77 protein-coding genes, 1 pseudogene and 1 other annotated feature are annotated in these 92,868 nt (G+C 40.1%); of the genes and pseudogenes, 8 read left to right on the forward strand and 70 right to left on the reverse strand.

Annotated elements, in window-relative coordinates; all coding sequences use genetic code 11:
- A partial coding sequence (locus SCSH_RS02175) for an ISL3 family transposase (RefSeq protein WP_057490263.1) occupies positions 1-861 on the forward strand: 861 nt, incomplete at its 5' end.
- A 119-nt stretch (positions 862-980) separates the two neighbouring features.
- On the opposite strand, the gene SCSH_RS02180 is transcribed toward SCSH_RS02175, so the two are convergent.
- The 33 genes from SCSH_RS02180 to SCSH_RS02340 form a co-directional block, all read right to left on the reverse strand.
- A complete protein-coding gene (locus SCSH_RS02180) occupies positions 981-5,333 on the reverse strand; it encodes a glycoside hydrolase family 70 protein (protein ID WP_057490264.1) in 4,353 nt (1,450 codons plus the stop codon).
- Between the two features lie 184 nt (positions 5,334-5,517).
- The gene (locus SCSH_RS02185) at positions 5,518-6,438 is read right to left on the reverse strand and encodes an AEC family transporter (protein ID WP_057490265.1); all 921 of its coding nucleotides are present in this window, start codon (positions 6,436-6,438) and stop codon (positions 5,518-5,520) included.
- A 96-nt stretch (positions 6,439-6,534) separates the two neighbouring features.
- Positions 6,535-8,304: an ABC transporter ATP-binding protein gene (locus SCSH_RS02190; RefSeq protein ID WP_057490266.1), complete on the reverse strand. Its 1,770-nt coding sequence runs from the start codon at positions 8,302-8,304 to the stop codon at positions 6,535-6,537.
- A 9-nt stretch (positions 8,305-8,313) separates the two neighbouring features.
- Complete coding sequence (locus SCSH_RS02195; protein ID WP_057490267.1) at positions 8,314-10,050, reverse strand: ABC transporter ATP-binding protein; 1,737 nt, start codon at positions 10,048-10,050, stop codon at positions 8,314-8,316.
- Positions 10,051-10,065: 15 nt separating this feature from the next.
- Entirely contained in the window at positions 10,066-10,539 is a 474-nt protein-coding gene (locus tag SCSH_RS02200) for a GNAT family N-acetyltransferase (protein ID WP_057490268.1), read from the reverse strand.
- On the reverse strand, positions 10,539-12,407 hold the full coding sequence (locus SCSH_RS02205) for an ABC-F family ATP-binding cassette domain-containing protein (RefSeq protein ID WP_057490269.1): 1,869 nt from the start codon (positions 12,405-12,407) through the stop codon (positions 10,539-10,541). The genes SCSH_RS02200 and SCSH_RS02205 overlap by 1 nt, the downstream gene beginning before the upstream one ends.
- Positions 12,400-13,611 carry a CCA tRNA nucleotidyltransferase gene (locus tag SCSH_RS02210; RefSeq protein ID WP_057490270.1) on the reverse strand — a complete coding sequence of 404 codons (1,212 nt, stop codon included), beginning with the start codon at positions 13,609-13,611 and terminating at the stop codon, positions 12,400-12,402. Before SCSH_RS02210 ends, SCSH_RS02205 begins: the two co-directional genes overlap by 8 nt.
- Positions 13,608-14,375: a 4-hydroxy-tetrahydrodipicolinate reductase gene (gene dapB, locus SCSH_RS02215; protein WP_057490271.1), complete on the reverse strand. Its 768-nt coding sequence runs from the start codon at positions 14,373-14,375 to the stop codon at positions 13,608-13,610. The genes SCSH_RS02210 and dapB overlap by 4 nt, the downstream gene beginning before the upstream one ends.
- Positions 14,372-15,232 (reverse strand): DegV family protein, encoded by an 861-nt coding sequence (locus tag SCSH_RS02220; RefSeq protein WP_057490272.1) that lies wholly within the window; start codon positions 15,230-15,232, stop codon positions 14,372-14,374. The genes dapB and SCSH_RS02220 overlap by 4 nt, the downstream gene beginning before the upstream one ends.
- A gap of 5 nt (positions 15,233-15,237) precedes the next feature.
- Positions 15,238-15,612, reverse strand: a complete 375-nt coding sequence (locus tag SCSH_RS02225; protein WP_057490273.1) for a DUF1149 family protein — start codon at positions 15,610-15,612, stop codon at positions 15,238-15,240.
- Between the two features lie 69 nt (positions 15,613-15,681).
- Positions 15,682-16,203 carry a hypothetical protein gene (locus SCSH_RS02230; RefSeq protein WP_057490334.1) on the reverse strand — a complete coding sequence of 174 codons (522 nt, stop codon included), beginning with the start codon at positions 16,201-16,203 and terminating at the stop codon, positions 15,682-15,684.
- 131 nt (positions 16,204-16,334) lie between these two features.
- Complete coding sequence (locus SCSH_RS02235; RefSeq protein WP_057490274.1) at positions 16,335-16,838, reverse strand: phosphatase PAP2 family protein; 504 nt, start codon at positions 16,836-16,838, stop codon at positions 16,335-16,337.
- A 210-nt stretch (positions 16,839-17,048) separates the two neighbouring features.
- Positions 17,049-18,932 carry a bifunctional homocysteine S-methyltransferase/methylenetetrahydrofolate reductase gene (locus SCSH_RS02240; protein ID WP_057490275.1) on the reverse strand — a complete coding sequence of 628 codons (1,884 nt, stop codon included), beginning with the start codon at positions 18,930-18,932 and terminating at the stop codon, positions 17,049-17,051.
- Between the two features lie 16 nt (positions 18,933-18,948).
- Complete coding sequence (metE, locus tag SCSH_RS02245) at positions 18,949-21,189, reverse strand: 5-methyltetrahydropteroyltriglutamate--homocysteine S-methyltransferase (protein WP_057490276.1); 2,241 nt, start codon at positions 21,187-21,189, stop codon at positions 18,949-18,951.
- A 307-nt stretch (positions 21,190-21,496) separates the two neighbouring features.
- The gene (locus tag SCSH_RS02250; protein ID WP_057490277.1) at positions 21,497-23,455 is read right to left on the reverse strand and encodes a PTS fructose transporter subunit IIABC; all 1,959 of its coding nucleotides are present in this window, start codon (positions 23,453-23,455) and stop codon (positions 21,497-21,499) included.
- A complete protein-coding gene (gene pfkB / locus SCSH_RS02255) occupies positions 23,452-24,363 on the reverse strand; it encodes a 1-phosphofructokinase (RefSeq protein ID WP_057490278.1) in 912 nt (303 codons plus the stop codon). Before pfkB ends, SCSH_RS02250 begins: the two co-directional genes overlap by 4 nt.
- Complete coding sequence (locus SCSH_RS02260) at positions 24,360-25,103, reverse strand: DeoR/GlpR family DNA-binding transcription regulator (protein ID WP_305851975.1); 744 nt, start codon at positions 25,101-25,103, stop codon at positions 24,360-24,362. Before SCSH_RS02260 ends, pfkB begins: the two co-directional genes overlap by 4 nt.
- A gap of 371 nt (positions 25,104-25,474) precedes the next feature.
- A complete protein-coding gene (locus tag SCSH_RS02265; protein ID WP_057490280.1) occupies positions 25,475-26,497 on the reverse strand; it encodes an NAD(P)/FAD-dependent oxidoreductase in 1,023 nt (340 codons plus the stop codon).
- Positions 26,498-26,580: 83 nt separating this feature from the next.
- Positions 26,581-27,303, reverse strand: a complete 723-nt coding sequence (trmD, locus tag SCSH_RS02270; protein ID WP_057490281.1) for a tRNA (guanosine(37)-N1)-methyltransferase TrmD — start codon at positions 27,301-27,303, stop codon at positions 26,581-26,583.
- Entirely contained in the window at positions 27,293-27,811 is a 519-nt protein-coding gene (gene rimM / locus SCSH_RS02275) for a ribosome maturation factor RimM (protein WP_057490282.1), read from the reverse strand. Before rimM ends, trmD begins: the two co-directional genes overlap by 11 nt.
- A gap of 90 nt (positions 27,812-27,901) precedes the next feature.
- Positions 27,902-28,141: a KH domain-containing protein gene (locus SCSH_RS02280; RefSeq protein WP_002262014.1), complete on the reverse strand. Its 240-nt coding sequence runs from the start codon at positions 28,139-28,141 to the stop codon at positions 27,902-27,904.
- An 11-nt stretch (positions 28,142-28,152) separates the two neighbouring features.
- Positions 28,153-28,428, reverse strand: coding sequence for a 30S ribosomal protein S16 (gene rpsP, locus SCSH_RS02285; RefSeq protein WP_057490283.1), 276 nt, complete (start codon positions 28,426-28,428; stop codon positions 28,153-28,155).
- Between the two features lie 364 nt (positions 28,429-28,792).
- On the reverse strand, positions 28,793-30,031 hold the full coding sequence (locus SCSH_RS02290; RefSeq protein WP_057490284.1) for an ABC transporter permease: 1,239 nt from the start codon (positions 30,029-30,031) through the stop codon (positions 28,793-28,795).
- Positions 30,032-30,043: 12 nt separating this feature from the next.
- Positions 30,044-30,751, reverse strand: coding sequence for an ABC transporter ATP-binding protein (locus SCSH_RS02295; protein ID WP_057490285.1), 708 nt, complete (start codon positions 30,749-30,751; stop codon positions 30,044-30,046).
- Between the two features lie 5 nt (positions 30,752-30,756).
- A complete protein-coding gene (locus SCSH_RS02300; protein ID WP_057490286.1) occupies positions 30,757-32,049 on the reverse strand; it encodes an efflux RND transporter periplasmic adaptor subunit in 1,293 nt (430 codons plus the stop codon).
- 302 nt (positions 32,050-32,351) lie between these two features.
- Positions 32,352-35,531 (reverse strand): carbamoyl-phosphate synthase large subunit, encoded by a 3,180-nt coding sequence (carB, locus tag SCSH_RS02305; RefSeq protein WP_057490287.1) that lies wholly within the window; start codon positions 35,529-35,531, stop codon positions 32,352-32,354.
- Between the two features lie 195 nt (positions 35,532-35,726).
- Positions 35,727-36,815: a carbamoyl phosphate synthase small subunit gene (locus tag SCSH_RS02310; RefSeq protein ID WP_057490288.1), complete on the reverse strand. Its 1,089-nt coding sequence runs from the start codon at positions 36,813-36,815 to the stop codon at positions 35,727-35,729.
- A 111-nt stretch (positions 36,816-36,926) separates the two neighbouring features.
- Positions 36,927-37,853: an aspartate carbamoyltransferase catalytic subunit gene (locus tag SCSH_RS02315; RefSeq protein WP_057490289.1), complete on the reverse strand. Its 927-nt coding sequence runs from the start codon at positions 37,851-37,853 to the stop codon at positions 36,927-36,929.
- A gap of 86 nt (positions 37,854-37,939) precedes the next feature.
- Complete coding sequence (gene pyrR / locus SCSH_RS02320; RefSeq protein ID WP_057490290.1) at positions 37,940-38,464, reverse strand: bifunctional pyr operon transcriptional regulator/uracil phosphoribosyltransferase PyrR; 525 nt, start codon at positions 38,462-38,464, stop codon at positions 37,940-37,942.
- 211 nt (positions 38,465-38,675) lie between these two features.
- Positions 38,676-39,248: a TVP38/TMEM64 family protein gene (locus SCSH_RS02325; protein WP_057490335.1), complete on the reverse strand. Its 573-nt coding sequence runs from the start codon at positions 39,246-39,248 to the stop codon at positions 38,676-38,678.
- A gap of 657 nt (positions 39,249-39,905) precedes the next feature.
- Positions 39,906-40,793 (reverse strand): RluA family pseudouridine synthase, encoded by an 888-nt coding sequence (locus tag SCSH_RS02330; RefSeq protein WP_057490291.1) that lies wholly within the window; start codon positions 40,791-40,793, stop codon positions 39,906-39,908.
- Positions 40,777-41,244, reverse strand: coding sequence for a signal peptidase II (lspA, locus tag SCSH_RS02335; protein ID WP_057490292.1), 468 nt, complete (start codon positions 41,242-41,244; stop codon positions 40,777-40,779). Before lspA ends, SCSH_RS02330 begins: the two co-directional genes overlap by 17 nt.
- Before the next feature lie 9 nt (positions 41,245-41,253).
- On the reverse strand, positions 41,254-42,159 hold the full coding sequence (locus SCSH_RS02340; protein ID WP_057490293.1) for a LysR family transcriptional regulator: 906 nt from the start codon (positions 42,157-42,159) through the stop codon (positions 41,254-41,256).
- A gap of 338 nt (positions 42,160-42,497) precedes the next feature.
- Here SCSH_RS02340 and SCSH_RS02345 point away from each other — a divergent pair, with 338 nt between their 5' ends.
- Positions 42,498-44,285, forward strand: a complete 1,788-nt coding sequence (locus SCSH_RS02345; protein WP_057490294.1) for a hypothetical protein — start codon at positions 42,498-42,500, stop codon at positions 44,283-44,285.
- A gap of 112 nt (positions 44,286-44,397) precedes the next feature.
- Here the strand turns inward: SCSH_RS02345 and SCSH_RS02350 are convergent, their stop codons facing one another.
- The 9 genes and pseudogenes from SCSH_RS02350 to SCSH_RS02390 form a co-directional block, all read right to left on the reverse strand.
- On the reverse strand, positions 44,398-44,601 hold the full coding sequence (locus SCSH_RS02350) for a helix-turn-helix domain-containing protein (protein ID WP_057490295.1): 204 nt from the start codon (positions 44,599-44,601) through the stop codon (positions 44,398-44,400).
- A gap of 9 nt (positions 44,602-44,610) precedes the next feature.
- On the reverse strand, positions 44,611-45,123 hold the full coding sequence (locus tag SCSH_RS02355; RefSeq protein WP_057490296.1) for a DUF2975 domain-containing protein: 513 nt from the start codon (positions 45,121-45,123) through the stop codon (positions 44,611-44,613).
- Between the two features lie 268 nt (positions 45,124-45,391).
- Positions 45,392-45,685: a 50S ribosomal protein L27 gene (rpmA, locus tag SCSH_RS02360; RefSeq protein WP_057490297.1), complete on the reverse strand. Its 294-nt coding sequence runs from the start codon at positions 45,683-45,685 to the stop codon at positions 45,392-45,394.
- 21 nt (positions 45,686-45,706) lie between these two features.
- Positions 45,707-46,042 carry a ribosomal-processing cysteine protease Prp gene (locus SCSH_RS02365; RefSeq protein ID WP_057490298.1) on the reverse strand — a complete coding sequence of 112 codons (336 nt, stop codon included), beginning with the start codon at positions 46,040-46,042 and terminating at the stop codon, positions 45,707-45,709.
- 11 nt (positions 46,043-46,053) lie between these two features.
- Positions 46,054-46,368: a 50S ribosomal protein L21 gene (rplU, locus tag SCSH_RS02370; protein ID WP_057490299.1), complete on the reverse strand. Its 315-nt coding sequence runs from the start codon at positions 46,366-46,368 to the stop codon at positions 46,054-46,056.
- A gap of 36 nt (positions 46,369-46,404) precedes the next feature.
- Positions 46,405-46,481, reverse strand: a sequence feature (ribosomal protein L21 leader region).
- A 100-nt stretch (positions 46,482-46,581) separates the two neighbouring features.
- Positions 46,582-47,145, reverse strand: a complete 564-nt coding sequence (locus SCSH_RS02375) for a GNAT family N-acetyltransferase (RefSeq protein WP_057490300.1) — start codon at positions 47,143-47,145, stop codon at positions 46,582-46,584.
- Positions 47,139-48,200 (reverse strand): annotated as a pseudogene (locus tag SCSH_RS02380) (CapA family protein); the annotation flags it as partial. The gene SCSH_RS02375 and the pseudogene SCSH_RS02380, both read right to left, overlap by 7 nt.
- A 348-nt stretch (positions 48,201-48,548) precedes the next feature.
- Positions 48,549-49,766 carry a tRNA uracil 4-sulfurtransferase ThiI gene (gene thiI, locus SCSH_RS02385; protein ID WP_057490337.1) on the reverse strand — a complete coding sequence of 406 codons (1,218 nt, stop codon included), beginning with the start codon at positions 49,764-49,766 and terminating at the stop codon, positions 48,549-48,551.
- A 265-nt stretch (positions 49,767-50,031) separates the two neighbouring features.
- Complete coding sequence (locus tag SCSH_RS02390) at positions 50,032-51,174, reverse strand: cysteine desulfurase family protein (protein WP_057490301.1); 1,143 nt, start codon at positions 51,172-51,174, stop codon at positions 50,032-50,034.
- A gap of 128 nt (positions 51,175-51,302) precedes the next feature.
- On the opposite strand from SCSH_RS02390, the gene SCSH_RS02395 reads away from it, so the two are divergent.
- Both SCSH_RS02395 and SCSH_RS02400 read left to right on the forward strand, forming a co-directional pair.
- On the forward strand, positions 51,303-51,767 hold the full coding sequence (locus tag SCSH_RS02395; protein WP_057490302.1) for a DUF6556 family protein: 465 nt from the start codon (positions 51,303-51,305) through the stop codon (positions 51,765-51,767).
- A 123-nt stretch (positions 51,768-51,890) separates the two neighbouring features.
- Entirely contained in the window at positions 51,891-53,144 is a 1,254-nt protein-coding gene (locus SCSH_RS02400; protein WP_057490303.1) for a bifunctional folylpolyglutamate synthase/dihydrofolate synthase, read from the forward strand.
- A 15-nt stretch (positions 53,145-53,159) separates the two neighbouring features.
- On the opposite strand, the gene gorA is transcribed toward SCSH_RS02400, so the two are convergent.
- The 16 genes from gorA to SCSH_RS02480 all read right to left on the reverse strand — a co-directional run bounded on the left by gorA (position 53,160) and on the right by SCSH_RS02480 (position 75,360).
- Complete coding sequence (gene gorA / locus SCSH_RS02405; protein WP_057490304.1) at positions 53,160-54,512, reverse strand: glutathione-disulfide reductase; 1,353 nt, start codon at positions 54,510-54,512, stop codon at positions 53,160-53,162.
- Positions 54,513-54,695: 183 nt separating this feature from the next.
- Positions 54,696-56,339 (reverse strand): GBS Bsp-like repeat-containing protein, encoded by a 1,644-nt coding sequence (locus SCSH_RS02410; RefSeq protein ID WP_057490305.1) that lies wholly within the window; start codon positions 56,337-56,339, stop codon positions 54,696-54,698.
- Between the two features lie 214 nt (positions 56,340-56,553).
- A complete protein-coding gene (locus tag SCSH_RS02415) occupies positions 56,554-57,480 on the reverse strand; it encodes a glycosyltransferase family 2 protein (protein ID WP_057490306.1) in 927 nt (308 codons plus the stop codon).
- Positions 57,446-59,212: a putative glycosyltransferase family protein gene (locus SCSH_RS02420; protein WP_152972491.1), complete on the reverse strand. Its 1,767-nt coding sequence runs from the start codon at positions 59,210-59,212 to the stop codon at positions 57,446-57,448. Before SCSH_RS02420 ends, SCSH_RS02415 begins: the two co-directional genes overlap by 35 nt.
- Before the next feature lie 12 nt (positions 59,213-59,224).
- The gene (locus SCSH_RS02425) at positions 59,225-61,687 is read right to left on the reverse strand and encodes an LTA synthase family protein (protein WP_057490308.1); all 2,463 of its coding nucleotides are present in this window, start codon (positions 61,685-61,687) and stop codon (positions 59,225-59,227) included.
- Positions 61,684-63,435 (reverse strand): rhamnan synthesis F family protein, encoded by a 1,752-nt coding sequence (locus SCSH_RS02430; RefSeq protein ID WP_057490309.1) that lies wholly within the window; start codon positions 63,433-63,435, stop codon positions 61,684-61,686. The genes SCSH_RS02425 and SCSH_RS02430 overlap by 4 nt, the downstream gene beginning before the upstream one ends.
- Positions 63,432-64,826, reverse strand: a complete 1,395-nt coding sequence (locus SCSH_RS02435) for a glycosyltransferase family 2 protein (RefSeq protein ID WP_057490310.1) — start codon at positions 64,824-64,826, stop codon at positions 63,432-63,434. The genes SCSH_RS02430 and SCSH_RS02435 overlap by 4 nt, the downstream gene beginning before the upstream one ends.
- A 14-nt stretch (positions 64,827-64,840) precedes the next feature.
- Positions 64,841-66,064, reverse strand: a complete 1,224-nt coding sequence (locus SCSH_RS02440; RefSeq protein ID WP_057490311.1) for an ABC transporter ATP-binding protein — start codon at positions 66,062-66,064, stop codon at positions 64,841-64,843.
- Positions 66,064-66,876 carry an ABC transporter permease gene (locus SCSH_RS02445; RefSeq protein ID WP_057490312.1) on the reverse strand — a complete coding sequence of 271 codons (813 nt, stop codon included), beginning with the start codon at positions 66,874-66,876 and terminating at the stop codon, positions 66,064-66,066. The genes SCSH_RS02440 and SCSH_RS02445 overlap by 1 nt, the downstream gene beginning before the upstream one ends.
- A 9-nt stretch (positions 66,877-66,885) precedes the next feature.
- A complete protein-coding gene (locus SCSH_RS02450) occupies positions 66,886-67,839 on the reverse strand; it encodes a glycosyltransferase family 2 protein (RefSeq protein WP_057490313.1) in 954 nt (317 codons plus the stop codon).
- A complete protein-coding gene (gene cps2T, locus SCSH_RS02455; protein ID WP_057490314.1) occupies positions 67,829-68,983 on the reverse strand; it encodes a beta 1-4 rhamnosyltransferase Cps2T in 1,155 nt (384 codons plus the stop codon). The genes SCSH_RS02450 and cps2T overlap by 11 nt, the downstream gene beginning before the upstream one ends.
- 285 nt (positions 68,984-69,268) lie before the next feature.
- Entirely contained in the window at positions 69,269-70,123 is an 855-nt protein-coding gene (gene rfbD / locus SCSH_RS02460) for a dTDP-4-dehydrorhamnose reductase (protein WP_057490315.1), read from the reverse strand.
- Positions 70,124-70,429: 306 nt separating this feature from the next.
- Positions 70,430-70,765: a metal-sulfur cluster assembly factor gene (locus SCSH_RS02465; protein ID WP_057490316.1), complete on the reverse strand. Its 336-nt coding sequence runs from the start codon at positions 70,763-70,765 to the stop codon at positions 70,430-70,432.
- 14 nt (positions 70,766-70,779) lie between these two features.
- On the reverse strand, positions 70,780-71,895 hold the full coding sequence (rpoD, locus tag SCSH_RS02470) for an RNA polymerase sigma factor RpoD (protein ID WP_057490317.1): 1,116 nt from the start codon (positions 71,893-71,895) through the stop codon (positions 70,780-70,782).
- A gap of 7 nt (positions 71,896-71,902) precedes the next feature.
- The gene (gene dnaG / locus SCSH_RS02475; RefSeq protein ID WP_057490318.1) at positions 71,903-73,663 is read right to left on the reverse strand and encodes a DNA primase; all 1,761 of its coding nucleotides are present in this window, start codon (positions 73,661-73,663) and stop codon (positions 71,903-71,905) included.
- 188 nt (positions 73,664-73,851) lie between these two features.
- On the reverse strand, positions 73,852-75,360 hold the full coding sequence (locus SCSH_RS02480; RefSeq protein WP_057490319.1) for a hypothetical protein: 1,509 nt from the start codon (positions 75,358-75,360) through the stop codon (positions 73,852-73,854).
- 136 nt (positions 75,361-75,496) lie between these two features.
- On the opposite strand from SCSH_RS02480, the gene mscL reads away from it, so the two are divergent.
- Entirely contained in the window at positions 75,497-75,880 is a 384-nt protein-coding gene (mscL, locus tag SCSH_RS02485) for a large conductance mechanosensitive channel protein MscL (protein WP_057490320.1), read from the forward strand.
- Between the two features lie 298 nt (positions 75,881-76,178).
- On the opposite strand, the gene rpsU is transcribed toward mscL, so the two are convergent.
- The 8 genes from rpsU to SCSH_RS02525 form a co-directional block, all read right to left on the reverse strand.
- Complete coding sequence (gene rpsU, locus SCSH_RS02490; RefSeq protein ID WP_000048058.1) at positions 76,179-76,355, reverse strand: 30S ribosomal protein S21; 177 nt, start codon at positions 76,353-76,355, stop codon at positions 76,179-76,181.
- A 147-nt stretch (positions 76,356-76,502) separates the two neighbouring features.
- Entirely contained in the window at positions 76,503-77,315 is an 813-nt protein-coding gene (locus SCSH_RS02495; protein ID WP_057490321.1) for a transporter substrate-binding domain-containing protein, read from the reverse strand.
- 47 nt (positions 77,316-77,362) lie between these two features.
- Entirely contained in the window at positions 77,363-78,484 is a 1,122-nt protein-coding gene (locus SCSH_RS02500; RefSeq protein ID WP_057490322.1) for an aminotransferase, read from the reverse strand.
- 246 nt (positions 78,485-78,730) lie between these two features.
- On the reverse strand, positions 78,731-79,546 hold the full coding sequence (locus SCSH_RS02505; protein ID WP_057490323.1) for a transporter substrate-binding domain-containing protein: 816 nt from the start codon (positions 79,544-79,546) through the stop codon (positions 78,731-78,733).
- A gap of 140 nt (positions 79,547-79,686) precedes the next feature.
- Positions 79,687-80,151, reverse strand: a complete 465-nt coding sequence (locus tag SCSH_RS02510; protein WP_057490324.1) for an 8-oxo-dGTP diphosphatase — start codon at positions 80,149-80,151, stop codon at positions 79,687-79,689.
- Positions 80,152-80,205: 54 nt separating this feature from the next.
- Positions 80,206-81,090 carry a helix-turn-helix transcriptional regulator gene (locus SCSH_RS02515; RefSeq protein WP_152972493.1) on the reverse strand — a complete coding sequence of 295 codons (885 nt, stop codon included), beginning with the start codon at positions 81,088-81,090 and terminating at the stop codon, positions 80,206-80,208.
- A 421-nt stretch (positions 81,091-81,511) separates the two neighbouring features.
- A complete protein-coding gene (gene uvrB, locus SCSH_RS02520; protein WP_057490326.1) occupies positions 81,512-83,503 on the reverse strand; it encodes an excinuclease ABC subunit UvrB in 1,992 nt (663 codons plus the stop codon).
- 74 nt (positions 83,504-83,577) lie between these two features.
- The gene (locus SCSH_RS02525) at positions 83,578-84,504 is read right to left on the reverse strand and encodes a CPBP family intramembrane glutamic endopeptidase (RefSeq protein WP_057490327.1); all 927 of its coding nucleotides are present in this window, start codon (positions 84,502-84,504) and stop codon (positions 83,578-83,580) included.
- A gap of 180 nt (positions 84,505-84,684) precedes the next feature.
- Between SCSH_RS02525 and SCSH_RS02530 the strand changes: the two genes are divergently transcribed.
- From SCSH_RS02530 to SCSH_RS02545, 3 genes are all read left to right on the forward strand, one after another.
- Positions 84,685-86,871 carry an ABC transporter substrate-binding protein/permease gene (locus tag SCSH_RS02530; RefSeq protein ID WP_057490328.1) on the forward strand — a complete coding sequence of 729 codons (2,187 nt, stop codon included), beginning with the start codon at positions 84,685-84,687 and terminating at the stop codon, positions 86,869-86,871.
- Positions 86,871-87,611 carry an amino acid ABC transporter ATP-binding protein gene (locus SCSH_RS02535; RefSeq protein WP_057490329.1) on the forward strand — a complete coding sequence of 247 codons (741 nt, stop codon included), beginning with the start codon at positions 86,871-86,873 and terminating at the stop codon, positions 87,609-87,611. Before SCSH_RS02530 ends, SCSH_RS02535 begins: the two co-directional genes overlap by 1 nt.
- Positions 87,612-88,529: 918 nt before the next feature.
- A complete protein-coding gene (locus SCSH_RS02545) occupies positions 88,530-90,035 on the forward strand; it encodes an ATP-binding cassette domain-containing protein (RefSeq protein WP_057490331.1) in 1,506 nt (501 codons plus the stop codon).
- A 43-nt stretch (positions 90,036-90,078) separates the two neighbouring features.
- Here SCSH_RS02545 and SCSH_RS11050 read toward each other — a convergent pair whose 3' ends face one another.
- The 4 genes from SCSH_RS11050 to SCSH_RS02560 form a co-directional block, all read right to left on the reverse strand.
- Positions 90,079-90,240, reverse strand: coding sequence for a hypothetical protein (locus SCSH_RS11050; protein ID WP_057490332.1), 162 nt, complete (start codon positions 90,238-90,240; stop codon positions 90,079-90,081).
- Between the two features lie 39 nt (positions 90,241-90,279).
- Positions 90,280-91,590 (reverse strand): GTPase ObgE, encoded by a 1,311-nt coding sequence (obgE, locus tag SCSH_RS02555; protein ID WP_057490333.1) that lies wholly within the window; start codon positions 91,588-91,590, stop codon positions 90,280-90,282.
- A gap of 60 nt (positions 91,591-91,650) precedes the next feature.
- The gene (locus SCSH_RS10855; protein ID WP_003087827.1) at positions 91,651-91,779 is read right to left on the reverse strand and encodes a DUF4044 domain-containing protein; all 129 of its coding nucleotides are present in this window, start codon (positions 91,777-91,779) and stop codon (positions 91,651-91,653) included.
- A gap of 260 nt (positions 91,780-92,039) precedes the next feature.
- Positions 92,040-92,868: collagen-flanked surface repeat-containing protein (locus SCSH_RS02560; protein WP_152972494.1), on the reverse strand; the 829-nt coding region annotated here is incomplete at its 5' end.

Raw genomic sequence — 92,868 nt, forward strand, 5'->3', positions numbered from 1 at the left:
ACCGTCTATCAGAAGCTGAAACAATTTCAATTCCGTGAGAATTACACCACTTTACCAGAAGTGCTTTCCTGGGATGAATTCTCCTACCAGAAGGGGAAATTGACTTTCATTGCTCAAGATTTCAACACTAAGAAAATCATGACCATCCTTGATGACAGAAGACAAACAACCATCCGAAATCATTTCTTCAAGTACTCGAAAGAAGCCAGAAAAAAAGTTAAAGTCGTCACTGTTGATATGTCAGGAAGCTATATCCCGCTCATTAAGAAATTATTTCCAAATGCTAAAATTGTTCTCGATCGTTTCCACATTGTCCAGCATATCAATAAGGCTCTCATTCGGACACGTATTGACATCATGAAGCAATTTAACGATAAATCTCTTGAATACAGAGCGCTTAAGTACTACTGGAAACTGATTCAAAAAGATAGTCGGAAACTGTCTCTTAAGCCTTTCTATGCTAGAACTTTCAGAGAGACCTTAACTCCTAGGGAGTGTCTGAATAAAATCTTTACTCTAGTACCTGAACTTAAAGATTACTACGACCTGTACCAGTTACTCCTTTTCCACCTGCAAGAGAAGAGCACTGACCAGTTTTGGGGCTTAATTCAAGACGCTTTACCTTATCTCAATCGCACCTTTAAAACCGCTTTGAACACGTTTATTCGCTATAAAAACTACATCACTAACGCCATTGAATTGCCTTATTCTAACGCTAAACTTGAGGCCACTAACAAACTCATCAAAGATATTAAGCGCAATGCCTTTGGATATCGGAACTTTGACAACTTTAAAAAACGGATTTATCTCGCTTTGAACATAGCAAAAGAGAAGACGACATTCGTCTCCTCTCGCGCTTAGCTATAAGTCACCCACTACAGTTGACAAAGAGCCTTTTTTGTTATGTGATTTTTAGTCCGTCTCGCGTTCTTTGGTGCGAAACAAATGATTTTAGCTGTTTATCCCAAACTCAAGTTAGTTTAGAGGTAGCTTGCGATACCCCAACGATTAATGATAATCCTTCTACCGTTAGCTAGGGCAACAATTCTATTGTAAACCATGCTGCCGCTATCTTTATCATAATAGCGAAGCAGACCTCGGTTATCATAGGCAACATCACCCTTAACCTGTTTGCCATCTCTTGCAAAGAAGAGACGCTGATTGTTGATGTATTGACTGCCTGTTACTGCTGCTCCGTCTGCTCCTAGATAGTACCAGTTACCATCCTTATCAGCTTCAAAACGGTTGGTTTGCAGCTCACCTGAATCTGCATGATAATAGCGAATTTTGCCATTATCATTGACAAAGCTGCCCTTAACTTGTTTGCCATCATTAGCAAAATAGAGTTTTTGACCATTGACAGTCTGACTGCCTGTTACCGCTGTTCCGTCTGAGCCGAAGTAATACCAGTTATTTTGACTGTCGGTCGCAAAAATATTATGTGCCAGTTCTCCTGAATCTGCTAGGTAGTAATATAATTTCCCATCATTACCAGTGATAATCTTGCCCTTGATTTGTTTTCCATCTTGATCAAAGTAATAAGATTTACCATTGATGGTTTGACTGCCTATCACTGCTATGCCATCTGAACCGAGATAATACCAGTCACCGTTGCTGTCATTAGCAAAGCGATTAACAGCCATATTTCCAGAGCCATTATCAAAATAGCGTTTTTTGCCATTAGCATCTGTTACCCATTCTCCCTTGACTTGATAACCGTCTTGATCAAAGTATTGTGTATTGCCATTAATGGTTTTCAAACCAACTGCCATAACACCATTGGCATCAAAGTAACGCCATTTAGTATCACCGTCGAAGGAATAGTAATTATTACTGTAGCGATTGCCCAGACGGCCAAAGTAATTCTTGGTGCCATCAGCATTCTCTAGAATAGCATCTCGCAGCTGAACCCCATTTGATAAGAAGTATTGGACTTCATTGTTTAAATGCTGCAGGCCGTAAACCATATGACCGCTATTGTCAAAGTAATACCAGTTGCCTTTAGCATCCTGAACAAAGCTGTTTTTAGCCTGATAACCGCTGCTTGAATAGAAAGTTAATCCTTTTCCATCATTGACAAAACCGGTCGAAGCCTGCTGATTGGTCATCTGTTTTGGCAAATAAGTCTTGTTGCCGTCTAAAGTAAAGTACTTGTCACTAGCCCTGTCTTTAAGAACGTAACCTGCACCGCGTCCTAAAATATTGGTTCCATTGAAGTATTTAGCTTCCCATTTTGTGATTTTTTCGCTTGGATCAATCTTCTTGCCGTTTGAAATTTGTGTCCGATTGAAAATACTTGGATATTTTGCAGCTAATTGATCAAGAAAGGCTCCGCCATATTTGGCTTGATAATCATCGCCCTTGGTCTTGGTGTTAGCAACATAAAGAGTATCCTTGATTTCAGAATCATGACGTTGTTTACCATAGTTATTGACACGAGTTGCTGTCACGACTTCCTTGCCTGGGAGATTATAAATTTGATCTGGCACCCAATCGGCAATTACTTGAATACCGCTCTTATGAAGGGCTTTAACAGCATTAATCATATCTTGCTGAGAACCGTATTTATTATTCTTACTCATAGCAAGATCGTAGCGGTCTTCAAAAGCATAACCATTCAAAATAATAGAATCTAAGAAAGAACCATCTTCAGATGAGACATACTGTGGTGCCATTTCAAAGGAGGTAACACCCCAGGACTTGAATAAATCAACATTTTGAGCAATCAATTTATTGGTATATTCAGAATCCTTGGTAACGAAATCTTGGAAATTTGAAAAGCCTTCATAGATTAATTGTGAATCTAGAGCACTTGAAGAATTATAGACCTGACCATCAGCATTTGCCTTATCGCTGGCTGCTACACGAACATCTTGACTATCACTGGCTCCTACTGGTACCCAGACAGCTAAGTAACCTGACACTTGTGGATTGAGATAGCCCTGAATATCAGACGCTGTAAAGACTAATTCACCCTTATCGTTTGTCTTGCGGTAAAATGATTTAGCCGCAGCATCCGAAGTATAGGTTATAAGTCCGTCCTTCGTGGTTAAAAGGAGTGGTCGATATTCTTGGTTTTTATGAGCAGCTCCCATGTTAACAATCACTTTATCATTAGCAGTTAATTTTAGACTTGGATTGTTGCTGGTAATAACAGCCATTCCTTGGGTCTTGGTCGCCGCATTGCCGCTGTCAGTTGCTTCATTAGCTCCTGTTCCATAGCGTACAGACGTAAGGACACCAGTATAGTCCCAGTCCATATTAGCCTTGTCGCCTTCAACATAGGTAATCTTCATATCCTGACCGCCAGCAGCATACTTGATGCGAGCCTTCATTAGCGTTTCAATAGCGTTATAATAAGGTGATTTTGTGGCCATGTACTGCCCATCATCAGTGTACATGTCACCGTAATAAACACGTGTAATGGAATCCTTATTGGACAGCATCAAAGCGTAAGCCGTCGGAATGTTGGATTGCGTATATTTTTTATTAGCCTTGCGCATATCCTCATTGTAAATCTTAAAGGCTTGCTTTAGCTCATCCAGTGTAAAGGTTAAACCATCTGTGTTAGGATTGATATTGTCCTTAATAATTTTAGCAATAACTGTTTGGACTTCACTATCGTGAGCGCGGATAAAGATGTAGTTGGCCATGCGCTCACCTTTTTTACCTTCAGCGGAACGGTCATTTAAACTATTGGTGATAAGGGGTTCAAGTCCGCTGCGGATATTGTTTTTATCTGTTGCATCCTTTTCAAGAGGACGAGCCAGAGCATAGAGGAGCGACAGACGAAGCTTATTGTCAATCGGCAGCTGTGCTCCGTAAGTATCTTTGTTATACTGCGGGTCATTGTCTGACCAAGCTTCCAAAATAGAGAGGTGATTAATGGCATTTTTCTCACTCTTACCTACTCCATAATAGGCTTTAAAGTAATCGGAGGCAATTTGAAGCAAGTCAGCATTGACATTGTCAACAGCATCAACCCGGACTCCGTCAAAATTAGCTTCCGGGTCATTAGCCACAATAGAACCGTAATTCATCAAATAATGCAGCCAATTCAGCTGTTCAGCCTGAACGGCAGGATTTGAATTGTCAATGTCATTAGCTAAGAGGAATTCATAACCGCCCATAGAGTTATCTTCAAAATACTTTTGCTTACCTGTCTGACTGGTTGGTGTGCGGTTTAGCAAACGGTAATTGGAATCCGCATGAGGTGTCCTTTTGTCGTTCACATAAAGCAAAGCCCCGCCTTGCAAATGATCCTTTTCACCAGCTGAGGTATCTGATTCAGTTTGAATATTCCAATCGGACTGGGTTTTCACAAAACTGTTGATAATTTCACGCAACCATTGTGTCTGACGGGTCTGAGAAATCTTACTTTCAATCTTTGCCTGAACATTCTGAGCTGCTAAATTCAGACTCTCTTGACTGCTGTCAGCCGTATAGGTTGTCCCTGTTCCAAGTCCCTGTTTATTCATATAATTAAGGTAGGCCACTTGAGTTTGTTTATCAGGCCACCAGGACATCAACAGCGGACGAAGATCCGATTCGGTTGATGCTGTCCAGGTCTTGCCGTCTTTCAGGATGTCTTTTGGACGGTACCAAGAGTCCGCTGTCACATAATTATCAACGGTTTCAAGACTGCCCTTTTCAAGATTAACAATTTGATTGTGGGGAGTGTAGGCATTATTTAAGGAAGTCAAGCCTTGTGTAAACTGATACTGTGACGTATCTGTCAAAGCACCTGTTTCCTTATCAAAATAAAGAGTTTTGCCATCAGCAGTTAAGGCAAAATTCTTTTTCACCTGACCGTCTGAACCAATATAATAATACTTGCCATCAATCTTTTTAACATTTGGAATAGCTGACAAATCAGCATCGCTTAATTTTTGAGCTTGTGCTTGCTCAGCTGTCTGTCTTTGTGCTAAGGTGACTGTTTTCGTTGATGACTGAACTTTAGGAACTGTCTTTTCTGGTGCTGTCACTTGTTCTTGAGTTTCATTAGCTCTTGTGGTGTTCGCTTCAGAAGTTATTTGTGCAGCACTGTCTTTTTGTGGCTGTTCACTGACAGTCTTTTCAGAAATTTCAGTATTTTCTACTTGATTAGTTGCTTTTGTCTGCTCAGTTGTCTCTTGGGTTTCTGTAGGCTCTTTCGTTGAAGATAGAGTAGTTTCACTTTTCTGAGGCACTGCTTGTTCTGAGGACTGGCTTGTCTCTGCCGATGCAGATACACCCAGTCCTGCACTGCCCAAAGCAAGCAAACCGGAGGCAACTGCAACTGTTACCCAGTGTTTTTTAACCTTGCGTGCTTTATAACGTAATTTTATTTCCATAAAACTTCCTCCTTTTAATAGTTCAATATTATAGCTTCATAATACTATAAAACTCATGTCATGCGGTTTACAAAGTCTTTTCTTAGTTTTTCTAATCGATTAACTCGATACTCTTGAAAACTACTTTTAACGGAAATACAACCTATTTATAACGAATAAAAAATTCAATCATCAGATTGAATTTTTATAGATATAAAAGACTTGCAATTGTCATATTTATAGGAATGGAAATAAGTGATAAAATCGTCGTTAGAAGCACTAGGCGAGAACCATATTTGTAATCACCACCGTAAATCTGACTGAGCAAAGCTGCATTCATTGCTGTCGGAGAACAAGAAGCAATTGTCAAAGCCAGCTTCATGTCATAAGCATTTACCGGCAAAAGCCAAATAAGAACAATACTGACCAAGGATGTCAGAAACAAACGCAGAAAAGCTGTGTAATAAGCAGGTTTATAGAGAAAAATTTCCTTAAAATCAGCCTTGTAAAAATAAGAACCCAGTACCAAGGTTGACAAAGGCGTATTTAACTTAGCTACCGTTTCAATAGCATCAGTGATAACCTTGGGCAAATCATAGGGCAAACTAAAGAAAAAGATTCCGATTACCGTCGCAATCATAGCAGGATTAACCAAAAGAGAGTGCCAATTGATAATATTTCTATTTCTGGAAATAAGATAAAGCCCATAAGTCCACTGCATAATTTGATTAGCGACAACAAAACCCGAAATGAAAAAGACAGCATTCTTGCCTCCCACTGCTTCTGCCAACGGTGTCCCCATAAAACCAACATTAGCAAACAAAGCCGCATACTTGTCCATATTGCGATCATCAGCTAATAAAAATGTCACTAGAAAAATCCGCGTAATCAAAAGAAAAAAAGCCGATCCAATCATTATTAACAACAGACCCAGCCGTTCTACAGAAAATTCTTGGCTGATAAAGGAAGAGACAAATAAACTCGGCGCAACGTAAGTTGTTAACAGTTTCGATAAATTAAAAGTAACATCCTTGGTAAAAATGTTCTTGTATGCCAGAAATATTCCTGCTCCCATAATCAGAAACAGCACAGCTAATTTTTGAAAGACCAGAAATGCAATTGCCATAAAGGCTCCTTTCCGTGTTTGACTAGTATAATATTACCCTATAAATGATTATGCCAAGCTTCAAGCTGCAGCAGCAAATGGTTTGATTGGCTAACTTTATCTTGATTTGCTAAATTGGCTCATATACAGATCATAATAAAATCCTCTATCAGCTAGCAAACTTTGATGGTTTCCCTGCTCAATGATTTGTCCATCCTTAAGAACAAGGATTTTATCAGCTTCCTGAATGGTTGACAGACGATGGGCAATGACAAAGCTTGTCCGGCCTTCCATTAATTTAGCCATTGCTTTTTGAATCAAAAGTTCCAGACGCGTGTCAACAGATGAGGTAGCCTCATCTAGAATAAGAATCTTAGGATCAGCCAAGAGAGCACGCGCAATTGTCAGCAATTGCTTTTGTCCCAGAGAAATATTGCTTGATTCCTGATTCATTTCCATATTATAGCCACCTGGCAGTGTACGGATGAAATGATCCACATTAGCCATTTTTGCTGCTTCAACAATTTCCTCATCACTGGCTTTGAGATTACCAAAGCGCAGATTGTCTTTAATTGTCCCTTCATAGAGCCAAGCATCTTGAAGGACCATACCAAACTGCTGACGGTAATCCTGACGCGACAGATGGCGGATATCATGACCGTCAACCTCAATAGTTCCCTGAGTCACATCGTAAAAACGCATTAAGAGATTGATTAAAGTTGTCTTACCAGCACCTGTCGGACCAACAATGGCAACCATTTCGCCAGGTTTAACATCCAAATTGAAATGGCGGATAAGCGGTTTATCCGGTGTATATTGAAAAGAAACATCTCGAAAACTAACCCGTCCAGTCAAATCATGCTCCAGTTTTTCAGTTGGCTGATTGACTTCATTTTCTTCATCCAAAACCTCAAAAATGCGTTCTAAAGATGACTTGGCACTCTGTAAAACACTCGACAGCTGAGTAATGGTTTGAATCGGCTGGCTAACCTGCCAAATATATTGAACAAAAGCCTGCAAATTGCCAATGGTTAGTTTCCCAGCCAAGACCTGCAAACCACCGATAACAGCAACAATCAGGTAGGCTCCATCTGAAATAGCATTGAGTACTGGCATCATAATTCCAGAAATGAAACTAGCTTTAAAACCGACATCGCGCAGATTTTCTGTAATATCACGGAAGTCTTCCGCAGATGCCTCTTCACGGCCGTAAAGTTTGATAACATTAAAACCACTTAAGTTTTCTTGAACAAAGCCATTCATATCTCCCAAAGCATTGGCTTGCTTTTTAAAATAAGGCTGGGATTTTTTCAAAATAAAACGGGCACTGAAATAAGTTAAAGGGATGCAGGCAATTACCACCATAGCTAGAGGCAGATTCAGATAGAGAACCATAGCAATTACCAAAATGAGAGTCAAAAAAGCATTAATAATCTGTAGAAAGCTCTGCTGCAAAGCATTTGAGACTGTTTCAACATCATTGGTAAAGCGTCCCAGCATATCACCGAATTGATGGCTATCAAAATAAGAGACCGGAATCTTATTAATTTTTTCACTCAAATCACGGCGCAAGTCATGAATGCTTTTTTGCACTGCATTTGTCATGAAGTAGTTAGAACCGTAAGAACCAATACTGTAGAGAAGCCCACGAATAAAATAGAGCAATAAAATGCCAAAAATATAAGTAGTATTGATATGCGCTCCCTTAACGCCACGAGCTATATCAAGCAGATTGGCTGTCAGCTCCGTCATCACAAGTCCCAAAACAAAAGGTTCCAAAACATTCATGACACTGCTGAGAATTTTAAGAAAAACAGCAAGAAAAAGCGAGCTTTTATAATTCTTCAAATAGTACCATAAACGAAGAAAAACGTTTTTCTGTTTCATAAAACCTCCTTATCTTTCTGTTAAATGCTGATTGTTTAGCTGTGAGTTGGCAATTTCACAGTAAATTTCATTAGACTTAAGGAGTTCATCGTGAGTTCCACGGCCGACAATTTCTCCTTCATCCAAAACGATAATTTGATCAGCATCCATAATAGTTCCGACACGCTGGGCAACAATCAGTACAGTAGCATCGCCAGTTACTTCTTTCAAACGTGCCCGCAATTGAGCATCTGTCTTATAATCTAAAGCTGAAAAAGAATCATCAAAGATATAGATATCTGGCTTTTTGACAACAGCTCGAGCAATGGATAAGCGCTGCTTCTGACCGCCTGACAAATTGCTGCCGCCTTCGGCCAAATGAGTATCAAATTTTTCTTCCCGACTTTCAATAAATTCTTTGGCCTGTGCTACATCAGCTGCGGAATGTAGCTCAGCCAAGGTCGCATCTTCTTTACCATATTTGATATTTTCACCGATTGTCCCAGTAAAAAGCAAGGCTCTTTGTGGAATAAAACCGATTTTCTGGCGCAGAGCTTTCAGATTGTATTCACGAACATCAACACCGTCGACTAAAATTCTGCCTAGCGTTACATCGTAAAATCGCGGAATCAGATTAACCAAGGATGATTTTCCTGACCCTGTGCTGCCAATAAAAGCAATGGTTTCGCCAGGATTAGCCTTAAAGCTGATATCATGCAATACGGGACTCTCAGTCTCTCCGGGATAAGCAAAGGTGACATTGTCAAATTCCAAGTAACCTTTGGACTGTGTTTTAGTGATTCCATTTTCATTAGGACTGATTGAAAGCGGCATGGACATTACTTCCTGAATACGCTGGCTGGAGACTGCCATCCGTGGATACATGGTAAAAATATTAGCAAACATCAGAAAAGAAAAAAGGGCATGAAAACTGTATTCGATAAAAGCAAAAAGGTCACCAATCTTAATAACAGACTGTCTGAGAGGCTCTAGCGAAAAATAAATAATAGCCACAATCATGATGATAATAATCTGCACAAAAAGCGCTTCTGTCAGACCTGTTAACTTAAAGAGTTGGCTGGAAATAGTCATGTAACTGTTATTTTTAAGAGCAAAGCGCTCTTCTTGAAAAGTTTCTCTGGCAAAGGCACGGATGACCCTAAGACCAGTGAGATTTTCACGAACATACTGGTTCACCTTATCGAGTGTATTTTGCTGCTTCTCTGATAAAGGGCGCGTTTTAACAGCCACATAATAAACAACCAAAATTAAAAAAGGAATGGCAGCAACGACAGCCCAAGCCAAAGATGCACTGGTCAAAAGAACCATGACAACACTGGAAATCATCATCAATGGCGTAACAATTCCAAGCCGTAGCGACATTTCGGCAAATTGCATAAGAACAAAGGCATCACTGGTCATACGTGTGACTAAAGAAGGCACACCGATTTTTTCATACTCGTGGTGCGAATATTCCTGCAATTTATCATACATATCATTGCGCATATCGCGAATCATAGTTGTTATTAGCCGGCCTGATGCATAAGCCAATGTAATTCGTCCTATTATCCCCAGTAAAACAATAATAGACATAATGCCGGCCCAAAAATAAAGGGCCTGCTTATCAGCCGGCGTGATGCCTTGATCAATCATTCGGGCCAAGGCTGTTGGTAATCCTAAATTTACCACAACAAATAAAAGAGCTCCCAAAACATCCAATATCAGCCATTTGGGATACTTTTTCAAATAAGACCAAATATAAGCCATATCCTCTCCTTTTTCTTACAAATCTTTTAGCATCCAAACATCCATAGCATCATGCGAATCCCCAAAAGACAAGGGAGCTTCTAAAGCGGTAAAACCAAAGTGCTCATACACCTTAAGAGCTTGCTTGAGTACCTGCGAACTTTCCAGGTAGAGCTTAGTAAATCCCTCTTTTTTAGCTTCCTGAAAAATATGCCTCAGTAAAAGACCAGCTATACCCTTGCCACGATAAGCTTCATGCACATAGAGTTTTTGCAGTTCCGCCGTTTCTTTAGAAATAGGTGCAAATCCACCAGCTCCAATAATCATCTGATCATCTTCTACAACAAAATAAGCTGAACTGGGAGTAGCTTGATAATAACCCGCCAAATCATCTAAATAAGGATCAAAATAGGCAGTGCCCTTAATAGCTAAACCTTCTTCTTCCAAAGAATGGCGAATAAGCGCAGCAACTGCTGCATTGTCTCTTTTTTCAATAGATCTTAGTCGCATTAATTCTCCAACTCACTCAAGTATTCATAGCGTTCGTATTTTTCAAGGAGCTGCTCATTGGCAGCATCTAAATCACGCTGCAAACTGGCTAACTGGCTGTAATCCGAAGCATTTTCCTGCATGGCTGCCTCGATTGTTTCGATCTTGTCTTCCAAGGCCGCAATATCATCTTCAATCGTTGCCCACTCCTGCTTTTCAAAATAGGACATGCGTTTCTTTTCGCTCTTAACCCTTTCAGCCTTAGGTTTTTCCATTTTTTGCGCCCTAGCAGAGCTGGATTTCTCAAATTCTTTTTCATCCAGATAATCGGTATAATTACCAAAAAATGTACGGATTCCGCCGTTTTCAAAAGCTAGAATTTTATTAGCAACCTTATCCAAAAAGTAACGGTCATGGCTGACTGTAATAACAGGACCCGAAAAATCCTGTAAGAAATTCTCAAGAACCGTTAAGGTGGCAATGTCAAGATCATTGGTCGGTTCATCTAGTAGTAAAACATTGGGCTTTTCAATGAGAATTTTGAGCAGGTAAAGGCGCTTCTTCTCACCGCCTGACAGCTTGGAAATCAATGTTCCATGGCTTGATCTGGGAAAGAGAAATTGTTCCAGTAGACTCGTCACACTGCTTGTTCCAACAGCTGTCTTGACCTCATCTGCTGCTTCTTGCAGGTAGTTGATAACCCGCTTATTTTCATTCATATCTTTGATTTGCTGCGAAAAATAGCCAATACGAACAGTCTCGCCGGTAATGAGCTGTCCAGAATTGGGCTGTAAATCACCATTGATGAGATTGAGCAGGGTCGATTTCCCAACGCCGTTATCACCAACAATCCCAATGCGATCCTTATTTTGAATCAACAGGTTAAAATCACTCAAAATTGTTTTATCAGGATAAGCAAAATCCACATGTTCAAACTGAATGACCTTCTTACCAATACGGCTGGTTTCAAAGTTGATTTCAAGGTCAGTTGAAGTCCTTGAACCTGACAGATCGGATTTGAGATCATTAAACCGGTTAATGCGAGCCTGCTGCTTGGTTGCTCTGGCCTGTGGCTGTCTGCGCATCCAAGCGAGTTCTTGTTTATAGAGCTGCTTTTTCTTATGCAGGCTGGCAGCATCACGTTCGTCCTGTTCCGCGCGAAAACGCACGTAATCTTGGTAATTTCCCTGATATTCCAGCAAACGAGCCCTATCCAATTCAAAGATACGAGTGGCTACATTGTCCAAAAAATAGCGGTCATGGGTAATAAAAAGCACTGTCCTGCGGCTGCTCTTTAAATAATTCGTCAGCCAAGCAATGGTGTCGATATCCAAATGGTTGGTTGGCTCATCTAAAAGCAGTAAATCGGCCTCTGCCAGCAGGACCTGAGCCAGCTGAACCCGACGGCGCATACCACCGGATAGTTGACCGACCAGCTGACTGGTGTCATTGATGCCTAACTGAGACAGGACAGTCTTCACTTCGCTTTCAATAGTCCAAGCATCTAAGGCATCCATCTCTGCCATAATCTTTTCCAACTTGTCCTGACTAGCCTCCTTATAATCTGTTATCAGTTTTTCATAGGAGCGAACCAGTTCCATTTCCCGAAGATTCGATGACAGCACGGTATCAAGTACTGTTTTTGTCTCATCAAAATCGGGCTCTTGCATCAAGTAGGCTATTTTATAGTCATTTTTCTTTAAAAAAGGGGATTTATCCCCATTAAAACCTAGCCTGCCTGAAAGAACATCTAAAAGTGTTGTTTTCCCTGTTCCATTGACACCAATAATACCAATCCGATCCAAATCATGGATGATAAAAGAAATATCCTCAAAGACTGTTTTATCACCAACAGTCTTGCTCAGCCCGTCAACTAAAAAATCACTCACACTCTAGTTCCTTTCTGACAAAATCCAAAATAGCTTCTCGCTCATTTTTCAAATCACCTGCTACAATAAGCATTTCAATGCGATTCAACAGTTTACCAAGTTCTGGCCCAGGTTTAAGCCCCAGCTCCGCTATCAGATCACCGCCCTTAACCAGAATTTCATGCTTATCATGAATGACAAGACTGCTAGTGATTTGTTGAATACGTTCAAAATCAGCTGGGAGCCCTTGAGCCTTGCGCAGTTCTTCCGCTAAGAGCATTAGGCTCTCGCCGTACTGGTAGACATCTGCCTTGTCCGGTTCTTTTATTTGACGCAGGTTGTAGATTGCCAAAATTTTTTCTACCGTCTTTTGAAAATCATTGGAAGTTTTCCATTGCTTCAAAAAAGACTTGGAATTCTTGATATTCAGGTACAAAAGCACTGCTGCCCAAGCCTGCTCAGAACTTGAAAAAGCAAAGGTTTCCGGCAAATCACTTAAAAACCGCTGCCAATTTTCAGCAGAATTATCCAGCAAAGGCAGGTGGTTATAAGCCTGACTGGCAAGCAGATAAGCAATCCCCTTGCGCCAAAAAGGAGCCTGTAAAAGTTTATCGAACTCAATAAAAGAGCGCTCTACAGAAATTTTTTCCAATAAGGACGCATGTTCTTTCATGGCAGCAAAAGTCTCTTCTTCAATGTCAAAATCAAGAACAGCAGCAAAGCGCAGGCCTCTCATGATCCGCAGAGCATCTTCATTAAAACGCTCAGCAGCATTGCCGACTGCCCGCAGCCGCTTTTGCTTTAAATCTGCTAAACCGTCAAATTTATCAATCACATGAGACTGCTCATCGAGAGCAAAGGCATTGATGGTGAAATCGCGGCGCTTTAAATCCTCTTCCAAAGAGCGCACAAAAGACACCTGACTGGGTCTGCGGTAGTCCACATAAACATCCTCAGTCCGAAAGGTTGTGATTTCATACTCATGGCCATTTTCCAAAACCAAGACGGTACCGTGCTCAATGCCAATATCTACTGTTCGCGAAAAAATTTTCTTAGTTTCTGCCGGATAAGAGCTGCTAGCAATGTCTACGTCATGAATAGGACGCCCCAGCAGAGCATCGCGCACGCTGCCGCCTACAAAGTAAGCTTCGAAACCAGCTGCCTTAATTTTCTCTAATACTGGTAAAGCCTCCTGAAATTCAGAAGGCAGATGTTTTAATTTCATAGTAAATGTTCCAAACCGTAAACGAGCTGCTCTCGTTTGATTACTTCTTTAATTCCTAAATTAACACCGCTCATAAAAGAAATACGATCATAAGAATCATGACGCAGTGTCAAACCTTCACCCTGTGCTCCAAAAATGACCTCTTGATGGGCAACCAGTCCCGGCAGGCGAACACTATGGATTCTAAAGCCATCAAACTCAGCACCGCGAGCACCAGCCAAGGTTTCTTCTTCATCTTCAGCACCTTGTTTCTTATAAGTACGCGCCTCACGGATGAGTTCCGCAGTCTTGATTGCAGTTCCGCTAGGAGCATCTTTTTTCTTATCATGATGCAACTCAATAATTTCCACATCAGGAAAATACTTGGATGCCTTGGCTGCAAATTCCATTAGTAAAACAGCGCCGATGGCAAAATTAGGAGCAATCAGACCGCCTATTTTCTTATCAGCAGACAGATCTGTCAAATCTACAATCTGCTGCTCTGTAAAACCTGTTGTGCCTACAACCGGACAAAAGCCATTTTCCAGAGCAAAACGCGTATTTTCATACGCCACTTTAGGAACAGTGAAATCCACCCAGACATCAGCATCAAAGCCAACCAAGTCTGCTTTGTCCGTGAAAACAGGAACTCCATCTATTTCTTTTTCAGCAGCAAATGGATCCAGAAGAGCCGCTAATTGGAGCTCACTGTCATTTTTGACCATATCAACAGCTGTCGCTCCCATTCTTCCCTTAAAACCTGCAACAATCACTTTAATGCTCATTTTTCTTCTCCTTTAACTATCGGTATGGCTCCAAGCGCAATCGCTCCTTCTCCCAGATGGGTCGCAATAACTCCATTAAAAGGAACAATGGCTAAATTTTGGTTATAGCCCTGCGCTGCCAATTGCTTTTGCAATTCCTCAGCCTTCTTTGGGGCATTAGCATGGATGATATAAGCCATGTAATCCCCGTCTGCAGTAACATCTTCCAAGATAGAAATAAGACGCTTGAGTGCCTTCTTTTCCGTTCTGACTTTTTCAAAAACTTCAATTTTACCATCTCTAAAATAAAGGATAGGTTTGATACTCAGCAGATTGCCCAAAAGAGCCGAACCATTTGATAAACGACCTCCCTTAACCAAATGATTAAGATCATCAACCATAATAAAAGCATTGGTCTTATCAATCATCAGCTGAAGATTGGCTAAAATCTGCTCAAAAGAAAGACCCTCTTCACCCCATCTCAGGGTTTCCATAACCATCCATCCCATCGGGCTGGAGGTGATTTTGGTATCGGGAAAAGCGATGTCCAAGCCGGCGTATTCCTCAGTCAGGTACTGAATATTTTGGTGAAATCCTGAGATTCCGCTTGATAGGAAAAGACCGATAACATGAGTATAGCCGTCTTTTTCCAGCTTTGTCAGCAATGCATCCAGATCGGCCAAACTAGGCTGACTGGTCGTTGGTAACTCTTTGGAGGCTGCCATTTTGGCATAAAACTCATCCAAGGTCAGATTCTTGCCTTCAACATAAGGTTTCCCCTCAATTGCAATCTCAATGTCAAGGATAAAAAGATTACCGCTTGACGCAAAGTCTTCCGGAAGGTAGACCGATGAGTCTGTAATTACAGCTAGTTTCATCTCTTTTAGAACTCCAGTGTAACGCCTTCTCTATCCAGCGCAATTTCAGTCACTTCATAGGTCATGCGTTTCAAAATATCAAGTAAAGGAGCTGCTAGAGTGGCAACTTCTTCCTGTGAAAATTCACTGGGCTGATTAACCAGACGGTTTTTGATTTTAACCATTTGTGACAGCACACCGCTGATAACAAACTCTTCGCGAACAATCATAAACTGCAAAACAGCTACAACTGTCGTTTCGTTTAATACCTCATTTTTTTCCACTAATTGAAAAGTCACTTCAACATCCGTTTCCGGTGTTCCATTTTCTTTCTCCCATTCTAAATTTCTAGCATCGTAGTGATACTGATTAACAAATTCTTTTTGACGTACAATTTCCATTGTTTTCTCCTTGTTTTGCATTACCACTCATTATAGCACACTTAAAAACAAAATTAAAGAAATCCCTTATCAGAATTTCTTTTGCGGATGCTTAGCAACGATGTCCGGATACCGTTCCAAAACAGCCTTTCCTTTGTCTGTGATTTGATAACCTCGAAGGTCAAACAGCCTTCCCAGTTCCTCATTGGAATAAACCTTGGCCAGAGCTTCCTCCACATCGCGGCGTTTCATTTTAGACAGGCCCTTGACATGCTGCAGCTGTAAAAATTCTTTTAGTTTTGGCATAGCCAAGTGCTTGAGAGACTCAAAAGCTGTATTCAGCCTGACATAGTTTTCCTGAAGAAGCCAGTCTAATTCTTTTTGAGCGTCAATGCCATAGCTGGTATAAAAATACTTATGATGAGAAGACTGATTGGTATAGGTGCCAAAGCTGATTCGCCAGAGCATGATAATATGGCCGGGCAGCAGACCTTCTGCTGTGCGTACCATATTTCGTTTAGGGACAGGCTTTTTTAGGAGCTCCTCCTGATACTGCGGCGCAAAATAAGGCAGCTCTGCATGATTAGCATAGACTTGATTAAAATTTTTCATGCTTCTATTGTAACAAAAAAAGAGCAGGACCAAAATCATTTCTGCTTTAGAAATTGATCTTATCAGTCCCGCTCTTTTAGCCGCTTGAAGCGCAGCTATTGCTTAAACCTTAATCAGAATAATCAAACCTGTCAGCCCCAAAACAGCAGACTGCCCGCCGCAAGGCCAATGAGGTAGCCGATAATAACATCTTTGGGATAGTGAACACCACCTAAAACTCGGCACAAGGCCAGTAAAGCAGACAGCAAAAGCAAAAGCAGACCCAAAAAAAGATTTTCGTGCAAGATGCAGACACTGATAACCGTTGCCGAAAAAACATGGCGGCTGGGCATAGACTGTCCCTTTGACTTCTTTATAATCAAAGGATGAATTGCCCAAGCCTCATAGGGTCTTGGCTGATTCAAAAACTTCCTAACTAGTGATAACAAGACAAAAGACAGCCCCGGAATTAAAATATAAGGAAGAACAGCCTGCCAGCTTTCTTGGCTGTAACAGATATAAAACAACAATCCAGCATAAACAAGCGGCATTCCTCGTGTAATAATATAATTAATCAACTTGACTAATTGCACCATTTTAGGACGTGTTCTAATGAGACTGGTTAATTTTTTATAAAAGTTTGCATAATCGGTCATTGATTTATCCTACTTCTGAAATTCGTTAAAAGGTCAGCTGTACATATCAAACTAATTTGTCAGATTTTATTATATCATGATTTCTTCCAACAGTCTGGAAAATCTATTTGGCTGCTTTCAAAAACAGATAGATGATTCAAGGTAAAAGAAACTGCACCTAAAAAGTTAGACTGTAAGTGTAACTTTTTAGGTGCAGTTTCCCTGTTTATTTTAGATGGCTGTACGAGAGCGATTTGCAGAAAGCGATTCTGCCATCTTGCTCTTTGTTTTTTCCTGAATGTACTCAATCAATTCCACTGTCAAATCATAGCGCAAAAAAGGCGTAATCAGATAAATACCCTTGAAATACTCTAGAGCTAAATCAATCATTTTCTTGCTTTCAGCCAAAGCTACTTTTTGACAAGTCTCTTTTTCGTCTCTAACAGCTTCTAACTTGGCTAAAAACTCTTCTGATAAATCAATTCCGGGAACCTCATTGTGCAAAAAAAGAGCATTTTCATAAGAAGTGATTGGCATAATACCGATAAAGAAGGGCTGCTCATAAGCTTTGGTAACCTTGCTTAATTCTTGGATTACTGTATCAGTGAAAATGGGCTGCGTAATAAAATAATCAGCTCCAGATGCAATTTTCTTTTCAATCAACCTAGTTGTTCTGCTTAGATTTTTAACATTAGGATTGAAGGCTGCAGCCACGGTGAAATGAGTTGCCTTTTTTAGACTGGCACCACTGTAGCCCTGACCCTGGTTGAGCTGCTTAATCAAGGATAATAATTTAAAGCTGGTAGCATCGTAAACACTGGTAGCTCCTGGAAAATCACCGATTTTTGACGGATCGCCCGTAATAGCAAGAATATGGTCAAATCCTAAAAGATCCATTCCCAAAAGCCGTGACTGCAAGCCAATCATATTGTGGTCTCGGCAGGACAAATGAAGCAAGAAAGGAGTGGTTACCTCATCTTTTAGAAAAGAAGCCATACTAAGGTTGCAAATACGCGCTCTGGCCAGCGAATTATCAGCCAGTGTAATAGCAGCAATTCCCTTTTTATCCAAAGCTTTGACACCCTCAACAAATTTGTCAACAGCCAGAGTTTTGGGCGGATCAATTTCAGCAATGATGGTAACTTCTTTTTTGACCTTATCCACTAGGCTTTCTTTTTTCTCCGCTTCATAAATCAATTCTTCTTGACTGATCAAGGGCGTAATCACCTTACGTTCAATCGGCTTAAGACCTCGAATACCACGCTTAATAGCCCTGATGTGCTCAGGAGTCGTTCCGCAGCAACCGCCGATTAAACGCACCCCTTCTTCCACAAAAAGTTTACTACAATATTCAAAATAATCAGCATTCTGACTAAAACGGTACCGTCCATTTTCGTCGTCATTAGAAAAAGACAGCAGACTGGCATTAGGATAAACAGACAAATAAGTTTGGGCAAACAGCGGTATCTGCTTGAGCGATTGAATCATGTGATAAGGTCCTAAATGGCAGTTGAGACCGACAACATCCGCTCCTAGCATGACTAGATTGCTGAAAGCTTCTACCAAAGGGTGACCATTTTCTGTAATTCCAGCTTCATGGAGGCTAATATTTGTTATCAGCGGCAAGTCTGTTAGCGGTCTTATGGCTTTTAAAGCAGCTTCTAATTCTTCTATATCATAGTAGGTTTCCAAAAGCAAACCATCTATTTGTCCTGTTTCCAAAAGAATCTGTGCTTGTTCTATGGTTTCTGCTATGATTTCTTCAAGGCTCAAATCACACTGTCTTAGTCCCCTAGAAGCCCCGATAGTACCCAAAACAAAGATGTCTTGACCAGCTGCCTGACGAGCCAGTTTAACTGCTTCTTGATTTATCTTTCGAACCTCATTGTCATAGCCAAAACTCTTAAGACGGTGACGCTTAGCCCCATAAGTATTGGTTTGAATGATATCAGCTCCTGCTTCCACATAAGCCCTATGAATAGCTGAAATTCGCTCAGGATGGCTAATATTATAATAGTCGTGGCAGGATTCTATACCATCAGCATAAAGAAGGGTGCCCATGGCACCGTCAGCCACTAAAATATCTGTTTTTAGTCGGTCTAGCAATCTGGACATGAACACACTCCTTGTCTTAATTTCCTAATTTATGTCGAACTTCTTTAGTCGCTGCAACCAAAACCTTAAGAGCAGCAAGGGTTTCTGCTTCCTGTCTAGTTTTTAAGCCACAGTCTGGATTTACCCAAAACTGCTTAGGAGACAGCTGATGCAAAGGCCTTTCAATATTAGCAATGACTTCTTCCTTGCTTGGAACACGCGGTGAGTGGATATCATAGACACCCAGACCAATACCAAGCGGATAGGTAGCCGTCTCAAAAGATTTAATAATATCACCATGGCTGCGGCTGGTTTCAATAGAGATGACATCCGCATCAAGAGCTCGAATGGAATCAATGATTTCATCAAATTTAGAATAGCACATGTGCGTATGGATTTGCGTTTCGTCCTTGACAGACGATGTCGCGATATGAAAGGCTCGAACGGCATCATCAAGGTAAGCTTTTTGCTTAGCTTTCCGCAGCGGCAGGCCTTCGCGGAGCGCTGCCTCATCAACCTGGATAATAGCAATGCCAGCATCTTCCAGAAGCTTGATTTCATCTTTGATAGCCAGACCAATTTGATCGAAAAGCTGTCTGCGCGGAATATCTGTCCGTTCAAAAGACCAGTTGGTAATGGTAATCGGTCCCGTCAGCATTCCCTTGACCGGCCGATCCGTTAGACTCTGTGCATAAACCGTTTCACGGACAGTCAACGGTTTTATATGCTGGACATCCCCGTAAATAATAGGCGGCTTAACAGCCCGAGAACCGTAAGACTGCACCCAGCCCAGTTTTGTCGTTGCAAAACCTGCTAACTGCTGACCAAAGAATTCGACCATATCAACCCGCTCAAATTCGCCATGCACTAAAACATCAAGATCCAAGTCTTCTTGAATGCGAATCCAGCGTTCGATCTCTGCATTTATAAAGGCCTGATAGTCTTCGTCACTTATCTTGCCGCGCTTCCAGGCCAGACGCGTCCGTCGGATTTCCTGCGACTGCGGGAAAGAACCAATCGTTGTCGTTGGCAAAAGCGGCAGATGCAATTTTTCCTGCTGCAGCTGACGTCTTTTTTCAAAACTACTGCTTCGTTCAGTCGTTACATCTTCAAGATTTTCCAACTCAACATTTCTGAAATCAGCGGCCTGAAGAGCTTCAAAATGGGAAATGTGCTCCCTGTAAGCAGGCCTTTCTTGGCCATCCAGCTTTTCAGCCAGAAGCTTAATTTCCTGCAATTTTTCATCAGCAAAAGCTAGGCCATTTAGCAGGATAGAATCTAAAGTTGTCTCATGCTTAGTTGTGACAGGCACATGCAAGAGTGAGCAGGAAGGCTGCAGGGTGAGTTCAGCAGTTTTTTCGCTAATCTGTTGCAAAAGATCCTGCGTCTTAACAAAATCAGAGCTCCAGACATTGCGGCCATCAACTATACCAACAAAAACTTCTTTATCCTTGAAAAGTCCCGTTTTTAGGGCTACAAGATTTTCTTCCAAACCATGGACAAAATCAAGCCCGAAAGCTGCGACGGGAAGCTGAGAGAGGCTTTCTGCATCAATTAAAGCCTCGAAATAAGTCTGAAAAATAAACTTAGCTTGAGGAACTTCCTTGGCAAAATAGCCATAAACAGCTTTTGCTGCCTCAAGGTAATCAGCTCCTTCATCCGTTACAAAGATTGGCTCATCTATCTGGATATAAACCGCACCAGCTTCTACCAGTTCAGTAAAAACCTGTTTATAAAGCGGCAAAAGACTTTTGACAGCAGCGGTGAAATCCTCAACACCTGATGAAAGGGCCACATAAGTGATGGGTCCAGTAATAACAGGCTTAGCTTTGTCACCTACAACCTCTCTTGCTTCCAAATAAAGATCCAACAGACGGCTATTGTTGAGTTTAGGCCTTTGTTTGGACCATTCAGGCACAATATAATGATAATTAGTATTAAACCATTTCTTCATGGAAGAAGCGACATTTTCCTTGCTGCCACGCGCAATGGCAAAGTAGAGATCTAGATTTATATCTTTCTCTTTGGCAAAGCGCTTGGGAATAATATTAAACTGTACAGACAAGTCTAAGATATGGTCATAAAGAGAAAAATCTCCTACTGGAATCAAGTCTAGTCCTGCATTTAACTGCTTTTTCAAAAATTCAAGGCGGAGAGCTTTTGCTCCTTCAAGCAACTCTTCTTTATTAATTTTTTGTGACCAATAAGACTCAATCAACTTTTTCCATTCCCGGTTTTCTCCCAACCGCGGATAACCTAAACTAGAAACTTTTACCATATCCTTCTCCTCTTAGTTATAAGATTAAGACAAATCATTATTTCACCTTAAAACTATAACCTATTTTTTAATTATGTTTAAAATAATACTAGATATTCCCCTATAAATCAAGGTTTTTAAGCTTTCTAACTTTTTATGCTTTTATATAGTTTTAAACTATATATGTAGGGGCTGTTATAGCTAAAAACTATAACAAGAACATCCACAGCTGCTATAGTCCAAAAAATTGCAGTCTAACACAAAAAAAGCCGGAACAACATCCGGCTCATTTATATATTATTGACAGAACTGTTAAGGCTCTTTATTTTTATTTAGCCTTACGAAGCATTCCAAAGAGAATACCTGAAATAACAGCACCAATCATGATATACAAAAGGTAAAGAAGAGCATTACTTGTTAAAGCAATTACAAAGATTCCGCCATGAGGGGCCACTAGCTTAATGCCCGATAAACCAACCAAGGCACCTGTAACAGCTGAACCAACAACGAAACTTGGAATGGCACGTGCTGGGTCAGCTGCACCAAATGGAATTGCTCCTTCAGTGATGAAAGAAAGTCCCATAACAATGTTAGTCAATCCTGAATCGCGTTCTTCTTTAGTAAATTTATCTTTGAAGAGCAGCGTAGCAACAAAGACTGCAAGCGGCGGTACCATACCTCCGGCCATAACAGAAGCCATAACCACAGAACCACCTGAGGAAACAGTTGCTGCCAGTGTACCTGTACCAAATACATAGGCTGCCTTGTTAACAGGACCACCCATATCAACAGCCATCATGCCGCCAACCAAGAGTCCCAGCAAAACAGCTGAGCTGCCTGAGAGATTTTCAAGGAAGGTATTCAGAGCCGTGTTGATGCTGGCCATAGGAATATTCACAAAGAGCATGAGGAAACCAGTTACCAGAACACCCAACAAAGGATAAAGGAGAATTGATTTAACCCCTTCAAGTGAGCGTGGAAGCCCAGCTAAGAGTTTCTTAAGAAGCAAGATAACACCACCAGCAAGGAAACCACCTACAAGGGCACCCAAGAAACCAGAAGGGATACCTGTTAAAGCTAAGCTTGCTTTACCACCGCTGGCAAACGGTACTTTACCGAAAGCCAAACCAGATTTAGCAATAAATCCAGCAACAAAACCAGCAACCAGACCAGGTTTTTCGGCAATAGAGTAGGCAATATAACCAGCTAAAACTGGGAGCATAAATTCAAAGGCTGCATTACCGACATTCTTGAAAAGGGAAGCTAGTTCATGATAAGATCCCAGATTAGCTAACTGATCCTTAGGAACTCCCATCAAATTATCAATCAAGAAGGCAAGGGCAATAGCGATACCACCGCCGATAACAAATGGCAGCATTTGCGAAACACCACTCATCAGGTGTTTGTAGAAAGCTCCGCCCAAGCTTGGCTTTTCAGCAGTTGAAGCTTCATTAACTGCAGTATTGTCAGCTGCAACATAAGCTTCAGCTTTACCATCAAGGATAATGTTAATTAGTTCTTCTGGTTTTTTAATACCTTCTGCAACTGGCCGCGAAATTAAAGGCTTGCCATCAAAACGATCCATCTCAACAGCCTTGTCGGCTGCGATGATAACACCCTTAGCACGCTTAATGTCATCAGCAGTCAGTTTATTGCCGACACCGGAGGCACCGTTTGTTTCAACCTTAATAGCAAGGCCCATTTCAGCAGCTTGTTTCTTAAGGGCTTCTTCTGCCATATAAGTGTGGGCAATCCCAGTTGTACAAGCTGTTACAGCCACGATAAAATCTTGATTGTCGGCCGCCGGTGCAGCGGGTGCTTCTTCTTTCTTTTCTTCTTCGGTTTCATTAAAGAGAGCAATAACATCATCAGGAGTGGTTACTTGACGCAATTTATCAGCAAATCCATCTTTTAAAAGGTATTGTGACAATTCAGCCAAGGCAGCCAAGTGCGTATCATTGGCACCGTCCGGTGCAGCAATCATGAAGAAAAGATCAACCGGTGCACCGTCAAGGGCTTCGTAGTCAACGCCTTTATTAGATTTAGCAAAGAGAACAGTCGCTTCCTTAACAGCTGCATTCTTGCTGTGAGGCATGGCAATACCATCACCAAGCCCTGTTGAAGTCTGTGCTTCACGGTTCATGATACCAGCTTTAAAAGTATCAAAATCGGTAACGATACCTTTTTCGCTCAGCTTTGAAACCATCTCATCAATCACAGCTTCCTTAGTAGTTGCCTGAAGATCAAGCAACATCACGTCTTTGTTCAGTAAGTCCTGAATTTTCATCTTTTTTCTACCTCTACTTTTTTGTAAGTTTCCTTTATAAAATCAATACTGGCTAAATCATCTGAAAAAGCTGTTGCCGTGCCGCAGGCAACTCCCCATTTGAGGGCTTCGACAGGATCTGCTGTCTTGACAAATTCACCTGTAAAACCTGCAACCATGGAATCCCCGGCACCGACAGAGTTCTTTACCTGTCCCTTAATCGGTTTAGCAAAATAAGCTGCCTCCGGTGTTACCAATAAAGCGCCGTCACCTGCCATCGAGATGATGACATTTTGTGCTCCTTTGGCCAAAATCTCACGCGCATATTTTTCAACATCATCCAAACCTTTCAGCTCAACATTGAAAATAGCTTCCAGCTCATGGTTATTGGGTTTGACCAAGAGCGGCTGATAAGCAAGAGCATCAAGCAGGGTTTGTCCCTCAAAATCACAAACGATTTGAGCGCCGGTCTGTCTGACAAGTGGAATCAAACGCTTGTAAATCTGATTGCCCAGATTAGCCGGGGCACTTCCAGCAAACACTACCGTATCTTCTGCAGAGAGACGGCTTAAAACAGCTTCCAAAGCTTCTACTTGCTCATCGCTTATAACAGGTCCTGTCCCGTTGATTTCAGTTTCTTCATCAGCCTTGATTTTAACATTGATTCGTGTGTCCTGATCAACATGAATAAAATCAGTCTTGATGCCTTCAGCAGTTAAGCCTTCTTCGACAAATCTGCCGGTAAAGCCGCCAATAAAACCTGTTGCAGTATTATCCTGTCCTAAGCGCTGCAAGATACGGCTGACATTAATCCCCTTGCCACCGACAAATTTATCGTCACTGTCCATACGATTAACACTGCCGATTTTTACAGTATCAATACGAACGATAAAGTCAATGGAGGGATTGAGGGTTACGGTATAAATCATACTTCAATCACCTTCGTTTTTTTCTTTGTTTCTTTTAACATACGGCTGTCCGATTTATTAGTGATAATAGTCACTGCTTCCAGCCGATCAACTTTAACAAATGAGGTCTGCCCCATCTTTGAAGCATCCACCAAAGCATAGGTTGTTTGAGCATTGTCAATGACTGTTTTTTTGATAGCTGCTTCTTCTGTATCAGGAGTTGTCAAGAAATGCAAATCAACACCATTCATGCCAATGAAGGCCTTATCAAAATTCAGCTGACTGAGTTGATTAATCGCAAACTGACCAATGCTGGCATCTGTTGAATTTTTGACATAACCTCCGATAATCAAAGTATTAATGTTTTTTTCCACCAATTTAGCAGCATGGTGAATGGAATTTGTCACCACAGTCAAACCTTCCTGCTGCAATTTATCTAAGAGCAGTTCAGTCGTTGTTCCAGCATCAATAAAAATCACATCACCGGCAGAAATCATCTCAGTTGCTTTTCGAACAATAGCCTGCTTAGCTTGAACGTTTTTGATAGATTTTTGCAACATCGTTTCTTCTTCTTGCAAGGGATGGTTTTTTTCAGCTCCGCCATGAACCCGGTGCAGCTTTTTCTCACTTGCTAATTCATCTAAATCCCTGCGAACAGTGGATTCGGATGTATCAAGAATATTGACAAGAAATTCCAAGGTTACAAAATTTTCCTGCGACAGCTTTTCCATGATAATCTGCTTACGTTTAGATTTTAAAATATGACCTCACCTCCTGTTGTAATCGTTTACACCTGCTATTATATATTCCTACAAAACATCTGTCAAGCAATTTCTGCCAAATTCTTCCAAAAAGTAACAAAAAATCATTAAATGTCATTAAAAAGTAATAAAACAAGAATCCCCAGTAACTTCAAGTCCCTTGCTATCATTTGTTTTCAGCCAAAAGCCTTTAATCCAATAAATGAGAGAATCTGACTTAATTTAAGTTTCCATCATTATCTAAACTGACAGCTGATCAGTCCTTAAAAACAAAAAACGGGAAAGGAGGCTCAAAAGTTAGGATCGAGACTCCTTACCCGTTTTTCTTTTTGTTATTCGTCACTTGAGCTTGTCTGTCCTGCCTTAGCTTTTCAGACTTTTTTATCAATCAATGAGGTAGAATGAACCACACGATTATCACGTTCTGGGTAAATGTAGTGGATAGCCTGATTCACTGCTGTAGGAGCTTCACCAAAGCCAGTCGCTATCAAATCAGCTTTGCCTTCATATTGTGCTGCATCGCCAATAGCATAGACACCTTCCTGGCTGGTTTGAAAGACTGGAGATACATTGATACTGGAGCGCTTATGATCAAGATTCCAATTTTTAAGATTTTTATTGGATGTTGAAAAGCCAAAACTAACAATGAGATCATCAAGCGGCAATTCCAAAGTATCATCTGATTTTGCTTTTTGAATAACAAGACTTTGAACTTTTTCCCCATCCCCTTTTAACTCAAGAGGCACATAAGGCGTCACAATATTAACACTAGAAGACTTTAAGACTTCCACACTGTGTTCATGAGCACGAAAGGCATCACGGCGATGCACTAAGGTAACACTCTCAGCGATTTTATCCAGTGCATTAGCCCAGTCAACAGCAGAGTCACCACCGCCGCAAATGACAACTTTTTTACCAGCAAACTGGTCTAACTTATGAACATTGTAACAAATATTCTGATCAGCATAGAGTTCCTCATTGTCAAGACCAAGCCGACGCGGTGCAAAAGCTCCATTTCCGCAGGCGATAATAATGGCTTTTGAAAAATGCTGACCTTTATTGGTCTCAATGGTAAACATATCGTTCTTTCTTTCAAAAGTCTTAACTTCTTCTTTCAGGCAAATACTAGTTTTATCTTTAAAACGCCCCAACTGCTCAATCAGATTGTCCACCAAATCGGCTCCCGTAATTGCCGGAAAGCCAGGAATATCGTAGATTACTTTTTCTGGATACAAAACAGCAGGTTGGCCACCTAGTTCAGATAGACTTTCAATGATTTTGACCCGCATATCCCGCAAACCAGCATAAAAAGCTGTAAAAAGGCCGACAGGACCGCCACCAATAATAGTTATATCAAAAATATCTTGTTCAGATGTCAATTTTTCTTCCTCCATAAACAAAGTAATTCCATTATAGCACAATTGAAAGCAAGCAGACAAAAAGAGCAGGAAACAAACTTTCCAAGCAGGCATCAAGGTCAGCTCAGTCCCTCACTCTTTATTTTTTCTAAAAGCTGCTTCTCTTCTTCGGTAAAATGATAATGCTCCAGCAAATCAGGTCTGCGTTCCCAGGTTTTGCGCAAACTTTGCTCTAAGCGCCAACGGCGAATATTTTCATGATGGCCGCTCATTAGAACGTCAGGTACCTTCATTCCCCGATATTCATAAGGGCGCGTATACTGAGGATATTCCAAAAGGCCAGATGAGAAGCTGTCATCTTGATGACTGGCTTCCTTACCGATAACCTCAGGAATCAGTCTAACGGTCGCATCAATAATGGTCATAGCAGCCAGCTCACCGCCCGTTAAAACAAAGTCTCCCAAAGATACTTCATCCGTCACCAAACTTTTAATGCGCTCATCATAGCCTTCATAGTGACCGCAGATAAAGACAAGCTCTTCTTCTTGAGATAACTCTTCAGCATAAGACTGGCTGAACTGTCGCCCTGCCGGGTCTAAAAGCAGGACACGCGCATTCTTGGATTCGATCTTATCAAAAGTATCAAAAATAGGCTGAGCTCGCAAAAGCATGCCCTGACCGCCACCATAGGGTTCATCATCTACATGACGAGCCTTCTTTGCATTTTCACGAAAATTATGATAGGTAATATCTAAGAGCCCTTTTTCCTGCGCCTTGCCGACAATCGAGTGCTCCAAAGGAGCAAACATCTCTGGAAAGAGCGTCAGAATATCAATTTTCATCGTCTAATCCTTCCAAAACATTGACATCAATACGGCCATTGGGCACATCAACATTTAAAATCACTGAGGGAATGTAGGGCAGGAGCAGGTCTCTTTTCCCTTTACGCTGAACAACCCAAACATCATTAGCACCAGGCTGTAAAATTTCCTTGACCTTCCCTAGCAAGATATCATTCTCATAAACCTCAAGCCCAATGATTTCATGATAATAAAATTCACCATCTTCTAAATCCGTCAAATCCTCTTTCGCTACTTTAAGGGTAAAATCGCGATACTTTTCAACATCATTAATATGATAGAGTCCCTTAAATTTAACAATATCAAAATTTTTGTGCTTGCGGTGACTGGCAATTTCAACCGTCATGACAAAGTTATCTTGCTTATCAAAAAGAGCTAGGCAGCTTCCCTTTTTAAAGCGTTCATCCGCAAAATCAGTCACAGATAATACACGGACTTCTCCTTGAAGTCCCTGAGTATTGACAATTTTTCCAACATTAAAATAAGTCATGTCTTCTCCAAATAAAAAAATTACTGTTTTTATTTTATCATCTTAGCCAATAATTCACAATTCTATATAAAAAAGCAGCAACTGCTGTTACTACTTTTCATCAATCACAAGTCTAACTTTTTTACCCTGAGTTGGAACCGAATAGACAATCGATCTTATCGCTGTGATGGTGCGACCTTTTTTACCGATAATTCGGCCAATATCACTAGAATCTAAGTCAAGATGATACTCCAAAAACTCAGGTGTATCTTCAATTTTAATGGTGAAATTATCTGGTTGCGAAATCAAAGGTTTCACAATAGCGATAATCAGATTTTCAATGGTATCCATAGGCAATTACTTTATTTCTTTGAATATTTAGCTTCGTGGAATTTTTTCATGATTCCAGCTTTTGAAAGGATGTTACGAACAGTATCTGATGGCTGAGCACCATTGCCTAACCACTCAAGAATACGATCTTCTTTAAGGGTCACTTGATTTTCAGCTACAAGTGGATTGTAAGTTCCAACAGTTTCGATGAAGCGACCGTCACGCGGTGAACGTGAATCTGCAACATTGATACGATAGAAAGGTTTCTTTTTAGAACCCATACGAGTTAAACGGATTTTTACTGCCATTTTGAAATAATCTCTTTTCTCTTTTTTATTTTGAGCATAGCTGCGCTATGAACTACTTTATTATTATAACACAAAAAATCAGACTGTCAAGTTTTTTTCTTGACAGTCATATATTCTTGATAATTATAGTTAAGAATGTATCTGTTTTTCTAATTTACAACATATATCGTAATCAAGGCAGATAACAACCATTGTCCTTTGCTTACTAAACAATTTAGCTCCTGTCAATTGATTTATTCAAAAATAACTAAAACGCCATAATAAAAGAATGATGCCTAGAAATAATAGTCAATCTAGACACCATTCTTTTTAGTTATATTTGTAAAGCATGTGGATAAAAATCCTAGTCTTTTCTGATTTCTTTTTATTCATACCTCAAAGCTTCAATCGGATCTAATTTACTTGCCTTATTGGCTGGTAAAATACCAAAGATGACACCGATAAAGACTGAGAAAGCGATACTGACCAGCACCGTATTCAAGGCAATGACAGGTTTGCCGATAGCATTAACCAGACCTTCTGAACTTGCCAAAACATTGGTCAAACCATAAGCGCAGAGCAAACCAATGAAACCGCCGATTAAGGTCAGTACAATGGATTCGATCAAAAACTGCGTCAAAATATTACGGCGTGTAGCCCCCAGAGCCTTACGCAAGCCGATTTCCCGAGTACGCTCTGTCACTGATACTAGCATAATATTCATGACACCTATACCACCAACCAAGAGCGATGTCCCGCCAATAATACCTATAAATAATGTAATGGCAGTAACTTGCGACTGGACACTGGCTAATTCTTTGCTGATATCAAACATCGTATAATGACCATTTGAAGCATTAGAAAACTCAGTCAATCGCTTAGCGGCTTCTTTTCCAACCTTTGAAGACTCGCTGGCATTGGGAACATGCACATAGATATTGCTGATTTCATCAACGCCAAACTCAGAAGATAGCTGGCTATTGGTTAAAATAGCATTTCCATCTGAATTTATCCCATAGACGGACGAACCGGCATCAGGATCCTTGTAAACCCCAACAACACGGTATTTTTTATCGCCAACCTCAATAATCTTATTAAGAGCCTCTTCAGGACTGGAGAATAGTTTTCCTGCCAAAACCTCATCAATCATGATGAATCTTGAAAAATTCCTATAATCACTGGTATTAAGCTGACGCCCAGCTATAACTTTATAGCCTTTAACATCAAAATAACTTTGACTGACGCCAGTAAGAGTAACCTGTTTTCCTTTTTTATTATTGTAAAGAACATTGCTCGAAGTTGTGTTAGTTACATAATAGTTACTGATTCCGTCAACATCTTTTACAATCGTCTGGAGCCACTCTTCTTTAATTTTAGGTGCATTTTTCTGCGACTGATTTAGATTATAATACTGCTCCTGTTCATCCTCATCCTTTGACGTATAGTAAATCTGCACATCGTGCTGATATTTAGTTGCCTGTTCTGTAATATAATGGCGCATCCCTGTTCCCATGGCCATAACAACAGAAACAGCAGTCACCCCGATGATAACCCCCAGCATCGTTAAAAATGAACGCATCTTGTGCCCCATAATTGAACTAAGGGCAAATTTCCAATTTTGCATAAATTTCCTCCCTTAATCAATACGGACACTTTCAGTCGTATCTAAAGTAATTTCACCATCACGGATAACAATCTTACGAGTCGCATAATCAGCAATTTCGGGTTCATGGGTTACCATGATAATTGTTTTTCCTTCACGATTGAGCTGCGTCAGCAATTCCATAATTTGGTTGCTGGTCTTGGTATCCAAAGCACCTGTCGGTTCATCTGCCAAGATAATAGAAGGATTATTAACCAAGGCCCGTGCGATTGCAACGCGCTGTTTTTGTCCCCCAGAAAGCTCTGATGGCAGGTGCTTGCGCCTGTCAGCCAATTCAACTTTTTCTAAGAATTGCTGCGCTAATTGATGTCGCTTGGAAGCCGATACTCCTGCATAAATGAGAGGTAGTTCAACATTATCCTGTGCGTTAAGTTTAGACAAAAGAAAGAATTGCTGAAAAACAAAGCCAATCTCTTCGTTTCGGACACGTGCCAGCTCATTTTGATTTAGTTTTTCAATAGCCTGATCCGACAAAGAATAGGCTCCATCTGTCGCCTTATCCAAAAGTCCGATAATATTCATCAGCGTTGATTTTCCAGAGCCGGACGGTCCCATAATGGCAAGAAAGTCTCCTTCATTAACTGTCAGATCTATTCCTTTTAGAACTTGCAGTTCCTGATTCCCATTACGGTAGCTTTTAGTGATGCCTTTAAGGTGAATGAGTCCTTTTTTATCACTCATACATCTCACCCCTTCTCACTGTCCTTGCTGCTTTTTGCAGAAGGTTTGTCAATTTTCTTACCTTCTTTTAGACCCTTATCTGGATTTGCAATGATAACCTGTCCTTTTTTAAGACCAGAAGAAATTTCCTGTGATTTGGCATCGGCATTGCCTGCAGCAACCTCTTTTTTCAACACTCGGGAATTCGATTTGTCGTAAATCCAAACATAGTTTTTCTCGTTTTTAGAAACTAGCGCTGAAGTAGGAATGATGAGGCTCTTATTACCATTAACAACTTCTACAGATACCGTAAAGCCTTGCTTTAAATCCCCCAAATCACTGTCAATATCTGCTTTGTATTCATAAGTAGCTGCGCTGGAAGATGAACCGCCGCTAGGTGACTCTGAACCTTGGGACTGGCCTTGACCTGATTGAGTAGGATAATTTGAAATGTAAGAAATTTTTCCATCCCACTCCTTATTTTTATAAACTTTAGACTTGATTTTAATTGCTTGTCCAACCTTGATGTTAGCTAGATCATACTCTGTCAAAGTGCCCTGAACTTTTAATTTCCCCTCACTGGTTACATGAACCAAAGCTTTGCTGGTCTTACCGGAAGGGTCAACATCATTGTTAACTTCAGCCACTGTTCCGGTTACCTCGCTGTTAACAGAAGTTCTATCAAGAGCAGCCTGAGCTTTGTTAACCTCATCCTGTGCACTGGCCTGGGCATCATATAAATCCTGCAACTGTTGATTATAAGTTGTTGAATTCGTTGGTACAAGCGAAGCAGCATTATTTGTTGAACTGCTGCCTACCACGCCAGAATTGCTACCAGAAGCATCAGTTCCTCCTGTGGCAGGACTGGCAGGACTAGCACTGTTATCAGCTGAGCTGTCTGCTGAAGGGGCGATACCATAAGTTTGGAAATTTGTAATCTGACGATTAACTTTATTGAGATTTCTAACAGCTTGATCATAGGCTGCCTGAGCTTCTCCTGTATCGTACTGTACTAATTGCTGTCCGGCAGTAACTTGATCTCCGGCAGCTACCATTACTTTGGGATTGCTTCCTTTACTGCTATCATAATAGACATATTGCTCTGATTCAGGTTTGATTGTTCCAGAGAGCAAGGTTGATGAGGCAATAGTACCTTCTTTTACCTTAACAGTCTGGTAACCGACATTTTCTGAATCTATCTGGCTTGACTGCTGCAATTTAACCCAAATCAAACCCAGCAAAATGATAACAGCTACAAAACTGCTGGCAATAATCCAGCCCTTTTTCTTTTTGGTCATTTTTTCCCTTCTCTTGGACATAAACTTCTCCTCCTGTGTCCTTATCATACCGCAAAGCCAACTTAAAAGTCTTACACTTTTACCAAATAATCTTACAAAAATGTAAGATTGTTAGGCAAATTTTAATAAGCATTATTGTTCTAACTTTATAATACAAATATACAACCTTTATTGGCTAATGTCAAGTCTTTTCTAGCAATAAAAAGAAAAAGAGTGAAATCAAATCACTATTCAAAGTAAGATTATTGATTTCACTCTTTTATTTCAAAGTTCATATAAAAATTATCTGATAAATAAAATCTCAACTGTGCTGCTTTCCTTGCTTAAATGGCCTGCGTCATAAAGCCTCGGCTCTCAAGAACTCGAACCATAGCAGCTGCTGTGTCTAAGGCTGTAAAAAGCGGTACTCCATGTTCGATAGCAGAACTACGAATAGTGGCGCCATCTTCATCAAACGTCCGTTTATTGCCGACCGTATTGATAATGGCTTGAACTTTTCCTGCCCGAACAAAAGCTGGGATATCATTGCTGTCATCTTCTCCAAGTTTATTGACAACCAAAGCTTCTACATTATGCTCTGCAAAAAATTTAGCAGTGCCTTGTGTTGCAAGAATGCTGTAACCGATGTTAGAAAAGCGGCGAGCCAAATCCAAGGCTTCTTCTTTTGTATCATCAGCAATGGTAAAAATGACATTTCCGAAAGACGGAAGGTGGAAATAAGAAGCTTCAAAAGCTTTATAAAGAGCTTTTTCAAGAGTTGAGTCTGTTCCCATTACTTCACCTGTGGACTTCATTTCAGGTCCCAGAAGACTATCAACTTTGGCTAACTTGGTAAAGGAAAAGACAGGGGCTTTAACATGGACACTATGACTCTCCGGATAAAGTCCGTCCTCATAGCCAAGTTCAGACAAGCTGCGACCTAAAATCAACTTGGTTGCTACTTGTGCCATAGGAATATCAGTAACTTTGGACAAGAAAGGAACTGTCCGGCTGGCACGAGGATTGACCTCAATAACATAAACTGTTTCGTCTTTAATGACAAATTGGATATTCATCATACCGATACAGTTAAGACCGATAGCTAAACGTTTGGTGTAGTCAGCAATTGTTTCCTGAATTTCTTTTGAAAGCGTCTGAGGCGGGTAGACAGCCATCGAATCTCCGGAATGGACTCCAGCACGCTCGATATGTTCCATAATTCCTGGAATAAGGACATTTTTACCATCAGAAATGGCATCAACTTCACACTCGCGGCCAACCAAATAAGAATCAACCAGAACCGGATGATCTGGACTAGCCTTAACTGCTGTCCGCATGTAGGAACGTAAATCGTCTTCGTTTTCAACGATTTCCATAGCGCGGCCGCCCAAAACATAAGATGGGCGCACAAGAACAGGGAAGCCAATTTTACGAGCAGATGCAAGAGCTTCTTCCTCATTCGTCGCTGTTTGACCGGGCGGCTGAGGAATTTCCAAATCTTTCAAGGCCTGTTCGAAGAGATCACGGTCTTCAGCACGGTCAAGGTCAGCTACCTGTGTTCCCAAGATTGTCACACCAGCTTTAGACAAAGGTTCAGCCAAATTAATAGCTGTCTGACCGCCAAACTGAACGATGACACCCTTAGGCTGTTCCAACTCAATAACGTTCATAACGTCTTCAAAAGTCAAAGGTTCAAAATAGAGCTTATCTGAGACTGAGAAGTCCGTTGATACTGTTTCCGGATTGGAATTCATGATAATAGCTTCATAGCCAGCAGCCTGAATAGCTTTTACAGAATGAACGGTAGCATAGTCAAATTCCACGCCCTGACCAATCCGAATCGGACCTGAACCAAGGACAAGAACAGATTCTTTTTCTGATTTGATGGATTCATTTTCCCACTCATAGGTTGAATAGAAATAAGGCGTTGCCGATTCAAATTCGGCAGCACAGGTATCAACCATTTTATAAACAGGAATGATTTTTTGTTCCAAGCGGAACTGACGGACATCCTCAGCTGACATCTTCCAGATATCGGCAATCTTACGGTCTGCAAAGCCATTGCGCTTAGCTTCCCTAAGTACATCAGGATCCTTGATATGGTTTGCCAAGGCCTGCTCAATTTCATAGATATGCAGCAATTTGTCAAGGAAGAAGATGTCAATCTTTGTCAAATCTGACAACTCTTCAATGGTATAACCCCTGCGAACAGCCTCTGAAAGATAGAAGAGACGATCGTCTTGAGCTTTAACAATTTTTGCTACTAGGGCATCGTCACTGACATCAGAAAGTTCAGGCATTTCATTGTGATAAACACCAATTTCCAGTGAACGGCAGGCCTTCAAAAGACTTTCTTCAATATTGCGGCCGATAGCCATGACTTCACCGGTAGCCTTCATCTGGGTTCCCAGACGGCGTTCACCATGCTCAAATTTATCAAATGGAAAACGCGGAATTTTGGCCACCACGTAATCAAGAGCGGGTTCAAACATAGCATAGGTAGTGCCAGTAACCGGATTAATCATTTCATCAAGGGTCAAACCGACAGCAATCTTTGCAGCTAATTTAGCAATGGGATAACCAGTAGCTTTGGAAGCTAAAGCTGAGGATCTGGACACGCGCGGGTTAACCTCAATGACATAGTACTTAAAGCTATTTGGATCCAGCGCCAATTGAACATTACAGCCACCTTCGATTTTTAGAGCACGGATAATGTTAAGGCTGGCATCGCGCAGCATCTGATTTTCGATGTCTGACAATGTTTGTGTTGGCGCAAAAACGATTGAATCCCCTGTATGAATACCAACAGGATCGAAATTCTCCATGTTACAAACAACAAGAGCGTTGTCTGCCGCATCGCGCATCACTTCGTATTCGATTTCCTTAAAACCAGCGATGGAGCGTTCAATCAAGCACTGGGTTACTGGTGAGAGCTTGAGGCCATTCTCGGCAATTTCTCTAAGTTCAGCCTCATCGGCACACATACCGCCACCAGTGCCTCCTAAGGTAAAGGCTGGTCGAACAATGACAGGATAACCGATTTCATTGGCAAAAGCCACTGCTTCTTCAACACTATTGACAATATCAGATTCAGGAATGGGCTGTTTTAAATCTTCCATCAGCTGCTTAAAGAGGTCACGGTCCTCAGCCTGATCAATGGCAGACAGCTTGGTTCCTAGGAGTTCGACACCCAGTTCATCCAAAATACCAGCTCTGGACAGTTCCATAGCCATATTGAGACCTGTTTGTCCGCCAAGAGTTGGCAGCAAAGCATCCGGCCGTTCTTTTCTCAGGATGCGCGTTACAAATTCAATGGTAATGGGTTCGATATAAACGCTGTCTGCGATTTCCTTGTCCGTCATAATAGTAGCCGGATTAGAATTGACAAGCACAACACTGTAGCCTTCTTCTTTGAGAGCAAGACAGGCCTGTGTCCCTGCATAGTCAAATTCAGCTGCTTGACCGATAATAATCGGACCAGAACCAATCACCATGATTTTATTAATATCTGTACGTTTTGGCATAAATTATGATACAAACGCCCTTAACGAAGCACAGGAAAATAGGAAAACTGACACTGATGCAAAAAGCACCTAGGAGGTCATTTATCTTTTTTCCAAAACCTCGTGGCGTGTTCGATTTGCAAATTTACTCATCTGCTTTTACGAACAGCTGTACCTTCTCCTTTCTATTTGTCGCCCTTCAGGATTTATCAACGATTACTTACTGCGCTTTTCCAATTGAAAGGCATCAATCAATTCTAAAAACTCATCAAAAAGATAGCTGGCATCATGCGGCCCAGGTGCAGCATCCGGATGATACTGAACCGAAAAGGCCGGATAATAGCGATGGCGCACTCCTTCAATAGATTTATCATTGATTTCTTCATGCGTGATAATTAATTCTTCCGGCAAACTCTCGCGTTCAACAGCATAGCCGTGATTTTGACTGGTAAAATCAATCCGTCCTGTAGCAATTTCACGTACTGCATGATTGAAGCCACGATGGCCAAATTTCATCTTGTAAGTACTAGCACCATTAGCCAAACTAAAGAGCTGATGCCCCATACAAATTCCAAAAATTGGGATTTTCCCTTGAATACCGCGAATCATATCCAAGGCCTCTGGAACATCTTTTGGATTGCCGGGACCGTTGGACAACATAACTCCGTCTGGATTCAAATTAAGAATTTCCTGAGCTGTTGTATTGTATGGAACAACTGTCACATTGCAGTTGCGCTTTGAAAATTCACGTAAAATAGAATGCTTGAGACCAAAATCAACAAGAACAATATTTTTACCGATACCTGGAGCCGGATAAGCTGTCTTAGTTGATACTTGTTCGATATTATTTGTCGGAAGAACAGTAGCCCGCAGCTGATCCTGCACATGGGTCAACTGGTCTCCGCCGCTAGTAAGAGTAGCTTTCATTGTTCCGTGATGACGGATAATTTTCGTCAGTGCACGAGTATCAATACCTGCAATTCCTGGAATATTTTTAGCCTTCAAAAATTCATCCAAGGTCATCTGTTTGCGCCAGTTGCTTGCCCTGCGGGTATTTTCCGAAACGACCACTCCTTTGCAGGTCGGTGCAATACTTTCATAATCATCGCGGTTAATACCGTAATTGCCGACCAGCGGATAAGTGAACGTCAAGATTTGACCGTTGTAAGATTGGTCAGTGATAGATTCTTGATAGCCAGTCATACCAGTATTAAAGACAATCTCTCCTGTTACATCGAGATCTGCCCCAAAGGCCTGTCCTTCAAAAATTGTTCCGTCTTCTAAAATTAAAAGTCTCTTTCCCATATTTTTACCTTTCAGTAAGATCAGCACGTTTTCACTTTAGTCATTGCGGCTGCTTAGTAAAAACGGCTGACTGAAATTTTTCTGTCTTTTACATTCCTCATTAAAGGTTCATTACGTTTTGCCCTTAAGAATGGCTTCAAGAATAGCCATTCTGACAAAAACACCATTTTGCATCTGAGCCACAATGCGTGACTTAGGAGCTTCCACTAAACTGTCAGCAATCTCCACATCACGGTTAACCGGGGCAGGATGCATAATAATAGCAGAACTTTTCAGCTGATCATAGCGTTCCTTAGTCAAACCATAGTGTTCATGATAGGTTTCTTTGGAAAAACTGCCCTGTCCGTCATGCCGCTCGTGCTGAATGCGCAGCAGCATGAGAACATCCACCTGATCAACAATATCATCAATGGCAACATACTTGCCGTAAACATCAAACTCAGAAGAGTACCATTCTTCAGGCCCTGAAAAATAAATCTGAGCTCCCAGACGTTTAAGAATCTGCATGTTGGATTTAGCCACACGCGAATGAGTAATGTCCCCTGCAATAGCAATCTTGAGATTTTCAAATGAACCAAATTCATCATAAATGGTCATCAAATCCAGCAGACATTGGCTGGGATGCTGGCCAGATCCGTCTCCACCGTTAACGATGGAGGTTTGAATTGTCCGGCTGTCAATCAGCTCCTTATAATAATCATCCTGTGAATGGCGGACCACACAGATATCAACACCTAGGGCACTCATGGTCAAAATCGTATCATAGAGTGTTTCTCCCTTATTGACAGAACTGGTTTTAGCATCAAATTCAATAACATCCAGTCCCAATTTTTTCTCTGCTACTTCAAAAGACTTATGAGTTCGTGTGGATGACTCAAAAAACAAATTAGCTGCAAAATACTGCCTGTCTAGTGAAAAATGAACTTTTTTTTCCTTGAAAGCCAAGCCTCTTTTAATTAAACCAAGCACTTCTTCGTTGGATAGAATTTCCATACTAACTAAATGCTTCAGTGATACGGCACCGTCTGTTACTACCATTTAAATCCTGTCCTTTTCTGAGAAAAATGAAATATGCACTGTTTAACCTTCAGCATTCAAATCTTCTGCCAGCAAACTGAAATCAATTAATCTTCTTTAGCAAGCAGCAAAACATTATCTTTGCCATCAATTTCTGTCATATTAACAACAATTTCTTCTGAGCTACTGGTTGGAATATTTTTCCCGACGTAATCCGCACGAATAGGCAGTTCGCGGTGACCTCTATCTACTAAAACAGCCAAACTCACTCGAGCCGGACGTCCAAGACTGACCAGATTATCAATTGCAGCACGAATGGTGCGGCCCGTATAGAGCACATCATCTACCAAAATCACATCACGGTCTGTAATGTCAATTGCCATATCAGTAGTGTCTTCTTCGATTTTGATATCATCGCGAAAAGGCTTGATATCAAGCTGCCCAAACGGCACATCAATGCCCTCAATCTGCTTAAGACGCTCCTGAATGCGGCGGGCGATAAAAACACCGCGGGTCTTAATACCTGCTAACACAATCTTATCAAGGCTTTTGTTGCGCTCAATAATTTCGTAAGTAATGCGTGTGATAGCACGCTTCATAGTGACACCGTCAACAATTTCTTTTGTTTTCATAGAAAGCCTTTCTTTAAAAAATAAGAAAAAATCTCCTTGAACAAGGAGATTTCACGAAATATAAGTATAGTTTTCCCTACACTTTTTTTCTGTCTGCTCCTTGCCTGCCTCACGGGACAGTGTTAAAGGAATATTCATTTTATTTATTATAACATACTGCTTTTATTTTTCAAGCATCAGCCATATTTTTTGTCAGTAAGACAGACTAAGCTCAGCCCAGACCGAATAATTTTGACAAAATGGTCGTTAAGCCCATACTATATGCCAAAATTGCCGCTGGCTTTCCCAATAGTATGATGGTTATAAACTGTTTGTAAGTCATGCTGGTTGTCCCGGCAAGATAGCAGAGCAAATCATCTGGCGCAATCGGTAAAAAGATAGCCCAGGCGAAATATTTGGCAAATTTACTGTCCGAATTAGTACGATGTTCATAGCTTTCAAGGAGCTTAGGACTAAAGAAAGCCTCCAAAGCAGGCCGCCCGAACCGTTTAGCAATATGAAATCCTAAAACAGAACCGGTACAAATGCCAATATAATTCCAAATAAAGCCCCAAACAGGACCAAAAATAAGAACTCCCGCCAAAGTAGAAACGCCGCCCGGCAAAATCGGAATAGCCACCTGAATAATCTGCAGCAAAATAAAAATCACTGGACTCCAAGTACCATAACCTTTCATGGCGGCACGCAGTTTTTGAACGTCTGTCAGATAACCCTTATTATAGAGATGAATGGTCAAAAGGATCATCGCTAAAATTACCAGCCAGGTAACTATGCGTAAAAACATGCGGACATACTTCAGTTTGGTTTCTGTTTTTAAGGGATTGGATTTTTTCATGGTTTTATTGTAACAAAAACTTGCAAAATCTACCGCGATAAACTGTTAACTCAAAAAAAGCCGGACAAACATGTGCTGCTGGCTGCTGCTCTGATTTTTATTTTATACTCTTGAAAATTAAAACTCTCAGACTGAAGAAAAAGTCAATTTTTATTAAAAGAACTATTGTGTTACGATACTTTCCTTAGGTAGCAACTTCCTTTGGAATTTCATACCTAAGTTCAAGATACAAAGGACGTCTGCGGATAAAGGCAAAATAGGGAGTGCGCCGCGAAATCGTTAAGATTCTAGGCGGACTCATCTTTTTGCCACAATCTGCAGCCCGTATTCAATTAAGATTTTGAGCCCAAGTCTCAAAATCTCCGAACGCCAGAAATCACTCGTTTCTGGCGTTTTTGCTACAGCGGAAAGTATCTGGGACAGGATCGTTTCATTCGTCTATTTATCTTATAGATTGTGAATTGATATTATCCTAAGATGTGTGTGCTTGTGAAATGCTAACTATAGAGTTTGTCTACAACCTGGCTATATCACTTTACCCTACCTAATTACAACCTGCAACTTGTCGCCTAGTCTATTTTTGATTTTTATTGAGTATTAGCTTAACTAACGGCGCAGCTGATCTAAGGTCTCTTGGAAAACTGCCGGCACTTCTGCAGTAAAGCGCATTAATTGACCTGTGACAGGATGAGTAAAGGCCAGGGTTTCCGCATGAAGAAACTGTCCCTGTCCTTTGAGGGTTTTCTTAGGAGCATAAAGCGGATCTCCTGCCACTGGATGGCCGATATAGGCCATGTGAACACGAATCTGATGGGTTCTTCCGGTCTCTAAAGTCAGTCTGACCAAAGTATAATCGCCAAAACGTTCCACAACCTGAAAATGTGTTACAGCAGGCTTGCCTTTTGCTGTCACAGCCTGCTTTTTGCGATCTTTGTCGCTGCGGCCTATCGGTGCCTCGATAACACCGCGGTCATTTGGCAGACTGCCGTGAACAATAGCCAAATACTGGCGCAATGATTTCTTTTCTTTTAGTTCATCCGCCAGAAACTGATGGGCTTGGTCATTTTTAGCGATCATCAAAAGTCCCGAAGTATCCTTATCAATGCGGTGAACAATACCCGGTCTTATCACACCGTTAATAGCAGACAAATCTTTGACATGAAAAAGCAAGGCATTAACCAGCGTTCCCGAAGGATGGCCTGCCGAAGGATGAACCACCATTCCCTGAGGTTTATTGACAACCGCAACATCAGCATCTTCATAGATAATATCAAGCGGCAAGTCCTGCGGCAGACAGTCCAGCAGTTCTTCCTGCGGCAGTTCATAAGTAACTACATCTCCGGCTTTAACCGCATATTTAGCTTTTTGAGCTTGGCCGTTAACCAGAACAAGCCCAGCCTTAATCTGTTCACCGGCCTGACTGCGGGACAGTTCTGTCAAATCTGCCAGAGCCTTGTCTAAGCGCGGACCTGCTTCTTTAATGCGAATCTCCATTTTTTTCTTCTCTCCATAGGGCAACAATCAAAAGCAGCACACCGATACTCAAATACGTATCCGCTGCATTAAATATTGCAAAATCAACAAAATCAAGATGAACCATATCCACAACATAGCCCAGCCGCAAGCGGTCAATAAAATTGCCTATACCGCCGGAAATAATCAAAATCAAACCAGCCAAAAGCCAGACATTGTCAGACTGTATATATTTGATAAGGTAGTAAGCCGCTGCCCCCAGCACAAGTACAGTAATAATCGTAAAGAACCACTGCTGGTTTTCTAAAATAGAAAAGGCGGCTCCCGTATTTTTCAAATAGGTGAGGCTGACCACGTTGGGAATCACATTGACGAGTTCCCCCAAGGCAATAAACTTGACAACCAGAACTTTGCTGAGCTGATCCAGCCCAACCAAAAGAAGAACGATAAAAGGCAGTAATAGTTTTCTCATAGGTTCTCCTTAAGGCTTATAGGTTTCAAAATAATTAAACATAACATTGATAAACTTCAGAGCACACGTTGATAAGGCTGTACTGCTGCGTCTGACATAGACCATGCGGTTATCCAGCTTATCATCCAAAGGAATGACTGTAATGCCGTTGACACTGCGGCTGTCTAAAAATCCTGAGCCAGTCGCATAGGCGTCCGTCCGCTCCAAAATCCCATTGAGAGTTGCCCGGTCAGTAACATTGTAAATCAAGGAACTGCCAGAGGTATCAACCAGATTTTCAGAATAATAAAGATATTCATCTTTTTCCTGAGTGAAGCGAACCGTCTCAAGCCCTTCTAAATCTTCCATGGTCAAAATATCTTTTTGAGCCAGAGGATGGTCTTGACGCAGGTAAATATGCGTTTTAAAGGGAATCATTTCGACAAATTCCAGACCCAGCTTATCCATTTTCTGCAAAATACCCTTACGATTTTGCTGGTTCATGTAAATAATACCGATTTCGCTGTGGCCCTCAGACACTTCATCTAAAATCTGAGCCGTTGTCGTTTCAAAAATCCGAAAGTCCTTATATTCCGGATACTGCTTGGAAAAGCTTGTCAGCAGAGGCGGCAGAAAGTCATAGTGCTGACTGGCTACCGAAAATTGATTTTTATCACTGTCCGGCTTAGCATAGCGCTTCTCAAAGGAATCAAAACTCTTAACGACTTCCAGTGACTTTTCATAAAAAGTCAGCCCCTGACTGGTTAGAACTGCCCCTGTTGTCGTTCGTGTAAAAATTTTAAAACCCAGCTCTTGCTCCAAATCCTTGACAGCGACAGACAGGCTGGGCTGACTGACAAAAAGTTTGGCAGCTGCCTCGCGAAAGGTCCCGCTGTTCGCAATAGCCACCACATATCGTAATTGCTGAATGTTCATGATACTACTTTCTTTTTTTAACTGCTGTTTCTATTATACAATAAAAATCACACTTTACGCGTGATTTTCGCTTATTATCTTTGTTGAGCAGGCAGTTAGTGTTTTCCGGCATGTCAGCCACCTGGCATTTCTGCTGCCAGCTTCATATACACAATGATAAAAAAAGAAGATGGCTGCCTAAAAGATAACTGCAGATACAGTTTTTTGACAAACAAGCGTCATCATCTCAGCAGCATTACAGATAACTATCATTTCCAGTCATTAAGAAGCAAAGCCTAAGCAGCGTGCTATAATAAAGGTGTTGCCCAGCACTTTGCTTTAAAAGAAAAGAGGTTTTTATGATAAGACAAACTCACTTTAGACCGTATAAGGGAAAAATCAAGAAACACAGAACCTTCATCATGAGCGCAGCAGCAGTTCTTCTGGGCTCCTTAGCCGCTCCGGTTTTGGCTGAAGACAAGGCGCCTGCACAAAACGGTCCTGCTGTCAGCCAAACGAGTGAAACAGTTTCTGAAGCCACCTCTGCTGACTCTTCAAATTCCGACTCAATGACAGACTCAACATCAGGCCAAACGACAGTTTCTGAGCAAGCAAGCGAGAGTCAAGCATCAAGCGCTTTTCAAGAGGACAGCCAAAATCAAACAACTGCCACCACAGCTGAAACAACAGCTACAGGCAGTGAAACACAACACCCTTCTGCTGCAGGAACCAATCAAGTTTCTCAAGAGCACACATCTGCTTCTTCTCAGCCGCAAACAGCTGAAAAAACAAAGCAGACATCTGCTGAAACAAGGGGCTTTGTCACTAGAGATGACGGGAAAACCTATTATATCAATCAAGAAGGCCAGAAGCTTACAGGCTTTCAGACGATTGATGGTAAGACCTATTATTTTTCAGCAGACGGAAGCCTGCAAAAGGACCGGCTCATTACTGTAAACAATGACGTCTACTATATTGATTCACAGGGGCAGCCCGCTGTCAGTCAATTTATTAACAAAGCAGGCAGCTTCTATTATCTTGACGAAGACGGAAAAGCTCTAACAGGCTGGCAGACAATCGACGGCAAACAGCTTTACTTCGCTGAAAAAAACAGACCTCGAACAGCCGCTCAGTACAAGGGCAGCATGTACACGATTGATGGTGACAAGTATTATTTTGATAAAGACAGCGGAGAACTGTGGACTAACCGCTTTGTCTACTATATAGGTAATTGGTACTATCTTGACAGCCAGGGAAGGGCAGTCACAGGTTATCAAACCATTGACCAACAACCTTATTATTTTGACAATGATGGCAAGCAGTTAAAAGGCATTGGCTATGATAAAGATGGACAGCTGATTTTAACTGATTACAACAGCGGAGTTATCCTCAAACAAAAGATAGAAAATAAAAAATTCTATCAAAAGAATAATAATTGGTACTACCTTGACGAAAACAATCAATTTGCTACAGGCTGGCAGACCATCAATGGACAAAAGCTTTATTTCAACAGTGATGGCAGTCAGGTTAAAGGAAAAATGATTAGTCTCGATGGCAAAAAATATTACTTTGACCCAGACAGCGGAGAAATGTGGACAAATCGCTTTGTTAGTCAGTCACAATACAATGAGCGATACAGCAGCTACTTCAACGTTTGGTATTACTTAGGAGCTGACGGTGCCGCTGTTACGGGCAAACAAACCATTGATGGCAAGCAGCTTTATTTCTATTCTGACAGCTGGCAGGCCAAGAATCAGCTAATCCGGAAAAATAACAAATTTTATTACTTTGATCCGGACAGTGGAGAAATGTGGACAAATCGTTTTGTATACATTACGCCTTCCAATAATTATTACTATCAACCTTATTATAAAGGCTGGCTCTATCTAGGAGCTGACGGCGCTGCTGTTACCGGCTGGCAAACTATTGATGGCAAAGTTTTATATTTCCTGCCATCTTATGATAGTAAGCTGGGCTATTATTATCAAGAGGCCGGACAGATTAAAGATAAGCTCCTTGAAATTGATGGCAGCCTCTACTATTTTGATCCGGATACCGGCGAAATGTGGACTAACCGAACCTTAACATATAGAGGAAATACCTATCAAATCGGGGCTGATGGCAAAGCTGTTCTTCAACAACCCTAACATGTTTTTGAATCACGTCTTCCTTGTATAGCAAGAACGTTGATCTTTGATAGCATTGCTTTTCTAATAAACAAAAAGAAAATGAGCGTTTTTGTCTCATTTTCTTTTTACTTTAATCCGGTCGATATTCCAAGATATCCCCTGGTTGACAATCTAACTCTTTACAGATGGCTTCTAAGGTTGAAAATCGTACTGCCTTTGCTTTTCCTGTTTTCAAAATGGAGAGATTGGCAGGAGTGATTCCGATTTTTTCTGCCAAATCCCCTGAGCGCATCTTTTTCTTAGCGAGTTCCACATCTAAATTAACTACAATCATAGTTCACCTCTATATCGTAAATTCATTTTCTTCGGCAATGGCATTGGCTTTAGCTAATACCTGTGAGAAAATCCAAACGATGAAGGCCATGATGAGCATGGTGATGTTGACGTTCAAGGTCACTCCTGTTTGGCTAGTAACAGGTAAGAGAGAATACAGGGCTACTACATAGGATGTGCGCTTAACTAGGTCAACATTTTCTATGACAAAAACCTTATCCACCAATAGATTGTCTAAGAGGCGCCTAACCAAGCGAAAGATGTAATATAGGACAAAGAGAGACACAACCAACAGAGTTGTTTTAATGAGAACTTCTTCAGTTGACATGAAACTTAATCCCTTGGCCGAGATAATAACTCCTTCTTTTTTATCAACAAATTTCATTAAGAAGTCAAGCACTGGTTCTTTGAAAATCAGAGCCAATACACCTGTGAGAGCTGTAATCCCAGCCAATAATAAGGTTAAAATAGAGAGAGCCTTGACGATACCTCTTGCCATTTTAATGATGTTTGAATTTTCCATGATTAAACTCCTTTTTTAATAATTTTTTATCGTTTATCAACAATTACAGTATATCATATAAATTTCCTTTGTCAACATTTTTTTATTAAAAAACGATAATTTTTTAATAAAAAGCATTAAAGACCCACACTGGAATTTATGTTTCTAGTGTGGGTCTTTAATTTTGCTCTTATTTGCAGATAAATTCCACTTGCTCTCTCTCTTCATAAATTCTATCAAATATGACTGTATATGAAAAAGCCTGCTTGACAAGCAGACCTTATCTTGTTTATTTTGCGATTGGGTAAACAGAAACTTGTTTTTTATCGCGTCCTTTACGTTCGAAACGTACGACACCTTCTACTTTAGCAAAAAGGGTATCATCTCCGCCGCGACCTACATTAGCTCCTGGATGGATATGAGTTCCGCGCTGACGGTAAAGGATAGAACCGCCTGTAACAGTTTGGCCATCAGCAGCTTTAGCACCGAGGCGCTTGCTTTCAGAATCACGTCCGTTAGATGTAGAACCGCCACCTTTTTTATGGGCGAAAAGTTGCAAGTTAGCAAGATTCATTTTTAACATAATGTTGTGTCCTCTCTTATTTTATTGAGTGATAACCTTGACTGCCACAAATTCCGGAGAATTTTCAGCAAGATTGGTTATCCCTAAGAGAAAGGCTTCAAATAATAATTGCACTTTCTCATTTGATTTGTTGGCTATATGTGATAAATCAATCTTCATATAACCGCCGTCAATCTCATCCATTTGTAAATGAACTGTGCAGTCTGCTAAAACCTCCAAGGCGTTAACCAAGTTGATTGACAAAGTCGAAACAGCTGCGCATACGATATCAAAGCCATATTCCCCGCTTCCGGCATGACCAGTCAGCTCAGCACTTTCCAGCAAGCTCTTACGGCGAATAAAAGTCACCTGAATCATATCAGCTCAATTTAAGCATTGATAGCTTTGATAACAACTTTAGTATAAGGCTGACGATGACCTTGTTTGCGGTGGCTGCCTTTTTTAGGTTTGTATTTAAAAGTAACAACCTTCTTTTGTTTTCCTTGTTTTTCAACAGTTCCAACAACAGTAGCCCCTTCAACAACTGGAGTACCAACCTTAGTTGCTTCTCCACCAACAAGAACAACTTGATCAAATGTTACTTCTGCTCCAGCTTCAGCGTCAAGTTTTTCAACGTAGATTGCTTGACCGACTTCAACTTTAACTTGTTTTCCGCCAGTTTTAATGATTGCGTATGTGCTCATTATGCACCTCCTATAAGATTTTTTGTTCGAGGAAATTCCTCTGTGAAGACTCGCCTAAATCGTGAGCGCCAATCGCTACTTATCCAACGATTTTCGTGCGGTTGCACAGGATGTGCATTTAGTCAACTTTTACATTATAGCACAGTCATCTGAGTATTTCAAGGATAATCATTAAATTATTTAGCCAGCTAATCCTCCCCCTTCATTATTTTCCTATTGAACGACTATCGGTACTAAGCCCAAAACAGCTCTTTTAACTAATTTTTGGAAATGCTCCAAATCAATACTCGGATTCGTGGTCAGTATCTGATAGCGCTCCTGCCCTTCATAATAGTAATGAGGAATCAATTGATATCCATTACGTTCATAAAAGGCGAGCCGCTGTTTTCTCTGCTCACTATTTGGTGCTTCTTCATCAGGCGGTTCTATCGTCAATATGAGCGATCTTGCTTGGGCATATTCGCGAATTTTCGCCAGTATCATACTGCCGTATCCCTTGGAGCGAATCGGCTCATTAACCGCTAAAAAGAGAACAAACACCTGCTTCTTAGATTCAAGAATATAAGCAAAACCTACAAACTCTTCCTGATCATAATAAGCATAACACTTGGCCAGAGACCGCACACTATTTACCAGCAGCAAGAAATAAGGCAGACGCTCATTAGGCGGAAAGGCTGAGAGATAGAGCTTTTTGACATCATTATAGGCCTTGCTAAAGAGTCTTACTTTTTGCTGGCTTAAGTTGTCCCTTTTTATCAGTGCTGTCTTTGTTACCATTTTAAATTCACCAATTTCTTCATTTCTTTATAAGCTGTATCAGCTCTTTCCTTCATGGCATCATCCAGCTTATTGCGGTATTTGCCGCCCTTGATGAAATCTTCCAAAATCAGGACTCGGTAATCTTTGTATTCATAGCCTTCTGCACCTACTTGACCCTTGCCCCAAGACCAGACCATGGTCGGGTGGGCTTTGACTGTTTTGATGGTCGTCTTGCCTGCTTTTTTCTCAAAGGTAACATCCATAAGCAGCCCGCGCTCTGTCCAATAATTTTGCAGGTTTTCATAGGATTGGTTAGAGATGAAATTTCCCATTGAATAAATGATAAACTTCTTCTGGCCGTCTTTTTTCAGTGTTTCCGAAGGTTCTGCAACATGCGGATGGCCACCAAAAATAACATCTGCCCCCCACTTGACCATCTTATGATAGAGTGTCTTTTGCTCATCTGTTGGCTCAAGAGCATATTCTGTTCCCATCTGCGGCATCACAATAGTGACGTCTGCCTTCTTTTCGGCTTCTTTAAGTTCGGCCTTAATTTTCTTTTGATTGAGATTGGAAAGATGAGCTGCCCGCTCTATTTTGGTCAGGTTGGCTTCCATTCCGTTATAGCCATAGGCATAGCCCAAAATAGCAATTTTGATACCATTGACTTTCTTAATTAAAAAAGGCTCCTTGGCACGGTCTTTTTTATAAATACCAATTGTATCTATTCCTAAGTCATTAAAAGTCTTAACTGTATTTAAAGCACCTGAAAGCTGAGAATCCAGAATGTGATTGTGAGCCAAGTCTACAACATCATAACCCGTGTCCTTCATCGTCTGAGCTGCAGCCGGAGGTGCATTAAACAAGGGATATCCTCCCAAAGGAAAGTCCGGACTGATGGTCCCTTCAAAGTCCCCAATAGCAAGGTCGGCTTTGGAAATCCATTCCTTGGCATATTCAAAATAAGGATTGAAATCATAAGAACCATCGCTTTTTCTAGCACTGGTATAAAGGATATCATGGTAAAGAATATCGCCGTTGGCCACAACCCGAGCTGTCTTAACACCTTCACTTCCATTCTTATTCACTTCATTTTTATTCTTAGACACAAAGTGATAAACCAAAAGCAATATTAGCAAAAGGCAGAAACAAACTGCCAAAACAAGCGTTTCTTCCTGTTTCCTATTTTTTATGAACCCCTTTTTCATCATAAACACCTCCCTAACAAGAGAAAGCGGTTTCTTAATAAGTTTTTAGTTTATTATACCATATTATGTTTACTCCTGATTGTTGTTCCCAATGATTCTCACTGCTATTTAAAAAGCTGAGAGTAGTAACCGTTCCCCCTTTAAGTCAGCTCGTTTTTCTCTGACTTTTTAAGGGACAGTTCTTATCTCCCAGCTTTATTATTTTTAAGAGCACTACAATAAATCTGCAATTAAATCGTCAACTTCATCAGCTTGATCGGTCTGCGGTGTGATTTCTGTAATTTTAATTCCAGCTACAGCACGCGCAACTAATCCATCAATATCTAATCTAGTTTCATACTGTTCAACATTTTTAATCTTAGGATTGGTTTTTGGTCGATCTGGTGCAAAAATAGTGCAACAATCCTCAAATGGCTGAACAGAAATATTAAAGGTATCAATTTTTTCCGCAATATCAATAATTTCCAGCTTATCCATAGTAACAACAGGACGGATAACAGGCGTATTGGTCACTGCATTGATGGCCTGCATTGATTCCAAGGTTTGACTGGCAACCTGTCCCAGACTTTCACCGTTGATGATGACCAAGCCACCGCGCTGCTCACGAATCCAATCGGTAATACGCATCATAAACCTGCGTGTCAGGGTCATCAGATAGGCTTCCGGAGCTTTTTCCTTGATTTCTTCCTGAATTTCTGTAAAAGGTACCTCAATAAATTGAATATTGCCACCAAATTTTGTCAGCTTGCGGGTCAGATCCTGAGCTTTTTTAAGCGCACCCGGACTGGTATAAGGTGGGCTAGCAAAATGTACCGCTTCAATATTGACGCCGCGTTTTAAGGCCAGATAGCCAGCTACGGGTGAATCAATACCGCCAGAAAGCATGAGCATGCCCTTACCAGATGTACCAACCGGCAGGCCACCAGCTCCTTTAATATTTTCGTGGGATAGATAGGCCGCTTCCTCACGAATTTCAACTTTAAGAGTAATATCTGGATTTTTCATCTGAGCCTCAATTTGCGGCAGAGCTTCAAATACAGCACTACCCAATACTTGATTGAGTTCACGGCTATCCAACTCAAAATGATGATCGCTCCTCTTGCTGGAAATTTTAAAAGTCATTCCATCGCGATAAATCCCTGTCATTACTTCCTGCACAGCTTTTTCCAAAACGGTGACATCTTTTTCAACTTTATAAACAGGAGAAAAGGCTTGAATACCAAAAATCTGCTTGAGCGATTCAGCCACATCATGATAATCCGTACCATTCAGATAAATGTGTCCGCGATCTCGATCCGCTGCTACCCTAACAGCCGGATAGACAGACAAGACATGTTTAATGTTCCGTTTTAATCGATTAATAAAGCGCATACGGTTTTTACCCTTGGTTGAGAGTTCCCCGTAGCGTACCATAATTTCCGAATATTGCATCATAACATACAAAGACCTAAAAGCATTGAAGCTCAAAAGACTCTCACAAGAGCAGTCTTTTTGAAGGGCAAAAATGTTTCAATTTCAAGCTTTTAGGTCGTCACTAATTCCTTTCTAAAACATAGAATGACGTTTGAACTGTTCAATCCTTAACATACAATAATCAAACTAATAAACGTTAAATTGCAAAAGTCAGAGCTTCCTACAGCGCACTAAACTGCGTGCGCTTTTTTACACAGTGTCAGCTTATTAGAAGAAAAATCACTTATCTCACTTTTTTGGTTTTTTGATAGATAGATTTAAAAATCGTTAAAAATTGTTCAGCCTGACTCATATCATTATCATCATCAAGACTGATTCGAACAGCAGTCTGAGCCAATTTAGCCGGAATACCCATGGCAATCAGTGTTCCTGCAGGTTTACCTGCCTTAGAAGAACAAGCACTGGTTGTTGAGACGTAAATATCGTGTTCCTCAAAAGCGTGCACCAGCACTTCACCGCGAACACCTTTAATGCCAAAAGTCAAAATATTCGGCGCAAAGCCATCCGTCCCTGAAAAAAGAGTGACATCATCATAACTTGACAGACTGTCAGCAAGTGCTTTTTTAATGGACTGGAGTTTTCTTTGAACTGCTGTTTCTTTGTCAAGTACCATCCTTAAGGCCTTAGCAGTCGCTGCAATACCAGCCACATTTTCAGTTGTACTTCTAAGTCCAGCTTCCTGACCACCACCATTTAAAAGGGGTGAAATGCGCTTGCCTGCTTTTTTATAAATGAAGCCAACCCCGCGCACCGAGTGGAACTTATGACCGGAAAAAGTCGCAAAATCAACACGGTCAGTTAGATAAGTTTCCCTAGCAACCTTGCCAATAGCCTGCACAGCATCAACGTGAAAAGAAATTGTCGGCTTATCAGACAAGAGCTCAGAAATAGCCTCAATCGGCTGAACAGAACCAATTTCATTGTTAACAGCCATAACAGAGACCAGTGTTGTATCAGTTCTGATTAGGTCAGCCAAGACTTTTACATCAACAAAGCCTTTAGCATCAACAGGAGCAAAATCAACTTCAAACCCCTGTTCCTTCAGCCATTTAGCAGATTCTTTAACAGCCGGGTGTTCAATATGAGAAACTATAATATGCTTGCCATAGTGCTTTTTTTCAAAAGCCACACCCTTAATGACCCAATTATCCCCTTCTGTTCCGCCGGATGTGAAAAAAATCTCCTCTGCAGATTTGCCTAACAATTCTGCAATCTGCCGCCTGGAAGCTTGCAAAATTCTTGCGGCCTGACTGCCTAAACGATGAAGGCTAGAAGGGTTGCCAAAAATTTTAGCTGTCGCTTCCTCATAGGTTTTGATTACTTCTGGATATGGAAGCGTTGTTGCTGAATTATCAAAATAGATCATCTTATCATCCTTTTTAATACAATAGCTACATTATATCATATTTCCCCATGCTTCTTTAAAAAATAAGAACAACTTTTTTATGGCTTTTTTAGGGAAAAAGCGTATAATATTATAAAAAAGGAGGAACCATGGCAAATAATTATTCTCGTCGTCAACAACCTAATAAAAAAACCAAAGGATCAAATCGCAGACGTCCGATTAAACACATTAAAACAGGTTTTTCTGCTCTGCAAAAGACAGTCGCTATTGTTGCTGGGATTTTTGGGATTATCACAGCATTGATTACAATCAACAATTACCGCAACAGCATTAACAATGATAAAAAAGACACTACTTCTAAAACCACTATCATCAAAGAAAAAGAAGTAGACGATTCAGCAGCAAATAACGGCAATGTAGCTAATAATAATCAAGCTGGAAATGCTGACAGCAACGCTGGCAATAACAATAATTACTCTGACCCAAATCAAACAGCAACAACAGTTGTAGGTGATAGCGACAGTGACGCTGCTGCTCAAAACCAAGCAGACAGTCAGACACAGGCAAACAACCAGCAAAATAATGCAGACAGTGCTGCTAATGCTGCTCAATAATTCTCAAAAGGCTGGAACAATCTTCTCCAGCCTTTTCTTTTGTCCAAAATCTTTCAAAGCTATGCTTTATAAATCAAGGTTAATGCTATAATAAAATAAATTAAAACTATCAAAGGATGTCTTATGAATTACAAGCAAACACTGGAATGGATCCACTCTTTCAAAGCCAATGGACGCAGGCCAAATTTAAAACGGATGGCCTTTCTTCTTGGAAACAGCGGCAACCCTCAGCAAAACTTAGCTGCTGTTCATGTCGTCGGCACCAATGGCAAAGGATCTGTGACCAGCTTTCTCCAGCATATACTGACTGAAGCCGGCTATAAGACAGGTACCTTTACTTCGCCTTTCATCACACGCTTCAATGAACGCTTAGCCATTAATGGAGAGGGAATTTCTGATGAAGAACTCGTAAGATTGACTGCAAGAGTAAAGCCTATTATTGAAAATCTGAAAGACACTACTTCTCTTGGTAGGCCAACCGAGTTTGAAGTCATAACGTTTATGATGTTTGTTTATTTTGGACAGATCAATCCAGTCGATATAGCTATTATTGAAGCTGGTATTGGAGGTCTGAATGATTCTACCAATGTTTTCAAGGCTTTGGCCCTTGTCTGTCCATCTATCAGCAAAGATCATACAGAAACGCTAGGAAACAGCCTGACAGAAATTGCAAGACAAAAACTGGGTGCTCTGGATAAAGGAGTTCCTCTCATTTTTGGATCCATGACAGATGAAGTCGGACCTATTTTCTATCAGACTGCTCAACAGCTGCAAAGTACGCCTTATGAGTTTGGAGAAGATTTTTCTATTTTAGAAAAAAGCAGGACATTTGATTTCATTAGTCCAAGGATGGATATTAGCGATATTCGTTTGAAAATGCTGGGCCACCATCAAAAGATCAATGCCAGTCTGGCTGCCATGACCAGTCTCATTCTCTCGTCAAAGTTTCCCAGAATCACTCCCTCTATCATAAAAAGCGGACTTCAGTCGGCAGTGTGGCCAGGACGAAGCGAGCTAATAAAAGAAAACCTCCTTCTTGACGGAGCTCATAATGAAGACAGTATGGAAAAGTTAGTGCAGCTGCTCACAGACGAATTTTCTGACAAAACGATTCATATTCTCTTTGCTGGTCTAAAAAGAAAACCTTTAGAAGATATGCTGGATTTGCTTGCACCTTTTGATCTTACCCTGACTACTTTCTCTTTTTATGAGGCAGAGCAGCTGGAGAATTATCCCCAGTGCTACCCTAAAATAAAAGACTACCGTACTTGGCTGAAAAGAGCTGAGCAGTCTGAGGACCTCTTTGTCGTGACAGGCTCCCTCTACTTCATCTCTGAAATCAGAAATTATCTGCTTAAAAAAACAAGATTCAGCTGAACCTTGTTTTTAATTTTATCGCATAGTGACAAATTCTTCAGCTCCTGTTGGATGAATAGCTACAGTATTGTCAAAATCAGCCTTGGTAGCTCCCATCTTAATCGCAACAGCAAAACCTTGAATCATCTCATCCACACCATAACCGATGCCGTGAAGACCTACAACTTTTTCATCTGATCCGACAGTCACTAACTTCATCTTGCAAGCCTGACGATGGCTGGTAACTGCTGTGTACATGGATGTAAAAGTTGAACGATACACTTTTACTTCTTGCTCCCCGTATTTGGCCAGAGCAGCTTCTTCTGACAAACCGACCGAACCAATAACAGGGTGGCTGAAAATAACAGTTGCCACATTGCTGTAATCTAACTTTTCTTCAGGCTTATTGTTAAACAGACGCTCTGACAGACGGCGGCCTGCTGCCACTGCAACGGGGGTTAATTCTAATTTACCATTGACATCACCTAGTGCATGGAGTCCTTCAACATTAGTATTTTCAAATTCATCTGTCGTAATAAAACCCTTATCATTTAAGGCAACACCAGTCACTTCTAGATTAAAGCCTTTTGTATTAGCCGCACGGCCAATTGCCCAAATCAGAGTATCAACCGTATATTCTTCCCCATTTTCCAAAACCAAGGTCAAACTACCATCAGCATTCTTAATGACTTCCTTCGGTACAGAAAAAGTATGCAGTTCAGGGCCGTCTTCTTTCATACTGTCAACTAATGTCTCAACAATTTCTTTATCAAACTTTCGAAGGGGGCGATCACGGCGGACAAAAAGATGAGTCTGACTACCAAGAGCGTGCAGAACACCAGCTACTTCAACAGCAATATAGCCTGCACCAACAACAGCCGTACGTTTAGGAACAGCATCTAATTCAAAAAAACCGTCCGAAGTAATTCCGTATTCACTGCCCGGAATATCAGGAACAAGAGCATGGCCGCCTGTCGCAATTAAAATATGCGGCGCCGTATAAAGTTCTCCTCCTGCCTCAACCGTATGACTGTCTACAAAAGTAGCATAGTCATACACACGATCGACACCATTATTGTCAAAAACACGTTCATAAGAGCCATGAATACGGTCAATATAAGCCTGACGATTCTTCTTTAACACTTCAAAATTAAAAGTCTTTTCACTTATATCAAAACCGTAGTCAGCTGCATAGGTATTAATCGTTTCTGCAACCTGTGCTCCATACCACATGACCTTTTTAGGCACACAGCCTACATTAACACAGGTTCCGCCAATTTCTTTGGCCTCAAAAAGGACCACCTTAGCACCATGCATAGCAGCACGGTTAGCAGATGCAATTCCGCCGGAACCGCCGCCAATAACAATATAATCATATTGTTTTGTCATACAAATAACTCCTTGAATCAATAATAAATCTACTTTATCACAAAACCTATAAGCTGGCAATTTTTTGATACACAGGGAATTCTCTTAACTTCTAAAATGAACGACTCCGCCAAAATAGCTATCAGCTCTCTAATACACTTCTTTTCATTTCTAGACACCTATTTTACAGTAAAATCTCTGTATTTAGTTTGGATAAATATAGGTAAGCTGACCCCAAACAGAAGCTGTCGGATCAAACCAACCGCGAAAATTAGCAATGTACTGCTGATTTTTATAATTAGCCTCCTTAACTTGAATCCAATGATCGTTTGCTACATGCGTCACATAGGCGACATGACCATAACCGCCATCAGCCCAGCAGGCAATGGCACCTACCCGTGCCTCCTTTCCCGTCCGGAAACCCTTGGCACGCGCAGAAGCAGCCCATTGACCGCCATTACCCAGCCAATTGGGAGCCCATGGTGCCAATTCTTTTACTCCCCAGGTACATTGACCGATCGGATAGGTGTTAGCTTCGCTGGTATAAGCTACGATTCTGGTTGCTGGTGCTTCAAAAGATAAAGGCATAATCTGATTAAGCTGCAAGTTTGGCAAAACATGGCCTGTGGTCGTTCCATCTGTATAATGAATATAGGCATGTATATTATAACTACCACTCTTATTGCCATGCTTTTGAATATCAGCAGTAATGGAAGTTTGACCATTTGATACCTTACTTGATTCATACCAATAAAGATTAGCTTGATCTATATCTGACCAAACAGCAAGGCTGATTGATTTGATTATCTTAGAATCATCTGTTTCAGTAGCACTAACATCAAAGGTTCCCTTTTTCAGATTATAATTATAGGCCGTTATCTGAGGCTCTTCATAAGCTCTTATCGCATCGACTTTAAAAGAAGACGATGCTAAACCTTCCACATTCCATTCCCCCAAAGGGCCGCTCCCATACAGGTGACACTGATAGGCTCTAAGATTAAAATCATGTTTTTTCAAAGTGATTTTCGCCTTAAAAGTGCCATCTGCTTCTTTCCTTGCTTGATACCATTGAATATCGTCCTGACCGTTCTGCTCACTCCAGACAGGAACATAAATAGAGGTCATATAGGGAGGAACATTGCTGATAACCGCTTCATAACTCGTATCCTTTACCTTGTTGATTTGATAGCTGATATTAGGTTTGGGAAGCTGTAAGGTCTGGGCAGCAACAGGCCGCATTTTCCCATCTTGCTTTAAGTAGGTATGGATATGGTAGGTGCCGTAACCTTTGTGACTGTCATAATCAGCTAAAGCCTTCCCCGCAGCATCGGCCTCATACCACTTAAGATCATCCTGACCATTTTCATCGGACCAAACAGCTGAAACCAGCTGATCTTCTTCGCTTGGTTTTAATTTGGAAAATATCTCAATACCATTTTGTGCCAGTCCCAACTGAGGCTCTGCCAATATAATCTCTTGCTCTCCCAAATCGATACCCTGCCTGCTGCCATCAGTATAGGTCACATAAGCATGAACCACATAAATACCCGCTTTATTGCCGTGCTTATCCGGATTAAACGGAACTATCAAACGTCCATCACTAGTATTCTCAGCAGAATACCACTGCAGGTCATCTTGACCATCTTTTTGCGACCAAGCAGCAACATCAAGAGTCTTGATGGTTTTCCCCTTTGGTGCTTGAACAGCCTTAATCTTAAAAGTACCAAGCTGTTTATTATAGTCATCAATAACTACCCGAACATCTTTTTCATCTGCCACAGCAGGGCTGATCACAGCTGCCATACCTAGGATAGCAGCCGCCCAAAGCAGCGATTTTATCTTTTTCAATAAAAAATTTCTCCCCTCGTTTTATCTCATTTGTATATTCGAAAGAACAGAGATAAAATTTGGGAAGAAAAAAGGCTTTTTGTGTCTAATAGAAAATGTCCTAGAGCTTAACAAGATATTCTATTCTACTTTAACATAAAGAAAAAGCAGCAAAGATTTCACCCGTAGGCGATTCTTCACTGCTATTTTTAGTAAGTTTTTTCTGATTTATGAGTTATCCCTTTTCTTTAATAATATAAACAGGTCTTTTTTTTGTTTCTAGGAAAATCTTTGCGATATATTTCCCAATAATCCCTAAGGCCAACAGCTGCAATCCTCCAATGAAAAGGATAATAGATACAAGACTGGCCCAGCCTGTTACAGGATCTCCAAACAAAAGTTTTCTACAAACAATAAATAAAATACTGAAAATAGAAACAATGAAAGAAACGGAACCTGTCCATGTTGCTATATTCAAAGGTGCTTCAGAGAAATTAATAAAACCATCCATCGAATAGCGCAACAAACTCCAAAAGCTCCATGATGTTTCTCCAGCTACTCGATCACGATTCTCATAGGAAATATAATAAACATTATAGCCGACCCAAGCAAAAAGCCCCTTTGAAAAGCGATTAACCTCATTCAGTTCCAAAATACTGTCAACAACTTGACGTGTCATTAAGCGAAAGTCACGTGCACCATCAACCATTTCCGTACTAGAAATTTTATTGATAAGCCAATAAAACGTCTTAGCAAAAAAAGATCTAATAATTGGTTCCCCTTTACGGTCAGCACGACGAGTCCCTACAACATCATATCCCTCTTTAATTTTATTGTACATTTCTTGCAACAATTCAGGTGGATCCTGTAAATCAGCATCCATAACCGTGATAAATTCTCCATCTGTTGCTTCGAGACCGGCTAACAAAGCAGCTTCTTTCCCAAAGTTACGAGAAAAAGAGAGGTAATGCGTGTTTTTAAACTTGCTAGAAATCTCACGAAGAATTTCTAAAGTTCCATCTTTGGAACCGTCATTGACAAAAATATAATCAAAGGATAATTCATCGCTCATTCGTTCTTCAACTTTTTTACATGCGTTTAAGAAAGGAATAATGGTTTTTTCCTCATTATAACAAGGAATGACTATTGATAATTTTTTCATGGCTCCTCCCTCTTATTTTTAAAAAAGATATAAAAACGTATACAAGCAATGAAGTCCATGCTATGAACTCTATTGTAAACCCTAAAATCTGTGTCTTTGTTTTTTGATAAAATACCTTAACCTTACCACTGGATTTAACTTTGATAACAGCTCTGCCATCGTATAAAGCCTTTGTATTAGTATTAGGCTTATGCAACTGCTTATAATTTTTAATTTCATTCTTGGATAATCGTTTATTGATTATCTTTGGAGCACTTCCGGACGCTCCATCAGAATATTTTGCAACATAGCCTTTATACCAAATTCTAGGTAAAACAATATTACTATTTGAATTTCTATCTTTTATTTGATAGTTAAATTCTAGCAAATTATATTTATTTTTAACATTTGAAATCGTAATATTATTTTTATCAAAATCAAATTTATTAATTGAGCCATCTCTTACATGATTGTGATCAACACTCAAGTTAAAGTATTCATCTCCAGAAGTATCGTATGTCGTTAAAGAAGGATGAGTAAAAGCATTAATCCCTTTGGTATTTTGTTCACGCATGACATTAATATTAGTTGTAGTCAAAGCATATTTTTGTGCATAATTTGCCGAATTTGGAGTAAACCTAAGCGGGAACCAGAGAATATAAAACAGTACTTGAACACAAGCTAAAGTCAACACAGTCGATCGTTTACATGATGTGGCTATTGCCATGAAAATTAAAATTGGCAAAAAATATGTTAATCTGCTAGTATATTGCAAGGTAGCTAAAAAGGAATATTTTAAAATATCTTCCCATGGCAATATCCCCGACGAAATGATAAAAATTACAATAACGGTAACAACAAGTTGTTTAGAGAATCGAGTAAGTTTTTTAAATATCAATAGCAAAAATAGTAAGAATACCAGAGAAATAGGAAACATATAATTCTTGATAATTACAAATAAATCATCTTCTACCATTAATGCTGATGTTGGGAAAGGAAAGTCTCTCAATATCCACGAAACAAAAAATAACTGAGATTTACTTTGCTCTAGATACTGTAAAATGAATCCTGCTGACAAAGCTAAAGCTATCAATAAGGACAAGAAGAAAGACTGGATCACTTTTTTATTAATCTTTTTATAATTAATAAGGACAAAAATAAATGATGTTATAGCTAAGACTACGGTTGAAATAATATGAGTTTGAACCAGCAATGCTACTGTAATCCCCAATGGAATTGGATTAAATCTATCTAAATAAAAGACCTTATAAAGACAGTAAATCAAATATGGCACCATAAAAGCAACAGCAGTCATGCCAAAACCAAAAAATGGATAGGTAGCAGGAATTACCATGGCAAACGCCAATGATTTAGACTTACTTTTTGTTATCTGGTATAAGCTATAATAAGATATCCATGTAGTTAAAACCACTACAATGAAAGCAAAAGATGTAAAAGCTACTGTAGCAATTTTGGTTTTTAAAAAAACTAATGCTGGAATGTAAAAAAGCCAATTTCCATAAAACATTGGAACAGAGTAACCAACTCCAAAACCATATAAAAAGTTTAAATTAGGCAAAAAATCATTATGACTAATTGACTGAGCTAATCCTAATATTCTGGCCATATGAAAAGGGTAATCAAAAATTTGACTATTAGTATTAATAGAGATATACGAAATTACAGTAAAAATAACTGCGTAAACTAATAAAATAAAATAACTATTACATATATATTTTTTTATTTTGTTCAAAATTTACCTCTTTCATTTAGGGATTTTAAAAAAATCAGATTTATCTTTTAAATATCTCCTACCAGAAATTAAATCGTACTCAACCATCTGCAAATCTTTTGCTGTTTTTTGCTGCTCTTTTGTTAACTTTTCTTTATCAACACTTGATTTATCAAGAACTTCTGTTAATAGAGCATAATAAGGAGATACTTTAGAAGATGTTTGTTTCAACAGTTCGGCTGAGAAATCACTGGAATTAACTAATGGATAAGTTAATTTTTTAGTAGGATAATTACTCCAAATGAAATAATCTGTTTCATATTGAGTATCTGGATTATTTTTAAAAGCACTTTGAGGATAAAAACTAGGTAAATGATCTCCATAAAAAACAACTGTTATTTTTTGTTTTAATTTTTTTAATTCATTTAAAAAATTTAATGTAGAATTATCAGTGTTGTTAAGCAACCTAGCATAATTCGATAATTGTTCATTCTGTTCGTCAGAAAAATCTTTTCCTTTACCATAGACATCTGATGGTTCTGAGTAGCTCCAAGGAACATGATTTTGATATGTGATTACTGAAATAAATTTATTCCCATTTTCTATGTTATTTAATACTGTAGAATAAGTTGATTCATCACTCGGGAAGAGACCTTTACGAACAAAATTTTTAATATTTTCATCCCCATTTTTACTAGCAATAAATTTTTTAAAGCCCAATTTATCATAAACATTTTTTCGAGAATACGTTTGTGCATCCCCTAAATGGATCACTAGTCTATCATTAGGTTTGTATAAATTACTTATAGAAGGAACATAGGACATTTTAGGAAAAACATCCGTAAAGAGAGCGGAAATACTAGGAGATAAATTATACATAGGTAAACTAGTCAATGTTTGAAATTCCATATTTGCAGTACCGCCACCATAACCATCGGATTTCATTAAACCGCTTGTATTTGCGGATTTTAATGAATCAATATTAGGTAATATATTTTTTGATAGTTGTACTCCATCAACTCTTTTAGGATTTGAAAGGCTTTCACTTAAAACATAAATAACTGTCTGATCTTGTATGTTATTAGGCCTCTCCTTATTTATATTTTTCGAAAGCTTACTATATTTTTTATAAATGTGATCAATAGTTTCTCTGCTGTAACCTTTTGGCATCTCCATTACAGGAGTAGTCAACTGTTTAACCCATACAAACATCAATGATCTATAACTAGCATGTGTTGTTGTTCCCATCCAAAAAACATTATAATTATTATTTAATTGAGTAATAACAGGAATATCATCTGGTATTTGCTTGTTTTTTTCTGAAGCAAAAATATTTAAAGTTGAGAAAATAAAGAGCCCGATTATTAGATTGGTTAATAACCAAAATCGTTTCTTTTTAATTATCCTATTATGAAAAAGTTCTTTTTTAAAACAAAAATAACCAATCACTATTATTAATAATAGCATAAAAAGAGCATAAAATACTATCTGTACATTAATAAATTGCACAATCAGATCAATCTGTTTAATCCATGCAAAATCTGATGGAAGCATTGGTTCGTTTCTCATCTCTTGCTTTAAAAAATTCGCTATGGAAACAATAATCCAGAATGTTACATTTATGATAGTTGCTATAATATAGTTATTGATTAATAAATACACAAATAAACAAAGAACAAATATTACTATAATCTGAAAAGTAGTCGCTGCTGGAAATACATACATTTTCATCAGCTCCCCTTGCTTAGCTACTCCCATTTGTAGTGTATAGTTAAATATTATAGCAAATAATGAACTTGTTAAAATACAAAGTGAATAGGTGGCTTTTTTATTCTTAAAATCCTCTAGCCCTTTGAATATTTGATAAAGTAAAAATGTATATAAAGATGTTAAAAATAAGATTACTATTGAATAATTTAAAAAATCTGAAGTATCATTTTTTACTAAAAATAACCTTTGTAGTTCTGCTATGGATAATTTATCATTTAATATTACTGATGAAAAAATAATGGATAGTAAAAATTTATTATTATTAAATCCAACAGGAATTATTGAGTTTTTCTGATGTTTTAACAAGAATCTAACTATTACCTTTCCTAAAAAAGATAATAGAATCATTAAACCAATAACAAATATAAAATTGAATTGCCAAAAGTTATTTTCACCTATGTCCCAAATTTTAAAACTTGTATTGTTCAAATTTCTTGTAATAACAAGAAAATAAGCAATAATGAGATAGAGGAAATAGCTGCTAAATAAATTTAAAAGAAACTTCCAGTTTATATGATTAACTAGGTAAAAAGCAATTCCTAAAACAGACAATATAAAGAAGGTATTAGCTAAAGGTGTTTGACTTTGGAAACCTTTAATTAAATCTTGTGTCCCCTTCCAAATAGCCTGATTGAGAGTATAAAAATTGATGTAAAAAGTAAAAACTAATAATAGTATTGAATGAACAATCTTTACCCAATTAATATTTTTTAGATTGTTTTTCATGATTTTATCTTTTGCAGAGAGCGTTTGATGATATATTTGACTGCCCTGGCTGGACCGATGAAAATATATTTAAAGGCTCCCTTTATTCCTCCCATATGGTTAAAATCGACAAAGGTATGAGGTGCTGAGTTTCCTCGATCATTTAACAGTTTGTTGTCTATAAACGGTGTCAAATCAACAGGATTTTTAGAAATTCTAAAATCGTAATGCTCATTCCAAGCGATATAAACTAACAGCCGTTCAATAGCATGCAAGATTGAATTTTGTGGAAGAGGTTCTGAAGGCACATCTTTATCGGACAGATCTAAGTCAAAAAGCGGCTTTAAGGCGCTATATTTGAACCAGACAAAGGTACCGTAGCTCATGACAAAGGTTTGAAAATCCTCAAAATCAATGGACTTGCTCAGTCCCATCTTTTGCCATAGGTCATTCATCTCCGGTGCAATCAAATGCTCGTTCCAAGCGTTAACAATCTTATTATAGCGAAAGAAAGTAGGAATATCTGCAATAACTAAACCAATCTTTGGATTGCCAACAAGTTCTGAGAGAATACTGTCAGCCGGTTTAATCAGCATGTTGATCAGTTCTTTGCGCCAAGACTCACCTGCCCAAAAGTCAGCTTCTTTGGATTTTTTGGTGTGAAAATGACCGACATAATCATATTGGGACAGCTCTGCTTTTAATTTTAGCATGGGCAGCACATCGCGGCCGATATTTCCTGTTACAAAGATTTGAGCTTCCTGTATGTTTGCTGCCAGAATTTTCTCAATTTCACTTTTCTTATCTTCACTGTCTGTCGTGATAAATAAATCATAAGGAAAGTGAAAGTGAGCAAAACTGTCCAAAAATTCTTCCAGCAAGTCGACATAAAAAACATGGAGATGTACTGCTACTTTTTGTCCGCTCAAATCGGCATTGTGCTCTTTTTTTATGTATTTATGGCCTAATAAATAACTGAAATCCGGATAATTAATTTCTGACATATGAGACACAATAAGGTCAACCGGATAAGACGAGCGACTTTCAATATCATTCAAAAGATAAGGTGTAATAGACTGATTAGCATTAATAGCCTTAACCTTAATAAAAGGAACTTGATGATTTAAAATAGCCGTTGGGTGATAATAGGAAAAATCAGCATGCAAGAGCTGGCTGGCATCCTCGTTTCTTGTATCAAAGACCACCCCGTAATTAAACCCTGCATCCAACAGCGTCGTTGTGACCTGTGTTTCATACTGATCAATGACCTTTTGAACATCTTGATATTCAGTTACATTTTGCCAAAATTCTCTGAAAACTGAACTGTTTAAGACCGGTTTTTGGAAGGAAATGAAATAGCTTTGAATATGTTCACGAAAGGCCTTGGTCGCACGGTTATTAGTCAATCCCCAGAAATCCACTGACTGATCTGCTTCAAATTTCTGATAAATCGGTGCTAGATCCCAAAGAGGACCAAAACAAGTATCGTTCATGGTCGTAACGGAATCATAGTTTTTCAATTCATCGAAGCCGATAAAGGCAAGACCATCACGCCAAGCGGCAAAGTCAAAGCCAGAATTTTGGCGCTGAATAAAATGATCCATCAGATCTTCTTCTCTCAGCTTATCAAAATCGGCTGAGGCAAGCTCACTATTTGAGATAAAAACAATTTTGGAGAATAAGGGTCTTAACTGAGTCAGCTGGTAGACAACGTGGGAACTAAGACGATTATATTTATTAAAGTGAACATACAAAAGCAAACGCTTCATTTCTTTCTCCTGATTAAATTGATAATTTTTGTAGGAATAGTCCAGCGGCGGGAATGAATAACCGCATTGTAACGATTGGTCATTTCATTGAGCTGCTGGTGGTACTGATCCCTTTCAGAGACAATTTTTTGGTACTGATATTTATAGGACAGCACTTCTTTTAATTCCGCTCTTGCTGCTGCTAATTCTTCTGCTAAGCTATTAGCAACAAAGTCAGGCTGTTTAGGTCTGTCAGCATTGAACCACTCGTAAATCAACTGAAATGTTTTATTTCCCTGCTGAGAAATATCGTAGATAATCTGAGGATCAGGGGCTACAAAATAGTAAGCTTCGTCAACTACTTTAGCATTGGTCCAAACCGGCAGCAATTCCGTATCAAATTGGGTGTTAATTAGGGAAACCTTGCGATAATAACTTGGAATTTCAGACAAATCAATGCGGATTTTTTGCACATCTTCTGCAAAGCTCAGCTGAAGGCTGCCTGAGTGCTCCAAAGGAAAATGCAGGCAGTCTTCTTCTGAAAAAGACTGCTCGCTACCGCGATCCAAATAAATGGTAATCTGCTGATTTTCCCAACTGTTTTCACCCTGCTGAGCCAAGGCTTTTTCAAACTCATTGTGCTGAGGAAGTAAAAATTCTAAAATCCTTTTGTAATCACTGTCAGGATACTTAGCAATATACTCTAACTGTGTTGCCAAAAGTTTATCAAATCGTTTCCCTATCTTTTCAAAATCTTTCGTCCGGGAATCAGATTCGGCATCCATTCGATAGACAGTTGTTGAATCTTCTAAGAAAGCTAGCTTTGTCCTGCGGAATAATTCCAGCTGAATATTGAAAGTATCATCAACAGCATCACTGTTAATTTGATTATTTACCTCTAACATCAGCTCGGTCTCCACAAGCCAGGTTGAAGCCATGGTCATGCCTTTTAAGGCCAGCATTTTTTCATAAGAATCCATAAAAGGAATAATGCCGTTTTTCAAGACTTCTTTTTGAGTGACTTCTCCATTAGAATCTACCATATCAAAGTCTGTATTGGACCATCTGGATTCCGGAGAGGCTTCTAAAAGCTCAACCTGCTTTTGAAGCTTAAATTTATCAGTCCAGTAATCATCACCGTCGCACCTGGCAATATACTGGCCCTTAGCTTCTTTACAAATATCAAGCCAAGTTCTCGTTATCCCTTTGTTGGTCTCATTGAAGAACAGTCTAATTTTATCGGGATAGCGCTCACCATACTGCCGCATGATTTCCGGTGAGTGGTCGCTTGAAGCGTCATCTACGACAATAATCTCAAAAGGAAAATCTGTCTGTTGAGCTAAAAAGCTTTCAATAGCTTCCGCGATCCAATCTCCCTTATTAAAATTAGTACAAATAATGGAAACCTTCATACTTCTTCCTTATCTTATCCGAACTGCCACTGACCATTACGCTGATAAAGACCGCTGGCTGAATCCAAAGCTGAAAGATCGTCCGCCTCAATATCATCACGGTGAACAACGATAATCGGTGTCTGCTTGGCATCAGAGAAGGCCAGCATCTGATTGTCATCATCACGAACAGTCACTTCTAACTTCAGTTTTATATCATTCAAATGCGCAATGTCACATTCATAGACGACCGATTTATGACCAGCGCCCGATGTTTTATAATCCATGGAATTATCATTGTAAACCCAGATATTGCGGTCAATATCTGTCAATGACAAAGCAATATAGGTTGGAACGTCATTAAGCACATCATAAGAAATTTCAAACCTAATCTTGTCTTTAGGCGTCATGGGATTGTCAGACAGGAGCTTAACCGCCAAATGTTCAACATGCGTGACCTGCTCTTTATCGGCATCCGCCTCAATCATCTCACCATTGTCATCAACAACCTTGTCGGTATTGTCAAAACTGTATTGGTTGGCAACATTGAAAGGCTCACCATAAGCCTTGATCAAGCCATCATCAATTAAAACAGCCTTGTTGCAATACTTCTTAACAGCCGCCATGTCATGAGTCACAAGGATCGTTGTCTTGCCACTTTCTTTTCTTTCCATAAAGTAGTCATTACACTTACGCTGGAAAGCTTCATCACCAACGGCTAAGACCTCATCAAGAATCAGGATATCTCCCTGAGCTTTGATGGCAACAGAGAAGGCCAAGCGAACCTGCATACCGCTGGAGTAGTTTTTGAGCTTTTGGTTCATGAACTCTTTAAGCTCGGCAAATTCCACGATATCATCATACATAGCATCAACTTCTTCAGTTGAAAAGCCCAGCATAGCTCCGTTCATATAAACGTTCTCGCGGCCTGTCAGCTCAGGATTAAAACCAACTCCCAGCTCAATAAAGGAAACCAGTTTCCCGTCGATGTTGACTGAGCCTTTTTCAGGCACATAAATTTGTGAAATGATTTTTAAAAGTGTGGATTTTCCTGAACCATTTCGGCCGACAATTCCAAAGAAATCGCCCTTCTCCACTTCAAAGTTGATGTCACGCAGAACGTGCTGTTTCTTATAGCCTTTAACGCCTTTAAAACGGTTAACCAAGGTCGTGCGCAAGCTGTTTGTTGATTCAACAGGCAGCTTAAAATATTTGCTGACATGGTCAACTTTTACTGCAATATTATTTTCTTCTGTCATTATAGAATCTCCGCAAATCTCTTAGAACTACGATTGAAAACAACTAATCCTACGCCAAAAATAATAAAAGGCAATACATAAGGAATAGCGTAATACCACCAGTGATTAATCAACTGCCAGATGGTCAGATTGGCCTTATCAATCAAAAGGTAACGCAGGTCTTGAATCATCTGCGCCAAGGGATTGAGCATGATGATTTTACCGGCAAATACTCCCTTAGCTCCCTGATTGGTGATAAAGGTCAAGGGATAAATAATGGGTGTTGCATACATACCAGCCTGCAGGATAACTTCCCAAATCTGGCCGATATCACGGAATTTTACATAGAGAGTCGCTAAGAGCAAGGCTACTCCCCAAGCCATGATAAAGAGCTCGAAAAAGAGCGGAATTGATAGTAGAGCTGACCAGCCAATGTGAACGCCGTTAACCAAAGAAAAGATTAGCACCACAATTAAATTGATACCAAAGTTGATCAAAGCTCCGCAGACTGCTGACAGTACAATGATCGATTTTGAAAAGTTCAGCTTGCGCAGCAGATCACCACGGGTTACGATAGAGACCATTCCCATGCTGGTTGCCTCGGTAAAGAAAGACCAGATGACATTGGCCAAGAGCAGGGCCACAGCAAAATGCGGAACATCTCCGCCCAACCGTAAGAAACGGATAAAGACCATGTACATGATCATAAACAGCAGCAAAGGTTTTAAAATTGACCAAAGGTAACCAATGACACTGCCCTGATAGCGCAGTTTAAAATCTGTTTTAATAAGTTCTTTTAGTAGGATACGATTTTTCTTACTAAGCAAATCCATGATATTCTCCTATGCCTGATAGCCATTTTTGAGGTAATGACTATAGCCGATTTTCGTTGTAATTAAGGTCTTAAAGATCAAGGTATGAAAAGCTCTGTTTTTAGCAAAGCCGTATTTTTTGAGGTCACGCCGCCTTTGCAGCCAAGGCTGATTGAGCAAATCAACATAGGCTTCAACCAGCTGGCGCTTGTCTGTTGGCAAGTCCAAGTCCAATAAATAGCTGGCTTGTTTTTGGCTGGACGTAATCAGCCACCAATACTTGGCAAGCAGTTTATGAGGCTGCAGCCAATTTTTAAAACGCTTAGACCAGGTTCTCGCTCCCAGAACGTTGCTCTCATGCTGACGATAAAGTTCTGTCGCAGTATCTAGATAGATCAATTCTCCTAAAGAAGCAGCCAGCAGAGCCAGATACCAGTCGTGCATGAGAAGGCCGTCATAAACGCTCCATTTTTCAGCCAAAGCATGGTTAAACATGGCTGTACCGCCGGTGACTGTATTCTCCGTCAATTCCTGAAGCAGTGTCCGATTTGCATGATGAGACTGTGTTTTAATCATGCTCTCATGCAAGACCTGCAGCTGCTTATCAACGACCTTCAAATCAGTATATACCATCAGAGGCTTCTCATTGTCATATTTTTGCGCTTCTGCCAAAGACAGTTCTAATTTATTAGGCAACCAAATATCATCCTGGTCGCTTAAAAAGTAATAATCAGCCTTTTCATATTTAACCAGCGTATAAAAGTTTTTAATCACACCGTAGTTAGTACGCTCAGCCGCATTTATAAAATGAATACGTGAATCCTGCTGCGCAAAGTCTGCAATAATCTTAGGTGTTTCATCAGTTGAACCGTCATCGCGAATCAGCAGTTTCCAATCCTTGAAGGTCTGCTGCTGAATGCTCCTGATCTGTTCTGCAATAAATTCCTGACCATTGTAGGCAGACATTACAATATTAACTTTCATGCAAAAATAAGTCCTCGTACTCTCCTACAATTTTTTCCCATGTGTAATGGTTGTGAATAATCTCTTTTGCTTTTTGACCGTATTCTGAAAAATCAGCCTGTCTATCAATCTGTTCAATCAACTGTGCAAGATTGCCTGTATCTTTAGTCCAATAACAAGCAGCGTCCCGTGCAACCGAGCGATTAAAATCAACACCCAAGACAAGGTTCAAGTCAGTATGGGCCAAGGCCTCCAGCAATCCGGGGTTCGTTCCGCCGACTTCATGCCCGTGGATATAAGCAAAAGCATGCTCACGGATATAGGTCAGCAGAGCACGGTCATAGACCGTCCCGACAAATTTAACGCGCGGATCTTTATCAAAAGCAGTTTTTTGCCTCAATTCTTCAAAATAGGCATTTCCTTCATGGTTGCAGATAATGACCAAATCGCGTTTGCTTGTCGATGCCATAAATTCTCGGATAGCCGTCTCATAGTTATTTTCAGGTACAAAACGGCCGACAATTAAATAATAAGTCTTGTTCTTAAGCTCCCACTGCTCATAAAATTCCTGGACTTTGGAAACATCTGCATCCAGTCCAGATGGCGACGTATCCGTTCCGTAAGCAATGAAAGCAGTCTTTGACCAAGGATAGGTTCTTTTAATATAGTCTTCGATTCCGATATTATCTGAGATAACCAAGTCAGCCCCTTTTGTCATGCATTTTTCAGCATATTTCAGATAAGACTGTACGGGACGGGACCATTTGGAACGACGCCACTCCAATCCATCTGGATTGATGTAAAACTGTCCGCCTATCCTTTTAATCTTTTTAGCAAAAGGTGCCATAAAGGCGCCTATTGTATTGCCTAAAACATAAAAAATAGGGGCTGCAATATTTTGATCTTTGACCAATTTCAAAGCATAACTAATTGCCATCATATCATAAGCAATCACTCTAGCAGGCCCTATTGGGGGAGCCTTGACTGTAAAACAATCAACATTTTGATAAGTAAAATGCTTATGATGGTCAGTGTCGCTCAGGCAGGCCACATGATAAATAATCTCTTGTGACTGTCTATGCTTAACCAATTCTTCTACAAAAGTCTCAAAACCGCCATATTTGGCAGGCAATCCTCGACTTCCGATAATGAATACATGACGCAAACTCTATTCCCCCATTTTAACAATGCAATCCATATTATTATAGCATATTTCATGAAATTTTGCGAAAAGAAAGGGGAATGGGAAAGAACTCAATAAATAAGAAAAGAGTTCGTCTTCCCACCCCCGCACAGTTGAATAGTCAGTTCAAAAGCGTAAAAGGCTAACGAAACTATCATTCGACCACTGCGTTATGATGTTAAAACGAACTCTATTTGAGGAGATTAAACTTTTTACCCAACCTCCATTTACACTATTACAAAGAATTAATTAAGACGTTTTTGGGTCTTATTTCTTCACGTCTTGTTTATAAAACTCCTGCAGGGCTTCCTGCCAAGTTGGAATAACAAAACCAGTTGCTTTGGCTTTTTTCAAACTCATTGTTGAATTTAAAGGGCGTTTAGCTTTAGCAGGGAACTGACTGGAATCTACAGGTTTTACAACAACATCTGTATCTTTTAAGATTTCAACGGCGAAATCATACCAGGTTGTATCTTCTGCTGCATCGTTTGACAGATGATAATAGCCAAATTCTTTCTGATTTTCAGCCAAATAGGTCATAAACTCAGCTAAAGTACGGGTCCAAGTCGGACGGCCGTGCTGATCATTTACGACAGTCAAGGTATCATGGGTTTTAGCCAAATTTTGCATGGTGAAAACGAAGTTCTTCCCATAATTGCCAAAAACCCAAGCAGTACGGATAATGTAGAAATGGCTGAGGTATTTTTCAACAGCTTCTTCACCTAAGCGTTTTGTCCGGCCATACTCCGTTTTTGGATCTGGTTTATCATCAACTTCCCACTCCTGACCGACAGGTTTTTCTCCGTCAAAAACATAGTCTGTTGAAATGTAAACCAAAGTTGAACCGTATTTTTCACAGGCTTTAGCAATATTTTCAGTTCCTGTCACATTGATCGCATAGTCCAGTTCCTTGCCTTCATCTTCTGCTGCATCGACAGCTGTGTAGGCTGCGCAGTGATAAACAAGGCTGGGCTGCACTTGTGAAAAGACCTTATCTACTTTCTCTGCATCTGTAATATCCATTTCTGCGACATCGACAGCCACATAATCTTCATTGCGTTCGTCAAGCAGATGACGTAATTCCGTACCCAACTGTCCATTGCTTCCTGTGATTAAAATCATTCGTATTCTCCTTTAAAATATATTCATCAAAAAACAGCAGCTTTCCCAAGTTCAGACGCCTAATACTCATCAAAAATCAAAACGATGTTGTTGCCTTCACTTTGCCCTATCTATCCTATATCCTAGTACAGGCTGCAACTCGTCACCTAGTCTATTTATGATTTTTATTGGGTATAATCCTAAAAAACAAACAAAAGTTTACCGTAATAATGGCAAAAAGCTGACTTCATCAAGCTTTCTGCGATTTAGTCAGCTTAACAGCCTCATCTTTTTATTGAGTCTTCGTCTTAATTTGTTTGCTGCCAATCAGCGAATGCCCAAAGCAATCCGTGCATAGCGGCTCATTTTGTCAACTGACCAGGCTGGTGACCACACTAACTTGACATCAACATCAAGAACTTCAGGCACATCTTTTAGAACATCATAGATCTGATCCGTCAGTAAATCCGCCAAGGGGCAGCCCATGGTGGTCAGGGTCATATCAATTTCCGTATGGCCTGAGTCATCAAAACGAATGTCATAGATAAGCCCTAAATTGACAATATCAATGCCCAATTCGGGATCAATGACCATTTCTAAGGATTCAAGAATTTTGTCTTTAATCTTTGTGACTTCCTCAGGAGTATAGTTTGCTTCTGCCATAGTTCCCTCTCCTTTTAATCTTCAACGAAATCACGCAGCTGTTTGCTGCGGCTGGGATGGCGTAATTTACGCAAGGCCTTAGCTTCAATCTGACGAATACGTTCACGAGTAACATTGAAGACTCTGCCCACATCTTCCAAGGTGCGCATCTTACCGTCATCTAAACCAAAACGCAGGCGCAGAACATTTTCTTCTCGATCTGTCAAAGTATCAAGCACTTCATCCAATTGCTCGCGCAAAACAACACGCGTTGTATAATCTACAGGATTTTCAATGACTTCATCCTCAATAAAATCTCCCAGATGGCTGTCATCTTCTTCACCAATCGGTGTTTCTAGAGACACTGGTTCCTGAGCAATTTTCAGGATTTCACGAACCTTATCCGGAGTCATGTCCATTCGCTCTGCAATCTGTTCAGGCGTTGGGTCTTGTCCTAACTCTTGCAGGAGATTGCGCTGCTCACGAACCAATTTGTTGATGGTTTCCACCATGTGAACCGGAATACGAATCGTGCGAGCTTGGTCAGCGATAGCACGTGTAATGGCTTGACGAATCCACCAAGTTGCATAGGTTGAAAATTTGAATCCCTTGGAGTAGTCGAACTTATCGACCGCCTTCATCAAGCCCATATTTCCTTCCTGAATAAGGTCTAAAAACTGCATACCACGGCCAACATAACGTTTAGCAATAGAAACAACCAAACGCAAATTAGCTTCTGCCAAGCGCTGCTTAGCTTCAAGATCTCCATTTTCAACCGCGATAGCTAGTTCTTTTTCTTCTTCATTGGTCAAAAGAGGGACAACGCCGATTTCCTTTAAATACATACGAACAGGATCATTGACCTTAGCCGAATTGCTGCCCAGCAGCTCCTCATCAGTCAACTCCTCAGGCTTAATCTCTTCAACGACATACTTGGTAGAAGGATTTCCGTCTTTGTCAGTGATAGAAATGCCGCCGTCAGTTAAACGTTCCAGCAAATCATCAATTTGTTCAGCCTCAAGTCCAAAAGGGATAACGAGTTTTTCGGTAACTTCATCATCAATCGCAACCCCTTCTTTTTTATGATTGCGAATAAAATCTGCCACTTGAACATTAAAAGTATTTGATGTTTTTTTACTACTACTTGCCATTTTCCCTCTATTCCATATTTCTTTTTTGAGCAATGAGAGCTTCTAAACCCTCAACTGCAGTATCTATGTCTCCGTGATTGCTGTTTTCACGAATGGCCTTACTTTGTTTGCGCATTTCCTGCTGCTGCAGGTACTTATTTCTCTGGTTTTCCAGCTGCCTAATCTCACCTTCAGCAATTTCTTCTGGAAGATTCTCCTCTAAAACACGATAATAAGCACTTTGAACTTCTTGAGGAAGCTGAGATAAATCATAAGCATTGAGTTCACCGTTATTTTTCAGAAACTGGTAGAGCTCCTGTAATTCCGGTGTCTCAAATTGAAAATCGTCCCGATTGCGGAATTCATTCAAGAGATACTCATGATGAAGCAGGCGGTGAAAAAGCTGATTTTCAGCCTTTGCTAGAGCCGACAGCTGCTTTGTCACAGGCAAATCTATCCTAATTGGCTGACTAATTTGTGCTTGCTCGCTTCGCTGTGAGCGTCTTTGAAGGCGCTCAGCATTGACAGCCTGCTCTACCTGCTGGTAATCAAAATCTGGCAGCAATTCAGCTGTCATATTGATATAAGTATTTTGAGCAGTGATTGACGGAGAAGCAGCAATAATTTTCGCCATTTTCTCCACATAATCAATCTCAGCCTGCAAATTATCCACATTTTCAGGTTTCAGGTGATGAAGCCAAAATTCAATGCTGCTAATCCTTGACTGGGTCAGTAATTTTTTAAGTTCCTGAGCAGAATTTTCCTTGATGAACTCATCAGGATCCATCTGACCAGGAATCCTGACAATTTCCACAGCCATATCTGACAGAAGCGCTAAAGACTTGGCTATAGCATTCTGTCCGGCGCTGTCACCATCGTAAGTCAGAATAACTTTTTTAGTGAACTTCTTCAAATGCTTAACATGCTCTGACGTCAGCGCTGTTCCCATAGAAGCAACCGCATTGCTGATTCCGCAGCGATAGGCTGCGATTACATCCATGAAACCTTCCATAAGGTAGATTTCGTGTTCTTTTTTGGCAACCGCTTTAGCTCGATCCAAATGATAAAGTTCGTAAGACTTATTAAAGACAGCCGTCGCACGCGTATTTTTATATTTTGCCACTTGTTTAGCACTATCTGCTTCTGTCCAAATTCTGCCTGAAAAACCAACAATATGACCAAATTCATCCGTCAAAGGAAACATAATGCGATTTCTAAAAGCATCATAGACCGTGTTGCTGTCTGATAGATTAAAAAGGCCAGAATTAATAATGGTATCCTCATCATACTTTTTAAGCATAGCCTGATAAAGATAATCATGTTCATCCGGAGCTAAACCTATCTTAAAATAATCAATCAGTTCATCTGTCAGCCCTCGCTTATAAAGGTACTGTCTAGCCGTTTCACCTATCTTAGTTGTTTTTAAAACAGCCTGATAAAACTTGCTAGCATCATTATTGATATTGAAAAATCGTTGGTTGGGGTGCTCCTGCCTTGTTTCTTGACTCTTGTCTTGAACCGTAATATTAATTCCAGCACGGTCAGCCAGCACCTGAACACTCTCTAAGAAGCTGATATTGCGATAGTCTTCTAAAAACTTAAAGACATCACCTGAACGGCCGCAGCCAAAACAGTGGAAAAACTGCCTATCTTCAATAACATTGAAAGAGGGCGTCTTTTCTTTGTGGAAGGGACAAAGGCCAAGATAATTGCGGCCAGCTCGTGAAAGACTGACAACTTCACCAATTACATCAACAATATTGACGCTATTTTTAATGTCGTTAATCATTTCCTTATCAATAGCCAGAAATCATCACCTCCACACAAAAATACGTATTTTAGCGTTACATTTTATTTTAGCATTTTTAAGTTTTTTTGTAAATTAAAGAACTACTACAAAAAAACACTCCTGCAGCAAACAGTCTGTGTCTGACCTGCTACAAGATGTGTTTTGTAACTTATTTTGAAACATCACTATTAATTGAGCGAATTATCATAAACACCATTTTTGTGTTTAGTCTTTAGATGAATCACCTTAAACAGCCAGGAATCCTTTGCTCCATTCACATTAAAACGTCCAACCAAAGAATCACTAAATACATTGCTGTAAATCTTAACCTGTCCTACATCTGAAGAATGCTGTCCGATACTTCCACTGTAAGCTCCAACTTTTCCTTTGCTGTCAATGTAAGGAACAAAAGAATTATTAGCAATAGTAATATTGTTGCACACCTGCTGTTCCTTATTATGAGAGTTGTAGTCGGGATCAACTGCCTTTAGTACTCCAGCATCCCACACACCCTTATTATTTGAAGCATCCAGCTGAATCACCTCAGAATAATAATCATGAAGATCCGCATTTACATCAATTTTCGTTGCATTAACCAGATCAGGAGCATAGCCGGTAAACTGGTTTCCTTCAAAAACAGAATTTTGCAGGCCGCCTAAATCAAAAATATGACTACCCTTTGTATGAACCATGGTAAAACTATTGTTAAGAACCCGCCAATTGTCACCATGATTAGCCAGTATCATAAATTGACTGCCCTTTTTCAAATCAAGAGCCTTAACATTAAGATTGCGCATGGTGAAATTTTTGACACCGTCTGTTCCTTTGGGACCGGTTGCCAAGGCAAACCAATATGTTTTCCCATCAATTAAAAGCGTTGTATTGTCTCCACGAATTTCAGTATCAGAAGCTAAAGTAATATAATCCTTATCTGGTGTCTGACTGCCAATCTTAAAGTCACCGCTTGGCAATCCCAAAATTGTTCCCGGATGCTGCTTTGCATAAACAAAGGCTTGTTTCAAAATCTCATTATTTTGAGCAGCACTGTTTTTTGTCTCTAATTTAACCTGATAAATACTATCTAAGTCTTCTTCCTGAATATTAGAAGCCTTGCCCCCTTCGTCAAAAACAATATCGTACTTATAGCCACCAGAAGCATTACTGTGGTTATAGGAAACACGGCTCACCTTACCAGCTGACATTCGATAATCTGCTAGGCTTTTGCCATTTAAGTTGGCTTTAGCAGATGATTTAAGCTTAACAACCTGACCTTGCTGATATCTTGCTTTCTGACTCTTTGTCAAATCCTTTTCATGAACGCGCTTTAAGACTTTACCATTGCTAAATTGAACTTTATAACTGTAGGTTAATCCCTGACGTGAGCTTCTCTCAGCCGTTACTTTTTTAACCTTTCCAATCCAATTTTGATAAGCAGACAGTTTTTCCTTAGAACTGTTTTTTTGAACAGCAGGACTGATTTGAACTTTTTCACCAGAATAATAATGCGATTTCTGATCTGCTTCTGTCCTCATAAAAGGCAGAGAAAGACTGATGGGCTTAAGGTGCAGAGTTCTAGCCAAGACCCCTAAAGAATCAGTGGCTGCCAGCAGCAAAACAGCTGATGAAACAAAAATAAACAAAGCGATTATCTCTTTCTTGCGAACTAACCCCTTTCGTCTGTACTTTCTGTTTTTCATCGTTTCCCTTTCAAAAAAATATATTTTTACAGCATTTTAATTTTAACATAATTTCCAAAAAAGTGAAGCATATATATTGTAAAACCTAATTACTTCTTGTATAATAAGAACCTGATAAAAAGAAAGGAAATCTAAAATGATTAAAGAACTGAAAGAGTTTTTATTTAAGGGGAACGTCCTAGACCTTGCAGTAGCTGTTGTTATGGGGGCTGCTTTTAACGCCATCATCACTTCATTAGTTTCTGATGTTATTACTCCTCTTTTCCTTAACCCAGTTTTGAAAGCTGCTAACGTCAAAAACATTGCTCAGCTTTCTTGGAACGGTATTGCCTATGGCAGTTTCTTAAGTGCAGTTATCAACTTCCTTATTGTTGGTACAACACTCTTCTTCGTTGTTAAAGCTGCAAACAAAGCAATATCACTTGGTAAGAAGCAAGAGGAAGAAGCTGCAGCTGAAGCTGGCCCAACAGAAGTTGAATTGCTTGCTGATATTAAAGCTCTTCTTGAAAAACAAAAATAAAAAAAGCGGTTATTCCAACCACCGCAGACAGGTTAGCTTAAACCTGTCTTTTTATTTTTCGTTAATAAAATAAAGCCAAGCTATCATTCGGCCGCAGACTGCAACAGTGAGGGCTAGGTAATTACGTTTACTGATCCGACGACTCAATCCGTGAAAAGCGACATAGCCCGATGAAATTTTTCTGGCCCTAACCAAAATAAGCAGTGATTTTTAATTTTCTAAAAGAAAAACCATCAACTGCCCATCTTAATATAAACAAAAGACCGAAATATTCACTTCGGTCCTCTATAATAATCACTTAGAATTTTTTACGTTTGCGAGCTGCTTCTGACTTACGTTTACGTTTTACAGAAGGTTTTTCGTAGAATTCACGTTTGCGCGATTCTTGAAGCGTACCAGCTTTAGTTACAGAACGTTTGAAACGACGAAGAGCATCGTCAAGTGATTCATTTTTACGCACTACAGTCTTTGACATGTATCTCACTCCCCTCAATTTCATTGTAACATTTACACGTTCTTAAACATTATACAAAAAGATGGAAATAAATGTCAAGACATTTTCAAGCTATTTTAAAATTTATTTTCACGAAAAGTGAAAAATTAATTCTATAAAAGGTTAACTTTAATCAACCTGTTGGCCGGTTAATTTAACAGCATCACTGATAAACTGCTTGTATTTTCCTTCTTTTTCAAGCTTTTTAATGACTTTATTAACAGTTTTTACCAATTTGCCGCTGTCTTTTGGCAAGGCAACTGCTTTAGCATCACCTTCACCTGTTTTCAGGGCAACTGGTGCTAAAGCCAAATCACTGTTTTGAGAAATATAGCCTTCTGCTACTGGCTTCTCAAGATCAATGGCGTCAACCTGACCTGATTTCAGTTCATTAACCGCCTCACCCATGGAAGTCAAAGCAGTAATGTTTGACTTTTTCAATTGATCTTTTGCCAATCCTTCTTCAATAGTCCCTTTTTGGACGGCTACCTTAGCTTTATTAAAGGAAGAAATGCTTGTATATTTATTTAAATTTGACTTTTTAACCAAGATAGCATTTTCAGTATTATAATAAGCTTCTGAAAAATCATAAGCCTTAGCACGTTCCTTGGTATAAGATAGACCCGAAATGGCAATATCAGCCTTTCCTGTCTTTAAACTGGACAATACATTGTCAAAGCTCATGGATGAAATTTCCAATTTGACACCCAACTCATCCGCAATTGCCCTTGCCAATTCGATATCAGCACCAACAACGGTATCTTTCCCCTTAATCAAGGCTTTGAATTCAAAAGGCGCATAATCTGGGCTGACTGCAACCACTAATTTTTTCTTTTCTTTCACTTTATCCTGCATGTCTTTTGAATTCGTAGCTCCGCAGGCAGTCAGAGCAATCACAGCCAAAAGGCTTAAAAAGCCCACTAACAATTTTTTCAATGTCATCTTATTCTCTTTTCTAATTTGATAAATCCATTTTAAAGTATCTTTTCTTATTCGTCAAATTGTTGCAAGCATTGAGACAGCTTTGCTAAACCTGTTTTTAAAACTTGTTTATCGCAGCAATAACCAAGACGAACATAGCCTTCCAGATCAAAACGGCTTCCTGGAACAAGCAGCACTCCATAATCTGCTAAGAGCTGCCGACAAAACTCCTCAATGGGAAGCGGCACATCCAGTTTAACCAGGGAGGTGGAAACATGATCCGGCAAAATAGCATGGGCTCGCGGCTCCTGCGCCAACCAATTTTTTAAAATCTCCAGATTTTCGCTCACAATCTTTTGATTTCTCTCAATAATGACCTGACGGTTTTTCAGTGCAAAGGCAGCCAGCAAATCATCAAAGACACCGGCACAAATCATAGTATAATCACGATAGTTTCTAAGGATATCTGCTACTTCCTTATTTGAAGCTACCCAGCCTACACGGATGCCAGGCAGAGAATAGGCTTTGGACAGACTGTCAACCGAAATTCCCTTATCGTACAAATCAACAATAGCAGGAACTTCTGACTGAGCAGAAAATGGCTTATAGACTTCATCAGACAGAATATAGGCTCCGCAGGATTCAGCGATAGTGACCAATTCCTGCAAGTAGGCCTCATCCATGATAGCACCCGTCGGATTATGGGCATTATTGATACAGATCATCTTAGTATTGGGACGAATCAGCCTACGCAAATCATCCAGATCCGGCAGCCAATTGTGTTCCTCTCTTACCTGCCACAAGTCCACCTCTGCTCCCAAAGATTTGGGAATATCATAGAGCTGCTGGTAGGCGGGATAGACTGAAATGACATGATCCTGAGGCTCAATAAGAGCATAGAGCGCTAGCATATTAGCACCCGTTGCACCGTTGGTCTGCAAAATCTGCTCAGGTTTAAGGTCCTTATAAAGCCCACAAACCTCCTTTTTAAATTCGGGTGAGCCTTCTATCCAGCCATAGTCCATCTTTTTTCGGGAAAGTTCCTGAAAAAAAGTGCTCAAATCTTGGTCTGCCAGCCTAAAAAGCTCCTCTAAGGTCAAAGCCGAGATAGACACACCGGCAATATCATAGAGAGCCTCTTTTTCATGGACGTTCAGCCACTCTTCCACTCCAAAACGTGGTATTTTCATCTTTGCTCCTTTAATTTTTCTAATAATGATAATACTTAATAAGGTGCTACTTGTCAATATTTGGGCAAATTAATACTCTTCAAAAATCAAAACTACAGATTCTTATTTTCGCTTTGCCTTACCCTAGTACAGCCTGTAGTCTATTTTTAATTTTTATTGAGTATAAAATGCCGCTGCAATACAAAAACCCTCAGCAGGATCTATCAAACCTGCTGAGGGTAGGGTATTATAATTGTCATAAACCTATTAATTTTTGTTGGAAACAGATAAATTATAGGCATCTTTGACGAGTTGATCAATTTTATTGGATTTTTTAAGCTTCTTGATAACCTTATCTACTTTTTTCTTAAGAGAAGTGCTTCCCTTAGGCATAGCAACAGCATAAGAATCAGAAGGTCCAGATTTTAATTTGATTTGGGCAATGGCCAAATCGCTGTTTTTAGCAACATAGCCTTCTGCAATCGGCTTTTCTAAAACAACGCCGTTAACCTGGCCAGATTTTAATTCGTTGATCATTTCACCGTTTTGAACGAGAGAGATAATCTTAGCACCTGTCAATTGTTTTTTAGCAACATCTTCCTGAATGCTTCCCTTTTGAGTGGCTACGGAAAGACCCTTTAGTGAATTAGTTTTCTTATATTTATCTAATTCAGATTTTTTGACAATCACTACATTGACAGATTCATAGTAAGTTTCTGAGAAATCATAAACTTTTTGACGTTCTTTAGTAGCCGAAATACCTGAAATACCAAGATCTGCTTTTCCTGATTGAACACTTGACAAAACATTATTGAAAGACATAGCAGAAAATTCTACTTTTACACCCAATTCTTTGGCAATAGCTTTGGCAATCTCAACATCTGCTCCGACAATGGTATCTTTACCATTGACCAAGGTTTTAAATTCAAACGGAGCGAACTCAGGGTTCATGGCAACAACAACCTTACCCTTATCCTTAATCTTTTGTAGCGAATCATCCTTGGATGAAGAGCTGCAGGCAGCAAGACTAATCAACGATAAAGCAGCAAAGGCTCCCACTAAAACTTTTTTTACTCTTTTCATAACAATCCTCAATTTCTAACTTTATTAAGATAGGATTATTATATTTTATATTTATACATTTGTCAAGTATTTTTTTATAAAAATTCAAAACATTATATCTTAATAGCATTTCACTATTGGCTTAAACGGCTAAAAATCTATCACCAAAACTCTCTGACAAAATCATCTGCCAAGCGTTCACGATAAAATAATTCAGACAAATCCCCTTCTTCAAACACGCGCAACAAATTGAGCATATCATAAGCCAGATCGAGCTGTGCCAGCTCCTCTCTTGCTACCCAGCCTACCTGTCCTTCCTCAGAAGAATACAATTCGCCTTCAAAATCAGATGTCCGATAAAGAAAGACCAAATACCGGATATCCTCCTTGGTATACCAATGCTTCATACCAACCAGCTGTGGATGATGGATGGTTAAGCCTGTCTCTTCTTTAACTTCACGGATAACGGATTCCACTAAACCTTCATGAGCTTCAATGTGTCCGCCAGGCAGAGCAGCGCCTGACCAAGCGTAGCGCTTAGGATCGCGCATTTGCATAACGATATTACCCTTTCCATCTTCAATCAGGCACATGTTGGTTAGAATAACCTTTTCTGAACGGGACATAGAGAACTCCTTCATGTTTTTTAATGACATCCATTATAACATAGTTAGCATTAATTATTCATTTCTTGAAATAACTAGCTCGCTTTTAAACCCATTTAATTCAAGGACATTTTCACAATTCTGAAGCGAAAAATCATCACAAGCTTCCCCATTTTCTTCAAAAGATATTTTTGTAGCCAATCCTTTTTTAACAGCTTGAAAAACATAATCTTTAGGCACCTGAATCTTAGACGTCGCTGCAATCTGGTTGAGAGCGATTTCGCCCTGGTGAGATAAAACATCAACAAACATATCTAAATTGCTGTCAAATTCCATTTCTCCGACACCGCCATCCACAGTAATACGTGAGACTTTTCCGGTCAATTCAAAATTAGAACTGCATATATTAATCAAGTGTAGTTCCTTGCAGTTGACCCCAAGTTCAATTCTTCCAAGATATTTTTCAGGCAGAACAACCACAACCTTTAGATTTTCCTTAGCAATAGCTTCAGTCATGTCTTCTAGCCGATTTAAATCAATATCAATGCTGTTTTTAATGTCATCAATCTTTATTTTAAAAAGTTCTTCTAACCTATCTAATGCATTGCTGAGAAGACTAACCTTAACCTTTTCGCTCTTAACGGCTTGCAGGATGACTTCATAGGCACCGCCCAGCTGAATATCAAAATCTTTTTTCCCATCAATATCATATTCGGTGCTGCTTTCATAACGAAAATCTTTTAGCTGATGATGAGCTTCTTTTCCAAAGAGCAAATCATCTATCGAAACTTGAAAGAACTCAGAAAGAGCCTTTAAATTGGCGATATCCGGTGTCCCTGCTCCCGACTCCCATTTAGTAATGGCCTGTCTGGAAATATGGAGTTCCTCTGCTAATTTCTCTTGCGATAACCCTAACTGTTTTCGATAATCGCGCAAGCGTGCTTCAAATGTCATGTTCATTTTCCTCCTAAAAATTATTTGTTGCTGATGAACAATCTAAGTTTAATCAAAAGAAGTATCGCAAACAAGCAACTGTTGATGACATTCACTAAAACTGCCGCTACTTTCCGTAGCATTTTTGGAAATTACCTTATTTTACGGCATTTTTATTGTTTAAAAATAGGCGATGACACTCGCCTGTTTTTATATGGACCATGAAGTACATTCTAAGCTGCCACAAAATAAAACAGTAAATGAAGAAAAATCAGCCAGCGCAGAGCCTGCGTTTTTTCCTTCAAATAAGTAAAAAGCAGAGCCATCAATGCTGTTAAGAGCAATAAAATAAACTAAACAACAATGGCAAGAATCCCTTGACATAAGTATTTACGCTTTGTAACAGGCTCTTGCATAATCGTTCTCTTTCTACTTTATTCTTGAATAACTAATCCATAGCCTTCAGTTCCAGTACCATATCGCGGATTTGGGCAGCCAGCTCAAAGTCTAGCAGTTCGGCGGCTTCCTGCATTTGTTTTTGCAGCTTCCTGATGGTTTCTTGGCGTTCAGATTTGGTCATAGCATTGTAATCAACGGTTTCTTCTGCTACATCGCTGTCTGTTGATTTGCTGATGGCGATAAGGTCGCGAATATCTTTCTTGATGGTTTGTGGAACAATGCCGTGTTCTTCATTGTAGGCCATTTGAATTTGACGGCGGCGGTGGGTTTCATCAATGGCATTTTTCATGGACTGGGTCATGGTGTCAGCATACATGATAACATGACCCTCGCTGTTGCGGGCTGCCCGACCAATGGTCTGGATGAGACCGCGCTCATTGCGCAGGAAGCCTTCCTTATCCGCATCGAGGATAGCTACTAAGCTGACTTCAGGCACATCGATACCTTCGCGCAGCAGATTAATCCCTACAAGCACATCAAAAACACCCAGACGCAGGTCACGAATAATCTCGGTACGTTCCAAGGTCTTGATGTCCGAGTGCATATACTTGACCTTGACCCCCATTTCCTTGAGGTAGTCTGTCAGGTCTTCCGCCATCTTCTTAGTCAGCGTAGTGATAAAGGTGCGCTCCCCTTTTTCGGCACGCTTAGTAATTTCACCCAGCAAATCGTCCATCTGCCCCATGGTTGGCCGTACTTCTACTTCTGGATCCAAGAGACCTGTCGGACGGATAATTTGCTCAATGACCGTGTCGGTCTGCGCAAGCTCGTAATCTCCCGGCGTTGCTGAGACATAGACAATCTGATGAACATGACTTTCAAATTCTTCCCGGCGCAAGGGGCGGTTGTCCAAGGCACTCGGAAGACGAAAACCGTAGTTGACCAGCATCTCTTTACGCGAACGGTCACCATTATACATCCCCTTAATCTGCCCCATGGTCATGTGACTTTCATCAACCATGATCAAAAAATCCTCAGGGAAAAAGTCCAAAAGCGTGTAAGGCGGCTCGCCCTCACTTCTTCCATCCATATGGCGAGAATAGTTTTCGACGCCATTAGTATAGCCCATCTCCCGCAGCATTTCGATGTCGTAGTCAGTTCTTTGTTTCAATCGCTGCGCTTCTAAGAGCTTGCCCTCTGATTCAAAGAGCCTGAGCTGCTCTTGCAGCTCCTCTTGAATCCTTGCTATAGCAATCTCCATGTGCTCATCATTGGTCATGAAGTGAGTGGCCGGGAAGATAGCTAGGTGGTCAACCTCACCGAGAACACGGCCGGTCAGACTTTCAATTTCACGAATGCGGTCAATTTCGTCGCCGAAAAATTCAACACGAAAGGCATGCTCATCACGGCTAGCGGGAAAAATCTCAACCACATCACCGCGCACACGAAAACGACCGCGCTGGAAATCAATGTCATTACGCTCAAACTGAATGTCCACCAAATCATTTAAGAGCTGATCTCGGGAAATCTCCTGTCCAGGCCGCAGGCTGACAACGCTGTCCGCATATTCCTTGGGGGAACCCAAACCGTAAATACAAGAGACAGATGCCACCACAATAACATCGTTGCGCTCAAGCAAGGAAGATGTCGCCGAGTGACGGAGCTTATCAATTTCGTCATTGACCGAGCTGTCTTTTTCAATGTAGGTGTCGCTAGATGGCACATAAGCTTCCGGCTGGTAATAATCGTAGTAAGATACAAAATACTCAACCGCATTGTCAGGGAAAAACTCCTTAAATTCCCCGTAAAGCTGTCCTGCCAGAGTTTTATTGTGAGCGATGACTAGGGTTGGCTTATTGACCCTTTGAATAACCTGACTCATGGTATAGGTCTTACCTGTACCAGTTGCTCCCATCAGGATCTGTGCCTTCTCGCCGCCTTCAATATTATCAACCAAAGCTTCAATGGCTTGCGGTTGATCTCCAGATGGCTCATATTTGGATACTAATTTAAAATGCTTATCGTCTTTTTTATCTATCATTCACTGCCACCTCATTTTCTATCCTCTATTTTATCATAAGAGAGGCCTAAAAGAAAAAAGCTTGAGTTTTGAACTCAAACCTCTTCACAAATAGTTTTGCTTTCTCTTTTAAGCAAAAGGCCAAGTATGACAATCCCTACCAAAAGTACCAGACTGGTCAAAAGACTTCCTTCTGCCCCAAATTTACCTCCGGAAATCCAATCCGCTGCGCCAGCTTTACTTACAAAATGCAGTAAAGATTTACCTGCATCTGTCCCGCTAACTGCAGCACCAAAAATATTGCCCTGTGTAAAATTCCAGGCACCATGCAAACCAGCAACGCCCCAGAGGTTGTCCGTCTTTAACATATAAAGTGCCATAAAAATACCGGACAAAATAAGCACTGTAACCGACAAAACGGTTACATGATTATTGACCAAATGCATCAGTCCAAAAAGACTGCTGGAAATCCCGATAGCTACCGCAAGGTTGCTGCGCTTATTAATCAAAGGTAAAAGCCAGCCGCGTGTTAAAAGTTCTTCTGTCCCGCCCTGAATAAACCAAAAAGGAATGATTGAAAGGACATATAAAATGGCTGCTGCTGAAAAATCAGTAGCTTGCAATTCGACACCGCCAAAAAGATAAATTAAAAGAAAGGCAGCCGTAAAAATAAAAGTTCCTACAGCCCAACCTTTGACAATAGCTTTGAACCAATTGTCCTTGAATAGACCTAAACTAGAAATCGGACGTTTTTCAACCCACTTTACCCAAGCAAAGACCAAAAGAGAAGCAAAGAAAAATAAGAACAACCAAAAACGAAAACTGCTAAACACAGCATTAAAACCAAGATCTGTTGAACCAATAAGATGCAAGATCGTTATTAGCAGAGCTGTGATGAGCCCTCCAATAAAACTTCCTGCAAAAATAAAGAGATAAACCATGATACAGGCTAAAATAAGAAAAAGCCAACTAGGTATTTTCTGATAAAAAAGCGTTGGTGCTTCCAAAATTCTTTTTTTCATAGATGATGTTTCCTTTAATTATTTTGATAAAGTTACTATTATTATATAATAATTTTGCTCATTTTTCTCTAAAAATCAACAGCCTTTATGTCATATTTTCTTACATGGTATAGACTATTGGCCTTGCTTAAACCTGTAATCTTTGATATAATAAAGTAATTTTTATGAAGGAGTACAAACATGAAGCGAAAGATAATTGCTCTTATGACAGCATTTTTAACACTGGCTTTTATGTTTGGCGCAAAAGTTTCCGCTGATACAATTAAGATTGTGTCTGATTCTACTTATGCACCATTTGAATTTAAGGACAGTGATCAAGTTTATAAGGGGATTGATGTTGATATCATCAAAAAGGCAGCTGAGATCAGTGGCTGGGATTATAAAATGACCTTCCCTGGTTTTGATGCAGCAGTCAATGCCGTCCAGTCTGGGCAGGCAGATGCCTTGATGGCAGGAACAACTGTCACCAAAGAGCGTAAAAAAGTCTTTACATTTTCAGATACTTACTACGATACAAAGATTGTTATTGTCACCCGTAAGCAGGACAAAATCACCAAGTACAGCCAATTAAAAGGAAAAACCGTGGGTGTCAAAAATGGTACTGCAGCTCAAAGTTTTCTTGAGAAGCATAAAGATAAATACAATTACAAGATAAAATCATTTGACACTGGTGATTCTATGTACAACAGCCTAGAATCTGCATCTGTAGATGCTGTCATGGATGACAAACCTGTTGCTCAGTATGCCATCAATCAAGGACAAAATCTTCGTATCGAAATGAACGGCGAACCTATCGGCAGCTTTGCCTTCGCTGTTAAAAAAGGCAGCAAATATGAATATCTCATTAAAGATTTCAACAAAGCCTTAAAACAGATGAAAGCCGATGGCACTTATGATGAAATCATGGCAAAATGGATCTCATCAGATGACAAAAAAGCCGATACTGCAACAGCCAAAGGAACGGGTGATGCTACTGCTAAAGCCAAACCTGTTAAAGACAGCTATAAGATCGTCATGGATTCTTCCTTTGCACCTTTTGAATTCCAAAATGATGCTGGCAAATACGTTGGAATTGATGTCGATCTGATCAAGGCCATTGCTAAGCAGCAGGGCTTTGATATCAAAACTGAAAATCCAGGTTTCGATGCGGCTCTTAACACTGTCCAAGCCAGTCAGGCAGACGCTGTTATGGCAGGCATGTCCATTACCGATGAACGCAAGAAAATTTTCGATTTCTCAGATCCTTACTACACTTCAAATACCTTGCTTGCTGTCCGCAAAGGAAGTGACGTGGTGTCTTATAAGGATTTGAAGGGCAAAAAAGTCGGTGCCAAAAACGGAACTGCTTCTTATGCCTTTCTTGAAAAAAACAAAGACAAATACGGCTACTCATTGAAATCCTTTGATGAAGCTTCAACCATGTATGATAGTTTGAATTCTGGTTCTATTTATGCACTTATGGATGATGAAGCTGTTCTCAAATATGCTATCAAGCAGGGACGTCAGTTTGAAACACCGATTCCGGGAGAAAAATCCGGTGAATATGGCTTTGCTGTTAAAAAAGGCAGCAATCCCGAACTCATTCAAATGTTTAACAACGGTTTAGCGGCTCTTAAAAAATCGGGTAAATACGATAAGATTGTCAATAAATACCTTTCTGACAATGAAAAAGATTCTAAATCAGGAACCGGTGTTGATGAATCTACAATCTTCGGACTGCTATCAAACAACTATAAACAATTATTATCAGGACTGGGAACTACCTTAAGTCTGGCCATCCTGTCCTTTGCTCTTGCTATGATTGTTGGTATTCTCTTTGGAATGATGAGTGTCAGTCCTTACAAGACACTCCGAGTCATCGCTTCTATCTTTGTTGATGTGGTGCGCGGTATTCCATTGATGATTGTCGCAGCCTTTATTTTCTGGGGTATTCCTAACCTCATTGAATCTATTACAGGCCATCAAAGTCCAATCAATGATTTTGTTGCTGGTACTATTGCGCTTACCTTAAATGGCGGTGCTTATATTGCTGAAATCGTCCGCGGCGGTATTGAAGCCGTTCCTGCCGGACAAATGGAAGCCAGTCGCAGCTTGGGTATTTCCTACAAGACAACCATGCAAAAAATCATTCTGCCCCAGGCTTTCAAATTGATGCTGCCTAACTTCATCAACCAGTTCGTTATTTCGTTAAAAGATACAACCATTATCTCAGCTATCGGATTGATTGAGCTTTTCCAAGCAGGTAAAATCATTATTGCCCGCAACTACCAATCCTTCCGCATGTATGCTATCTTAGCCATTATGTATCTTGTGATTATCACGCTCTTAACACGTCTGGCAAAACGCTTAGAAAAGAGGATTAACTAATGACTGATTTAAAAATTGATGTTCAGGATTTGCATAAATCTTTCGGACAAAATGAAGTCCTCAAAGGCATTGATGTACAGTTTCATGAGGGAGATGTTGTTTGTATCATCGGCCCTTCAGGCTCTGGCAAATCAACTTTTCTCCGCACATTGAACCTTCTTGAGTCTATTACCAGCGGCAAAGTAATTGTTGATGGTTATGAACTCTCAGACCCTGCTACTAACGTTGATAAAGCTCGGGAAAATATCGGTATGGTCTTTCAGCACTTCAATCTTTTTCCGCATATGACCGTTCTTGACAATATTACCTTTGCTCCGGTTGAACTGGGGAAAGAATCTAAGGAAGAAGCTCAAAAGCACGGCATGGAACTCTTGGAAAAAGTTGGATTGTCTGACAAGGCTCAAGCCTATCCAGACAGCCTCTCGGGCGGTCAAAAACAACGTGTGGCTATCGCACGCAGTTTGGCTATGAATCCAGATATCATGCTCTTTGATGAGCCAACATCGGCCCTTGACCCTGAAATGGTTGGTGATGTTCTCAATGTTATGAAGGACTTAGCTGAACAAGGCATGACCATGCTGATTGTCACCCACGAAATGGGCTTTGCCCGCAAGGTTGCCAACCGTGTCATCTTTACCGACGGCGGACAGTTCCTTGAAGATGGTTCACCTGAAGAAATCTTTGATAACCCACAGCATCCACGTCTCAAGGACTTCTTGGATAAGGTGCTGAATGTCTAATGTGTTAAGTTTATCTGTGACTAAAGTCACTAGCTAAATGACGAGTTTGAGCCAAAAGTCTCAAACTCTTTCAATTTATGAAGCATCACATATTTAACGCAGTGGTTTATTGGAAGTCCTTATCCCTTGCTACACAAGTGATAGCGGCCATCCTAATAAACTGTGCGGAGGTGGGACAACAAAATCGAAATCGCCATTTCATGACGATTTACCGATTTTTGTCCCACTCTCTAAACACCTTACTAGTCAAACAACTTCGTTATTATCGAACGAAGCTGTTTGACGTCGTAACATCAGCAAGGAATCTTTTATAGCACTAGTTATCAATGTCAGCCACTATAGTGGACTGACTAGTTCCCTTACTAAGTTAAAAAGCAAGGCCGATAATGCCTTGCTTTTTAACTGTCGTAACTGCTTGAACATGCTGAAAGACTTTATAATGATAACTTTCTTTTTATATTTTCTTGTAATTTTTTCCAGTCGTGACATAGAAGCAATCATTTCAACTGTATGACTTTGAGTGGTTTTTAAGACAAAATCTTTACTACTGAAAATATATACTTTTAACCTTTTCATTATAACACGCCCTATTGACTTTTTGAAAGCGTTTTGCTAAACTGATTTTATAATATCAAGCGGAGGTATGGTGCATTGAAAAACTAAAATTCTTCATATTGGATATACTTTATCTAGAAGAATTTTTTGTATGCACCAAAATCTGAAAAATTGCAACCAATACACAAAGAAAATCGAAATGAGACTAGATGACAAGCTGCAGTCAGTACTAAAAGTACGTCAGCGACCTTATCATTTTAATTTTCAAAAAGTATAGACTGCTGCTGTTTTTGATGGCATAAAGAAAGCCCTACTAGATAAAGTAGCGGCTTTTATTGTTTGAAAAAGAAAGGTGGACAGTCTATGCTACAACTCCATCATCTAACAATTACTCACCAGAAAGATTTACAAACACTTATCCGAGATCTTAATCTTGTGGTCAACTCTGGCGACAAACTGGCTCTTATCGGTGAAGAGGGAACTGGTAAGTCTACCCTGCTTAAAGCCCTTCTCAATCCTCGCTTGATTGCTGACTATACCATCATGGAAGGAACAATCACCAACCGCTTTAGCCGTACAGGGTACCTCCCTCAGAATATAGCGCCAGTAGATTTAGACCGCAGCTTAAGCAACTATCTCTACCATGATATAGACTATGACAGCTTTGATTTTAATCTTTTTTATCAAATGGCAGAGCTCTTTCAATTTGATACTAATCGCTTTGATGACCATGAACAACTGGTCAGAAACCTCTCAGGCGGGGAAAAATTGAAATTGCAGCTGCTGAAAATCTTAGCCAGTGGCCCTGATCTCTTGCTCTTTGATGAACCTTCCAGTGATTTGGATCTAGAAAGTCTGCAATGGCTGGAAAAATTTATCAAAAGGACAGATAAGACTGTTATCTTTATCTCACATGATGAAGAGCTCTTAACAAACACTGCTACTGCTATACTTCATCTTGAATTATTGAAAAAACGTCAAGAAGCGCACGCCAGCTATTTTCATGGAGACTACCGAAGCTATCGTCAGCAAAGACGTGAACGGTTTGAACGCCAACTGCAGCTGGCCAATAAGGAGCGCGAAGAACACGCTAAAAAATCTCAGAAATACCAGCGCATTCAGCAACGCATAGAACATGAACTGCGCAAGACTAAAAATGATGTTACAGGACGGCTTCTAGCCAAAAAAATGCATGCCCACCAAGCTCAAAAAGGCCGCCTAAACAAAGAGGCGGAGCAATTCACTGAAATTCCTCAGGATATGGATACGATTGACCTTTTCTTTTCAGATATTCAGGCTCTGCCTGCTAGCAAGGTCATTCTTAAATGGGAGGCAAAAGAATTAGTAAGCGGACAAAAAGTCGATTGGCAAATCCGTGGGCAGGACAAGCTGGTCATTACAGGGCAAAATGGCATTGGCAAAACACTTCTGCTCAAGCAGGTTTTGGAAGAATTGAGAACAAGAATAGACCTTTCCTTGGGCTACATGCCCCAAAATGACGAGGAGATTTTAGATGCCCACCAAACTGCTCTGAGCTTTTTATCTGATGTCGCAAGTCCAGAGAAGGCAAGAACTTTCCTTGCCAGCCTGCAATTCACACGCCAAGAAGTCGGGCACTCCGTCCTTGAACTCTCCGGTGGGCAAAAAGCCAAGCTCTTTCTGGCTAAAATGGTCCTAGAAGGAAATAATGTTCTCATTCTAGATGAACCAACACGCCACTTCTCGCCAACCAGCCAGCCGCTTATCCGGCAACTTCTTAAGGATTACCCCGGCTGCATCATCAGTGTTTCCCATGATCGAAAGTTTATTGAGGAAATTGGCAGCACTGTTTACGAACTTGATCAAAAGCACCTCAGAAAGATTCAATAATTAAAATACCAGCCTGACATTCAGATCAGGTTGGTATTTCTAATTATTCTGTTTTTTCTTTAGCCAATTTTTCGCGCTCCAAGCGCAGCTTGCGGTTGGGGTTTAATTTATTGAAAAGTTTCTCCAATTTGTCAGCATTCCAAACATCGGCTGCTGACACGAAATTACCATCTTTATCCTTAAAAGATATTGGTTTATCTCCCATAATATACCTCTATCATTTAAAATTTCTGAACCTACTACTCTAGTCTACAAATTCAAATTCAAACTTGCCAATACGAACGATATCTCCATCTCTAGCTCCACGTTCGCGCAAAGCCTGATCAACTCCCATAGCCCGTAATTGGCGTGAAAATTTCATAATGGATTCATCACGTTCCAAATTGGTCATGACAAAGAGCTTCTCTAACTTTTCACCCGAAAGTACCCAAGAGGCATCGTCTGCACGTGAAATATCAAAGGCTTTTTCTTCCTCAACAAAACCATAATAAGCTTCTTCTTGCATATCCGATTCATCATAAATCAAGAAATCATCTGTCTGATCCAGAAGCTGGGCTGTCGCATCCAGAAGAGCATCCAATCCTTGGTGAGCAATCCCTGAAATAGGAAAAATTTGTGGTTGCTCATCAAATTCATCATAGTTAGCAGCTAATTTTTCCTTGAAATTTTCAAGATTCTCTGCGGCTTGAGGCATGTCCATTTTATTAGCAACAATAATTTGCGGGCGTTCCAACAAACGCAGATTGTAGGTTTCTAGCTCCTTATTGATGGCCAAATAATCTTCATAAGGATCTCGGCCTTCTGCCGCTGACATATCAATGACATGCAGGATAACACGTGTCCGCTCAATATGGCGCAAAAACTGTGTTCCAAGACCTACACCTTGACTGGCACCTTCGATCAAGCCCGGCAAGTCAGCCACTGCAAAGGATTCTCCGGATTTGGTACGCACCATGCCTAAATTGGGAACAATGGTTGTGAAATGGTAGGCTCCGATTTTAGGTTTGGCTGCTGTAATAACACTGAGCAGCGTTGATTTTCCAACAGAAGGAAAGCCTACCAGACCAACATCAGCCAGAATTTTTAACTCTAAGGCTAATTCACGTTCTTCTCCAGGTTCTCCATTTTCAGAAATTTCAGGAGCTGGATTGCGCGGCGTCGCAAAACGAATATTCCCCCGACCACCGCGACCACCGTGAGCCGCAATAAATTCCTGACCGTTTACAACCAAATCTGCAAGAACTTTGCCGGTTTCAGCGTCACGGACTGTCGTCCCCTGCGGCACGTGCACATAGAGATCTTCAGCACCGCGGCCATGCATTCCTTTAGTCATACCTTTTTCGCCATTTTTTGCCTTAAATTTGCGATTGTAGCGAAAATCCATGAGAGTGCGAAGCCCCTCATCAACGACAAAGATGACATTGCCGCCACGACCGCCATCACCGCCCCAAGGACCGCCATTAGCGACATATTTTTCACGGCGGAAAGCAACCATACCATCACCGCCGCGGCCAGCTTTTACCGAGACCTTAGCAGTATCTAAAAACATGCTCATAACTTTTCTACCTTATTGTAATTGTAATTCGCTTAAAAAAACGCCCGTGAGCGTTTCTTTTTAAATAACGGCACTAAGTGCACTGAGAACCAGCGCTCCAACAGTAACCAAAACCATAATGATAACGACAACTAAAGTCAGTTTTTCAAACGGTGTTTTCTTACGCGGTCCATTATCTCCAAAAGCCAATTGTTTTACCTCTTTCACAGCATTTTATCTTATTTATCTTACCATGAATTGCAGGAATAAGCAAACAACAAGTAAAATTAACAAAGGAAAATAAATACTGAGAATATTTCAGGAAGAACTGTGCAAAATTAGTAAATAACAATTTAGTCTTTTTATAGATTACTTATTAAATTATTTTTAACTAAAAAAGAGTCTGAGAATAATTTTCTCAAACTCTTTTGTTAACTAAATTAATTACAAATCATTTTAGTTAATATGAATTAAACTTCACCATCGCGTTTTTTAGCAAATAAACCAGCCATAGCCACTAGCACAAAAGCTTCGCCCACAAGGCTTGCAAGTGTAACTTCTTTCTCACCTGTTTCTGGTAAGTGATTTGCTTCCATTTTTTGTTGTGCTTGTGATATTGCTTTTTCACTTGTCAAAGTTTTATTAACAAACAGTTGGTTCCTTATTTCAGAAGTACCTGAATAATTGTTTGAAACATACTGTTCTGAACTTTTCGATGGTTTTGCTTTATTAGGTTTAAGAGGAGCAAGAGGTTCTAATGGCTGACCAGGAACTGGTGGCTGACAACCACAAATACCATCACGACCATCTTTACCATCCCTAACTACTACTGTTGACGTTGAGCCATCTGAATTTTTCACCGTAAGGGTGTAAGTGCCATTATGATTATCAATGACCTGTACAGTTGGTGACTTGCCATCTTGCCCATCCTTGCCATCACGAACAGTGACAGATGAAGTTGAACCATCACCATTAACTAATCTAATAGTATAGGTGCCATTTCCATTATTAGTAACAGTAGCACTAGCAGACTTACCATCAACTCCTGGGTCTCCCTTATCACCTTTGGCTCCTTGGGCACCGTCGGAAACGGTCACGCTAGTCTTTTCGTCTTCAGAGACCACACCATCGCCATTGGTATCAGTTCCTGTGGTGATGGTCTTAGTGCCATTGTTGTTATCCTTGACATCGATGAAGCCTGCGGCACCAGCTTTACCGTCTACGCCGTCACGGCCAGCTGCACCGGTGTCGCCTTTATCTCCCTTGTCGCCCTTATCACCTTTGGCTCCTTGGGCACCA

It is taken from the genome of Streptococcus orisasini, from assembly GCF_001431045.1.
Taxonomy (GTDB): Bacteria; Bacillota; Bacilli; order Lactobacillales; family Streptococcaceae; genus Streptococcus; species Streptococcus orisasini.

Bases quoted from the DNA above. Each gene is read 5' to 3' on its own strand.
- SCSH_RS02195 (WP_057490267.1), bottom strand. From the start codon at position 10,050: ATGGCTTATATTTGGTCTTATTTGAAAAAGTATCCCAAATGGCTGATA.
- SCSH_RS02480 (WP_057490319.1), bottom strand. From the start codon at position 75,360: ATGAAAAACAGAAAGTACAGACGAAAGGGGTTAGTTCGCAAGAAAGAG.
- dnaG (WP_057490318.1), bottom strand. From the start codon at position 73,663: ATGATTAACGACATTAAAAATAGCGTCAATATTGTTGATGTAATTGGT.
- gorA (WP_057490304.1), bottom strand. From the start codon at position 54,512: ATGACAAAACAATATGATTATATTGTTATTGGCGGCGGTTCCGGCGGA.
- SCSH_RS02295 (WP_057490285.1), bottom strand. From the start codon at position 30,751: ATGAGTGATAAAAAAGGACTCATTCACCTTAAAGGCATCACTAAAAGC.
- SCSH_RS02315 (WP_057490289.1), bottom strand. From the start codon at position 37,853: ATGGTAGTAACAGACGGTGCCGTATCACTGAAGCATTTAGTTAGTATG.
- pyrR (WP_057490290.1), bottom strand. From the start codon at position 38,464: ATGAAAACAAAAGAAATTGTTGACGGTGTCACTATGAAGCGTGCTATC.
- SCSH_RS02220 (WP_057490272.1), bottom strand. From the start codon at position 15,232: ATGAAACTAGCTGTAATTACAGACTCATCGGTCTACCTTCCGGAAGAC.
- SCSH_RS02250 (WP_057490277.1), bottom strand. From the start codon at position 23,455: ATGAAAATTCAGGACTTACTGAACAAAGACGTGATGTTGCTTGATCTT.
- uvrB (WP_057490326.1), bottom strand. From the start codon at position 83,503: ATGATAGATAAAAAAGACGATAAGCATTTTAAATTAGTATCCAAATAT.
- SCSH_RS02375 (WP_057490300.1), bottom strand. From the start codon at position 47,145: ATGGTAACAAAGACAGCACTGATAAAAAGGGACAACTTAAGCCAGCAA.
- SCSH_RS02515 (WP_152972493.1), bottom strand. From the start codon at position 81,090: ATGAACATGACATTTGAAGCACGCTTGCGCGATTATCGAAAACAGTTA.
- SCSH_RS02430 (WP_057490309.1), bottom strand. From the start codon at position 63,435: ATGAAGCGTTTGCTTTTGTATGTTCACTTTAATAAATATAATCGTCTT.
- SCSH_RS02545 (WP_057490331.1), top strand. From the start codon at position 88,530: ATGCTACAACTCCATCATCTAACAATTACTCACCAGAAAGATTTACAA.
- SCSH_RS02465 (WP_057490316.1), bottom strand. From the start codon at position 70,765: ATGGCAGAAGCAAACTATACTCCTGAGGAAGTCACAAAGATTAAAGAC.
- SCSH_RS02510 (WP_057490324.1), bottom strand. From the start codon at position 80,151: ATGTCCCGTTCAGAAAAGGTTATTCTAACCAACATGTGCCTGATTGAA.
- dapB (WP_057490271.1), bottom strand. From the start codon at position 14,375: ATGAGCATTAAAGTGATTGTTGCAGGTTTTAAGGGAAGAATGGGAGCG.
- rplU (WP_057490299.1), bottom strand. From the start codon at position 46,368: ATGAGCACATACGCAATCATTAAAACTGGCGGAAAACAAGTTAAAGTT.
- metE (WP_057490276.1), bottom strand. From the start codon at position 21,189: ATGGTAAAAGTTTCTAGTTTAGGTTATCCGCGGTTGGGAGAAAACCGG.
- SCSH_RS02325 (WP_057490335.1), bottom strand. From the start codon at position 39,248: ATGTTTTTACGCATAGTTACCTGGCTGGTAATTTTAGCGATGATCCTT.
- SCSH_RS02395 (WP_057490302.1), top strand. From the start codon at position 51,303: ATGGCAAATAATTATTCTCGTCGTCAACAACCTAATAAAAAAACCAAA.
- SCSH_RS02450 (WP_057490313.1), bottom strand. From the start codon at position 67,839: ATGAAAGTTAATATTGTAATGTCTGCCTACAATGGTCAGGAATTTATT.
- SCSH_RS02290 (WP_057490284.1), bottom strand. From the start codon at position 30,031: ATGCAAAATTGGAAATTTGCCCTTAGTTCAATTATGGGGCACAAGATG.
- SCSH_RS02190 (WP_057490266.1), bottom strand. From the start codon at position 8,304: ATGAAACAGAAAAACGTTTTTCTTCGTTTATGGTACTATTTGAAGAAT.
- SCSH_RS02225 (WP_057490273.1), bottom strand. From the start codon at position 15,612: ATGGAAATTGTACGTCAAAAAGAATTTGTTAATCAGTATCACTACGAT.
- SCSH_RS02440 (WP_057490311.1), bottom strand. From the start codon at position 66,064: ATGACAGAAGAAAATAATATTGCAGTAAAAGTTGACCATGTCAGCAAA.
- SCSH_RS02525 (WP_057490327.1), bottom strand. From the start codon at position 84,504: ATGAAAAAAAGAATTTTGGAAGCACCAACGCTTTTTTATCAGAAAATA.
- rpoD (WP_057490317.1), bottom strand. From the start codon at position 71,895: ATGGCAAGTAGTAGTAAAAAAACATCAAATACTTTTAATGTTCAAGTG.
- mscL (WP_057490320.1), top strand. From the start codon at position 75,497: ATGATTAAAGAACTGAAAGAGTTTTTATTTAAGGGGAACGTCCTAGAC.
- lspA (WP_057490292.1), bottom strand. From the start codon at position 41,244: ATGAGAAAACTATTACTGCCTTTTATCGTTCTTCTTTTGGTTGGGCTG.
- SCSH_RS02445 (WP_057490312.1), bottom strand. From the start codon at position 66,876: ATGGATTTGCTTAGTAAGAAAAATCGTATCCTACTAAAAGAACTTATT.
- SCSH_RS02265 (WP_057490280.1), bottom strand. From the start codon at position 26,497: ATGGAGGAAGAAAAATTGACATCTGAACAAGATATTTTTGATATAACT.
- SCSH_RS02240 (WP_057490275.1), bottom strand. From the start codon at position 18,932: ATGTCCAGATTGCTAGACCGACTAAAAACAGATATTTTAGTGGCTGAC.
- SCSH_RS02355 (WP_057490296.1), bottom strand. From the start codon at position 45,123: ATGGAAAATTCAAACATCATTAAAATGGCAAGAGGTATCGTCAAGGCT.
- SCSH_RS02415 (WP_057490306.1), bottom strand. From the start codon at position 57,480: ATGAAAAAATTATCAATAGTCATTCCTTGTTATAATGAGGAAAAAACC.
- SCSH_RS02330 (WP_057490291.1), bottom strand. From the start codon at position 40,793: ATGGAGATTCGCATTAAAGAAGCAGGTCCGCGCTTAGACAAGGCTCTG.
- SCSH_RS02340 (WP_057490293.1), bottom strand. From the start codon at position 42,159: ATGAACATTCAGCAATTACGATATGTGGTGGCTATTGCGAACAGCGGG.
- SCSH_RS02505 (WP_057490323.1), bottom strand. From the start codon at position 79,546: ATGAAAAGAGTAAAAAAAGTTTTAGTGGGAGCCTTTGCTGCTTTATCG.
- SCSH_RS02180 (WP_057490264.1), bottom strand. From the start codon at position 5,333: ATGGAAATAAAATTACGTTATAAAGCACGCAAGGTTAAAAAACACTGG.
- SCSH_RS02350 (WP_057490295.1), bottom strand. From the start codon at position 44,601: ATGATTGTAGTTAATTTAGATGTGGAACTCGCTAAGAAAAAGATGCGC.
- SCSH_RS02530 (WP_057490328.1), top strand. From the start codon at position 84,685: ATGAAGCGAAAGATAATTGCTCTTATGACAGCATTTTTAACACTGGCT.
- SCSH_RS02310 (WP_057490288.1), bottom strand. From the start codon at position 36,815: ATGGGAAAGAGACTTTTAATTTTAGAAGACGGAACAATTTTTGAAGGA.
- SCSH_RS02500 (WP_057490322.1), bottom strand. From the start codon at position 78,484: ATGAAAATACCACGTTTTGGAGTGGAAGAGTGGCTGAACGTCCATGAA.
- SCSH_RS02365 (WP_057490298.1), bottom strand. From the start codon at position 46,042: ATGATTCAGGTGACTTTTATTCGCCGTAAGAGCTTGCTGGAAAGTGCT.
- SCSH_RS02300 (WP_057490286.1), bottom strand. From the start codon at position 32,049: ATGTCCAAGAGAAGGGAAAAAATGACCAAAAAGAAAAAGGGCTGGATT.
- SCSH_RS02345 (WP_057490294.1), top strand. From the start codon at position 42,498: ATGATAAGACAAACTCACTTTAGACCGTATAAGGGAAAAATCAAGAAA.
- SCSH_RS02425 (WP_057490308.1), bottom strand. From the start codon at position 61,687: ATGAAAAACAATCTAAAAAATATTAATTGGGTAAAGATTGTTCATTCA.
- trmD (WP_057490281.1), bottom strand. From the start codon at position 27,303: ATGAAAATTGATATTCTGACGCTCTTTCCAGAGATGTTTGCTCCTTTG.
- SCSH_RS02390 (WP_057490301.1), bottom strand. From the start codon at position 51,174: ATGATCTATTTTGATAATTCAGCAACAACGCTTCCATATCCAGAAGTA.
- rpsU (WP_000048058.1), bottom strand. From the start codon at position 76,355: ATGTCAAAGACTGTAGTGCGTAAAAATGAATCACTTGACGATGCTCTT.
- pfkB (WP_057490278.1), bottom strand. From the start codon at position 24,363: ATGATTTATACCGTAACCCTCAATCCCTCCATTGACTTTATCGTTCGT.
- carB (WP_057490287.1), bottom strand. From the start codon at position 35,531: ATGCCAAAACGTACAGATATTAATAAAATCATGGTGATTGGTTCTGGT.
- SCSH_RS02400 (WP_057490303.1), top strand. From the start codon at position 51,891: ATGAATTACAAGCAAACACTGGAATGGATCCACTCTTTCAAAGCCAAT.
- rpsP (WP_057490283.1), bottom strand. From the start codon at position 28,428: ATGGCAGTAAAAATCCGTTTAACTCGTATGGGTTCTAAAAAGAAACCT.
- SCSH_RS02230 (WP_057490334.1), bottom strand. From the start codon at position 16,203: ATGAAAAATTTTAATCAAGTCTATGCTAATCATGCAGAGCTGCCTTAT.
- rpmA (WP_057490297.1), bottom strand. From the start codon at position 45,685: ATGTTAAAAATGAATCTTGCTAACTTGCAACTTTTCGCCCATAAAAAA.
- rfbD (WP_057490315.1), bottom strand. From the start codon at position 70,123: ATGATTTTAATCACAGGAAGCAATGGACAGTTGGGTACGGAATTACGT.
- SCSH_RS02210 (WP_057490270.1), bottom strand. From the start codon at position 13,611: ATGAAATTAAAACATCTGCCTTCTGAATTTCAGGAGGCTTTACCAGTA.
- SCSH_RS02185 (WP_057490265.1), bottom strand. From the start codon at position 6,438: ATGGCAATTGCATTTCTGGTCTTTCAAAAATTAGCTGTGCTGTTTCTG.
- SCSH_RS02535 (WP_057490329.1), top strand. From the start codon at position 86,871: ATGACTGATTTAAAAATTGATGTTCAGGATTTGCATAAATCTTTCGGA.
- obgE (WP_057490333.1), bottom strand. From the start codon at position 91,590: ATGAGCATGTTTTTAGATACTGCTAAGGTCTCGGTAAAAGCTGGCCGC.
- SCSH_RS02200 (WP_057490268.1), bottom strand. From the start codon at position 10,539: ATGCGACTAAGATCTATTGAAAAAAGAGACAATGCAGCAGTTGCTGCG.
- thiI (WP_057490337.1), bottom strand. From the start codon at position 49,766: ATGCAATATTCGGAAATTATGGTACGCTACGGGGAACTCTCAACCAAG.
- SCSH_RS02495 (WP_057490321.1), bottom strand. From the start codon at position 77,315: ATGACATTGAAAAAATTGTTAGTGGGCTTTTTAAGCCTTTTGGCTGTG.
- SCSH_RS02280 (WP_002262014.1), bottom strand. From the start codon at position 28,141: ATGGATACCATTGAAAATCTGATTATCGCTATTGTGAAACCTTTGATT.
- SCSH_RS02435 (WP_057490310.1), bottom strand. From the start codon at position 64,826: ATGAAGGTTTCCATTATTTGTACTAATTTTAATAAGGGAGATTGGATC.
- rimM (WP_057490282.1), bottom strand. From the start codon at position 27,811: ATGACTTATTTTAATGTTGGAAAAATTGTCAATACTCAGGGACTTCAA.
- SCSH_RS11050 (WP_057490332.1), bottom strand. From the start codon at position 90,240: ATGGGAGATAAACCAATATCTTTTAAGGATAAAGATGGTAATTTCGTG.
- SCSH_RS02235 (WP_057490274.1), bottom strand. From the start codon at position 16,838: ATGACCGATTATGCAAACTTTTATAAAAAATTAACCAGTCTCATTAGA.